The sequence below is a fragment of the Micromonospora sp. WMMD723 genome (assembly GCF_049863385.1).
In the GTDB taxonomy this organism is placed as follows: domain Bacteria; phylum Actinomycetota; class Actinomycetes; order Mycobacteriales; family Micromonosporaceae; genus Micromonospora; species Micromonospora wenchangensis.
Genome location: NZ_JBMKNR010000001.1, coordinates 6,192,197 through 6,307,539, shown reverse-complemented (window position 1 = coordinate 6,307,539; position 115,343 = coordinate 6,192,197). Strand labels below are relative to the sequence as shown.

The 115,343-nt window shown below is 73.4% G+C and carries 94 protein-coding genes and 1 pseudogene (2 of these 95 running past the window's edge); 56 read left to right on the top strand and 39 right to left on the bottom strand.

All coding sequences use genetic code 11. The features are described from left to right. The 12 genes from ACN261_RS27450 to ACN261_RS27395 all read left to right on the top strand — a co-directional run. Positions 1-391, top strand: the final stretch of a protein-coding gene (locus ACN261_RS27450) for an SDR family oxidoreductase (protein ID WP_421482547.1). Its footprint begins 494 nt before the window's first position; the window shows 391 of its 885 coding nt (coding positions 495-885); the start codon falls outside the window, past its left edge; the stop codon is at positions 389-391. 21 nt (positions 392-412) lie between these two features. Continuing rightward, positions 413-3,547: a 3-phosphoshikimate 1-carboxyvinyltransferase gene (gene aroA / locus ACN261_RS27445; protein WP_425852897.1), complete on the top strand. Its 3,135-nt coding sequence runs from the start codon at positions 413-415 to the stop codon at positions 3,545-3,547. Beyond that, positions 3,544-4,692: an acyl-CoA dehydrogenase family protein gene (locus ACN261_RS27440; RefSeq protein ID WP_421482545.1), complete on the top strand. Its 1,149-nt coding sequence runs from the start codon at positions 3,544-3,546 to the stop codon at positions 4,690-4,692. Before aroA ends, ACN261_RS27440 begins: the two co-directional genes overlap by 4 nt. Then, positions 4,689-5,483: an SDR family oxidoreductase gene (locus ACN261_RS27435; protein WP_425852895.1), complete on the top strand. Its 795-nt coding sequence runs from the start codon at positions 4,689-4,691 to the stop codon at positions 5,481-5,483. The genes ACN261_RS27440 and ACN261_RS27435 overlap by 4 nt, the downstream gene beginning before the upstream one ends. Next, positions 5,480-7,498, top strand: a complete 2,019-nt coding sequence (locus tag ACN261_RS27430; RefSeq protein WP_425852893.1) for an FAD-dependent oxidoreductase — start codon at positions 5,480-5,482, stop codon at positions 7,496-7,498. The genes ACN261_RS27435 and ACN261_RS27430 overlap by 4 nt, the downstream gene beginning before the upstream one ends. Further along, positions 7,495-9,549: an ABC transporter ATP-binding protein gene (locus ACN261_RS27425; RefSeq protein WP_425852891.1), complete on the top strand. Its 2,055-nt coding sequence runs from the start codon at positions 7,495-7,497 to the stop codon at positions 9,547-9,549. The genes ACN261_RS27430 and ACN261_RS27425 overlap by 4 nt, the downstream gene beginning before the upstream one ends. Continuing rightward, positions 9,546-11,468: an ABC transporter ATP-binding protein gene (locus tag ACN261_RS27420; protein ID WP_425852889.1), complete on the top strand. Its 1,923-nt coding sequence runs from the start codon at positions 9,546-9,548 to the stop codon at positions 11,466-11,468. The genes ACN261_RS27425 and ACN261_RS27420 overlap by 4 nt, the downstream gene beginning before the upstream one ends. Before the next feature lie 31 nt (positions 11,469-11,499). Beyond that, on the top strand, positions 11,500-12,747 hold the full coding sequence (locus ACN261_RS27415; RefSeq protein WP_204923093.1) for a cytochrome P450: 1,248 nt from the start codon (positions 11,500-11,502) through the stop codon (positions 12,745-12,747). Between the two features lie 31 nt (positions 12,748-12,778). Further along, positions 12,779-14,551, top strand: coding sequence for a condensation domain-containing protein (locus ACN261_RS27410; protein WP_425852887.1), 1,773 nt, complete (start codon positions 12,779-12,781; stop codon positions 14,549-14,551). A 78-nt stretch (positions 14,552-14,629) separates the two neighbouring features. After that, entirely contained in the window at positions 14,630-15,937 is a 1,308-nt protein-coding gene (gene fabF, locus ACN261_RS27405) for a beta-ketoacyl-ACP synthase II (RefSeq protein ID WP_425852885.1), read from the top strand. Further along, positions 15,934-17,019, top strand: coding sequence for a branched-chain amino acid aminotransferase (locus ACN261_RS27400; protein WP_425852883.1), 1,086 nt, complete (start codon positions 15,934-15,936; stop codon positions 17,017-17,019). Before fabF ends, ACN261_RS27400 begins: the two co-directional genes overlap by 4 nt. After that, the gene (locus ACN261_RS27395) at positions 17,019-18,632 is read left to right on the top strand and encodes a polyketide synthase (protein WP_421482536.1); all 1,614 of its coding nucleotides are present in this window, start codon (positions 17,019-17,021) and stop codon (positions 18,630-18,632) included. Before ACN261_RS27400 ends, ACN261_RS27395 begins: the two co-directional genes overlap by 1 nt. A 37-nt stretch (positions 18,633-18,669) precedes the next feature. On the opposite strand, the gene ACN261_RS27390 is transcribed toward ACN261_RS27395, so the two are convergent. The 6 genes from ACN261_RS27390 to ACN261_RS27365 form a co-directional block, all read right to left on the bottom strand. After that, the gene (locus ACN261_RS27390; protein ID WP_421482535.1) at positions 18,670-19,134 is read right to left on the bottom strand and encodes a PaaI family thioesterase; all 465 of its coding nucleotides are present in this window, start codon (positions 19,132-19,134) and stop codon (positions 18,670-18,672) included. Between the two features lie 154 nt (positions 19,135-19,288). Next, positions 19,289-20,815, bottom strand: a complete 1,527-nt coding sequence (locus ACN261_RS27385; protein ID WP_425852880.1) for a family 43 glycosylhydrolase — start codon at positions 20,813-20,815, stop codon at positions 19,289-19,291. 78 nt (positions 20,816-20,893) lie between these two features. Then, complete coding sequence (locus tag ACN261_RS27380; protein WP_425852878.1) at positions 20,894-22,933, bottom strand: family 43 glycosylhydrolase; 2,040 nt, start codon at positions 22,931-22,933, stop codon at positions 20,894-20,896. Positions 22,934-23,020: 87 nt separating this feature from the next. Beyond that, positions 23,021-24,148: a cellulose binding domain-containing protein gene (locus ACN261_RS27375; RefSeq protein ID WP_421486844.1), complete on the bottom strand. Its 1,128-nt coding sequence runs from the start codon at positions 24,146-24,148 to the stop codon at positions 23,021-23,023. A gap of 609 nt (positions 24,149-24,757) precedes the next feature. After that, the gene (locus ACN261_RS27370; RefSeq protein WP_425852876.1) at positions 24,758-25,756 is read right to left on the bottom strand and encodes an acetylxylan esterase; all 999 of its coding nucleotides are present in this window, start codon (positions 25,754-25,756) and stop codon (positions 24,758-24,760) included. A 15-nt stretch (positions 25,757-25,771) separates the two neighbouring features. Next, on the bottom strand, positions 25,772-26,812 hold the full coding sequence (locus ACN261_RS27365; protein WP_357935537.1) for a LacI family DNA-binding transcriptional regulator: 1,041 nt from the start codon (positions 26,810-26,812) through the stop codon (positions 25,772-25,774). Positions 26,813-27,094: 282 nt separating this feature from the next. Here ACN261_RS27365 and ACN261_RS27360 point away from each other — a divergent pair, with 282 nt between their 5' ends. From ACN261_RS27360 to ACN261_RS27320, 9 genes are all read left to right on the top strand, one after another. Continuing rightward, positions 27,095-29,479 carry a glycoside hydrolase family 3 N-terminal domain-containing protein gene (locus ACN261_RS27360; RefSeq protein ID WP_421482530.1) on the top strand — a complete coding sequence of 795 codons (2,385 nt, stop codon included), beginning with the start codon at positions 27,095-27,097 and terminating at the stop codon, positions 29,477-29,479. Positions 29,480-29,489: 10 nt separating this feature from the next. Next, positions 29,490-30,458, top strand: a complete 969-nt coding sequence (locus ACN261_RS27355; protein ID WP_421482529.1) for an ABC transporter permease — start codon at positions 29,490-29,492, stop codon at positions 30,456-30,458. Next, entirely contained in the window at positions 30,455-31,399 is a 945-nt protein-coding gene (locus tag ACN261_RS27350) for a carbohydrate ABC transporter permease (protein WP_425852873.1), read from the top strand. Before ACN261_RS27355 ends, ACN261_RS27350 begins: the two co-directional genes overlap by 4 nt. Before the next feature lie 82 nt (positions 31,400-31,481). Then, positions 31,482-33,095, top strand: a complete 1,614-nt coding sequence (locus ACN261_RS27345; RefSeq protein WP_421482527.1) for an extracellular solute-binding protein — start codon at positions 31,482-31,484, stop codon at positions 33,093-33,095. 79 nt (positions 33,096-33,174) lie between these two features. Beyond that, on the top strand, positions 33,175-34,731 hold the full coding sequence (locus ACN261_RS27340; protein WP_421482526.1) for a GH39 family glycosyl hydrolase: 1,557 nt from the start codon (positions 33,175-33,177) through the stop codon (positions 34,729-34,731). Continuing rightward, on the top strand, positions 34,728-35,411 hold the full coding sequence (locus tag ACN261_RS27335; RefSeq protein ID WP_421482525.1) for a hypothetical protein: 684 nt from the start codon (positions 34,728-34,730) through the stop codon (positions 35,409-35,411). The genes ACN261_RS27340 and ACN261_RS27335 overlap by 4 nt, the downstream gene beginning before the upstream one ends. Next, positions 35,408-37,531, top strand: coding sequence for an alpha-glucuronidase (locus tag ACN261_RS27330; RefSeq protein WP_425852870.1), 2,124 nt, complete (start codon positions 35,408-35,410; stop codon positions 37,529-37,531). Before ACN261_RS27335 ends, ACN261_RS27330 begins: the two co-directional genes overlap by 4 nt. Positions 37,532-37,596: 65 nt before the next feature. Continuing rightward, positions 37,597-38,040 carry a helix-turn-helix transcriptional regulator gene (locus ACN261_RS27325; protein WP_421482523.1) on the top strand — a complete coding sequence of 148 codons (444 nt, stop codon included), beginning with the start codon at positions 37,597-37,599 and terminating at the stop codon, positions 38,038-38,040. Positions 38,041-38,050: 10 nt separating this feature from the next. Then, positions 38,051-38,461, top strand: a complete 411-nt coding sequence (locus tag ACN261_RS27320) for a VOC family protein (RefSeq protein WP_421482522.1) — start codon at positions 38,051-38,053, stop codon at positions 38,459-38,461. 28 nt (positions 38,462-38,489) lie between these two features. On the opposite strand, the gene ACN261_RS27315 is transcribed toward ACN261_RS27320, so the two are convergent. The 3 genes from ACN261_RS27315 to manD form a co-directional block, all read right to left on the bottom strand. Beyond that, on the bottom strand, positions 38,490-38,786 hold the full coding sequence (locus ACN261_RS27315; protein ID WP_421482521.1) for a hypothetical protein: 297 nt from the start codon (positions 38,784-38,786) through the stop codon (positions 38,490-38,492). Between the two features lie 146 nt (positions 38,787-38,932). Next, positions 38,933-39,301 carry a hypothetical protein gene (locus tag ACN261_RS27310; RefSeq protein ID WP_421482520.1) on the bottom strand — a complete coding sequence of 123 codons (369 nt, stop codon included), beginning with the start codon at positions 39,299-39,301 and terminating at the stop codon, positions 38,933-38,935. 89 nt (positions 39,302-39,390) lie between these two features. Continuing rightward, a complete protein-coding gene (gene manD / locus ACN261_RS27305) occupies positions 39,391-40,599 on the bottom strand; it encodes a D-mannonate dehydratase ManD (protein WP_421482519.1) in 1,209 nt (402 codons plus the stop codon). Between the two features lie 383 nt (positions 40,600-40,982). Here manD and araB point away from each other — a divergent pair, with 383 nt between their 5' ends. The 12 genes from araB to ACN261_RS27245 all read left to right on the top strand — a co-directional run bounded on the left by araB (position 40,983) and on the right by ACN261_RS27245 (position 55,592). Then, positions 40,983-42,680 (top strand): ribulokinase, encoded by a 1,698-nt coding sequence (araB, locus tag ACN261_RS27300; RefSeq protein WP_425852866.1) that lies wholly within the window; start codon positions 40,983-40,985, stop codon positions 42,678-42,680. Continuing rightward, positions 42,677-43,354: an L-ribulose-5-phosphate 4-epimerase gene (locus ACN261_RS27295; protein ID WP_421482517.1), complete on the top strand. Its 678-nt coding sequence runs from the start codon at positions 42,677-42,679 to the stop codon at positions 43,352-43,354. The genes araB and ACN261_RS27295 overlap by 4 nt, the downstream gene beginning before the upstream one ends. Positions 43,355-43,520: 166 nt before the next feature. Further along, the gene (locus ACN261_RS27290; protein ID WP_425852864.1) at positions 43,521-44,540 is read left to right on the top strand and encodes an ABC transporter substrate-binding protein; all 1,020 of its coding nucleotides are present in this window, start codon (positions 43,521-43,523) and stop codon (positions 44,538-44,540) included. A 62-nt stretch (positions 44,541-44,602) separates the two neighbouring features. Then, a complete protein-coding gene (locus ACN261_RS27285) occupies positions 44,603-46,150 on the top strand; it encodes a sugar ABC transporter ATP-binding protein (protein WP_421482515.1) in 1,548 nt (515 codons plus the stop codon). Continuing rightward, on the top strand, positions 46,147-47,217 hold the full coding sequence (locus ACN261_RS27280) for an ABC transporter permease (protein ID WP_421482514.1): 1,071 nt from the start codon (positions 46,147-46,149) through the stop codon (positions 47,215-47,217). Before ACN261_RS27285 ends, ACN261_RS27280 begins: the two co-directional genes overlap by 4 nt. After that, entirely contained in the window at positions 47,214-48,206 is a 993-nt protein-coding gene (gene yjfF / locus ACN261_RS27275; protein WP_421482513.1) for a galactofuranose ABC transporter, permease protein YjfF, read from the top strand. Before ACN261_RS27280 ends, yjfF begins: the two co-directional genes overlap by 4 nt. A 31-nt stretch (positions 48,207-48,237) precedes the next feature. Then, a complete protein-coding gene (gene araA / locus ACN261_RS27270) occupies positions 48,238-49,743 on the top strand; it encodes an L-arabinose isomerase (RefSeq protein WP_421482512.1) in 1,506 nt (501 codons plus the stop codon). A 6-nt stretch (positions 49,744-49,749) separates the two neighbouring features. Next, entirely contained in the window at positions 49,750-50,772 is a 1,023-nt protein-coding gene (locus ACN261_RS27265) for a LacI family DNA-binding transcriptional regulator (protein ID WP_232376994.1), read from the top strand. A gap of 249 nt (positions 50,773-51,021) precedes the next feature. Continuing rightward, positions 51,022-53,301 carry an FAD-dependent oxidoreductase gene (locus ACN261_RS27260; RefSeq protein WP_425852859.1) on the top strand — a complete coding sequence of 760 codons (2,280 nt, stop codon included), beginning with the start codon at positions 51,022-51,024 and terminating at the stop codon, positions 53,299-53,301. Then, a complete protein-coding gene (locus ACN261_RS27255; RefSeq protein WP_088644175.1) occupies positions 53,298-53,618 on the top strand; it encodes a putative quinol monooxygenase in 321 nt (106 codons plus the stop codon). Before ACN261_RS27260 ends, ACN261_RS27255 begins: the two co-directional genes overlap by 4 nt. Beyond that, positions 53,615-54,904 carry a cytochrome P450 family protein gene (locus ACN261_RS27250; RefSeq protein ID WP_421482510.1) on the top strand — a complete coding sequence of 430 codons (1,290 nt, stop codon included), beginning with the start codon at positions 53,615-53,617 and terminating at the stop codon, positions 54,902-54,904. The genes ACN261_RS27255 and ACN261_RS27250 overlap by 4 nt, the downstream gene beginning before the upstream one ends. A gap of 16 nt (positions 54,905-54,920) precedes the next feature. Further along, a complete protein-coding gene (locus ACN261_RS27245; protein WP_421482509.1) occupies positions 54,921-55,592 on the top strand; it encodes a TcmI family type II polyketide cyclase in 672 nt (223 codons plus the stop codon). Positions 55,593-55,644: 52 nt separating this feature from the next. Here the strand turns inward: ACN261_RS27245 and ACN261_RS27240 are convergent, their stop codons facing one another. Both ACN261_RS27240 and ACN261_RS27235 read right to left on the bottom strand, forming a co-directional pair. Further along, a complete protein-coding gene (locus ACN261_RS27240; RefSeq protein ID WP_421482508.1) occupies positions 55,645-58,080 on the bottom strand; it encodes a M14 family metallopeptidase in 2,436 nt (811 codons plus the stop codon). A 375-nt stretch (positions 58,081-58,455) separates the two neighbouring features. After that, a complete protein-coding gene (locus tag ACN261_RS27235) occupies positions 58,456-59,688 on the bottom strand; it encodes a PucR family transcriptional regulator (protein ID WP_204923063.1) in 1,233 nt (410 codons plus the stop codon). A 221-nt stretch (positions 59,689-59,909) separates the two neighbouring features. On the opposite strand from ACN261_RS27235, the gene ACN261_RS27230 reads away from it, so the two are divergent. The 11 genes from ACN261_RS27230 to ACN261_RS27180 all read left to right on the top strand — a co-directional run bounded on the left by ACN261_RS27230 (position 59,910) and on the right by ACN261_RS27180 (position 76,007). Then, entirely contained in the window at positions 59,910-60,827 is a 918-nt protein-coding gene (locus ACN261_RS27230; protein ID WP_425852855.1) for a dihydrodipicolinate synthase family protein, read from the top strand. A 199-nt stretch (positions 60,828-61,026) separates the two neighbouring features. After that, complete coding sequence (locus ACN261_RS27225) at positions 61,027-63,072, top strand: M6 family metalloprotease domain-containing protein (RefSeq protein WP_421482506.1); 2,046 nt, start codon at positions 61,027-61,029, stop codon at positions 63,070-63,072. Between the two features lie 76 nt (positions 63,073-63,148). Beyond that, positions 63,149-63,601 (top strand): hypothetical protein, encoded by a 453-nt coding sequence (locus tag ACN261_RS27220; protein WP_421482505.1) that lies wholly within the window; start codon positions 63,149-63,151, stop codon positions 63,599-63,601. Further along, positions 63,598-64,179, top strand: a complete 582-nt coding sequence (locus ACN261_RS27215; protein WP_421482504.1) for a TlpA family protein disulfide reductase — start codon at positions 63,598-63,600, stop codon at positions 64,177-64,179. Before ACN261_RS27220 ends, ACN261_RS27215 begins: the two co-directional genes overlap by 4 nt. A 451-nt stretch (positions 64,180-64,630) precedes the next feature. Then, positions 64,631-65,743, top strand: coding sequence for a sugar phosphate isomerase/epimerase family protein (locus tag ACN261_RS27210; protein ID WP_421482503.1), 1,113 nt, complete (start codon positions 64,631-64,633; stop codon positions 65,741-65,743). Between the two features lie 404 nt (positions 65,744-66,147). Then, a complete protein-coding gene (locus tag ACN261_RS27205) occupies positions 66,148-69,366 on the top strand; it encodes a ThuA domain-containing protein (protein WP_425852852.1) in 3,219 nt (1,072 codons plus the stop codon). A gap of 238 nt (positions 69,367-69,604) precedes the next feature. Next, positions 69,605-70,858, top strand: coding sequence for a glycosyltransferase family 4 protein (locus tag ACN261_RS27200; RefSeq protein WP_425852850.1), 1,254 nt, complete (start codon positions 69,605-69,607; stop codon positions 70,856-70,858). Positions 70,859-70,960: 102 nt separating this feature from the next. After that, a complete protein-coding gene (locus ACN261_RS27195; protein WP_425852848.1) occupies positions 70,961-72,460 on the top strand; it encodes an O-antigen ligase family protein in 1,500 nt (499 codons plus the stop codon). 11 nt (positions 72,461-72,471) lie between these two features. Continuing rightward, positions 72,472-73,545, top strand: coding sequence for a Wzz/FepE/Etk N-terminal domain-containing protein (locus tag ACN261_RS27190; RefSeq protein WP_421482498.1), 1,074 nt, complete (start codon positions 72,472-72,474; stop codon positions 73,543-73,545). 6 nt (positions 73,546-73,551) lie between these two features. Next, the gene (locus ACN261_RS27185; protein WP_425852846.1) at positions 73,552-75,165 is read left to right on the top strand and encodes an oligosaccharide flippase family protein; all 1,614 of its coding nucleotides are present in this window, start codon (positions 73,552-73,554) and stop codon (positions 75,163-75,165) included. Continuing rightward, positions 75,162-76,007, top strand: a complete 846-nt coding sequence (locus ACN261_RS27180; protein WP_425852844.1) for a sulfotransferase family protein — start codon at positions 75,162-75,164, stop codon at positions 76,005-76,007. Before ACN261_RS27185 ends, ACN261_RS27180 begins: the two co-directional genes overlap by 4 nt. A gap of 232 nt (positions 76,008-76,239) precedes the next feature. On the opposite strand, the gene ACN261_RS27175 is transcribed toward ACN261_RS27180, so the two are convergent. Genes ACN261_RS27175 through ACN261_RS27165 form a run of 3 tightly spaced genes read right to left on the bottom strand, consistent with a single transcriptional unit; the run spans position 76,240 to position 79,479 of the window. Beyond that, the gene (locus tag ACN261_RS27175) at positions 76,240-77,724 is read right to left on the bottom strand and encodes a hypothetical protein (protein ID WP_425852842.1); all 1,485 of its coding nucleotides are present in this window, start codon (positions 77,722-77,724) and stop codon (positions 76,240-76,242) included. A 20-nt stretch (positions 77,725-77,744) separates the two neighbouring features. Then, on the bottom strand, positions 77,745-78,551 hold the full coding sequence (locus ACN261_RS27170) for a sulfotransferase family protein (protein ID WP_425852840.1): 807 nt from the start codon (positions 78,549-78,551) through the stop codon (positions 77,745-77,747). After that, positions 78,544-79,479, bottom strand: coding sequence for a hypothetical protein (locus ACN261_RS27165; protein WP_421482493.1), 936 nt, complete (start codon positions 79,477-79,479; stop codon positions 78,544-78,546). The genes ACN261_RS27170 and ACN261_RS27165 overlap by 8 nt, the downstream gene beginning before the upstream one ends. 240 nt (positions 79,480-79,719) lie before the next feature. Between ACN261_RS27165 and ACN261_RS27160 the strand changes: the two genes are divergently transcribed. The 4 genes from ACN261_RS27160 to ACN261_RS27145 all read left to right on the top strand — a co-directional run bounded on the left by ACN261_RS27160 (position 79,720) and on the right by ACN261_RS27145 (position 84,964). Continuing rightward, positions 79,720-80,964, top strand: a complete 1,245-nt coding sequence (locus ACN261_RS27160) for a glycosyltransferase (RefSeq protein ID WP_425852838.1) — start codon at positions 79,720-79,722, stop codon at positions 80,962-80,964. After that, positions 80,961-82,007, top strand: a complete 1,047-nt coding sequence (locus ACN261_RS27155; RefSeq protein WP_425852836.1) for a sulfotransferase family protein — start codon at positions 80,961-80,963, stop codon at positions 82,005-82,007. The genes ACN261_RS27160 and ACN261_RS27155 overlap by 4 nt, the downstream gene beginning before the upstream one ends. Positions 82,008-82,010: 3 nt before the next feature. Then, complete coding sequence (locus tag ACN261_RS27150) at positions 82,011-82,922, top strand: sulfotransferase family protein (RefSeq protein WP_425852834.1); 912 nt, start codon at positions 82,011-82,013, stop codon at positions 82,920-82,922. A gap of 146 nt (positions 82,923-83,068) precedes the next feature. After that, on the top strand, positions 83,069-84,964 hold the full coding sequence (locus tag ACN261_RS27145) for a CocE/NonD family hydrolase (protein ID WP_425852832.1): 1,896 nt from the start codon (positions 83,069-83,071) through the stop codon (positions 84,962-84,964). 52 nt (positions 84,965-85,016) lie between these two features. Here ACN261_RS27145 and ACN261_RS27140 read toward each other — a convergent pair whose 3' ends face one another. From ACN261_RS27140 to ACN261_RS27125, 4 genes are all read right to left on the bottom strand, one after another. After that, on the bottom strand, positions 85,017-87,104 hold the full coding sequence (locus tag ACN261_RS27140; RefSeq protein ID WP_425852830.1) for a cellulose binding domain-containing protein: 2,088 nt from the start codon (positions 87,102-87,104) through the stop codon (positions 85,017-85,019). Between the two features lie 321 nt (positions 87,105-87,425). Further along, complete coding sequence (locus ACN261_RS27135) at positions 87,426-88,124, bottom strand: SDR family NAD(P)-dependent oxidoreductase (RefSeq protein WP_425852828.1); 699 nt, start codon at positions 88,122-88,124, stop codon at positions 87,426-87,428. Positions 88,125-88,215: 91 nt separating this feature from the next. Continuing rightward, positions 88,216-89,232 carry a hypothetical protein gene (locus ACN261_RS27130; protein WP_421482486.1) on the bottom strand — a complete coding sequence of 339 codons (1,017 nt, stop codon included), beginning with the start codon at positions 89,230-89,232 and terminating at the stop codon, positions 88,216-88,218. Positions 89,233-89,528: 296 nt separating this feature from the next. Then, complete coding sequence (locus ACN261_RS27125; protein WP_425852826.1) at positions 89,529-90,917, bottom strand: extracellular catalytic domain type 1 short-chain-length polyhydroxyalkanoate depolymerase; 1,389 nt, start codon at positions 90,915-90,917, stop codon at positions 89,529-89,531. A gap of 207 nt (positions 90,918-91,124) precedes the next feature. Here ACN261_RS27125 and ACN261_RS27120 point away from each other — a divergent pair, with 207 nt between their 5' ends. Next, the gene (locus ACN261_RS27120) at positions 91,125-92,126 is read left to right on the top strand and encodes a LacI family DNA-binding transcriptional regulator (protein WP_421482484.1); all 1,002 of its coding nucleotides are present in this window, start codon (positions 91,125-91,127) and stop codon (positions 92,124-92,126) included. A gap of 258 nt (positions 92,127-92,384) precedes the next feature. Here the strand turns inward: ACN261_RS27120 and ACN261_RS27115 are convergent, their stop codons facing one another. The 4 genes from ACN261_RS27115 to ACN261_RS27100 form a co-directional block, all read right to left on the bottom strand. Next, positions 92,385-93,317: an oxidoreductase gene (locus ACN261_RS27115; protein ID WP_421482483.1), complete on the bottom strand. Its 933-nt coding sequence runs from the start codon at positions 93,315-93,317 to the stop codon at positions 92,385-92,387. Positions 93,318-93,500: 183 nt separating this feature from the next. Continuing rightward, complete coding sequence (locus ACN261_RS27110; RefSeq protein WP_421482482.1) at positions 93,501-93,875, bottom strand: DUF4260 family protein; 375 nt, start codon at positions 93,873-93,875, stop codon at positions 93,501-93,503. After that, complete coding sequence (locus ACN261_RS27105) at positions 93,872-94,441, bottom strand: TetR/AcrR family transcriptional regulator (RefSeq protein WP_421482481.1); 570 nt, start codon at positions 94,439-94,441, stop codon at positions 93,872-93,874. The genes ACN261_RS27110 and ACN261_RS27105 overlap by 4 nt, the downstream gene beginning before the upstream one ends. Continuing rightward, on the bottom strand, positions 94,434-95,270 hold the full coding sequence (locus ACN261_RS27100) for an alpha/beta fold hydrolase (protein WP_425852823.1): 837 nt from the start codon (positions 95,268-95,270) through the stop codon (positions 94,434-94,436). The genes ACN261_RS27105 and ACN261_RS27100 overlap by 8 nt, the downstream gene beginning before the upstream one ends. Positions 95,271-95,707: 437 nt before the next feature. On the opposite strand from ACN261_RS27100, the gene ACN261_RS27095 reads away from it, so the two are divergent. Beyond that, entirely contained in the window at positions 95,708-96,346 is a 639-nt protein-coding gene (locus tag ACN261_RS27095; RefSeq protein WP_421482479.1) for a MerR family transcriptional regulator, read from the top strand. 56 nt (positions 96,347-96,402) lie between these two features. Here the strand turns inward: ACN261_RS27095 and ACN261_RS27090 are convergent, their stop codons facing one another. Continuing rightward, on the bottom strand, positions 96,403-97,161 hold the full coding sequence (locus tag ACN261_RS27090) for a helix-turn-helix domain-containing protein (protein WP_421486843.1): 759 nt from the start codon (positions 97,159-97,161) through the stop codon (positions 96,403-96,405). Positions 97,162-97,574: 413 nt separating this feature from the next. Between ACN261_RS27090 and ACN261_RS27085 the strand changes: the two genes are divergently transcribed. Next, entirely contained in the window at positions 97,575-97,757 is a 183-nt protein-coding gene (locus tag ACN261_RS27085) for a hypothetical protein (protein ID WP_421482477.1), read from the top strand. A 145-nt stretch (positions 97,758-97,902) separates the two neighbouring features. On the opposite strand, the gene ACN261_RS27080 is transcribed toward ACN261_RS27085, so the two are convergent. From ACN261_RS27080 to ACN261_RS27035, 10 genes are all read right to left on the bottom strand, one after another. Then, positions 97,903-98,931 (bottom strand): sensor histidine kinase, encoded by a 1,029-nt coding sequence (locus ACN261_RS27080; protein WP_421482476.1) that lies wholly within the window; start codon positions 98,929-98,931, stop codon positions 97,903-97,905. Continuing rightward, positions 98,924-99,619, bottom strand: coding sequence for a response regulator transcription factor (locus tag ACN261_RS27075; RefSeq protein WP_363653442.1), 696 nt, complete (start codon positions 99,617-99,619; stop codon positions 98,924-98,926). Before ACN261_RS27075 ends, ACN261_RS27080 begins: the two co-directional genes overlap by 8 nt. Positions 99,620-99,711: 92 nt before the next feature. Next, positions 99,712-100,452: a zf-HC2 domain-containing protein gene (locus ACN261_RS27070; protein WP_421486842.1), complete on the bottom strand. Its 741-nt coding sequence runs from the start codon at positions 100,450-100,452 to the stop codon at positions 99,712-99,714. Positions 100,453-100,466: 14 nt separating this feature from the next. Then, positions 100,467-101,261, bottom strand: a complete 795-nt coding sequence (locus ACN261_RS27065; protein WP_425852820.1) for a RibD family protein — start codon at positions 101,259-101,261, stop codon at positions 100,467-100,469. Position 101,262: 1 nt separating this feature from the next. Next, on the bottom strand, positions 101,263-101,919 hold the full coding sequence (locus ACN261_RS27060; protein ID WP_363653448.1) for a GTP cyclohydrolase II: 657 nt from the start codon (positions 101,917-101,919) through the stop codon (positions 101,263-101,265). A 12-nt stretch (positions 101,920-101,931) separates the two neighbouring features. After that, the gene (locus ACN261_RS27055) at positions 101,932-102,960 is read right to left on the bottom strand and encodes a lysylphosphatidylglycerol synthase domain-containing protein (protein WP_421482474.1); all 1,029 of its coding nucleotides are present in this window, start codon (positions 102,958-102,960) and stop codon (positions 101,932-101,934) included. 55 nt (positions 102,961-103,015) lie between these two features. After that, on the bottom strand, positions 103,016-103,942 hold the full coding sequence (locus ACN261_RS27050; protein ID WP_425852816.1) for a class I SAM-dependent methyltransferase: 927 nt from the start codon (positions 103,940-103,942) through the stop codon (positions 103,016-103,018). Then, positions 103,939-104,973 carry a glycosyltransferase family 4 protein gene (locus ACN261_RS27045; RefSeq protein ID WP_425852814.1) on the bottom strand — a complete coding sequence of 345 codons (1,035 nt, stop codon included), beginning with the start codon at positions 104,971-104,973 and terminating at the stop codon, positions 103,939-103,941. The genes ACN261_RS27050 and ACN261_RS27045 overlap by 4 nt, the downstream gene beginning before the upstream one ends. 3 nt (positions 104,974-104,976) lie before the next feature. Next, complete coding sequence (locus ACN261_RS27040) at positions 104,977-105,375, bottom strand: 6-pyruvoyl trahydropterin synthase family protein (protein ID WP_421482471.1); 399 nt, start codon at positions 105,373-105,375, stop codon at positions 104,977-104,979. Further along, complete coding sequence (locus ACN261_RS27035; RefSeq protein ID WP_421482470.1) at positions 105,363-106,358, bottom strand: zinc-dependent alcohol dehydrogenase; 996 nt, start codon at positions 106,356-106,358, stop codon at positions 105,363-105,365. The genes ACN261_RS27040 and ACN261_RS27035 overlap by 13 nt, the downstream gene beginning before the upstream one ends. Before the next feature lie 95 nt (positions 106,359-106,453). On the opposite strand from ACN261_RS27035, the gene ACN261_RS27030 reads away from it, so the two are divergent. Continuing rightward, positions 106,454-107,293, top strand: a complete 840-nt coding sequence (locus ACN261_RS27030; RefSeq protein ID WP_425852812.1) for a CDP-alcohol phosphatidyltransferase family protein — start codon at positions 106,454-106,456, stop codon at positions 107,291-107,293. Positions 107,294-107,520: 227 nt separating this feature from the next. Next, positions 107,521-109,173 (top strand): annotated as a pseudogene (locus ACN261_RS27025) (sulfatase-like hydrolase/transferase); the annotation flags it as partial. Positions 109,174-109,207: 34 nt separating this feature from the next. On the opposite strand, the gene ACN261_RS27020 reads toward ACN261_RS27025, so the two are convergent. The 4 genes from ACN261_RS27020 to ACN261_RS27005 form a co-directional block, all read right to left on the bottom strand. Next, on the bottom strand, positions 109,208-109,495 hold the full coding sequence (locus ACN261_RS27020) for a BON domain-containing protein (protein ID WP_204923024.1): 288 nt from the start codon (positions 109,493-109,495) through the stop codon (positions 109,208-109,210). Next, positions 109,489-110,097, bottom strand: a complete 609-nt coding sequence (locus tag ACN261_RS27015) for an STAS domain-containing protein (RefSeq protein WP_425852810.1) — start codon at positions 110,095-110,097, stop codon at positions 109,489-109,491. Before ACN261_RS27015 ends, ACN261_RS27020 begins: the two co-directional genes overlap by 7 nt. 105 nt (positions 110,098-110,202) lie before the next feature. Continuing rightward, positions 110,203-110,472: a GlsB/YeaQ/YmgE family stress response membrane protein gene (locus ACN261_RS27010; RefSeq protein ID WP_204923022.1), complete on the bottom strand. Its 270-nt coding sequence runs from the start codon at positions 110,470-110,472 to the stop codon at positions 110,203-110,205. Further along, positions 110,469-110,867, bottom strand: a complete 399-nt coding sequence (locus tag ACN261_RS27005) for an STAS domain-containing protein (RefSeq protein ID WP_421482466.1) — start codon at positions 110,865-110,867, stop codon at positions 110,469-110,471. The genes ACN261_RS27010 and ACN261_RS27005 overlap by 4 nt, the downstream gene beginning before the upstream one ends. 150 nt (positions 110,868-111,017) lie before the next feature. Here ACN261_RS27005 and ACN261_RS27000 point away from each other — a divergent pair, with 150 nt between their 5' ends. The 3 genes from ACN261_RS27000 to ACN261_RS26990 are packed head-to-tail and all read left to right on the top strand — an operon-like array spanning position 111,018 to position 113,604. Then, positions 111,018-111,701, top strand: coding sequence for a response regulator transcription factor (locus ACN261_RS27000; RefSeq protein ID WP_421482465.1), 684 nt, complete (start codon positions 111,018-111,020; stop codon positions 111,699-111,701). Beyond that, entirely contained in the window at positions 111,698-113,053 is a 1,356-nt protein-coding gene (locus tag ACN261_RS26995) for a sensor histidine kinase (protein ID WP_421482464.1), read from the top strand. Before ACN261_RS27000 ends, ACN261_RS26995 begins: the two co-directional genes overlap by 4 nt. Further along, positions 113,050-113,604 carry a GerMN domain-containing protein gene (locus tag ACN261_RS26990; protein ID WP_421482463.1) on the top strand — a complete coding sequence of 185 codons (555 nt, stop codon included), beginning with the start codon at positions 113,050-113,052 and terminating at the stop codon, positions 113,602-113,604. The genes ACN261_RS26995 and ACN261_RS26990 overlap by 4 nt, the downstream gene beginning before the upstream one ends. On the opposite strand, the gene ACN261_RS26985 is transcribed toward ACN261_RS26990, so the two are convergent. Both ACN261_RS26985 and ACN261_RS26980 read right to left on the bottom strand, forming a co-directional pair. Further along, the gene (locus ACN261_RS26985) at positions 113,577-114,365 is read right to left on the bottom strand and encodes an ABC transporter ATP-binding protein (protein WP_425853660.1); all 789 of its coding nucleotides are present in this window, start codon (positions 114,363-114,365) and stop codon (positions 113,577-113,579) included. The two genes, ACN261_RS26990 and ACN261_RS26985, sit on opposite strands and share 28 nt — an antisense overlap. A gap of 37 nt (positions 114,366-114,402) precedes the next feature. Then, positions 114,403-115,343, bottom strand: partial view of a FecCD family ABC transporter permease gene (locus tag ACN261_RS26980; protein WP_425853659.1) — the 3' portion only. It continues 85 nt past the right edge of the window; the window shows 941 of its 1,026 coding nt (coding positions 86-1,026); its start codon lies off the right edge, out of view; it ends in the stop codon at positions 114,403-114,405.

The following is a 115,343-nucleotide window of genomic DNA, read 5'->3' as shown; positions in this document are numbered from 1 at the left end:
CTACAAGTCGGCGCTGGAGGCGGTCTGCCGCTACCTGGCGCTGCACCTCGGCCCGGCCGGGATCAGGGTCAACCTGGTCGCTGCCGGGCCGGTCGAGACCGTGTCGGCGCGCGGGGTGCGCACCTTCTCCGCCCTGGCCGACCAGTACGAGCGGTGGGCGCCGCTGGGCTGGGACCGGGCCGACCCGGCCCGGGTGGTCGGGGCGGTGCTGTTCCTGCTGTCGGACCTGTCCCGGTACACCACCGGGCAGGTGGTGCACGCCGACGGCGGCATGCACGCCGTCTTCGGCGGCGTCCCGGCCCCCGGCCCGGCTGCCGCCCCCGGCCCCGCTGCGGGACCGGAGTCGGGCCCAGCTCCGGCGACACCGTCGCCACCAGACACCGCCGGCTGACACACACTGCGGGGAGGGACTGTGCGTCTCGTCATCAAGGGCACGGCCGAGCCACTCGTGGGCGAGTTCGACGTCCCGGCGTCGAAGTACCACGCGCACCGGGCGCTGATGCTCGCGTCGCTGGCCGACGGGACCAGTCGCATCCACGGGGCCTGCCACGCGGGCCACGTGCAGCACACCATCCGGGCGCTGCGGGACCTCGGCACGGCCGTCACCGTCGAGGGCGACGCGTTCGTGGTCCGTGGCGGCCGGTACCGGCCGGTGCGTCCGGAGGTCTCGGTCGGCAGCTCGGGCACCACGCTGTACTTCCTGACCGGGCTCGCCGCCCTGGCCGAAACCCCGGTCGGCATCACCGGGCAGAAGTACTTCCGGCGGCGGCCCATCCGCCCGCTGCTCGACGCCCTCGCGGGCATCGGCGTGCAGATCGCCTCCACCGGCGGGCTGCTGCCGATCCGGGTCGCCGCCCACCCGCCGACCGGGGGCCGGGTGCGGATTCCCGGCACGCTCTCCCAGTGGATCTCCAGCCTGCTGCTGGTCAGCCCGTTCGCCACCGGCCACACCGTGGTCGAGGTGGTGGGCGAGTTCAACGAGCGGTCCTACGTCGACCTCACCGTGGCGATGATGCGCCAGTTCGGCCTGCACGTGCAGGTCAGCGCGGACGGCCGCCGGTACGACATCGAGCCCGGCCAGCGGCCCACCCCGGCGGTGGTACGGCTGCCGCCGGACGTCGGCGCCGCCGCGTTCGGCCTGGCCGCGACCGCCCTGCACCCGTCCGACGTGCTGTTCCGGGGGCTGCCGGCGGTCCCCACCGGGGAGCTGGACCATCCGGAGGCGCACCTGCTGGACAGCCTCACCACGATGGGCGTGCCGCTGACCCGCGACCCGGCGACCGGCTGGATCAGGGTGCGCCACGACGGGCTGCGGCTGGCCCCGGTGCGGGTGGACTGCCGCGCGGTGCCCGACATGCTGCCGGTGCTCAGCGTCCTCGGCTCCCACGCGCACGGCACCACCGTGCTCGACCACGTGGCCCACGTACGGCTCAAGGAGTCCGACCGGGTGACGGCGATGCTGCAACTCAACCGGATGGGCGGCCGGCTGCGGCTCGACGGCGACCGGCTCGTCTGCGAGGGCGTCGGCCAGTTGCGGGAGGCCGACCTGTCCTCGTTCAACGACCACCGGGTGCTGATGGCGCTGGCGGTGGCCGCCTCCCGGGCCACCGGCGAGAGCCGGCTGACCTACCCGAACGCCCACCGGATCTCCTTCCCGCAGTTCCTCGACCAGATGAACGGCGTCGGCCTCAACATGTCGGTCGACCGGGCCCGCGCCCGCCGCCTGCCCCGCCCCGCCGACCCGGCAGCCGCCGACCTCCCGCCCGCCGGTCGACGTACGGCCGGCGCGTCGGTCACGTCGCCGGCCCGCTCCGCCGGACCGCCCGTGCCGACGGCCGCCCTGCCGACGCCTGCCGAACTGGCCGCCATCCCGGTGGCCGAACTGGTCCGTCGGCACGCCGACACGCGCGGCGACGACGAGGCCGTGGTCGAGGCGGCCTCACCCGGCCGGGCCGGCGCCACGCTGAGCTGGCGCGACCTGGACCGCGCCGCCGACCGGGCCGCGTCGCTGCTGCGGGAGCTGGGCGTCGGCCCCGGCGACGTGGTCGCCTGGCAGTTGCCCAACTGGTCGGAGTTCGTGGTGCTCACGCTGGCCGCCACCCGGATCGGGGCGGTCTGCTGCCCGCTGATGCCGTTCTTCCGGGAACGCGAGGTGAGCCGGCTGCTGCGCCGCTCCCGGGCCCGGGTGCTGGTGATCCCCGACCGGTTCCGGGGCCGCGCGCACCTGGCCGAGACCGCGGCGATGCTGACGGGCCCGGACGCCCCGGGCGTGGCCCACGTCCTCGTCGTCGCCGGCCACACCGTCTCCGACGGCACCGCCACCCCGGACGGCACCGCCACCCCGGACGGCACCGCCACCCCGGACGGCACCGCCGCACTGCCGGCGGACACCACCGGCCCGCGCTGGCAGTGGTTCGGCCCGGCGCTGGCCCGGCAGCGGCCCGACGACGCCGCAGAGGCCACCGGCCGGCCCGACCCGGCGGCCCTGGCCCAGCTGATGTTCACCTCCGGCACGTCGGGCGAACCGAAGGGTGTGCTGCACCGCGCCGACACGCTGACCCGGGCCGCCGCCATGCAGGCCCGGCACCTCGGCCTCACCGCCGCCGACCGGCTGTTCATCCCGTCGCCGCTGGCCCACCAGACCGGCTTCCTCTACGGCATGTGGCTGGGGTTCACCATCGGCGCACCCGTGGTGCTGCAACCGATCTGGGACGGCCGGACCGCCCTGGAGACGTTGCACCACACCCGGGCCACCTTCGTCCAGGCGGCCACCCCCTTCCTCGCCGACCTCGTCGAGGCCGTGGAGTCGGGCGGGCAGCCGCCACCGGCGCTGCGGGTCTTCGTCGCCACCGGCGCGGCGGTGCCCCGCAACCTCGCCGAGCACGCCACCCGGACCCTCGGCGCGGCGGTCTGCGGGGCCTGGGGCTCCACCGAATCGTGCCTCGGCACGCTCTCCGCGCCGACCGACGCGCCCGCGCACGCCTGGGGCACCGACGGGCGGGCACTGGAGGGGATCCGGATCAGGGTGACCGACGACGCCGGCAACCCGCTCGGCCCCGGCGTGGAGGGCAACTTCGAGGTCGCCGGGGACTGCCTGTTCGCCGGCTACCTCGACCGCCCGGACCTGACCGCGGCGGCGCTCACCCCGGACGGCTGGTACCGCAGCGGTGACCTGGCCACCATCGACGACGCCGGCTACCTGCGGATCACCGGCCGGGTGACCGACGTGATCAACCGGGGCGGCGAGAAGATCCCGGTGGCGGAGATGGAGCAGCTGCTGCACACCCACCCCGCCGTCCGCGAGGTGGCGATCGTGGCGATGCCCGACCCGCGCCTCGGCGAGCGGGCCTGCGCGTTCGTGGTGACCCGGGCGGAGCTGACCTTCGCCGGGATGCAGCGGTTCCTCGACGGCCACAAGGTCGCCAAGCAGTACTGGCCCGAGCGGCTGGAGACGGTGGCCGCGCTGCCCCGCAACGTGGTCGGCAAGGTGCAGAAGTTCGTGTTGCGTGACCAGATCAGCGCAACGATCGGCGAGGAGGCAGAGTGACCCAGGCCGATGGCACGTCGTTCGCGACGTTGGCCCGCGAGGTCGAGGCGTTCGTCCGGGGCCCCGGCGAGCAGTACGCGGCGGCGATCGAACGCGACCGCAGCGTCCCCGCGCAGCTCTGGACGGACCTGCGCGACCGGGGCTACCTGCGGCTCGCCGCGCCGGTCGACTACGGCGGGGCCGGCCTGTCCTTCACCCAGTACCTGCACCTGCTCGAACTCTTCTCGATGTCGCACGCGTCGCTGCGGATGATCGTGCACGTCTGCAACGGGGTGTGGCGCTCCATCGACCAGTTCGCCACCGACGAGCAGCGCAAGAAGTTCGTGCTGCCGCAGGTCGCCGGGGACCTGCGGGTCGCGTTCACGCTCACCGAACCGACCGCCGGCACCGGGGCCGACCTGCGCGCCAGCGTGGTACGCGACGGCGACACCTACCTGCTCAGCGGCGAGAAGCACCTGATCACCTTCGGGGTGAGCTGCGACTACTGGCTGCTGTTCGCCAGGCTCGACGGCAGCACCGGCAAGGACGGCACGGTCGCGCTGATGGTCGACCGGCACGTCGAGGGCGTCCGGGTCGAACCGATGCCCGACACCATGGGCGTACGCGGCACCGACCACGCGCACCTGTTCTTCGACCGGGCGCCGGTGCCGGTGGCCAACCGGCTCGGCGAGGAGGGCGACGGACTGGCCGTCGCGCTCGGCGGCTTCCTCACCCCGAGCCGGATCGGCGTGGCGATGACCTGCGTGGGGCTGGCCCGTCGGGCGCAGGAGCTGGCGGTCGAGCACGCCGGCAACCGGGTCACCTTCGGCAAACCGCTGACCGCCCGGCAGGCGGTGGCGTTCGCGCTCGCCGAGAACGCCGCCGACATCGAGGCCGCCCGGCAGCTCACCCTGCACGCCGCCCGCCGCTGGGAGGCGGGCCAGAGCGACGCCGGGGCGCTGTCCTCGATGGCCAAGCTGGTCGCGGTGGACATGCTGACCCGGGTCACCGACAAGGCGTTGCAGGCGCACGGCGGCATCGGCTACTGGGAGGGCAGCACCATCGAACGGGTCTACCGCGACGCCCGCGCGCAGCGCTTCGAGGAGGGCACCAACGAGATCCAGAAGACCGTGATCGCCCGGGAGATCCTGGCGGCCGGCCGGTGACCGCCTTCCAGGACCGCACCGCGCTGATCACCGGCAGCTCCCGGGGCATCGGCCGGGCGCTGGCGCTCACCCTGGCCCGGGGCGGCGGCTCGGTGGTGGTCAACTACAAGAAGAACGCCGAACTGGCCGAGCAGGTCCGCAAGGAGATCACGCAGCTCGGCGGGCGGGCCGTCGCCGTGGCCGCCGACATGGAGCAGCCCGAGGAGATCGAACGGCTCTTCGCGGTGGCCGCGCAGGAGTTCGGCACCCTCGACTACTTCGTGTGCAACGCGGCGGCCAGCTCCTTCAAGAACATCATGGACCTCAAGCCGCACCACCTCGACCGGTCGTACGCGATGAACATGCGCTCGTTCGTGCTCGGCGCGCAGCAGGCGGTGCGGCTGATGCCCGACGGCGGCCGGATCGTCGCGCTGTCCAGCTACGGCAGCATCCGCGCGTACCCGACGTACGCGAACCTGGGCGCGGCCAAGGCGGCGATCGAGTCGTGGGTGCGGTACATGGCCGTCGAGTTCGCCGACCGCGGCATCAACGTCAACGCGGTCAACGGCGGCATCATCGAGACCGAGTCGTCAGGCTACTTCTACGACGTGCCCGGCATGGCCCCGCTGTCCGGGGTGCTACCGCTGATCCCCAAGCAGCGGATGGGCACCGCCCAGGAGGTCGCCGACGTGATCGCCTTCCTGCTCTCCCCGGCCGCCGAGTACGTCACCGGGCAGACCCTGGTGGTCGACGGCGGCCTGTCGATCGTCTCACCGCCGTTCAGCCGGGACCTGAGTGGTCCGCTGGCATGACGGCCGGACTGGACAGGGTGCTGCGGCCCGGCCGGATCGGTCGGCTGGTGCTGCCGCACCGGATCGTGATGGGGGCGATGCACCTGGGCTGGGACCACCGGGACGACGGCGGTCGGACGCTGGCCGCGTTCTACCTGGCCCGGGTGCGCGGCGGCGCCGGGCTGATGGTGACCGGCGGCGCGGCGGTCAGCCCGGCCGGCGCCGACGTGCCGAGCGGCGGGGTGCTCGACGACACCGCCTTCCGGGACCGGCTGCGCCGGGTCGCGGGGGAGGTCGGCGCGGCCGGCGGCCTGCTCGCCCTCCAGCTCTTCCACGCCGGCCGGTACGCCCGACCGGCCACCGGCGGCCCGCACCCGGTCGCCCCGTCGGCGGTGCCCAGCCCGCTCTCCCGCCTCACCCCGGCCGCGCTGCCCGCCGACGCGGTCACCCGGATCGTCGAGGACTTCGCCCGGGGCGCGGCGCACGCCCGTGACCTCGGGTTCAGCGCCGTGGAGATCATGGGCTCCGAGGGGTACCTGATCGACCAGTTTCTCTCCCCGCTGACCAACCGGCGCGACGACGAGTGGGGTGGGGACCCGCAGCGCCGGATGCGGTTCGGGGTGGCCGTGGTGGCGGCGGTCCGCGCCGCCGTGGGCCCCGACTTCCCGGTCGTGATGCGGATGACCGGCGACGACCTGCTGCCCGACGGCACCGACCGGGACACCGTGACGGCGTACGCCCGTGCGCTGGCCGCCGCCGGGGCCGACGCCCTCAACGTCGGGGTCGGCTGGCACGAGTCGCCGGTGCCGACGGTGCAGGCGCTGGTGCCGCCGGGGCACTGGGTGCCGGTCGCGGCGGCGGTCAAGGCCGCGGTGGGCGCGCTGCCCGTGCTGGCCAGTAACCGGATCAACCGGCTCGCCCAGGCCGAGGCGGTCCTCGCCGGCACCCCGCTGGACCTGGTCTCGATGGCCCGGCCGTTCCTGGCCGACCCGGCCCTGGTGACGCGGAGCCGCCACGGCCGGCCGGTGAACGTCTGCGTGGCCTGCAACCAGGCGTGCATCGACAGGTCGCTGGTGGGGGCTGCGGTGTCCTGCATGGTCAACCCGCTCGTCGGCCGGGAGGCCGAGGCGGTGACGCCGGCCGGGTCGGCGCCGCACGTCGACCCGGCGGTGCGGGCCGGGTCGACGCCGGTGGACGGGCCACGGACGGTGGCCGTGGTCGGTGCCGGCCCCGCCGGGCTGCGGGCCGCCCACGACCTGGCCCTGGCCGGGCACCGGGTCACCGTCTACGAGGCCGACGGGGAGCCCGGCGGCCAGTTCCGGCTGGCCTGCCGGGTGCCGGGCAAGGCCGACTACGCCGAGACGATCCGGTTCCTCACCGCCGAACTGACCCGGCTCGGCGCGCGACTGCACACCGGACGGCGGATCACCGACGCCGACGAGGAGCTGCTGCGCCGCCACGACGGGGTGATCGTGGCCACCGGGGTGCTGCCGCGCCGCATCGACCTGCCCGGCGACGGGCTGCCGCACGTCCGCGACTACGGCTCGGCCTTCGCCGACGACGCACTCGGACGGCGGGTCGTCGTGATCGGCGGCGGCGGCATCGCCGTGGACCTCGCCCACCTGGCCAGCCAGCGTCCGGACCGGCAGGTCACCGTCCTGCTGCGCGGCGAACGGCTCGGCCCCCGGATGGGCCGCTCCACCCGCTGGGCGGTGCTGGCCGAGTTGCGCCGCCGAGCGGTCCAGGTGGTGCCGGGCGTGCGGGACCTGCGCGTCGACCCCGACGCCGTACGCCTGGTCGACGGCACCGGAGCGGACCGGTCGGTGCCCGCCGACACGGTGGTGGTCGCCGCCGGTCAACTGCCCGCCGATGCCCTGGTGCGCACCGTACGCCGGGCGGGGGTGTGGCACCGGGTGGTCGGCGGGGCCCGGGACACCAGCGGGCTGGACGCGGTCCGGGCGTTCGCCGAGGGACACGACGCGGCGCTGGCGTTCCAGCGGACCGTGCGGACCCGGCGGGTGGGGGAGCCGGCATGACCGACGACGCGACGACGGCCGGCTCCGTGGCCGGGGTGGTCCGCCGGACCGCCGTGGACCGGTGGCGCATCGTCACCCTGCTGCCCCGGGCGGGCGTCCCGGCGGTGGCCGCCGCCGTGCTGGTCAACCTGCTGCTCGCCGCCGCGCCTGTGGTGTTCGTCGTCGCGACGAGCCGGATGATCGGCTGGCTGCCGCAGGCGGTCCGCGACGGCGTCGAGTCGCCGGCCTTCGGGCACCTGGTGACCGCGTTCGTGGTGGCCGCCGGGGCGCTCAGCGCCCAGCAGCTGCTGGCCCAGCTCCAGGTCACCACGGGTCTGCTGGTGCAGCGTCGGATCGACGGCGCGGTGGCCGACGAGCTGATGGCGGCCGCGCTGGGCAGCACCAGCACCGCCCCGCTGGAGGACCAGGCGCTGCTCGAACAGCTCACCGAGGCGTCCCGCGAGGTCGAGCACGGCATCCAGAGCCCGGGTGCGGCGGGTGCCGGGATGCTGGCCCTGCTCGCCCGCTACGGGCAGCTCCTCGGGTACGCGGTGGTCGTCGGGGCCGCCTTCGCCTGGGCGGCCGGGTTCGGCCTGCTGGTCGCCGTGCTCGCGTTCCGGCACGGTCAACGCGGCGGCCTGCGCCGCTACGCGGCGATCTACGGGGCGATCGTGGCCCGGGTCCGCCGGTTGACCTACTTCCGGGGCGTGGCGATGGGCCGGCCGGCCGCCAAGGAGATCCGCGTCTTCGGTCTGCTGCCGTGGCTGCGCGAGCAGTACCGGCAGGCGTACCTGGACTGGATGCGTCCGGTGTGGGCGCAGCGGCGACGGGTCTACCTGCGGCCGTACTTCCTCTACACCGCCGTCGGCCTGACGGTGCTCGTGGCGGTGCTCGCCGCGCTGGGGCTGGCCGGCGGGCAGGGCCGGGTGGGGCTGACCCAACTGGCGCTGGTGATCCAGGCGGTGCTGGCGGCGGTGCAGCTCGGCGAGTTCTATCCCGAGGCCGACGTGCAGACCCAGTTCGGCATGAACGCCTACCGGGCCGTCGGCGAGTTCCGGGCCGGGATGCGCGACCGGACGTCCCCCGACGACGACCCGGCCGACGACGACCCGGTCCCGACGGCGACCGCCGTCGAGCCCGCCCCGACCCCGGCGGCGGACATCCGTTTCGAGGGGGTGTCGTTCCGCTACCCGCACCGCGCGACGCCGGTCTTCACGGACCTGGATCTCACCCTGCCAGCGGGGGCGTGCACCGCCATCGTCGGCCTCAACGGCGCGGGCAAGACGACGCTGGTCAAGCTGCTGGCCCGGCTGGCGCTGCCGGACGCGGGCCGGATCACCGTCGGCGGCCGGCCGATCGACGGGCTGCCGACGGCCCGCTGGCGACGCGACCTCGCCGTCATCTTCCAGGACTACCTGCGGTACGCCACGAGCGCGGCGGACAACATCGCGCTGGGGGCGATCCGGCACGCCGACGACCGGGACGGCATCCGGGCCGCCGCCGAGGCCGCCGGCATCCTCGCCACCCTCGACGCGCTACCGCGTGGGCTGGACACCCCGCTGAGCGGGCAGCTGCGCGACGGGGTGGACCTGTCCGGCGGGCAGTGGCAGCGGGTGGCCATCGCCCGGGCGCTGTTCGCCATCCGGCACGGCGCGTCGGTGCTGGTCCTCGACGAGCCGACGGCCAGCCTGGACGTCCGGGCCGAGGCCCGGTTCTTCGACGAGATCATCGCCGCCACCACGGGGGTCACCACCATCCTGATCTCGCACCGGTTCGCCACCGTCCGCCGGGCGGACCACATCGTCGTGCTGGCCGAGGGACGGGTGGTCGAGCAGGGCTCGCACGCGGAACTGCTCGACCGGGGCGGCCGGTACGCCCGGCTGTTCACCCTCCAGGCCGAACGCTTCGCCACCCCCGCCGCCGACACCCCGCCGGCCGACCGTCGCGACGCCGTCCCGTCGACCGGCCGTCCCGACGCCGGTGCGTCGGCGGGTGATCCCGGCACCGGTGCGCCGGTCGACGGTCCGGACGGCGGCGCGGTGGACGTCGGGTCGACGCGGAGCGTCAGGTGAACCGGGGCCTGCTCTCCGCCGGCTGGGCGCTGTGGCGTACGTCGCTGCGGCAGGACCGGCGCAAGGCGCTCACCGCGCTGGTCCTGGTCGTCGCGGGCGCGGTGGCGTGGCCGCTGGTGGCGGTGCTGCTGCGGGTGCTCTTCGACGCCGTCACCGCCGGTCGGCCCGTCGCCGCGAGCCTCGCCGGGGTGGGCGTGGCGGTCGGCCTGATCGCCGGGCTGACCCTCGGCCACTTCGCCCACATCGCCTACTTCGAACTCGCCGAACTCGACGTCCTGCACGTGCACCAGGAGCTGATGGACGCCACCAACGGCACGCCGGGGATGGCGCACTTCGAACGGTCCGAGTTCGCCGACAAGATCACCGTGCTGGAGGAGGACGTCGAGCAGCTCCGGGTCGGCCTGCAGGCCGTGCTGACCGGCGTGGGCCTGGCCGTGGCGATGACGTTGACGACGGTGGTGCTGGCCGTACTCCATCCACTGTTGTTGCTGTTGCCGCTGGCCGCCGTGCCGCCGCTGCTGGCCGGCCGGTGGGCGGAACGGATGGTGAACCGGGCCCGGGAGGCCGGTGCCGAGTCGACCCGTCGGGCGGCCGGGCTGTTCGGGCTGGCCACCGACGCCGCCGCGGGCAAGGAACTGCGCGTCTTCGGGCTCACCGGGGAGGTGCGGCGGCGGCACCGCGGCCACTGGCAGGACGCCACCCGCCGGTTGTGGCGGGCCCAGCTGGCGGCGAGCCTGGTCCGGATGACCGGGCAGTTGGCGTTCGCCGCCGGATACGTGCTGGCGGTGCTGCTGATCCTGCGTGACGCCGTCGCCGGCCGGCGCGGGGTGGGTGACGTCGTCCTGGTCGTCACCATCGCCGCCCAGGTCAACCAGCAGGTCGCCGCGGCGGTCGGGGTGTTGCAGGACCTCCAGCGGCTGCGCAGCGTCTACCGCCGGCTCGACGAGGTGCACGACCTGGTCCGCGCCGCCGACCGGCACCCGTCGCCCGGCGACCCGTCACCCGGTCACACCGCCGGCGGGCCGACCATCGGTGTCGGGCCCGCCATCGCTCTCGGGTCGGCCATCGCTCTCGGGTCGGATGCCGACGTCGGGTCGACAGCCGCCTTCGGGTCGGTCGCCGTCGGTGCGCCGCCGGCCCGGCTGCGGGAGGGTATCCGGCTGGCCGGGGTCACGCTGCGCTACCCAGGCGGCGCGGAACCGGTGGTCACCGGTCTCGACCTGCACCTGCCGGCCGGTGCCACGGTCGCCGTGGTCGGCGAGAACGGCGCCGGCAAGACCACGGTGGTCAAGCTGCTCTGCGGCCTGCTGACGCCGACGTCCGGCCGGATCCTCGTCGACGGCGTCGAGTTGGCCGCGCTGTCCCTGCCGGCCTGGCGTGAGCGGATCGCCGCCGGCTTCCAGGACTTCGTCCGCTTCGAGCTGCCGGCCCGGCAGGCCGTGGGCGTCGGCGACCTGCCCCGCCGCGACGACGACGGGGCGGTACGCACGGCGCTGGGCCGGGCCGGCGCCGACGACCTGGTCGGGCAGCTCGACGAGGGACTCGACACCCCGCTGGGCCGCAGCCACACCGACGGGGCGGAGCTGTCCGGCGGCCAGTGGCAGAAGCTCGCCCTCGGCCGGGCGTTCATGCGTGACGACCCGCTGCTGGTGGTGCTGGACGAGCCGACCGCCGCGCTCGACGCGGAGGCCGAGTACGCCCTGTTCGCCCGCTACCGCGAGCAGGCCCGGGAGGTGGCCGCCCGGACCGGCGCGGTCAGCGTGTTCGTGTCCCACCGCTTCTCCACGGTGCAACTGGCCGACCTGATCGTGGTGCTCGCCGACGGTGGCGTCGCCGAGGCCGGCAGCCACGCCGACCTGCTCGCCGCCGGGGGTCGGTACGCCGAGATGTTCGAGATCCAGGCCAGGGCGTACCGGTGACCGGCCCCCAACGACTGCGGAGGACGATGCAGTGACCAGCGCGACCCGGACCGACGAGTTCGACCCCTTCTCGCCCGAGTCCATGGACGACCCGTACCCCGCCTACGCCGAGCTGCTGCGCGCCGAGGAGCCGCTGTACCTGGCCCAGCGCGACATGTGGCTGGTGATCCGCTACGAGCACGTCCGGTTGGCGGCGAAGAACCACGCCGGCCTGTCCTCGGCCGACGGGATCGCCTACCACCGTTCGACGCTGCCGGTGCTCTTCGGGCTCGACCAGCCGGACCACACCCGGCTGCGCGCCCTGATCCGGCACGACTTCTCCCCGCGCGGGGTGCAGTTCTGGCGGCCGTTCATCGAGCGGGTCTGCGGCGACCTGCTCGACGAGGCCGTGGCCACCGGCGACATCGACCTCGTCCAGCAGGCGATCATCCTGCAACCGGTGAAGGTGATCACCACCATCGTCGGGGTGCCCGACGACAACCTCGCCAAGCTCAAGCTCACCGCCGGCGTGCTGGAGAGCTTCATCGCCAACGCGAAGGTCGGCGAGGACGCCCCGGAGGACCCGGACGAGAACGCGCTGCGGTTGCAGGCCGCGAAGGCGGCGTTGTCGTCGGTCGCCGGCCTCTCCGGCTACCTGGGCAACCTGCTCACCCGGCGGCGCGACGAGCCGGCCCGCGACGACGTGGTGTCGAAGCTGTTCGCCGCCGCGGCCACCGGCGGGGTGACCGAGAACGAGATCCTCTGGTTGTGCCTCACCCTGCTGGTCGGCGGGCAGGAGACGATGACCCACTTCCTGGGCAACATGCTCGACGCGCTGCTCAACCACCCCGACCAGCTCCGCCTGGTCCGCGAGCGGCCGGAGCTGATCGGGCCGACGATCGAGGAGACCGCCCGGTTCTACCCGCCGGTGCAGAACGTCTTCCGCACCGCCACGACCGACGTGGTGGTCGGCAACACCACCATCCCGCAGGGCGCCCGGGTGGAGCTGTCGTTCGCCGCCGGCAACCGGGACCCGCGCAAGTTCCCCGACCCGAACGACTACCGGATCGACCGGGTGACCGACGGCCACCTCGGCTTCGGGGCGGGCATCCACACCTGCGTCGGCGCGCACCTGGCCCGCCTGCAGGCCACCACGTTCCTGCGGATGCTGCTCGAACGCACCGACGACATCGAACTCATCGGTGAGCTGGTCAAGGTCGCCAGTCCGGCGTTCCGGGGGCTCGACCACCTGCCGCTGCGGCTGACACCGAGGTCCTCCGGCCCGTTCGCGCGGGCGTAGCGGGTACGAGGACCGTGGAAAGGGGGAACGGGTGACCGACACCGGCACCAGCGCGGGCACACTCAGCCTGACGTTCACCGGCCAGGGGGCCGGCACCGGGCCGCTGACCTGGGCACAGAGCGTCATGTGGGGGCCGATGCAGTGGTTCGGCAAGGAGGCGAACCAGTTCAACATCGGGCGGGCCCTGGTGCTGCCCGAACCGGTCGCCCCGGACCGGCTGACCGCCGTGCTGCGGCACCTGGTCGAGACGCACCAGACCCTGCGGACCCGGTACGTGAAGCGGGCCGACGGGCCCCGCCAGGAGGTCGCCGCCACCGGGACGTACGAGGTGGTGGCGGTCGCCGACCAGGGCGACCCGGCCCGGGTCGGTGACGAGCTGGTCGCCACCCTGACCGAGGCGGCGTTCGACCACGAGGCGCAGTGGCCGTTGCGGGTCGGCTGCGCCCGGGACCGGGCCGGCCGGATCAGCGCCGTCGCCCTCGTCGGCTCCCACCTGGCGTTCGACGGCTGGGCCTTCACCACCCTCACCGACGTGCTGCTCGACCGGCTCACCGGGGCGGACCCCGACGCGTCGCCGTCAGGCGAGACCGCGCCGTCGGACCACACCGCGTCGTCGGCCGGCCGGGTGCCGCAGCCGTTGGCGCAGGCCGCCTTCCAGCAGTCGGCGGCCGGCCGGCAGACCAGCCGGCTGGGGCTGCGGCACTGGGAGCAGGGGCTGTCGGTCGCGCCGGCCTCCATGTTCGACCTGCCGACCACGCCGACCGGCGACCAGCCCATCGAACGGCACCTGCTGGACTCCACGGCGGTCACCGCGGCGGCGACCGCGCTGGCCACCCGGACCCGCACCTCGTTCTCGACGGTGCTGCTCGGCCTGACCACCCTGATCCTGAGCGCCTACAACGGGCACCGCACCGCCGTGTTCAAGCTGATCGCCGGCAACCGGCTGGACCGGGACAGCCGCGACCTGATCGCCCTGAACACCCTGGACGCCCTGCTGGTCCACCGGGTCGACGACGACGTCGACCTGCTCACCGCGATCCGGAACCTGCACCGGCCGGCGTTCGACGCGTACCGGCGGGCCCAGTGCGACCCGACCGAGGTGCGCCGGGTGGTCGAGCGGGTCGGCCGGCGGCGCGGGGTGGCGTTCGACCTGTCCGCCTACTTCAACAACGGGCACCGGGGCAGCGACTGGGCCACGCCCGACCCGGACCCGGGGCCGGACCGGCTCGCCGTGCTGCGCCGGGACTCCCGTTACTCCCGGCTGGAGCCGCTGTCCAGGAGCGACATGAGGTTCTACGTCGCCGCCAGCAACCTGGGCGACGGCCGGTGCCGGCTCGGCCTGCTGGTCGACACGGCGTACCTGCCGGGGGCGCTCGGCGAGACCATCATCCGGGGGATCGAGACGCTGCTGTGCGACGCGGTCACCGGGGAGGTGCGGGTCGCCGAGATCGCCGGGCGGATCGGCCTGACCCCGGCCCGCCGGGGGGCCGACTGGGTGTCCACCCCGACCGGCTGGGTCCGTCCGCAGGCGGTGGCGGACCTGGTCGGCGAGGTGGCCGGGGGTGCCCCCGCGGCGGCCCTCGTCGACCCGACGGGCGACGGCGGGGTGACGGTGTACGTGGCCGCCTCCGAGGGCTCGCCGCGGGAACTGCACCGGCGGGTCCTCGACGCGCTGCCCGGTCGGCCCGGGGTGGCCGCGCCGGCCGGGTACGTGATCTGCCGGTCCGCGCCGCCCGCCGGGGCCGGACCGGACGCCTGGCGGGACGCGCCGGTGCTCGCCCGGGGACCGGGCCGCGATGCGTAGGGCGGCGGGCGGGTCACCGGATGCCGTGGACGGATGCCGGGCGTCGATGGTGACTGATAGTGTTCTATCGGTCGTTCGGTGGCGGGAGAACGGAGCCGGGGCGCGATGCTGGGGGGCGACGGCGAGATGATGACCGACGACGTCGTCATCACCGGGATCGGCGCCGTCACGCCGCTCGGTCTCGACCGCGACAGCACCTGGCAGGCCCTGCTCGCCGGCAAGTCGGGCGTCGGCCCGGTCACCGCCTTCGACGCCGGCGCGCTGCCCACCCGGATCGCCGCCGAGGTGCGCGGCTTCGAGCCGGCCGAGCACTTCACCGGCAAGCAACTGCGGCGGATGGCCCGGTTCAGCCAGTTCGCGGTGGTCGCCTCGCGCGAGGCGGTCGCCGACGCCGGGCTCACCGTCGACGCCGGCAACGCCGCCCGGGTCGGCGTGGTGGTCAACGCCGCGGTCGCCGGCTTCGACACCGTCGAGGCCACCGTACGTGGGCTGCTCGCCCCCGAGCCGACCGCGCCCCTGTCGCACTTCGTGCCGTCCTCGCTGACCAACATGCCGGCGTGCGAGGTGGCCATCGAGGTGGGCGCGCACGGGCCGGTCAACGCCAGCGCGCTGGCGTGCGCCAGTGGCGCGTACGCGCTGCTCGACGCCCGCCGGTTGATCCTGTCCGGGGAGGCCGACGTGGTCATCTGCGGCGGCACCGACGCGGCGATCACCCCGGCCATGTTCGCCGGCCTGGTGAGCATGGGGGCGATGTCCCAGCGCAACGACGACCCGACCGGCGCGAGCCGGCCCTTCGCCGCCGACCGGGACGGCTTCGTCTTCGGCGAGGGGGCGGTGATCCTGGTGCTGGAGTCCGCCGCGCACGCCCGTCGCCGGGGTGCCACCCCGTACGCGACCGTCGCCGGAGGCGCGCTGACCAGCGACGCCTTCCACGTCAGCGCCCCCCGTCCCGGCGGGGTGTTCGCCGCCGAGGCGATCCGGCAGGCGCTCGACCGGTCCGGCGTCCGCCCCGACGAGGTCGACTACATCTGCGCCCACGGCACCTCGACGAAGGCCAACGACCTGACCGAGACGGTCGCCATCCGGGCGGCCCTCGGGGCGGCGGCCGACCGGGTCGCCGTCAGCGCGCCCAAGTCGATGCTCGGGCACCTGATCGGCGCGGCGGGCGCCCTCGGCGCGATGGTGTGCGCCCTGGCGATCCGCGAGGGCGTCGTCCCGCCGACGGTCAACCTGCACCAGCCCGATCCCGACTGCGACCTGGACTACGTGCCCCACCAGGCCCGGGAGACGCCGGTGCGGGCGGCGCTCACCAACGCCTTCGGCTTCGGCGGGCAGAACTGCGTCGTCGTGTTCACCGATACCCCGTCGCGAGGAGAGTCCGGATGACCGCGCAGTTCCCGCTGATCCCCACCGACCACCCCACCCCGCCGCAGACCCGGGAGGAGATCCTCGCCGACCCGGGTTTCGGCCGCTACTTCACCGACCACATGGCCACCGCCGTGTGGTCGGCCGACGCCGGCTGGCACGACCACCGGGTGGGCGCGCTGGAGCCGTTCACCATGCACCCCGGCGCGGCGGTCCTGCACTACGCGCAGGAGATCCTCGAGGGGCTCAAGGCGTTCCGGCACGCCGACGGCAGCATCTGGCTGTTCCGCCCGGAGCTCAACGCGCGCCGGTTCGCCGCGTCGGCCCGCCGGATGGTCCTGCCGGAGCTGGACGAGGAGACCTTCGTCGAGAGCGTCGCCGCGCTGGTCCGCGCCGACGAGGCGTGGGTTCCGCCGTACGGCGGTGAGCAGAACCTCTACCTGCGCCCGTTCATGTTCGCCTCGGAGGCGTTCCTCGGGGTGCGTCCCGCCCAGCACGTCACCTACTGCGTGCTGGCCTGCCCGGCCGGGTCGTACTTCCCCAACGGGGTCACCGGCGTCACGCTCTGGGTCAGCACCACCTACAGCCGGGCCTCGATCGGTGGCACGGGTGCGGCCAAGTGCGGCGGCAACTACGCGGCCAGCCTCGCCCCGCAGCGGGAGGCCCTCGGCCACGGCTGCGAGCAGGTGCTCTACCTGGGCGGCGAGGGGCGGCGCAGCATCGACGAGTCGGGCACCATGAACGTCTTCTTCGTCACCCGCGACCACCAGCTGCTCACCCCCGGCCTGGGCACCATCCTCGACGGGGTGACCCGCGACAGTGTGCTGACCCTCGCCGCCGAGCACGGGCTGGAGCCGGTGCAGCGCACCATCGACCTGGACGAGATGCGCACCGGGTTCGCCGACGGGTCGATGACCGAGGCGTTCGCGGCCGGTACGGCGGCGGTGATCACGCCGATCGTCGGGCTCAAGAGCGACGAGTTCGCCCTCACCATCGGCGACGGGGCACCGGGCAAGTACACCCAGCAGTTCCGGGAGCGGCTGCTCGACATCCAGACCGGCCGGGCCGCCGACCCCCACGGCTGGATGCGCCGGGTGCTGTAGTGCCCGCCCCGATCGCGGTCGTCGGGATGGCGGTCCGCGCGCCCGGCGGCGTGTCGAGCCCCGACGCGTACTGGTCGGCGCTCCTCGCCGGCCGGGACCTCACCGGCGAGCTGCCCGACGACCGCCGGGCCGGGTTCGGCACGCAGTGGGACGGCATGGTCACCCGGGGTGGCTACCTCGACGCCGTGTTCGACTTCGACGCGAAGTTCTTCGGCATCTCGCCCCGGGAGGCCCGGGTCCTCGACCCGCAGCACCGGCTGCTGCTGGAGGTGGTCTGGGAGGCGTTCGAGGACGCCGCGATCCCGGTCGCCAGCGTGGCCGGGGGCACCGGGGTCTTCGTCGGGGTGACCGGCCGGGACTACCGGCAGTGGCTGACCGGGGACCCGAACTCGTACTGGACGATCGGCAACGGGCACAGCTTCACCGCCGGGCGGGTCGCGTACACCCTGGGGTTGCAGGGGCCGGTGTTCGCGCTGGACACGGCCTGCTCGTCGTCGCTGGTGGCGGTGCACACGGCGGCGCGGGCGCTGTCGGCGGGTGACTGTGACGCGGCGGTCGCCGGCGGGGTCAACCTGATCCTCGCCCCGAGCACCACCCGGTCGGTGGCGCAGACCGGGGCGTTGTCGCCGGACGGCCGGTCGCGTCCGTTCGACGCCGACGCCAACGGGTTCGTCAGGGGTGAGGGCTGCGCGATGCTGCTGCTCAAGCGGCTGGCCGACGCGCAGCGCGACGGTGACCGGGTGCTCGCGGTGCTGCGCGGCACCGGGATCAACCACGACGGCCGGACGGCGACGTTCACCACGCCGAACGTGGCGGCCCAGGCCGGGTTGATCGACGCGGTGCTGGCCGCCGCCGGGATCACCCCCGGCGAGGTCGGCTACCACGAGGCGCACGGCACCGGGACCCCGCTGGGTGACCCGGCCGAGATGTCGGCGGTCGCGGCGGCACTGGGCCGTGCCGACGGCCCGCCGCTGCACGTGGGTTCGGTGAAGGGCAACATCGGCCACACCGAGTCCGCCGCCGGGGTGCTCGGGCTGGTGAAGGCGGTGCTCTGCCTGCAGCGGCGCACGATCGCCCCGCAGGCCAACTTCCGCACCCTCAACCCGCGCATCGACCTCACCGGCACCGGCATCGAGATCCCGGTCGCCCCGGTCGACTGGGATGACCGGTTCGGGGCCTGCGCGTCGACCAGTTCGTACGGGATGAGCGGCACGAACGCCTTCGCGGTGCTGTCGCCCGCCCCGCCGGTGCCGCCGGCCGTGCCGCCGCCGGTGGACGGGTTCCCGGTGTCGGCGGCCACCGGGCCGGCGCTGGCCGCGTTGGCCCGCCGCTACGCCGACCGGCTGGCCGGCCTGCCGGCGGCGGACTTCCCGGCGTTCGCCGGCACCGCCGCCGGGGGACGGACCCGGCTGGCGCACGCGGTGTGGGTGCGGGCGTCCGGCCCGACGCAGGCGGCCGAGGCACTGACCGCGGTGGCCGCCGGCACGGACCACCCGGACGTACGGGTGCTCGGCGCGGACGATCCGCTGCCGTCGCCGAAGGGCCGGGTGGTGGCCCCGCTACCGACCTACCCGTGGCAGCGGCGCACCCACGTGGTGGATCGCCCGGACTGAGGGTCCCGCTGCCCCGGCCGCCGGATGGACCGGTGGGTCAGCTACCGGCCCGGACGGCCTGCTCGGCGCGCAGGGCCGCCCGGGTGGCCCGCGACGGCAGCGCGAAGTGCAGGGTGGACGCGGCCACCAGCGTGCCCCGACGGTCGCTGGCGCGGGCCTCCACCACCGCCGACCGGCTGGCCAGTTTGATCACCTCGGCGGTGACCCGCAGCTCGCCGGGCTCGGCGGGTTCGAGGAAGCTGATGCTGCTGTGCGCCAGCACCATTGCCGGCGCCGGGCCGATCAGCACGGTGACCGCGACGAAGCCGGTCAGGTCCATCGCCCAGAACATCGCCGGCCCGGAGATCGTGCCGTCGAGGCGGAGTTCGAGGCAGTCGGGGCCGGTCACCGAGACGACCCGCCCGTCGTCGACCGACTCCAGGCGCAGGCGCTCGGCGCCGGAGATGACCTCGGCGAGCCAGGCCCGCGCCTCATCGACCGACATCACAGCTCGGCTAGGCATGGACGCCACTATAGGCGAAGACCGGGTAGCGCTCCGTCCCTACCTGATCACCCTGGCGTACCGGATTCACCACCCGGACGCCCCGCCCGCCGGATCGTCCACCGTGGACCCGGCCGCCGGGCCGCCCGGGTTCGGACGGCCCGGCGGGCAGCGGTCACTCCAGTACGAACGTGGCCTCGGCGTTACCGGTGGCGTCGGTGACGGTCCGCAGGTAGAGCAGGCCGTTGCTGTGGCGCAGGTACTGGCCGGGATAGTTGACGGCCTCGTACGACACCCCGGCGGCGTTGGACAGGCCGGGCCGCTGCACGAAGCTGGCGTCGGCGCGGTACGTCGACGACGCGTCGTCCCGCTCGACCCACACCTCCCAGTTGCGGTGCCGCAGGTAGTAACCCGGGAAGTTGGTGGACTCCAGGGAGACCGTGGTGCCGCCGGCCAGGCCGGGCACCAGGCGGAACTGCGAGTCGGCGAGGTTGGTCACGTTCGCCTCCAGCCGGGCCCGGTACTCCCAGTGCCGGACGAACCGGTCGGGCAGGTTGTCCGACCGCAGCCGGACCGGGGTGGCCCCGTCGGGCACCGGGATGCCGAAGTTCGGGGTGCCGTCGGCGTTCCAGTAGACCTTCTGGATGCGGGTGCGCCGGTTGGGGTCGCGCAGCGGGTCACCGCTGATGTCCCGGTAGTTGCGGTCGTGGTAGACGAGGATGTCGCTCTGCCCGTCCTCGGAGACGGTGAACGAGTTGTGCCCCGGCCCCCACTGGCCGGTCGCGGCGTTGCTGGTGAAGACCGGCTGCGGCGACTTCACCCAGGAGGAGGCCCGGAGCAGGTCGCTGCCCGCCGAGGCGGTCAGCATCCCGAGGCAGTAGTTGGCGTCGGTCGCGCTCGCCGAGTAGGTCAGGAAGATCCTGCCGTTGCGTTGCAGCACGGTCGGTCCCTCGTTGACCTTCACCCCGCCGCGCATCTCCCAGTCCAGGGTGGGCACGGCGATCCGGGTGGGGGAGCCGCTGAGCGTCCACGGGTTCGCCATCCGGGCGATGTAGAGGTTGGAGTTGGTGGCGATGCCCGGCTCGGCCTGCGCCCAGATCAGGTAGCGCACCCCGTTGGTGACGAACGTCGACGCGTCCAGCGCGAAGGTCTCCCAGGGGGTACGGATCTGCCCCTTCTCGGCCCAGCTCGCGGTCAGCGGGTTCGCCCCGGTGCCCTCCAGGACGTACATCCGGATCGCCCAGACGTTGTCGGTGGCGCCGGCGGCGAAGTAGACGTACCAGCGGCCGTCGATGAAGTGGATCTCCGGGGCCCAGATGTGCGCGCCCATGATGCCGCTGGTGTGCCGCCGCCAGATGACGGTCTCCGGGGCGGTGGACAGGCCCTGGAGGGTGGTGGCCCGGCGCAGCACGATCCGGTCGTACTCGGGGGCGGTGGCGGTCATGTAGTAGTAGCCGTCGGTGTGCCGCACGATGTGCGGGTCGGCGCGCTGCGCGACCAGCGGGTTGCTGGCCCGCACGGCGGGGGCCGCCCCGGCCGGGGCGGCGGCGGTCAGCAGGCCGGCCAGCAGGGCCAGCACGAGCAGCGCCGCCGTCCGGGCCCGGCCGGGACGGCGGCCGGGCCGCGGGGCGGTGCGGGGTGTGGTGGTGCGGGTGGCGGTGGTGGGCGGGACCGCCGACCGGGGGTCGGGTGAGGCGGACATGCGGTGCTCCTGTCGGGGGTGGGGGATACGCCTCGCCGGCCGACCACGGGGGTGGTCGGCCGGCGAGGGGGACGGGTCCTACGACTTGGCCAGGTCGAACTTCCGGACGGTCACCGCGCCACCGAGGGAGCTGGTGGCGTAGTTGAACATGGCGAACCGGTAGCCCATGAAGAACTGCCAGGCGTTGTTGAGGGTGAACGCGGGGCCGAGCGAGGTGAAGTTCACCCCGTCGGTGCTGTACGAGAAGCGGGCCTGTCGACCCGAGCCGGGACTGATGTCGGCGTTGATCCGCAGCCAGATCTTACCGCCGGAGATGCCGGCCCCGGCGACCTCGGTGCCGGTGTTGGTGGTGTTCCAGTTGCTGTCCATGGTCAGGTTGTTGACCACGGCGACCCGGGTCGCGCCGTTGTCCCGCCGCACGCCGATCCAGGCCGACTGGTCGCGCAGCATCGCCAGGCCGCTGCGGTCACCGTCGCGCATGGTGGAGTAGTCGAGTTCGATGGTGGCGGTGGACCTCGGTCCCTGGATGCGGTGGGTCAGCGTGTTGCGCGCGGAGTAGAGGTCGTTGGTCACGGTCGCGGTCTGCAGCCGCAGCCCGTCGTTGACCGACCACTTCGAGTTGTCCGGGTTGTGGTTCCACTCGTACTGCGGGCCGAGTGTGGTGCCGGCGAAGGTGTCGGTGCCGATCATGGGTTTGACCTGGCGTGGTGGCCGGGGCACGTTCGGGTACGGGTACGAGCCGCCCCAGGCGTTGTTGACGAGCTGGATCACCGGCCAGCCGCTGGAGTTCCAGGTGACCGGGGCGAGCACCGGCACCCGGCCGCCGGGGTAGGCGTCCTGGAAGCCCATGTAGTACCAGTCGCCGTTCTGCGTCTGCACCAGACCACCCTGGTGCGGCACGCCGCCGCCGGAGATCGGTCCGGGCAGGTTCAGCAGCACCTGCTGCATCGTGTACGGCCCGAACGGGCTGGACGCCTTGAGGATGTACTGACCGTTGGCCGGCCGGGTCAGGAAGATGTAGTAGCTGCCGTTGCGCTTGTAGAACCGGGCCCCCTCCAGGGTGCCCACGCTCGACGGGGTGGTGAACACCTGCTGCGAGCGGACCTGGGTCTTCCCGTCGGCGGAGAGCTGGGCGACGCTGATGTTCGTGTTGCCGTACGCCACGTACATGGTGTCGTTGTCGTCGACGAGCAGACCCGCGTCGTAGTAGCAGCTGTTGAGGGTGGTGTGCCGGGTCCACGGCCCCTCGGCCGACGGCGCGGTGTAGATGTAGGTCTTGCTGAAGTCGACGCAACCGCCCCAGTAGAACGTCTTGTTGCTCTTGCGGTAGCCCAGGAACGACGCCCAGATCCCGTCGACGTACGCCCGGCCGCCGGACATGTCGTACTTCTGGCCGAAGTCCAGCTTGGGCACCGAGTGGCCGGCGAACTCCCAGTTGACCAGGTCGTAGGAGCGCAGCACCGGCGCACCGGGGGAGTAGTGCATGGTCGACGCCGAGTAGTAGTAGGTGTCGTCGACCCGCAGGATGTCGATGTCGGCGAAGTCCTGCCAGATCACCGGGTTGCTGAAGGTGGACGACGGCGGCCACGGGCCCGTCGTGGGCGGCGGGGTGGTCGGCGGCGGCGTGGTCGGTGGGGGTGTGGTCGGCGGCGGCGTGGTGGGCGGTGGCGTGGTCGGCGGTGGCGTGGTGGGCGGCGGGGTGGTCGTGCCGCCGGTGCAGGTGGTGCCGTTGAGGGTGAAGCTCGTCGGCTTCGGGTTGCTGCCGTTCCACGAGCCGTTGAAGCCGAACGACACGGTGGCGCCGGTGCCGATCGTGGCGTTGTAGCTGACGTTGCGGGCGGTGACCTGCGCGCCGGACTGGGTGACGGTGGCGTTCCACGCCTGGGTGACCTGTTGCCCGGCCCCGTACGACCAGGTCAGGGTCCAGCCGTCGATCGGGTCGCCCAGGTTGGTGATGGCGACGTTCGCGCCGAAGCCGCCGCCCCACTCGGACGAGACGGTGTAGTCGACCGCGCAGCCGGCCGCCGCGGCCTGGGCCGGTAGGGCGACCGCCGTTGCGGCGGCGATCAGGCCGGCGGCCAGGAGCACCCGGCCCGGTCCTGTTCTGGTGAGTCGCATTCGGTACTCCTACTGGGGGTGGTGGGAGTCGGTGGTGGGAAGACGTCCGGCACCGGTGCGCACGCACACCGGTGCCGGACGGGTGGATCAGGCGACCGTGCAGGCGGTGCCGTTGAGGGTGAACGCGGTCGGCTTGGCCGCGTTGCCGGTGTGTTCGGCCTGGAAGCCGACGTCGACCGAGGTGTTCGGCGCGATCGTGCCGTTGTAGGAGACGTTGCGGGCGGTGACCGCCCCGCTGGTCGGCGTGTAGGTGGCGTTCCAGCTGCCGGTGATGGTCTGCCCGCCGGGCAGGGTGAACGCCAGCGCCCACCCGTTGACCGCCGTGCTGCTGGTGTTGGTGATGCTGATCGAGGCGGTCAGGCCGGAGTTCCAGGCGTTGACCGTGTACGCGACCCGGCAGCCCGCCGACGGCGGCGGGGTGGTGGGCGGGGGTGTGGTGGGCGGCGGCGTGGTCGGCGGTGGGGTGGTGGGCGGCGGCGTGGTGGGCGGGGCGGTGGTCGGCGGGGTGGTCGGCGTGTTGCCGCCGAGGCTGCCGGGCACCGCCCGCAGGGCGTTGTACCAGGTGGTGGCCATCTTGCGGTAGCCGGTGGCGTTGGGGTGGATGCCGTCGGCCAGGTCGCCCGTGCCCACCGCGCTGAACATGTCCACCAGGTGCACCCGCTTGCCGGCGTTGACCTTGCTCTGCACGATCCCGGGGATCGCCGCGTTGAACGTGCGGACCGCCGACTCGGTGCCGTTGCGCGGGATGATCGTGGCGACGAAGACGTCCGCGTTCGGTGCGGTGTTGGTGATCTTGTCGATCAGGGTGGAGAGCCGGGTCGGCGCGCCGGAGGCGTTGTACATGTCGTTGGTGCCGATGTGCAGCAGCACCGTGCGCGGGGTGGTGTTGCGCAGCCAGTTCACCACGTTGGCGTCGATCTGGGCGATGGTCCAGCCGGAGTGGCCCTCGTGGTCGTGGTCGCCGAGGTTGGACGGACCGTTGAACATCGAGCCGACGAAGTCGACCCGGTAGCCGTCGGCGACCATCCGCTGCCACAGCTCGATGCGGTAGCCACCGGGGACGTTGAAGCCGTCGGTGATCGAGTCGCCGAGGGGCATCACCCGGACCCCGCCGTTGGACTCGGCGTTGGCGGGTGCGGTCACCACCGACCCGGTGGCGACGGCGGCCACCAGGGCGGCGGTGGCCAGGCCCAGCAGGCGCAGGCCGCGCCGCATGGTGGGCAGCCGTCGGCCGGCGGGTGCGGTACGGGCGGGGTGGGGGTGGTCGGACGGGGGTGGCCCGGCGTTCGGGCAGCTCGTGCCGCTCATGGAAACTCCCTGGGGTGGCGTGCGGAGCGCGGTGCGGACGTGCAGCACGGCGACCGTTGCGGGATGTCGCCGTCTCGTCCGGCTCGTGGACAAGGGGGTGTGCCGGCACGGGCCCGGACGTCGCCCGCGCGCACGGACCGACCGCCGGGTGCCCGGCGGATTGCCCTGGAGTTGACGGGCGGAGGTGCGCCACGCGCGTCGACCGGGAACCCGGACCGCGTCACCGGCGGTGGACGCCGTGTGTGCCGGTGGCCACCGACCCCGCAGGTGGAGGAACCCGGCGGATGGACGAACCGGTGACCACGGCCGGAGCGTGCCCTGCGCTCCCGCCGCGATGCACCATATCGTGTTATCGCTAACATCGGCAACAGATCGGTGCGCGACGATGCCCGGGTGAACTACCGGCCGGTTTCCCGACGACGCCGGATGGCGTGGACCGCCCTGACGCCGGGCGGCGTCCCGTCCGCCGGTCGGGCCGGTTTCCCCACCCGCGCGGCGTCGGTCACCGCCCGACGGTCACCGCGTCGGGTGGCCGGTGGCCGGGCGCAGCAGCGGGTCGAGCCAGCGCAGTTGCCGCTCGACCTGCCACGCCTCGCCGCCCTCGTGGCCGTTGAACGGGTAGGTGTGCAGCTCCCGGGGTGGTGTCCCCTCCCGGTCGTTGGCCGCGCCGTACTGGTTGTAGGCGGCGAAGCCGGTGCTCGGCGGGCAGACGTTGTCGCGCAGACCGATGCCGAAGTGCGCGGGCGCGGTGGCCCGCCGGGCGAAGGTCACCCCGTCGACATAGGACAGCGTGTGCCGGACGGCCTCCTCGACCTGCCGGTGCACCGACAGGTACCTGGCGATCTCGCCGTACGGGGCGGCGTCGGTCAGCTCGATCCCGCGTTGGACGTCACAGAGGAACGGCGCGGTGCTCAGCAGCGCCGCGAGGTCGTCGCGCAGGCCGGCGACGGCCAGGGCGAGCCCGCCGCCCTGGCTGTTGCCGACGGCGGCCACCCGGGTCGGGTCCACCCCGGGCAGCGCGCGGACCGCGTCGACCGCGCGGACCGCGTCGGTGATCAGCCTGCGGTAGTGGTAGTCGTGCGGGGCGAGGATGCCCCAGGTGGCGGGCCACGGGCCGCCGGGCGCGCCGTGCGGGTCGGGGGTGTCGCCCGCGCCGTGCAGCCCGGCCTGGCCCCGGTTGTCCATCAGCAGGTGCGCGTACCCGGCCACCGGCCAGGTCAGCCGCTCGTGCGGCAGGCCCCGGCCGCGCCCGTAGCCGGCGTACTCGACCACGGCGGGCAGTGCCGTCCCGACCCCGGCCGGGCGGGTGTACCAGGCCCGCACCGGGTCACCGGCGAACCCGGCGAAGGTGACGTCCCAGGTGTCGACCAGCCGCAGGTCGGTCCGGTGTGGGCGGACGTCGACCAGCACCGGGCGCTCACGCGCCGTGACGAGGGTGTCCCGCCAGAACTGGTCGAAGTCGGCCGGTTCGACGACGGTCGGCGTGTACCGCCGCAGGTCCTCACTGGATGCCATGGTTTCCTCGGGTGCTCAGGGACGGGTGGTGGCGGGTGGGGCGGTGCTCTCCCGGACGACCAGCTCGGTCACCAGGTCGATCCGGCTGGTCGCCACCGTCGCGCCCCGGGCCAGCTCCAGCAGCATCTGGGTGGCGGTGCCGGCCATGTCCCGCAGGGGCTGGTGCACGGTGGTCAGCGGCGGGTCGGTCCAGCCGGCGACCGGCAGGTCGTCGTACCCGATCACCGAGAGGTCGTCGGGGACCCGCAGGCCGAGCCGGCGGGCGGCCCGGAGCACGCCGATGGCCTGCAGGTCCGAGCCGGCGAAGATCGCGGTCGGCCGGTCGGGCCCGGCGAGCAGTTCCAGGCCGTGGTCGTGCCCGCCGTCGACGTAGAAGCTGCCGTAGCGCACCAGGTCGGCGTCCAGGGGCAGGCCGATCTCGTCGTGGGCGGAGCGGAAGCCGGCGGCGCGGGCCTGGCTGCACAGCACGTCGCGGGGCCCGGAGATGACGGCGATCCGGCGGTGCCCCAGCTCCAGCAGGTGCCGGGTGGCCAGCAGGCCGCCGTTCCAGTTGTTGGAGCCGACCGTCGGCACGGACGCGGAGGTGGCGCTGTCGGTGTCGACGACCACGAACGGGATGCGGTGTTCGGCCAGCATGAGCTGCTGCGGCGGGGTCGGGTGGCAGAGCACGAAGAGCAGGCCCAGGGGACGCCTGGCGACCAGGGCGTCGAGCCGACGGGGCGCGGGCCGGTGGTCCCCGTCGAGCTGGGAGATGGCGATGCCCAGCCCGGCGGCGGAGGCCACCGCCTCGACCCCGCTCATGATCTCCATCGCCCAGCCGGAGTTGAACTCGTGGAAGACCAGGTCGATCTGGTCGATCCCGGGCGACTGCCGGCGGATGCGGCGACGGTACCGGTGGCGCTCCAGGCTCTCCTCGACCCGCGCCCGGGTCTCGGCGGCGACGTCCGCCCGCCCGTTGAGCACCTTCGAGACGGTCGCCACCGAAACGCCGACCTCCTCGGCGATGGTGGCGATCGTGGCCGAGGCCTGTGGGATGAGCGGGCGGGACGCGGTCATCGAAGCCTCACCAGGCACGTCCGAAAGTTTCGGAGAACTCTAGCACGTTCGGTTCGAAAGCGGGATTCGACAGTGCGGGCAGATTTTGACGGGGGTGAATGTACCTTCCGGGAAATACGCGGCCACATATCCCAATTGAGGCCCTTGACATGCGCCGGCAATGCCTCCTAAGTTGCCCGAAAAAGGTAACGCGCTGTTTACGAAATTTTCGATCCCCCCGCCGCCGCGTCGTGCCTGTCCGGCGGGCGCGGGTGGGGGAGCGTCGAAGGTGAGAGGTGTGGCATGAGAAGTCAGGTGCCCGTCGACGACGGCCCGGCACCCCGCGGAACCCAACCGTGGCGGGACCCCCGACGCTCACCCGCGCAACGGGCCGACGCACTGGTGCCGCTCATGTCGCTGGAGGAGAAGATCGCCCAACTCGTCGGCGTCTGGGTCGGCGCGGAAGCCTCCGGCGAGGGGGTCGCCCCGCACCAGGCCGACATGATCGACGGTGCGCCACCGTGGAGCACCATCATCCGGCACGGGCTCGGCCAGCTGACCCGCCCGTTCGGCACCGCACCCGTCGACCCCGTGGTCGGGGCCCGCTCGCTGGCCGCCTCCCAGGCGCAGATCGCCGCCGCGAGCCGGTTCGGCATCCCCGCCCAGGTGCACGAGGAGTGCCTCACCGGCTTCGCCGCCTGGCGGGCCACGGTCTACCCGACCCCGCTGGGCTGGGGCGCCTCCTTCGACCCGGAGCTGGTCGAGGAGATGGCCGGCCGGATCGGCCGCTCGATGCGGGCCGCCGGGGTCCACCAGGGACTCGCCCCGGTGCTCGACGTCACCCGTGACTACCGCTGGGGGCGTACCGAGGAGACCATCGGGGAGGACCCGTACCTGGTCGGGACCACCGGGGCGGCGTACGTGCGGGGCCTGGAACGCGCCGGCATCGTCGCCACCCTCAAACACTTCGCCGGCTACTCCGCCTCCCGGGGCGGGCGCAACCTCGCCCCGGTCTCGATGGGTCCCCGGGAACTGGCCGACGTCATCCTGCCGCCGTTCGAGATGGCCCTGCGCCTCGGCGGGGCCCGCTCCGTGATGAACTCGTACGCCGAGATCGACGGCCTGCCCGCCGCGGCCGACGAGGGGCTGCTGACCGGGCTGCTGCGCGACGAGTGGGGCTTCACCGGCACCGTCGTCGCCGACTACTTCGCGGTGCGCTTCCTGCAGACCCTGCACGGGGTGGCCGCCGACGCCGCCGACGCCGCCCGGCTCGCTCTGCGCGCCGGCATCGACGTGGAACTGCCCACCGTGGACGCGTTCGGCGAACCGCTGGTGGCGGCCGTGCGGGCCGGCGCGGTCGACGAGGCGCTGATCGACCGGGCGCTGCGCCGGGTGCTGATCCAGAAGATCGAACTCGGGCTGCTCGACGAGGACTGGCAGGAACTGCCCGAGGACGCGGCGAACCTGCGGCTCGACGACGAGACCAGCCGGGACGTCGCCCTGCGGCTGGCCCGCGAGTCGGTGGTGCTGCTGCGCAACGACGGCGTGCTGCCGCTGGCCCCCGGCCGGCGGGTCGCCCTGGTCGGCCCCGTCGCCGACGACCCGATGGCCCTGCTCGGTTGCTACTCCTTCCCCAACCACGTCGGGGTCCGCCACCCCGAGCACGGGCTGGGTCTGGAGATCCCGTCGCTGCGCGACGAACTCACCAGGCTGGTTCCCGGCCTCGTGCACGAGCCGGGCTGCGCGATCACCGGCGACGACACCTCGGGCATCGCGGCGGCGGTCACCGCCGCGGCGCAGGCCGACGTCTGCGTGCTCGCCGTCGGTGACCGCGCCGGCATGTTCGGCCGGGGCACCTCCGGCGAGGGCTGCGACGCGCCCGACCTGCGACTGCCCGGCGTCCAGGCCGACCTGGTCCGGGCCGTGCTCGACACCGGTACCCCGGTGGTGCTGGTGCTGATGACCGGCCGGCCCTACGCCCTCGGCCCCGACCACGAGCGCGCCGCGGCCGTCGTCCAGGCGTTCTTCCTCGGCCAGCGCGGCGGGCAGGCGCTCGCCGAGGTGCTCACCGGCGCGGTGAACCCGTCCGGCCGGCTGCCGGTCAGCGTTCCGCGCGACGCCGGGGGCCTGCCCGGCACCTACCTGACCCCGCCGCTGGGCCGCCGCTCCGAGGTGTCCTCGATCGACCCCACCCCGGCGTACCCGTTCGGCCACGGGCTGGGCTACACCACCTTCGCGTGGACCGACCCGGTGGTGCCGGGCGCCGGGGGGACCGGCGGGCCGCCGGCCTGGCCGGTCGACGGGGAGACGACGGTACGGATCACCGTGCGCAACACCGGCGACCGACCCGGCACCGAGGTGGTCCAGCTCTACCTGCACGACCCGGTCGCCCAGACCACCCGTCCCGTGGTCCGGCTGATCGGCTACGCCCGGGTGCCGCTCGACCCCGGCACGGCGGCGCAGGTCAGCTTCACCGTGCCCGCCGACGTCGCCTCGTTCACCGGGCGCGACGGTCGGCGCATCGTCGAACCCGGCGACGTCGAACTGCGCTTCGGCCGCTCCAGCGGCGACACCGCGGCGACCCTGCCGCTGCGCCTGACCGGTGCGCAACGGCAGGTCGGCGCGCGACGACACCTGCTCACGGCGGTACGCGTCGAGTCCGCCGGCACCGAGCCGCAGGCCGGATAGGAGGCCGAGGATGACATCCCAGACGCTACGGCCGCCGCCACCGGCCGCGGCGACGCCCGCCCCGGTCCGGCGTCGCCGCAACCCCTGGCGGCGGGCCCTGCGCCGGGACTGGCAGCTCTACTCGCTGGCCATCCTGCCGCTGCTGTTCTTCCTGGTCTTCCGGTACCTGCCGATGATCGGCAACGTGATCGCGTTCCGCCGGTTCAGCCCCGGCGGCAGCGTGTTCGGCGAGTACTGGGTGGGCCTGCGGTACTTCCGGCTGTTCCTGGCCGACCCGACCTTCTGGCAGGTGTTCACCAACACCCTGGTGCTGGGCACGCTGACCCTGCTGTTCTGCTTCCCGCTGCCGATCGTGCTGGCGCTGCTGCTCAACGAGGTCCGGGCCCGCAGGCTCAAGCGGTTCGTCCAGTCGGTGTCCTACCTGCCGCACTTCCTGTCCATCGTGATCGTGGCGGCGATGGTGATGCAGCTGCTGTCGATGGACGGCTCGGTCAACCAGCTGGTCCGGGCGCTCGGCGGGGACGGCGTGCCGTTCCTGCAGCAACCGGGATGGTTCCGCGCCGTCTACGTCTCCTCGGAGGTCTGGCAGACCGTCGGCTGGGGGACGATCCTCTATCTGGCGGCGCTCACCACCATCGACGAGAACCTGTACGAGGCGGCCCGCATCGACGGGGCCAACCGCTGGCGGCAGACCTGGCACGTCACGCTGCCCGGGATCCGGCCGACGATGGTGACGCTGCTGATCCTCAACATCGGCACCTTCATGGCCGTCGGGTTCGAGAAGATCCTGCTGCTGTACAACCCGCTGACCTACCCGACCGCCGACGTGATCTCCACGTACCTGTTCCGGCTGGGCTTCGAGTCCAGCAACTTCAGCTACGCCGCCGCGATCGGCCTGTTCGAGGCGGTGATCGGGTTGATCCTGGTGCTGAGCGCCAACACCATCTCCCGCCGTACGGTGGGGACGAGCCTGTGGTGACCGTGGCATCCGGCACGGCCGGCCCGAAGACCCCGGCGGCCCGCCCCGTGTCCCGCCGCCGCCGGGGCATCCGCCCGACCCGCGGCTACCGGGTCTTCCAGGCGGTCAACGCCGTGGTGCTGACCCTCGTGGTGGTCGTGACGCTCTACCCGTTCGTCAACATCGTGGCCCGGTCGCTCAGCGACGAGGCGCCGATCATCGCCGGCAAGGTCAACCTCGTCCCGCAGGGCTTCAACCTCACCGCCTACCGGCTGGTGATGTCCGACCCGATGTTCTGGACGAACTACCGCAACACCGTGGTCTACACCGTCGTCGCCACCGCGATCTCGATCGTGCTGACCACCTGCTACGCGTACGTGTTGTCCAAGCACCAGCTCAAGGGGCGGGGGGTGCTCGTCGGGATCGCCGTGTTCACCATGTTCTTCTCCGGCGGGCTGATCCCCAACTACGTGCTCATCACCAGCCTGGGCATGAAGAACAGCATCTGGGCGGTGGTCCTGCCCAACGCGATCAACGTGTTCAACCTGCTGGTGATGAAGGCGTTCTTCGAGAGCCTGCCGGTGGAGTTGGAGGAGGCCGCCGCCGTCGACGGGCTGAGCACGTACGGCACGCTGCTGCGGATCGTGCTGCCGCTGTCCAAGGCGATCATCGCCACGATGGTGCTGTTCTACGCGGTGTCCTTCTGGAACTCCTGGTTCACCGCGTTCCTCTACCTGGATCAGCAGGACCTGCTCCCGGTCACGGTCTACCTGCGCAACCTCATCGCCGGGGCGACCGGGGCGCAGTCCGCCGGCGGCGTCGCCGAGTCCGACGCGGTGCAGGCGGCGGCCACCATCCAGGCCGTGACCATCGTGCTCACCACCCTGCCGATCCTCGCGGTCTACCCCTTCATCCAGCGGTTCTTCGTGTCCGGCGTGATGCTCGGCGCGGTCAAGGGGTAGCCCGGCCGACCGCTGCACCCACTGCACCCCACACCCCACCTGATCGAAAGGACGAGCCATGTTCCACAGGACGTGGCGCCGCGTGGCGATAGCCACTGCCGGGCTGCTCACCCTCACCCTCGTCGGGGCCTGCTCCGACGACGCCCCGGACGCCAAGGACCTCGACGGCAACCGGGCCGGCGCGATGGCCGACTACGGGGTCGACAAGCAGTTCAAGGCCACCGAGCCGCTCTCCTTCCCCATCCTCTACAACAACCACCCCAACTACCCGCTCAAGGACGACTGGCTGTTCTGGTCGGAGCTGACCAAGCGGACCAACGTCAAGCTCGCCCCGGTGGCCGTGCCGCTGAGCGACTACGAGCAGAAGCGCAGCCTGCTCATCGGCGCGGGCGACGCCCCGCTGATCATCCCGAAGACCTACCACCCGTCGGAGAACGCCTTCGTCTCCTCGGGCGCGATCCTGCCGGTGAGCGACTACCTGGACCTGATGCCCAACCTCAAGGACAAGATCGCCAAGTGGAACCTCCAACCGGAGTTCGACACGCTGCGACAGTCCGACGGCAAGTTCTACCTGCTCCCCGGCCTGCACGAGAAGCCGTGGGCGGAGTACTCGATCGCGGTGCGCACCGACATCCTCCAGCAGCTCAACCTCCCGATCCCCAAGACCTGGGACGAGCTGTACACCGTGCTCAAGGCGATGAAGGCGCGCTACCCCGACTCGTACCCGTACTCGGACCGGTGGAGCAAGCCGAACCCGGGCGGGGAACTGCTGAGCATCGTCGGCGCCGCGCACGGCCTGCGGACCGGGTGGAGCTGGAACCCCGCCACCTGGGACCCGGCGGCGAAGAAGTTCGTCTACACCGGTGCCACCGAGCAGTACAAGCAGGTCATCGTCTACCTCAACAAGCTGGTGGCGGAGAAGCTGCTCGACCCGGAGAGCTTCACCCAGACCGATGAGCAGGCCCGGCAGAAGCTCGCCAACGGCAAGTCCTTCGTCATCGGCAGCAACGCCCAGACCCTGGTCAACGACTACCGCCCCGACCTGGCCAAGACCCTGCCGAACGCCAAGCTGACGAAGATCCCGCTGCTGGTCGGCCCGGCCGGCGAGATCAACCCGGCCAGCCGGCTGGAGAACGGCGTCATGATCTCCAAGAAGGCCCGGGACAGCAAGAACTTCGTGGCGATGATGCAGTTCATCGACTGGCTGTACTACTCCGACGCCGGCCAGGAGTTCGCCAAGTGGGGCGTCGAGGGCACCACCTTCACCAAGGACGCCGCCGGCAAGTACACCCTCAACCCCGACGTCGACATGATCGGGCTCAACCCCAAGGGCAGCAAGCACCTGCAGAAGGACTTCGGCTTCGGCAACGGGGTGTTCTCCTACGGCGGCAAGCTCGACCTGGTGCAGTCGTTCTTCTCCCCGGAGGAGATGGAGTTCCAGAAGGTGATGAACGCCCGCACGCCGCTGCCGGTGGACCCGCCGGCCCCGCTCACCGACTCCGAGCGGGAGCAGGCGTCGCTGTGGGAGACCCCGCTGAAGGACCACGTCATCCAGAACACGCTGAAGTTCATCCTCGGCCAGCGGCCCCTCACCGAGTGGGACGCCTACCTCGGCGAGCTGAAGGCCAAGAACGCCGACCAGTACATCGGTCTGGTCAACAAGGCGCACGAGCGGTTCGAGAAGGACAACGGCTGACCGACCAGGCCCGGCCGGAACCCGAGACGGGTTCCGGCCGGGCCGGGCACCGGACCGGCGAGCACCGGAGGACACCACGATGCGGATCACCGTTCCCGCCCGACCCGTGGGGCGGCTCACCGACGCCTGGCGGCGGTGTGTCGGCACGGGACGCTTCGAGTTGGCCCTGCGCCGCGACTACCAGGACTCGCTGGCCCTCATCCAGCAGGACATCGGGTTCCGGCACATCCGGGGGCACGGCCTGCTCAGTGACGGCGTGGGCGTCCACCGCCCCTACCACAACGGCGGCGAACGCCGGGTGCACCACTCCTTCACGTACGTCGACCAGGTCGTCGACGCCTACCTCGCCCTCGGCATCCGGCCGTTCGTGGAGCTGGGCTTCATGCCCGAGGGGCTGGCCTCCGGTGAGCAGACGGTGTTCTGGTGGCAGGGCAACGTCACCCCGCCCCGCTGCTTCAGGGAGTGGGGCGACCTGGTCCGCGCCACGGTGGCCCACCTGGTCGACCGGTACGGCCTCGACGAGGTGCGCGGCTGGCCGATCGAGGTGTGGAACGAGCCGAACCTGCCCGACTTCTGGCAGGACGCCGACCGGAACGCCTACCACCGCCTCTACGAGGTGACCGCGCACGCGGTCAAGGAGGTCGACGCCGGGTTGCAGGTCGGCGGACCGGCCATCTCGCCCGGCGCGGACGACTGGTGGGAGCCCTTCGCCGACTTCGTCACCACGCACGACGTGCCTGTCGACTTCGTCAGCCGGCACGCCTACACCTCCGGTCCCGCCCAGCACGTGCCGTTCGGCACCCACCAGACCCTGGCCCCGGCGTCGTCGCTGCTGGAACAGTTCGCCGCCCCGCGCCGGCACCTGTACGGCACCGCGCTGGCCGACCTGCCGGTGCACATCACGGAGTTCAACTCCTCCTACCGGCCGGACAACCCGATCCACGACACGGCCTTCCACGCGGCCTACCTCGCCCCGGTGCTGGCGGCCGGCGGCGACCTGGTCGACTCCTTCTCGTACTGGACGTTCAGCGACGTGTTCGAGGAGGTGGGGGTGCCGACCGCGCTGTTCCACGGCGGGTTCGGCCTGCTCACCCACCGCCAGATCAAGAAACCCACCTACCACCTGTACGCGTTCCTGGCCCGGCTCGGCGGCGACGTGCTCGCGCGGGGCGTCGACCACCTGGTCACCCGGCACCCCGACGGCCGGGTCGCCATCCTGGCCTGGGCCCCGGTGGACGTCACCGGCCTGCACCCGGTGCCCGACCGGCACCGGCTGGCCCTGTCGGTGCCGGTGGCCCCCGCCCCGACGACGGGCGGGGAGGTCACCTCGGCCTTCCTGCTCCGCTCCTCGGTCAACGAGGACGTCGGCAACGCCTGGACGGCCTGGAGCGAGATGGGCCGCCCCCGGTCTCCCCGCCCGGGGCAGCTCGACGCCCTGCGGGAGGCCGCGGAACCGGCCCGCTCGCACCGCGCCCTGCCGATCACCGCCGGCCGGGTCGACCTCGACCTCGACCTGGCCCGGCACGAGGTCACCCTCGTCGAGTTGGCCGCGGTCCGCGACGAGACCCCGCCGTGGTGGGACGAGGCGCGGCTGCTCGGCGGCCCCCCGGCGGCCGACCGGCAGGAGCGGTCGTGAGCGCGCAGACCTGGCGGGAGGTAGGCGACGGCCCGTTGTCGCGGGCCGCCGCCGCGGTGTACACCGTGCTCGTCGTCGGTTTCCTGCTGCTCCTCACCACCCTCCCCGGGCTGGTCCCGGTGCTGCTGCTGGGCCGTGACGCCAGTAACCTGCCGCTGGTGGCGCTCTGCCTGGTCCCGGTCGGTCCGGCCGTCTCCGCCGCCCTGTACGCCCTGCACCACCAACGCCCCGACCTGACCGACCTGCGGCCCGCCGCCCGGTTCCGGCAGGGTTACCGGGCCAACGTCGCGCAGGTGCTGCGGATCTGGGTGCCGCTGCTGCTCTGGCTGACCGTCATCGCGGTCAACCTCGCCCACCTGCCCGTCGCGGGCGTGCCCACCGGTTGGGCGGTGCCGCTGCTCGCGATCGGGGGCGCGCTCACCCTGGCCGGCGGCAACGCGCTGGTGATCGCCTCGCTGTTCACCTTCCGCACCCGCGACGTGCTCCGGCTGGCGCTGTACTTCCTGGTCCGTACGCCCACCGTCACCGTCGGCACCGCCCTGCTGCTGGCCGCCGCCGGGGCGCTCACCGTGCTCGTCTCCGAGGCGCTGCCGGTGCTGCTGGCCGGGCCGTTCGTCCTGGCGTACCTGCGGGTCGCCACCCCGATGACCGACCTCGTGCGGAAGGACTTCACCCGATGACCAGCCCCGCCACCGCCCCGGCCGCCGGCACCGCCCCGGCCACCGCCACCGGAGCGGGGGAACCGTCGCCGCACCCGGCGTGGCTGCCGCCGGAGGCGTTCCGGGCGATCGGTGCCCGTCGGGTGCTGGTGCACGGCGACGGTCCGCTCGTCGACACGGTCCACGACGAGGTGGCCCGCGCCTGCGCGCGGCACGGCGGACGGGTGCAGCGGACCGTCGCCGGGCCGGTCGACCTGGTGCTCGCCCTGCGTGAGTCGGGACCGCTGCCCGAGGTGGTGCCGCCCGCCGCGACGGCGGCCCCGGGCCCCGACGGCGGATCGCCGGGCGACGAGGGCTTCCTGCTGGCCCGCTGCGACGGCGTCACGGTCGTGCTGGCCGACGCCCCGGTCGGACTGCTGTACGGGCTGTTCCACCTGGTCCGCCTCGGCGAGGCCGCCTTCACCGGGGAACAGCCGGCGCGGGTGCATCTGCCGGTGCTGCGCCGCCGGATGCTCGACCACTGGGACAACGTGGCGGTGCACCCGGTGATGGGGCAGGTGGAGCGGGGCTACGCCGGGGGGTCGATCTTCTGGCGGGACGGCCGGCCGCGCGGCGACCGGGAACGGCTGCGGGCGTACGGGCGGCTGCTCGCCTCGATGGGGATCAACGCGATCTCGGTGAACAACGTCAACGTCGGCCCCACCGAGGCGCTGCTGCTCACCGACCGGCTCGACGACGTGGCCGAGATCGCCGACCTGCTGCGTCCGTACGGCGTCCGGGTGCACCTGTCGGTGACCTTCGCCGCCCCCGTCGTCCTCGGCGGCCTGTCCACCGCCGACCCGCTCGACGACGGGGTGCGCGACTGGTGGGAGAGCACCACCCGCCGGGTCTACGCGCGCATCCCCGACTTCGGCGGGTACGTGGTGAAGGCCGACTCGGAGGGGCAGCCCGGCCCGTTCAGCTACGGTCGCGACCACGCCGACGGGGCGAACGTGCTGGCCGGCGCGCTCGCCCCGCACGGGGGAGTGGTGCACTGGCGGGCGTTCGTCTACGACCACCGGCAGGACTGGCGGGACCGGACGACCGACCGGGCCCGTGCCGCGTACGACCACTTCGCCCCGCTGGACGGGCGGTTCGCCGACAACGTCGTGCTCCAGGTGAAGTTCGGCCCGGTCGACTTCCAGCCCCGCGAGCCGGTCTCGCCGGTGATCGCCGCCATGCCGGCCACCCGGCTGGCGGTCGAGTTGCAGGTGACCCAGGAGTACACCGGCCAGCAGTGGCACGCCTGCTACCTCGCCCCGTGGTGGCACGAGGTGCTGGCGTTCCGGCCGTGGGGGCCGGCGGAGCGCAGCGTCGCCGACGTGCTGGCCGACGTGCCCGGCCCGGGGCCGCGCCGGGGCGGCGACCTGGTGGCCGTGGCCAACGTGGGCGACGACCCGTTCTGGTGCGGGCATCCACTGGCCCAGGCCAACCTGTACGCCTTCGGCCGGCTGGCCTGGGACCCACGGCTCGACCCGGCGGCGCTCCTCGACGAGTGGATCGACCTGACCTTCCCGGCCTCGACGGTCGGCGACCCGGCGCTGGTCCGCGAGACGCTGCACGCCGTGCTGGACGACTCGTGGCGCACCTACGAGCGGTACACCGCCCCGCTGGGCGTCGGCTTCATGGTCAACCCGGCGGGCCACTACGGGCCGGGGGTCGACGGCTACGAGTACAGCCGGTGGGGCACCTACCACTTCGCCGACCGCGACGGCGTCGGGGTGGACCGGACCTGTGCGACCGGCACCGGGTTCGCCGGCCAGTACCCGCCGCCCTGGTCGCAGGTGTACGAGTCGCTGGAGCAGTGCCCGGACGAGCTGCTGCTCTTCTTCCACCACGTGCCGTACTCCCACGTGCTGCACAGCGGCAGCACGGTCATCCAGCACATCTACGACACCCACTTCGCGGGGGTGGAGGAGGTGGTGGCGATGCGGGACCGGTGGTCCCGGCTCGCCGGGATGATCGATCCGGCGGTGCACGAGCGGGTCACCGAGCGTCTCGCCGAGCAGCTGCGCTGCGCGACCGAGTGGCGGGACCAGGTCAACACGTACTTCTTCCGCAAGTCCGGGGTGCCCGACGCCCGGGGCCGCCGCATCCACTGACCCCGCGCCCGACCCGCCCCGGGGTGGCGTCGACGTCGGCCGGCGGAACCTGGCACGATCACGGGATGACCGGCCGATCCGCCCCCGACCAGCAGCTACGTGACCTGGCCCGGCTGCGCCGGGTGCGGGACCGCATCGACCGGGAGTACGCCCGGCCGCTGGACGTCGAGGCGCTCGCCCGGGGCGTGCACATGTCGGCGGGGCACCTGAGCCGGCAGTTCCGCCGTGCCTACGGCGAGTCACCGTACTCCTATCTGATGACCAGGCGTATCGAGCGGGCGATGGCGCTGCTGCGCCGGGGCGACCTCAGCGTCACCGAGGTCTGCTTCGCGGTCGGCTGCTCGTCGCTGGGCACCTTCAGCACCCGCTTCGCCGAGCTGGTCGGTATGCCGCCGAGCAGCTACCGGGCGCTGGCGGCGCAGGGGTCGGCCCAGTTGCCGCCGTGCCTGACCAGACAGGTGACCCGACCGGTCAGGAATCGAGAAGCACCCGCCCCGGTCATCACCTAGCGTGAGCGGCATGGATCTCACCATCGACACCTGCGTGCTGCCGCACGACGACCCGGACGCCTCGCTGGCCTTCTACCGCGACATCCTCGGCTTCGAGGTCCGCAACGACGTCGGTGGGGGGAAGATGCGCTGGATCACCGTCGGGCCGCCCGGCCAGCCCGGCACGTCGATCCTGCTGGCCCCGCCGGCGGTCGACCCGGGGGTCACCGACGAGGAACGCCGGACCATCGCCGAGATGATGGCCAAGGGCACCTACGGCTGGCTCATGCTGGCCACCCCCGACCTCGACGGCACCTTCGAGAAGGTGCAGGCCGGCGCCGCCGAGGTCGTCCAGGAGCCGATCGACCAGCCGTACGGGGTGCGCGACTGCGCCTTCCGCGACCCGGCCGGCAACCTGATCCGGGTCAAGGAGCTGCGCTGACCCCCGCCCGTCCGGTGGGGGCGGTCGGTCAGCAGTAGGTCCAGTCGCCCCACTGGTCGGTCGGTACGTTGCAGGTGCCGCCCCGGGCCCAGGTCCCGTTCGAGTAGTAGAAGTTGACGGTGACGAATCCGCGCCACCACCAGCCGTAGAGCTGACCGTAGCCGGACGAGTCGAGCGGGATCGAGGGGGAGTAGACCCAGTCGCCTGACTGGTTGTATCCCTCCAGGTAGGCGAACCCGTAGGCCGGGCCGCTGTAGTTGAACGCGATCTGCTGACCGTTGGAGCCGGCCACCGCAGGCGGGGCGGCGGCTGTCACGGCGGCCACCGTGACGGCCGTACCGACCGCGATCCTGCCGATTCTCGTCGGTATCCGCATGTTCCACCTCTTCTGGCCGGGGTGTCGACGTGGTTGGCGGCGGCCGCAGGGGCGCGGGCCGGGTCTCCTGCCGCCGGAGGGAGTGGCGGTGGCCGTCAGAAGCAGGAGGTCCAGTCCGAACCATTCTGCTCGGTCGGTACCCAGCAGGTACGGTCGTCCCGGCTGGTCCCGTCGGCGTAGTAGAAGTGCACGGTGACCCACCCCTTCCACCACCAGTCGTTCAACGCCCCGTAGCCGGTGGCACCGAGGTAGATCGACGGGGAGGTCACGTACTGCCCGTTGTTGTTGGTGCCCTCGAGGGTGGCGCGGCCCCAGGCGGGACCCCAGTCGAAGTAGACCTGTTGCCCGTTCGAGCCGGCCCGGGCCGGCGTCCCGGCGGACAGGCCGCCGGCCACACCCACACCCACCGCCACCGCGACGGTCGTGGCGAGAAGCCGCCCCGCGCCGGTCCGTGCTGTCGTCATGGCACCATCCTCACTCCACCGTGTCCATCCGTGTACGTACGGTAGACCTCGGCGGGTCGGATGCCCAGACGTCCCGGTCGTTCCCGCGGTCACCAGGGGTGGACGGTGCCGTCCTCCAGCCGGTTGACCGGCAGGTACGCCGGGGCGTACGGGTAACGGGCCGCCGCCTGCTCGTCGATGTCCACCCCGAGCCCGGGGGTCTCCGCCGGGTGCAGGTAGCCGTCGGCGTAGTGGTAGCCGTGCGGGAAGACCTCGTCGGTGGCGTCGGTGTGCCGCATGTACTCCTGCAGGCCGAAGTTGGGGATGGCCAGGTCGACGTGGAGGGCGGCGGCCATGCAGACCGGGGAGAGGTCGGTGGCCCCGTGCGAGCCGCTGCGCACGTGGTGCAGCGCGGCCAGGTCGAAGATGCGCCGCAGGTGGGTGATGCCACCGGCGTGCACCACCGTGGTGCGGATGTAGTCGACGAGCTGTTCCCGGATGAGCTGGGCGGCGTCCCAGATGGTGTTGAACACCTCGCCGACGGCGACCGGGGTGGTGGTGTGCTGCCGGATGAGCCGGAACCCCTCCGGCAACTCGGCGGGGACCGGGTCCTCCATCCAGGTCAGTGCGTACGGCTCCAGGCTCTTGCCGAGCCGGGCGGCCTCGATCGGGCTGAGCCGGTGGTGCACGTCGTGCAGCAGCCGTAGGGTGGGGCCGAATTCGTCGCGTACCCGGGCGAAGACCGTCGGGACGTGCGCCAGGTACCGCGCGGTGGACCAGGTGGCCTCGCTGGGCAGGGCCGCGTCGGCCGGCTCGTAGAACAGCTTGTCGGCGCTGACCCCGTAGGTCTTCGGCAGGCCCGGCACGCCGCACTGCACCCGGATCGCCCGGTAGCCGAGGTCCACGTAGCGGGCGACCTCGACCAGCACGTCCTCGACGGTCTCACCGTTGGCGTGCCCGTAGACGGTCACCCCGTCGCGGGACCGGCCGCCGAGCAGCTGGTAGACCGGCAGGCCGGCGACCTTGCCCTTGATGTCCCACAGCGCGGTGTCCACGGCGGCGATCGCGCTCATCGTCACCGGTCCGCGCCGCCAGTAGGCACCCTGGTAGAGGTACTGCCAGGTGTCCTCGATCCGGGCCGGGTCGCGCCCGATCAGCAGCGGCACGACGTGGTCGCGCAGGTAGGACGCGACGGCGAGTTCCCGGCCGTTGAGGGTGGCGTCCCCGACGCCGGTGACCCCCTCGTCGGTGACGATCTTCAGGGTGACGAAGTTGCGGCCCGGACAGGTCACGATGACCCGGGCGTCGACGATCCTCATACGGCCTCCTGCGGGTGGCGACGAAGGCCGTGTGGTCCGTCTCGGGCGGACGAGGGCCGTGGTCCGCCGCGCGGGCACGGCAGGTGGGCGCGACGACGCCGGTGGACCGGTCGTCGCCCGTCCGGCCCGGCTCCGGGCCCGCCGCGCGGTCGCCACGAAGTTTGGAACCGCCCGCGCGGGCGTGTCAAGGGTCGGCCCGACCGAACGGATGTGACCGCTCACCTGTTCGGCGTATGTCGGCTGTTCGATGGCTGGTCGGAGCGGTGATCGTGGATACCGTGCCGGGGCCGCTCAGGATGGTTACGGCAGTGTTACATGGATGCGCCTTGACGGATTCCATGTGAGCGCTAACACTTGCCCCCAACGATTGAACGGAGAACGGCATGGATGCAGGCGCGAAGCCGCAGGACCGGTACGTCGTCGGCGTCGACTACGGCACGCTGTCGGGTCGGGCGCTGGTGGTGCGGGTCGGCGACGGCGCCGAGCTGGGCACGGCGGTGCACGAGTACCGCCACGCGGTGATGGAGACGACGCTCGCCGCCGACGGCCAGCCCCTGCCCGCTGACTGGGCGCTGCAGGACCCGGACGACTACCGCGAGGTGCTGCGCCGGGCGGTGCCCGCCGCGCTCGCCGCGAGCGGCGTCGACCCGGCCCAGGTGGTCGCCATCGGCATCGACTTCACCGCCTGCACCGTGCTGCCCACCCTGGCCGACGGCACGCCGCTGTGCGAGCTGCCCGACCTGCGTACCCGCCCGCACGCCTGGGTGAAGCTGTGGAAGCACCACGCCGCCCAGCCGCAGGCCGACCGGATCAACGCGCTGGCCCACGCCCGGGGCGAGTCCTGGATCGGCCGCTACGGCGGCAAGATCTCCGCCGAGTGGCAGTACGCCAAGGGGCTGCAACTGCTGGAGGAGGACCCGGAGATCTACGCCCGCGCCGAGCGCTGGATCGAGGCCGCCGACTGGATCGTCTGGCAGCTGTGCGGCGTCGAGACCCGTAACGTCTGCACCGCCGGTTACAAGGGACTGCTCCAGGACGGCCACTACCCGTCCCCGGCGTACCTGTCCGCGCTGAACCCGGGCTTCGCCGACTTCGTCGCCAAGATCGACGGACCGCTGGCGCAGCTCGGCGCGCGGGCCGGTGGGCTCACCGCGCAGGCCGCCGCCTGGACCGGGCTGCCGGAGGGGATCGCGGTGGCCGTCGGCAACGTCGACGCCCACGTCACCGCCGCCGCCGCGCAGGCGCTGACCCCCGGCCGGCTGGTCGCCATCATGGGCACCTCCACCTGCCACGTGGTCAACGGTACCGAGCGGGCCGAGGTCGCCGGCATGTGCGGCGTGGTCGACGGCGGGATCAGCGCCGGCTCCTGGGGCTACGAGGCCGGCCAGAGCGGCGTCGGCGACATCTTCGGCTGGTACGTCAAGCACGCCGCCCCCGCCGGCTTCGACTCCCACGAGGCGCTGACCGAGGCCGCCGCGGCCCAACCCGTCGGCGCGCACGGCCTGGTCGCCCTGGACTGGTGGAACGGCAACCGCTCGCTGCTGGTCAACCACGACCTCAGCGGGGTGCTCGTCGGGCTCACCCTGGCCACCCGGCCACCGGACGTCTACCGCGCGCTGCTGGAGTCCACCGCGTTCGGCACCCGCATGATCATCGAGGCGTTCGCCGAGGCGGGCGTCCCGGTCGACGAGCTGATCGTGGCCGGCGGGCTGACCGGCAACAGCCTGCTGATGCAGATCTACGCCGACGTGACCCGGCGTCCGCTGGGCATCATCGGCTCGGCGCAGGGCCCGGCCCTGGGCTCGGCGATCCACGCGGCGGTCGCGGCCGGCGCGTACCCCGACGTGCCGACCGCCTCGGCGGCGATGGGCCGGGTCGACCGCGAGGTCTACCGGCCCGACCCGGAGCGCGCCGACGCCTACGACGCGCTCTACGCCGAGTACCGCCGGTTGCACGACCACTTCGGCCGGGGTGGCGACGACGTGCTGCTACGGCTGCGGGCGATCCGCAACGCCGCCCGCCGTCCGGCCGTCGCGCCCGCCGCCGAACCGACCACCGACCCCCTGGAGGTGCCGGCATGACCCTCGACCTCGACGCCGAGGTGGCCCGGCTGCGCGAGCAGGTGGCCACCCTGCACGGCGAGCTGGTGCGCTACAACCTGGTGGCCTGGACGGCCGGCAACGTCTCGGCCCGGGTGCCCGGCCGGGAACTGATGGTGATCAAGCCGAGCGGGGTGTCCTACGACGACCTACGGCCCGACAACATGATCGTCTGCGACCTCGACGGGGTCGTGGTCGACGGCGACCTCTCGCCGTCCAGCGACACCGCCGCCCACGCCTACGTCTACCGGGCGATGCCCGAGGTCGGCGGCGTGGTGCACACCCACAGCGGGTACGCCACCGCCTGGGCCGCCTGCGGCGAGGCGATCCCGTGCCACCTCACCGCCCAGGCCGACGAGTTCGGCGGCGAGATCCCGGTCGGTCCGTTCGCGCTCATCGGCGGGGACGACATCGGCAAGGGCATCGTGGCGACCCTGTCCGGGCACCGCTCACCGGCGGTGCTGATGCGCAACCACGGCGTGTTCACCATCGGCCGGGACGCCCGCGCGGCGGTGAAGGCCGCCGTGATGTGCGAGGACGTGGCCCGCACCGCCCACCTGGCCCGGACGCTCGGCACCCCGGTGCCGATGGCCCAGGCCGACATCGACTCCCTCTACGACCGCTACCAGAACGTCTACGGGCAGTCGGGGCCGTAACGCCCGACCGCCCGTCCTCGCCACCGGCCCGCCCCGGCGGACCGGTCGATCCACCGCAACCCGATGCACCACCCCTGGAAGGTCCGGTCCGTCCGGCGTGCCGTGCCGGCCGGCCCTTCCGCGCACGCACCATCCCCCACCTCATCCCCGTACAAGGAGTCTTCACATGGCGAAGACCGGTATTACCCTCACCCGGCGCGGCCTCGGCGCGATGCTCGCCGTCGGCCTGCTGGCCGGCGGACTCGCCGGCTGCGGCAACAGCGACACCGGCGGCGACGGCGACAGCGGCAGCAGCGGCGGCGGCAACGGCAAGCTGGTCATCGGCTTCTCGCAGGTCGGTGCGGAGAGCGGCTGGCGCACGGCGAACACCAACTCGATCAAGGAGTCGGCCGCCGAGGCCGGCTACGAGCTGAAGTTCGACGACGCGCAGGGCAAGCAGGAGAACCAGATCAAGGCGATCCGCAACTTCATCCAGCAGAAGGTCGACGTGATCGCCTTCTCGCCGGTGGTCGAGTCGGGCTGGGACACCGTGCTCAAGGAGGCCAAGGACGCCAAGATCCCGGTGATCCTGACCGACCGGGCGGTGGACTCGGCCGACAAGAGCCTCTACAAGACCTTCATCGGCTCGGACTTCGTCAAGGAGGGCCGGCTCGCCGGCGAGTGGCTGGTCAAGGAGAAGTCGGCCGCGTCCGGTCCGGTGAACATCGTCGAGCTGCAGGGCACCACCGGTTCGGCGCCGGCCAACGACCGCAAGAAGGGCTTCGCCGAGGCGATCGCCGCCAACCCCAACCTGAAGGTCGTCGCCTCGCAGAGCGGTGACTTCACCCGGGCCGGCGGCAAGCAGGTCATGGAGCAGTTCCTCAAGGCCAACCCGAAGATCGACGTGCTCTTCGCGCACAACGACGACATGGGCCTGGGCGCGCTGGAGGCGATCACCGCGGCGGGCAAGACGCCCGGCAAGGACATCACCATCATCACCATCGACGCGGTCAAGGACGGCATGCAGGCGCTCGCCGACGGCAAGTTCAACTTCATCGCGGAGTGCAGCCCGCTGCTCGGCCCGCAGCTGATGGACCTGGCCAAGAAGGTCAAGGCCGGCGAGGAGGTCCCCGCCCGGGTCGAGACCGAGGAGACCACCTTCACCCAGGAGCAGGCCAAGGCGGCCCTGCCCAACCGGAAGTACTGATCCGACCGGAGGCCGCCGCGTTCGGCGCGGCGGCCTCCGCTTCCGAGGAAAGGTTCGGTGGGATGTCGGAGAGGCATCCGGTCCTGACGATGACCGCGATCAGCAAGATCTTCCCCGGGGTCCGCGCCCTCGACGGCGTCGACCTGCGGCTCTTTCCCGGTGAGGTGCACGCCCTGATGGGCGAGAACGGCGCCGGGAAGTCAACCCTCATCAAAGTGCTGACCGGCGTCTACGGCACCGATTCCGGCACCATCACCCTCGACGGCGCACAGGTCTCCTTCTCCGGCCCGATGCAGGCCACCGCCGCCGGGGTGAGCACCGTCTACCAGGAGGTCAACCTCCTGCCGAACCTGTCGGTCGCGGAGAACATCTACATCGGCCGGGAGCCGCGCCGCTTCGGCGCGGTCAACTGGCGCGAGATGCGCCGTGGGGCCAAGGACCTGCTCGCCCGCATCGACCTGGACATCGACGTCACCGAACTGCTCGGCAACTACTCGCTGGCCGTGCAGCAGATGGTCGCCATCGCCCGCGCCGTCGACATCCGGGCCCGGGTGCTGATCCTCGACGAGCCGACCTCCAGCCTGGACGCCGACGAGGTGGCCCAGCTGATGCGGATCATGCGGCAGCTGCGCGACGACGGCATCGCGATCATCTTCGTCACCCACTTCCTCGACCAGGTCTACGCGATCGCCGACCGGATCACCGTGCTGCGCAACGGCCGGCTCGTCGGCGAGTACCTGACCAGCGAACTGCCCCAGATCGCGCTGGTGGAGAAGATGATCGGCAAGGAGCTGGACGCCCTGGAACGCCTCGACGAGGCGACCAGCGGCGAGGACCGGGCGGCCCTGGAGTCGGGCACCCCGCTGGTGGCGGCCGACGGGCTCGGCAAGTCCGGTTCCGTCGCCCCGTTCAGCCTCACCATCCACCAGGGCGAGGTGGTCGGCCTGGCCGGTCTGCTCGGCTCGGGACGTACCGAGGTGGCCCGGTTGTTCTTCGGCGCGGACCGCGCCGACACCGGCCGGCTCGCCGTGGACGGCACCCCGGTGACGATCCGCAACCCGGTGGCCGCCATCGACCGGGACATCGCGTTCTGCTCCGAGAACCGCCGCACCGAGGGACTGGTCGGCGAGCTGTCGGTGCGGGAGAACATCATCCTCGCCATGCAGGCGGCCCGGGGCTGGCTACGGCCGCTGCCGCGCCGCCGCCAGGACGAACTGGTCCAGCACTGGATCACGGCGTTGAGCATCCGGCCGGCCGATCCGGAGATGCCGGTGCGCAACCTGTCCGGCGGCAACCAGCAGAAGGTGCTGCTGGCCCGCTGGCTGATCACCGAACCCCGGCTGCTGATCCTCGACGAACCGACCCGGGGCATCGACATCGGCGCCAAGACCGAGATCCAGCGCCTGGTCGCGCAGCTCTCCGACGGTGGGATGGCGGTGCTGTTCATCTCCGCCGAACTGGAGGAGGTGCTCCGGCTCAGCCACAAGGTCGCCGTCATGCGGGACCGGCAGCTGGTCACCGAGATCACCAACGACGACACCCTCGATGCCGCCCGCGTCATGCAGGTCATCGCCAGCGGCAGTTCCCAGGAAGGGTCGGTGCCGGCATGAGCACCGTACGGGCCCGCGCTGCGGGCGTCACCGGTCACCGGCTGTTCTGGCCGCTCGTGGTGCTGGTGCTGCTGCTGGTGGCGAACGCCGTCTACCGGCCGAGCTTCCTATCGGTCGAGCTGAAGAACGGCCACCTCTACGGCAGCCTGATCGACATCGTCCGGCTCAGCGCCCCGCTGATCCTGGTCGCCCTGGGCATGTCCCTGGTGATCGCCACCGGCGGCATCGACCTGTCGGTGGGCGCGGTGGCGGCGGTCGCCGGCGCGGTCGCCTGCCTCTACATCAGCGAGCAGCCCGACCAGAACAGCCTGGGCGTGGTGCTCACCGCGGTGGCCCTCGGCTTCGGCGTCGCCCTGCTGCTCGGGGCGTGGAACGGCATCCTGGTCGCCGGGATCGGCATCCAACCGATCATCGCCACGCTGATCCTGATGGTGGCCGGCCGGGGGCTGGCCCAGTTGATCGCCGAGGGGCAGATCATCACCATCAACAGCGGGCCGTACAAGGTGATCGGGGTCGGGCACCTGCTGACCCTGCCGTTCGCCATCGTCATCGCCCTCGCGGTGACCGTGCTGGTGGCGGTGCTGACCCGGCGTACCGCGCTCGGCATGATCATCGAGTCGGTCGGCGGGAACGCCGAGGCCAGCCGGCTGGCCGGCATCCGCTCCCGCCGGATCACCTTCCTGGTGTACGTGGTGAGCGCCGCCTGCGCCGCCATCGCCGGGTTCATGATGACGGCGAACGTCTCCAGCGCCGACGGCAACGCGGTGGGCCTCTGGGTCGAGCTGGACGCCATCCTGGCCGTGGTCATCGGCGGCACCGCGCTGGCCGGCGGCCGGTTCTACCTCGGTGGCACCGTGGTCGGCGCGCTGCTCATCCAGACCCTGACCACCTCGGTCTACGCCATGAACATCGACCCGCAGACGTCCTTGCTGTTCAAGGCGGTCGTGGTGATCGTGGTCTGTCTCATCCAGGCCCCGGCCTTCCGGGCGCGGTTCCGCCGTCGGCGCAGCGTCCCGGTCACGCCGGTGGAGCCGGTCGGCACAGAGAAGGAGCAGGTTCCGGCATGACCACGACCCCGTTGGCCGCCCGTCCGGGCCGTGCCTGGTGGCGGGTGCCACCCCGGCACGTACCGGTGCTCGCCACCGCAGCCCTGCTGCTGGTGATGTACTCCATCGGCGTCTCCCAGTACCGCGCGTTCTCCAACATCCAGGTCGTCTTCAACGTCTTCATCGACAACGGCTTCCTGCTGGTCGTCGCGGTCGGGATGACCTTCGTGATCCTCACCGGCGGCATCGACCTGTCGGTCGGGTCGGTGGTGGCGATGACCGCGATGGTGTCGGCCTCGTTGCTGGGCAACGGGCTGCACCCCGCCGTGGTGCTGGTGATCGCGCTGCTGATCGGCCCGATCCTCGGGTTCGCGATGGGCTGTGTGATCCATTTCTTCGACATCCAACCCTTCATCGTCACCCTCGCCGGGATGTTCTTCGCCCGGGGCGTGTGCACCTGGATCAGCACCACCTCGATCCCGATCACCGACGGCTTCTGGACCAGCACCGCCCAGCACCGCATCCATCTCGGCGAGAACTTCGTCTCGGTCGGCGCGCTGATCGCCGTCGCGGTGGTGGCCGTGGCGGCGGCCGTGCTCGCGTACACCCGGCTGGGCCGCAACGTGTACGCCATCGGCGGCAACCAGCAGTCGGCGCTGCTGATGGGCCTGCCGGTGGGTCGTACGAAGATCGCGGTCTACACGATCAGCGGGCTCTGCTCGGCGATCGGCGGCATCCTGCTGTCCTTCTACACCCTGTCGGGTGCCCCGCTCATCGCGGTGGGCATGGAGCTGGACGTGATCGCGGCGGTCGTCATCGGCGGCACCCTGCTCACCGGCGGGTCCGGCTACATCTTCGGCACCCTGCTCGGGGTGCTGGTGCTCAGCATCATCCAGACGTTGATCACCTTCGACGGCACCCTCAACTCGTGGTGGACCAAGATCGTCATTGGTGGCCTGCTGTTCGTGTTCATCCTGCTCCAACGCCTCGTCGGCATCCGTACCAAGTAACCCTCGCCAGCCCCACCGGAAGGCAACGCCCATGACCAACCCATCCCCGGTCGCCGAGGTCTGGTTCCTCACCGGCAGCCAGGGCCTGTACGGCCCGGAGACCCTGCGCCAGGTGGCCGAGCAGTCCCGGCGGATCGCCGAACGACTCGACGCCGACCCGGCCGTCCCGGCCCGGGTGGTCTGGAAGCCGGTGCTGACCTCCAGCGCCGAGATCCTCGCCGTCTGCCGCGACGCCGCCGTACAGGGCGCGGTCGGGGTGATCGCCTGGATGCACACGTTCTCCCCGGCCAAGATGTGGATCTCCGGGTTGGACGCGCTGCGCACCCCGCTGCTGCACCTGCACACCCAGGCCAACGTGGAACTGCCCTGGTCCGAGATCGACATGGACTTCATGAACCTCAACCAGGCCGCCCACGGCGACCGGGAGTTCGGGTACGTCCAGACCCGGCTCGGTGTCGCCCGCAAGACCGTCGCCGGGCACGTCAGCGACCCCCGGGTCGCCGCCCGGATCGGCGCGTGGACCCGGGCCGCGATCGGGCACGCCGAGATGCGGTCGCTGCGGCTGGCCCGTTTCGGCGACAACATGCGCGACGTGGCGGTCACCGAGGGCGACAAGGTCGAGGCCGAGCTGCGCTTCGGCGTGTCGGTGAACACCTACGGGGTCAACGACCTGGTCGAGGCCGTCGACGCGGTCGCCGACGCCCGCATCGACGACCTGGTCAAGGAGTACGACGACAGCTACCGGCTGGTCGACGCGCTGCGTTCCGGTGGCGACCGGCACGACTCGCTGCGCTACGCCGCCCGGATCGAGGCGGGGCTGCGCGACTTCCTCGACGCCGGTGGGTTCCGCGCCTTCACCACCAACTTCGAGGACCTCGGCGGGCTGCGGCAGCTCCCCGGCCTCGCGGTGCAGCGGTTGATGGCCGACGGGTACGGCTTCGGCGGCGAGGGCGACTGGAAGACCTCGGTGCTGGTGCGCACGCTCAAGTCGATGTCCGTCGGCACCACCGGCGGCACCTCGTTCATGGAGGACTACACCTACGACCTCACCCCCGGCCGGGAACTGGTGCTCGGGGCGCACATGCTGGAGGTCTGCCCGACCATCGCGGCGGCCACCCCGAACGTCGAGATCCACCCGCTGGGCATCGGCGGCCGGGAGGACCCGGTCCGGTTGGTCTTCGACGCCCAGCCCGGCCCGGCCGTGGTGCTCGGCCTGGCCGACATGGGGGAGCGGTTCCGGCTGGTCGCCAACGAGATCGACGTGGTCGCGCCGCCGTACCCGCTGCCGAAGCTGCCGGTGGCGCGGGCGGTGTGGCGGCCCCGGCCGGACCTGGCCGCGTCGGCGGAGGCCTGGCTGACCGCCGGCGCCCCGCACCACACGGTGCTGTCCCAGGCCGTCGGCGTCGAGGAGCTGCACGACCTCGCCGAGATGGTCGGCACCGAGCTGGTCGTCATCGACGCCGACACGACCCCCCGCCGGTTCGCCGACGAGCTGCGCTGGAACCAGGCCTACTACCGCCTGGCCCGGGGTTTCTGAGCCGCCATGGGCCAGCAGCGGCCCGAACGCGCCGCGGTGATGAGCGACGTCGCGCAACTCGCCGGGGTGTCGCACCAGACCGTGTCCCGGGTGCTCAACAACCACCCGAGCGTTCGGCCGGAGACCCGGGAACGGGTGCTGCGTGCCGTGCACCAGCTCAACTACCGGCCCAATGCCCTGGCCCGGGGACTGGCGGGCCGCCGTTCCCGGGTCATCGGCGTGGTCAGCTTCGACACCATCCTGTTCGGGCCGGCGGCCACGCTGCTGGGCATCGAGCGGGCGGCCCGCGCCGCCGGGTACGGCATCAGCATCGTCACCCTGGAGCGGCTGGACCGGAGCGGGATGCGCTCGGCGATCGACGCGCTGACCGAGCAGTCGGTGGCCGGCGTCGTCGTCATCACCCCGATGATGACGGCGTCGGTCGCCGTGCACGGCCTGCCCACCGGGGTGCCCGCCGTGGTCGTCGAGGCCAGCGGGGAGCGCGGTGAACTCCCGAGCATCTCGGTCGACCAGGTGGCCGGGGCCCGACTGGCGGTCCGGCACCTGCTCGACCTCGGCCACGAGACGGTGTGGCACATCGCCGGTCCCCGGGACTGGCTGGAGGCCCGGGACCGGGTCGACGGCTGGCGGCAGACCCTGGAGCAGGCGGGCCGCCGCGTCCCACCGGTCATCGTCGGCGACTGGAGCCCCCGGGCCGGCTACGAGCTGGGGCAGTCCCTGGTGGAACGCCCCGACGTGACGGCGGTGTTCTGCGCCAACGACCACCAGGCGCTCGGCCTGCTGCGCGCCCTGCACCAGCGGGGCGCGCGGATTCCCGAGGACGTCAGCGTCGTCGGCTTCGACGACATCCCCGAGGCCGAGTACCTCTCCCCGCCGCTGACCACCGTGCGGCAGGACTTCGACGAGGTCGGCCGCCGGTGCGTGGCGGCCCTGCTGGAACTCTTCGACGGCACCGGCGCGGGCACCCCCCGCCCCCAGGTCGAGCCGGAGCTGGTCGTCCGCGCGAGCAGCGGCAACCGCCGCCCCTGACCCGCCCGCCCGCGTCGGCGGGCCCCTTCGGCTGCGCGGTGCCGCCCCGCGACCCGTACCCGGTGGTGGCGGTGCGCCCCTGAGCCGCGCCGGTGGGTCGTCCCGGTGGCGTCAACGGGCGGCGACCCGGGTCGGCCCGCCGGTGACGGCGGGGTGACGTGCGCTGCGACAGGGTCGGACGGCGACGGCCGGTGCGGGTGTGCCGGCGGTCGGGACCCTCGTCTCGGGCAGGCCGTCAAGGGAGATCCCATGATCAGGACAATGCTCCGGGTCCGCGCGCGTCCCGGCGCCGAACAGCGCGTCCGGTCGGCGTGGCGGACGGCCGCGGCGCAGATCGGCGCACTGCCCGGCAACCTGCGCCGGGAGCTGTTCCTCGACGCCCACGACCCGCACACGTTCGTGCTCGCCACCGAGTGGGCCGACGACGACGCCCTGCGCGACTACGACAACGGCCCGGTGGCCGCCCGCCTCGCCGCCGCGCTGCGCGACGGGTGCGAGCCGACCACCGCCGAGGACCACCGGGTGATGCGCGACGAGCCGGACGGGGACCCGACGATCCTGGTGGACGTCGAGGTCACCGTCCCGGCCGACCGGCTCGCCGAGTTCCACCGGGGCCACGCCGAGGTGACCGCCCGGATGGCCGGGGTCCCCGGCTACCTGCGCGAGGAACTGCTGCGCGAGCCCGACTCGGACGTCCACCACATCTTCGCCGAGTGGCGCTGCGCGGCGGAGTTCCACCGCTGGGTCGCCAATCCGGCCCACGCGCGGGAGGAGGCCGGGCCGATCGCGCCGTTCCTGCTCGACTTCCGTCGCCGACTGTTCCACCCCACGACCCGTCCCGGCGTCGACCGGGCAGCCAGCACCGGTAGGGAGACCGACGTGCACACGACAACTGACGTACTCATCGTCGGGGCGGGGCCGACCGGGCTGACCGCCGCCGTCGAACTGGCCCGGCGCGGCATCGACTGCCGGGTGGTGGACAGGTCGGTCGCCCCGCCCGGCCAGGCCGACAAGGCGATCGGCGTGCACTGCCGCACCATGGAGATCTGGGCCGAGCAGGGCATCGTGCGGGAGGCGATGGACGCCGGCAGTTGGCTGACCGGCAACGTGGTGTTCGTCAACGGCACGCAGACCCACCGGATGAGCTGGGAGCTGCCCGGCCTGCCGTACGCGCACCTGGGCCTGCCCCAGTACGAGACCGAGCGCATCCTCACCGAGCGGCTGGCCACCCTCGGCGTCCGGCCGCAGCGCGGCGCGGAACTGACCGGGTTCACCCAGGGCTCGGACGGCGTGCTGGCCACCCTCACCCTCGCCGACGGCAGCATCCGCACCGTCCGGGCCCAGTACCTGATCGGCGCCGACGGCGCGCACAGCCGCGTCCGTGACCTGCTCGGGTTGACGTTCTCCGGTGGGCTGGGCCGGTTCCCGCAGCTGTTCATGCTGGCCGACGTCGACGTGAACTGGGACATGCCCGACGGGCACCTGCTGCGGTTCCTGCACGAGACCGACGGGCAGATGGACGGCATGCTGGTCTGCGTTCCGCTGCGCGGACAGGGCCGGTACCGGATAGCGACCCTCGCGCCGCCCCGGTTCTTCGCCCAGACCGGCGGCCGGGACGCCCCGCCCGGGTTCAGCGAGGAGCTGGCCGAGCCGACCCTCGACGACGTGCAGGCGGCGCTGGACCGGTTGGCCCCGCCGGGCACCCGGGCGGCGAACCTGCGCTGGTCGTCGGTGTTCCGGATCAGCCACGGCATCGTCGACCGGTACGGCCACGGCCGGGTCTTCGTCGCCGGGGACGCGGCCCACCTGCACCCGCCGGCCGGGGGACAGGGGATGAACACCGGCATCCAGGACGCCTGGAACCTGGCCTGGAAGGTGGCGCTGGCGGTGCGCGGGATCGCCGCCCCCGGCCTGCTCGACAGCTACGAGGCCGAACGCCGCCCGGAGGGCGCGGAGATCGTCGGCCGCGCGGTACGGATGGCGTTCACCGACGAACTGGACCGCGCCGACCTGGAACGGCAGTTCCTCCAGGAGATGTCCATGTTGCTCAGCTACGCCGACAGTCCACTGGTCGGCGAGTGCGTCACCGACCCGGACGGGCTACGGGCCGGCCCGCGTCCCGGCGACCGCGCCCCCGACCTGGGCGGGTTGCGGCGGCGGGGGGTGGGGCATCCGCTGCGGCTGCGTGACCTGACCGCCGGCCCCCGGCACACCCTGCTGCTCTACGCCGACGCCTCGGCCGACCCGGCGGCGGTGGCCGCCGTACCGGGGCTCTGCGCCGACGTCCGCGCCCTCACCCGGGGCGAGGTCGACGCGTACCTGCTGGTCAGCCCGGACGCCGAGGTGCCGGGGTCGCCCGCGCCGCCGGTGGTGGTCGACGCCGGGGGTGAGTTCCGCACCGGGTACGGGGTGACCGGCACCGCCCTGTACCTGATCCGCCCGGACGGGCACGTCGGCTTCCGCAGCCAGCCGATCGACGCCGACGCCCTGCGCAAGAACCTGCACCTCGTCTTCGGTGGTGCGCGATGACGCCCGTGCGCACGGTGCTCGCCATGCGTACCCGGGAGGGCTGCGCGGAGCGGTTCGAGGCGGAGTGGCTCTCGGCGGCGGAGCAGATCCGGCAGCTCGACGGGTGCCTGCGCCAGGACCTCGTCCGGGACGCCGACGACCCGCGCAGCTACCTGATCATCAGCGACTGGGCGGACCGGGAACGGTTGGACGCCTTCGGCCGCAGCGAGCACCGCGACCGGCTGCTGCGGGTGGTACGCGACCTGCGGGAATCCGCCGAACGACACACCTACCAGGTGCTGCACAGCATGCCCAGCGCGCCCGAGGAGACGAGATGACCGAGCCGCTGCCCGCCGCACAGCTCTACACCGAGCAGTTCGCCGTCGACCCCTACCCGTCCTTCGCCCGACTGCGCGTGGACGCGCCGGTCTGCCCGGTCAGCTCACCCCGGTTCGACTCGTACCTGCTGACCCGGTTCGACGACGCGCGTACGGCGCTGACCGACCCCCGGCTGTCCAAGAACCTCTACGGCCCCGGGCAGCACTACCTGCAGATCTTCGGCCCGAACTCCGAGGCGCTGAACCGGAACATGCTCAACTCGGACCCGCCGGAGCACACCCGGCTGCGCCGGCTGGTGTCGCAGGCGTTCGCACCCCGCCGGATCGAGGCGTTGCGCCCCCGGGTACGGCAGATCGTCGACGACCTGATCGACGGGTTCGTCGCGCAGGGCCGGGCCGAGCTGATGCACGACTTCGCGATCCCGCTGCCGATGGTGGTGATCTGCGAACTGCTCGGGGTGCCCCGGGCCGACCAGGACCGGGTGCTGGACTGGACCCAGGTGATCCGTACCTCCGGGTCGTCGCGGCGACCGCCGGCGCAGGAACGGGCGGCGGTCGGCGAGGCGCAGGTGCGGCTGCACCACTACCTGGCGGAGCTGGTGGCCGCCAAGCGGACCGCCCCGGCCGACGACATGATCAGCGCGTTGATCGACGCCTGCGACCAGGACGGCAGGCTGTCCGAGGCGGAACTGGTCACCACCACCTTCCTGCTGCTGTTCGCCGGGCACCAGACCACCGCCGACTTCCTGGGCAACGCGACGGTGGCCCTGCTGACCCACCCCGACCAGCTCGACCTGCTGCGCGACACCCCGGAGCTGCTGCCCTCGGCGATCGAGGAGCTGCTGCGCTTCGACGGCCCGCTGCCGGTGGCCAGCCCCCGGGTCGCCACCGAGGACGTCGAGTACGGCGGGGTGCGCATCCCGGCCGGGTCGATCGTCGGCGTGGCGCTCAACGCGGCCAACCACGATCCGGCGCACTTCGTCGACCCGGACCGGCTGGACCTGCGCCGGGTCCGGGGCCCGCACCTGGGTTTCGGTCACGGCGTGCACTACTGCCTCGGGGTGTCGCTGGCCCGGATGGAGGCCCAGATCGGCCTGGCGGCGCTGCTGCGCCGGCTGCCCGGGTTGCGCCTGGCCGTGCCGCCCGCCGAGCTGCGCCGGTTGCCGGCGGCGTCCCCGTTCCGGGGCCTGCTGGAGCTGCCGGTCCGATTCGCCCCCTCCGCCCCGCCGGTGTCGCACCCGCCGGCCAGTCGCCCCCGCCCCAGCGAGCCGACCCGTACCGCCTGATTCCCGAGGAGTTCCGATGACCTTCCGCAACGTGATCGTCTGTCGCATGGTGCCGGGCAGCGAGCAGACCGTCGCCGACGTGTTCGGGTACTACGACCGGACCACCCGCCCGCAGGACCTGGGCGTGGTCGGGCGGACCCTGCTGTCCTTCCACGGCCTCTACATCCACCTGATCGAGCGCGACGCCGACCCGAGGGTGACCGGGCAGACCCGGGGCCTGCCGGCCTTCCAGCAGATCGCCGAGCAGATCGCCCCGTACGTGACGCCCTACCCGAGGGACTGGAGGAACCCGTCGGACTCGGTGGCGAAGGAGTTCTACTCCTGGGCACCGGCCGAGCCGCCGGCCGCCGGGGGCGAGCCGACCCGGACGGTCATCGTGGCCCGGATCAAGCCGGGCGCGGAACCCACGGTGGCGCAGATCTTCGCCGAGTCCGACGCGGGCCCGCTGCCGGCCATGATGGGGGTGACCGGGCGGTGGCTGTACTCGATCGACGACGTCTACCTGCACGTGCTGGAGCGCGTCGGCGAACCGTTCGACGGCGCCGTCGAACAACGGCACGACCAGCCGGCGTTCGCCAAGATCATGGATGATCTCAGCCCGTACATCAGCCCGTTCGACCCGGACACCTGGGGCAGCCCGCTGGACGCGGTGGCGACGGAGTTCTACCGGTGGCGGGCCGAGGACTGAGCCGGTCGGCCGGCGGGGGCCCGCGTGGCGCGGGCCCCCGCCGGTGTGCCCGTCAGCCGGTGGGCAGGGTCGCCCAGCCCCGGTTGAAGGTCAGGCTGTCGTCGTCCGGCCGGTAGTTGCGCTCGATGTTGCCGGCCGCGTCCACCGAGAACCAGTGGACCTTGGTGCCGGCCGGGACGGTCAGCGTCTCGCCCCCCTCCCGGATGCCCGCCGAGGCGTACAGGGTGGAGGCGAACGTCGGCCGGCTGCCGTCGAGGGTGTAGAACACCGCCGCCGGCTCGCTGACGTCGAACCGGACGCTCACCGCGCCCTCGGTGGCGCTCGGCGTGACCGACATGGTGCTGGTCGGGCGCTTGCGGTCCTTGTCGTAGTCCCGGGCCACCCGCAGCAGCTCGACCAGGCCGTTGCTGAACTCCATGGTCTCCTGGTGCGCCTCCTCCCAGGTGGGCTGGAAGCTGGTGCCGACCTCGAAGTTCCAGGCGTAGATGCCGTACTTGTACCAGAGCATGTCGCCGGAGTTGCCTGCCGCCGAGTACAGCACGTCGGAGATCGGGCCGGTCCGCGCCGGGGTGACCGCCATGTTGCGGTGCCGCTTGATCGCGGTGAGGATGCGCGACGACGCGCCCCAGAAGAACGACTCGTCGGCCAGCGTCGGCCGGGGCGCGGAGATCCGGCCCGGGGTGGCGTACGCGCCTGGCGACCACATGAAGTAGTTGCCGGAGGAGTGCAGGTTCATCGAGAACTTCATGTTGGGCCGCTGGGCCAGCCAGTCGACGTTGCGGTTCTCCGGCTCGGACAGCTCACTCGGCCCCGCGTAGGTGTCACTGGTGCAGCTCGCCGACGCCCCCGAGTAGCCGTCGAAGAGGCTGTACTCGGTGTAGTTGCGGTTGTTGTCCACCCCCCACGAGTTGCGGGCCAGCGCGTCGGTGGCACCACCCGGGGCACAGTGGTTGGTCATGTTGCGCCGTTGCGAGGCGTAGTCGTAGAACGAGTAGTGCCCGCCGTCCGGGTTGATCGACGGCACGATCCAGATGTCCAGCGTGCGCAGCAGCTGCTTGGTGTTCTCGTCGGTGGCGTGGTTGCGCAGCAGCCGCTCGGCGGTCTCGATGGTGACCAGCGGCGGGACCCACTCCCGGGCGTGTTCCTGGGCGTAGGCCAGCACCCCGGTGCGGGAGCCGTCGCGGTACTTGCCGATCCGGATCGCGTACACCGGGTGCGGGTCGCGGGAGACCCCGGCCGGCGCCTTCAGGTTGTCCGTCAGCGGCGTCGACGCGACCGGCGCGACCACGCCCGCCCCGGCGTCCCCCCGATAGGTGTACGCCCTGACCAGCGCACCCGCCTCGGCGGTCAGCGCCGCGGCGACCTGGGCGGCGGTGCTGGTCACCGCCCCGGCGGCGTCGGTGGCCAGGCTGACCCGGATGGCCTTGCCGGTCACCGTGACCGTGAGCGGCCGGTCGGCCGCACCCGGGTCGGCCAGCTCGACGGTGATGTCGTTGCCGCCCTCGTGCCCCCAGGCGAGCGAGTCGACCGCGACCCGGGTGGCGGCGGTCCCACCGAGCACCACCTGCGCCTTGCGCCGGTATCCGTTGGTCTGGTATGGCAGCTTCACCACCTCGGCGAGCTGCGGGTAGGCGTCGGCCAGCCGCTTGATCCGGTCGTACAGCTCGGTCGGGGTGAGGTAGCTGGTGACGAAGTCCTTCTGGTAGCCGGGGCCCTCCGGGCTGTCGGCCGGGATCGGCAGCCACTCCTTCACCTCGGCGACCGCCACGTCACCGGTGGGGCTGGTGATCTGGATCCGCTGCGGCCGGGCGGTGACGGCGGCGGCACCCCGGTGGTAGAGGTAGACCCCGGCGTCGACGAACCGGCTGATGTTCTGGGTGCCGCCGGAGCCGATCTCGGTGCCGGGGCCGCTGTCGCGGGCCACGGTCAACGTGCTGGTGGAGGTCTGCCCCTGGGCCCACTTCGCCTCGACCGAGAGCACCTGGTTGGTGCCGGAGGTGTAGTAGTCGGCCCGGATGATCTTCACGTCGGAGGTGGCGGCGCTGCGTTCCAGGGTCGCCGTGTACGCCCGGTTCTCGGCCCGGTGGGCGGCGATCGTCGCCTCGCGTTCGCTGATCCGCTGCGCGGAGTCGGCGGCGTCGTGCAGCACCGCGCCGACCCGGTAGCCCATCCGCTTCAGCGCGGCGACCTCGGTCGGGGTGACCACGGCGTGCACCACGATGCCCGCCTCGGTGGGCGTGACGTGGTGGTCGAGGTCGACGCCGGTGGCGACCAGCGCGTCGAGCTGGGCCGTGCCGTCGACCGTCACCTCCACCACGTCGGCCTGCTCGTCGGCGGAGCGTTCGAGCACGGCCGGGGCGTCGGCCTCCCGGTCGGCCGGCGCGGCGGTGCCGGCGGTCGCCGGGCCGGCGAGCAGCAGCAGCGCCACGCCGGCGGCCGTCGCGGCGGGTAGCCGCCGCCAACGGCGGGGGAGTGCGGAACGGGACATCTCGGGCCACCTTTCTCGGGGTGCGAGACGGGCCGACGGCGCGCGGCAGCGCCCGCCGTCGGGCGGGGTGCGAAACGGGAAGGTCGGACGCCGACGGTCGCGCGACGGCGGGCGGCCGGCTCGCGACGTCGACCCGCCGACGACGGGACGTCTCCCGGCGGGTGGCGGCGACGGACCGGCGCCGATCCGGTCTGCGGGACGGGCGTGGGGGCGTACCTGGTTACGGTCGGTCGTGGGGGCGTTGCCGATCGGTGCGCCCATCCTGGCCGTACCCGCTCGGATCTGTCAATGATCTGTCCGGACGGACACGGGCTGTCACAGCACGGGTGGCGTGGGTGTCCTTTCCCGACGGTCCACGGGTGACCCCACGACGCCTCAGGACGCCGACCGGTAGTGGCCGGTGAGCCGGCCCAGCTTCATCGCCAGGTGCAGGCACAACCGTTCGTTGCCGTCCTTGAGGTCGGTGTCGGCGAGCTGCTCGACCCGTTGCAGCCGGTAGTAGAGGGTGGTCCGGTGCAGCCGCAGCTTCTCGGCGGTCGCGTGGGCGTTGCCGGCCAGGTCGAGGTACGCCTCCAGGGTCTCCAGCAGCACCTGGTGGGCGTCGTCGCGCAGCAGCCGCTCCAGCCCGGGGTGCACCCCGGCGACGTCGAGGTCCCGGCCGTCGAGCTGCGACAACACCCGGTAGATGCCCAGCCCGGCCCAGGAGACCACCGGACCCAGCGCCGGCAGTTGCACCCCCACCCGGGCCGCCTGCACCGCCTCCCGGTAGGACTGCACCGCGTCGACCAGCCCGGGACGGGGCTGACCGATCCCGGTCACCGTCCGCTCCACCGAGGACAACCCCCGGGTCGCCTGCCGCAGCACGTCGTCGAGATGCCCGGCGGCGGCCTGCGGGGTGGGCCGGCCGGCGATCCGGCCGCCGCAGATCAGCAGCACCCCGTGGTCCGGCCAGACCATGTGCAGCGACTCCCGGACGCCGAGCCACCGGCGGGTCGCCACCAGCGCCTGCTCCAGGGCGATCCGGGCCACCTCGTCGGGGTGCCGCCCGTCGGCGGGGGCGAGCTGGGCGACCACCGCCGTGGTCGTGCCGTCACCGGCGACCGTGCCCTCCTCCAGCAGCGCCCGGACGGCGTGCGCACGGGCCTGCGGGCTCTCGACCAGCAGCGTCCGGGTGGCCTCGGACTCCCGCTGCGAGGCCAGCTCACCGAGCAGGTTCTCCCGGTAGAGGGCCAGCGACAGGTCGGTGAACGCGCCGGTCGCGGTGGCGATGTCGGCGTCGGTCATCGACCCGTCGTCGTCGATGAACCAGACGAAGCCGAGCAGCAGGTCGTCGTGCCAGATCGGCACGCAGACCCGGGGGAGCAGGTCGAGGTCGACGTCGGCCGGGGTACGCACCGGCTCACGGGCGGTGAGCACGCCCATCCGACGGAACCAGGCGATCACCTCCGGGGTGGTCTGCCGGCGCAGGATCGACATCCGGCGTACCTCGTCCATCGGACCGTCGTGTTCGCTGTAGACGACCACCCGCTGCCGCCGGTCCTCGATGAGGGCGGGCCGCCCCACCCGCGCGGCGACGGCGTCGACTATGCGCTGAAGCTCACCGTGCATGGATCTCCCCTGGTTGGCTGGCGCGGCAGGGGGTGCGACAGCCTGCCCTACCCTGTGCGGCCGGTGGGCCTGTGCGCAAGGTCCACCGGGGATCTACCGACAAAAGGACGGCCCCCACGGCGACTGTTCCGGCAATTGTCCGAAGCACCGTGGTGATCGACGATCGTAAGGTTCCGGTGCGGTGGGCAGCGGGCCGCCGGCGCGCAGGAGGGAACGCCCGAGTGACAGCTGGTAGGCCCTGGCGGGGGGTGCTGGTCGCCGTCACCACGCCGTTCCGCGACGACCTCGGCGTCGACTTCGACCGGCTCCAGGAGCACGTGCGCTGGCTGGCCGAGGCGGGCTGCCACGGGGTGACCCCGTGCGCGTCGGTGGGGGAGTACCGGGCGCTGTCCGACGACGAGCGGACCGACGTGGTGCGGGCCACCGTGCAGGCCGCCCCGCCGGGCTGCGCGGTGCTGCCCGGGGTCGGCGGGTACGGCAGCCGGCAGTCCCGCCGCTGGGCGGAGCAGGCCGCCGCCGCCGGGGCGCACGGGGTGCTCGCCCCACCCCCGGACGGCTATCCCGCAGGCGACGCCGACGTGGTCGCCCACTACCGCGAGGTCACCGCCGTCGGCCTGCCGGTGGTGGCGCACAACGACCCGTACGACACCCGGGTGGATCTCACCCCGGAGCTGCTGGCCCGGGTCGCCGAGACCGACGGGATCGTCGCGGTCGAGGAGTTCTCCGGCGACGTACGGCGGGTGCACCGGATCCGGGACCTCTGCCCGCACGTGGACGTGCTGGCCGGCGCGGACGACGTGTTGCTGGAACTGGTGCTGTGCGGGGCCCGGGGCTGGGTGTCCGGCCTGTCCAACGCGTTGCCCCGGCCGGCCCTGCGCCTGTACGACCTGTGCGCCGCCGGTGACCTGGCCCGCGCGTTGCCGCTCTACGCCGAGCTGCACCCGGCCTTCGGCTGGGCTTCCCGGCCGGAGGCGGTGCAGGCCATCAAACTGGCGATGGACGCCGCCGGGCGGTTCGGTGGCTGCTGCCGCCCGCCGCGCGGTCCGCTGCCGCCACCGGCCGCCGCCCGGCTGCGCCGGGACCTGGTCCGGGCCCTGTCGGTCACCGTCGATCCGGTAACCGACGGTCGTCCCCGCTGAACCCGGCGACCGGACGTGACCCGCCGCCGGTCCTTCAGGTGTCGGAAGCCGCCGGGCCACCTGCCGACATCTGCACGGTGACCGGCCCCGGCCCGTCCTCCTAGATTCGCTGCGCGGCCCGGTGTGCGGGCGTCCCGGCAGCCACCCCACGGGACCCCGGTCGCCGGCGGCCGCGTCCCTCCCGACGAGAGGTGAACCCGTGCACCGTGTTCCCCGTAACACCCCCCGACTGCGGCGTCGCGTGCTGGCCGCGGTCCTGGCCGGCACGCTCGTGGTGACCGCCGCGACGCAGGCCGCCGCGGCCCCGGCCAACCCGGCCGGCGGCACCGCGCCGTTCCAGGTCCTCGACCCGCAGGCCTGGCAGAACCCCGACACCATGACCTGGGACGACTACCGGGCGGTGCCCGGCAAGAACTGGGCCGACCCGAGCGTGCGGGGCTCGCTGCGCAACTTCAAGATCGCCCTGGTGGCGCTCGACTATCCGGACCAGACGTTCGCGGTGTCCCAACGGGCCCGCTCGACGGTCTTCGGCAACCCCCAGTCGGTCGCGGCCAACATCCCCCGCGCCGACGTGCCGAAGTTCTACCAGGACTTCCTCAACACCCCGAACACCCTGAACAAGGGGCACACCCTGCACGAGTACTGGATGCAGGACTCCAACGGTCGCTACGGCGTGGACCTGGCCGGGTTCGGGCCGTACCAGCTGCCGGCGAAGTCCTACCAGTACGGGCTGGACAGCAGCTTCAACCCCGGCGCCTGCCCGAGCGGGGAGGCCTGCAACAAGAACATCCGCACCGACGGGCTGGGCGCGTGGCGGGCGGCGGTCGGTGACGAGGTCGCCAACCAGTACGAGCTGGTCTTCATCCTCAGCGCCGGGCAGGACGAGTCGTCCACCTGGCAGGAGTTCGGGCAGATGATCTTCCAGAACAAGGAGGACGTGCCGGACTCCTGGGGCCCGCCGGACCCGAACCTGCCGAACTGGGCCAAGACCCGTTACGTGGAGTGGACGTCCTGGAAGGCGGCGGCGACGCTGTGGCCCAACGCCGGTGGCGGCTCCTCCACCCAGGGGGAGAGTTCCGGCATGGGGGTGTACGCCCACGAGCTGACCCACCTGCTCGGCATCGGCGACAACTACAACAACCCGTACGGCGAGCCGTTACGGCGGGCGTACACCGGTATCTGGAGCATGATGTCGCGCGGGTCGTTCAACGGACCCGGCGGCCCGCACACCCGCTGGCAGATCCCGCCGACCAACGGCGGATCGATGGGCTCGCTGCACACGGTGCGGGACAAGCTCAAGATCGGCCTGCTCGGTGAGGAGCACGTGCTGCGGCTGTCCCGGGAGGCGCTGGCCTCGTCCGGGCTGGTCACCGCCCAGGTGACCGCCCGTGCGGTCGACGCCGGCCCGAAGGGGCTGACCGGCGTGAACATCGCCATGAACAAGGACCTCTCGCCGGCCTGCACGGTGGCCACGAACCCGCTGTGCGACGGCGGGAGCTTCAACAACTACACCGTCGAGGTCGTCGACCGGATGGGGGCGGACTCGTTCACCCCGGACCGGGGCGTGCTGCTGAGCAAGACCAAGAACGCCGACAGCGCGCCGTTCCAGTGGGTGGTGGACGCCAACCCGCAGGACATCGACATGATCGACTTCTACCGGCCGGACGGCACCCCGCAGAAGATCACCATGGGTGACTACCGGCAGCTCTCCGACGCGCTGTTCCACGCCGGGGCGGACACCGGCAGCCAGTACGAGTACGTCGACGAGGCCAACCGGCTGCACTTCTACGTCATCGACCTCAAGCGGGACGCGGCCGGCTCGCTGTCGTACACGGTGGCGGTGCGGTCGCTGGACGGCACCGGGGGCCCGAGCACCCACGGCGTGTCCCTCGGCAAGGGCGAGGTGACCAGCACCGGCAAGCCCACCAACCGGGGCGTGACCTGCTCGTTCGAGCTGACCAACAGCGGCACCTACTCCGCCGGCGGCCAGCAGCACCCGGAGGACGCGACCGCGTACCTGAAGTCGGACGTCTACCGGCTCTCGGCGGAGGTGGCCGGTAAGGGCTGGCGGACCTGGCTGCCCAACCCGCTGGCCACCGCCCAGTTCGGCAAGTCCACCACCGTGCGGGTGTCGGTGGGGGCCACCGCCGCCGCCGCGGACACCGGCTTCGTCAAGCTCACCGCGACCTCGGAGAGCGACCCGTCGAAGACGGTGACCAGGCAGTGCCGGGTGGAGAAGTCCTGACCGGAATCGACCGATGCCGTGGGTCCGTGGTGGCGCAGGCCGCCACGGACCCACGGCACGGGTGGGAGGAGACCACGTGCGGCTGACCACGAGCGCCCGCCACGGCGTCGGCGCGCTGGCGATCCTGCTGCTGGTCGGGGCCGCCGGCTGCGGTGACGCCGACGCCGGACCGGAGGCGGCCACCCCGACCACCGTCCGGGTCCTGGTCCGCGACATCAACATCCGGGCCGTGGGCGTGGACTGCGCCGGCACCGGACCGTACCTCTACTTCCACCACCGGGCGCCGTTCCGGGTGCTCGACCCCGACGGGGCGGCCCTGGTGACCGGGACGCTGCCGGCGGGCACGGCGGTGGCCGCGTTCGACGAGGACCTCGAGGTGGAACGGGTGCCGACCTACTGCGAGTTCGCGGTGCCGGTGCGGGTGCCGCAGCGCGCCGGGTACCGGCTGGAGGTGGCCGGCCGGCCCGCGCTCGACCTGACCCCGGACACCAGTGAGGGCCCGGCGCTGGTCGCGGTGGTGCCGGCGTGAGGCGGCTGCTCGCCCCGCTGCTGGCGGTGCTGGTGCTGGCCGGCTGCACCGCCAGCCCGGCCGACCGGCCCGCACCGGCGGCCCTCGCCGGGGGTGCCGCGACGTTGCCCGGACCGGTCCCCGCCGACCTCGCGCTGCGCCCGCCGCCAGGCGGCGCGCCGGCCGCCCCGGCGTTCACCGGTGGGCTGACCGACGGCACCCCGCTCACCGCCGCCCGGCTCTGGGCCGACCGCCCGGTGGTGTTCACCTTCTTCAGCTCCTGGTGCACCACCTGCGCCGACCGGCAGGACGCGCTGAGCGAGCTGGCCCGCCGGCACCGCGACCGGGTGGTCTTCGTCGGGGTGGCCGGCGCGGACCAGGCCGACGAGTTGCAGGACTACCTGCGGACGCACCGGGTGGAGTACCCCGTCGTGGTGGACGACCAGCAGACCATCTGGCGGTCGTACGCGGTGCGCGAGCCACCGGCGGTGGTGCTGGTCGCCAGGGGTGGCGCGTTGCTGCGCGGCTGGCCGGGCGGGCTGGACGCGGCGGCGCTGGAGCAGCGGCTCGGGGAGCTGGTGCTGGCCGGTCCCGGGTAGCGGACCGGGCTCCCCGCACGGCGGACCGACGCTCCGGTCGATGGTGGAGCGGTCGGGGGCGACGCGACGGGCGTGGTGTCGATTCGATTGCGGTCGACCCCGCGCCCCCGCGTCGCGTCCGCCTGTCCGCGTCCCGTTGTCGTCGGTGTTCGTGCTGGTGAGGGACGGGGCATCGACCGGGGAGCCGATGGTGGGCGACCGTTCGGGCATCGGTTCTGACCATCAGGAACTTTTGTTCTCGCGAACAAAAGTTTCTCCGTCGGAGGTCTATCTTTAGCCGTCGGCCACCGTTAGTGTCCGGTTCACAGACGTAACACGGTTGACATCCCCCCTTGACCGAGCAGTCATCCACCGGGCCACGCGTATTCGGCGGCGCAGGTCCTTCGAACTCTCCCAGCAGGACTCGCACGTCTCAGTGGCCCGTCAGGGCCACCCTCGAAAGGTGGAACTTGTGAACGAGGATCAGCGCCGCATGGCCTCCGACCCCCAGTACCGCGCCCAGGTCACCCGCCGTAAGCTGCTGGCCGCGTCGGCCGGTGCCGCCGCCGTGCTCGGCGCGGCCGGCCTGCCGGTGCTCCAGACCAAGGGCCCGGCCCGCGCGGACGGCAAGTGGCAGGTCGACCCGCTCATCCCGGCGCAGAACCGGGGCATCATCCTCTACAGCGTCCGGGACCGCATCTCCGCCGCCCCCGACGACAGCGGCGTGCCCTACGGCTTCGAGCGGGTGCTCGCCAGCCTGGCCGAGATGGGCTACAAGGAGATCGAGTTCGCCGGCTACAACCAGCACACCTCGATCCTGGGCCGGCAGATCACCCCGACCGAGATCCGCAAGATCCTGGACGACAACGGGCTGGTCGCCAACGGCACCCACACGTCGATCAACGCGGCCACCTTCCAGCAGCAGCTGGACATCGCCGAGGAACTCGGCATGAAGAACATCGGCACCGGCAGCGACCCGACCAACAGCGCCTACCAGTCCGACTGGGACGCCGCCGCCGACCTGTGGAACGAGCTGGGCCGGCAGGCCAAGGAGCGCAAGATGCGCCTCTACACCCACAACCACGACGTGGCCTACTCGTTCCTGCTCGACAGCGGCCCGCTGGACGCCAACGGCAAGCCGACCCGCTCCTCCGGCGTGCGCCGGCTGGAGTACTTCTTCGCCAAGACCGACCCGAAGTACGTCTACTTCGAGTGCGACATCTACTGGGCGTACGTGGCCCGGTTCAAGCACACCAAGTACACCAACTCGGCCGGACAGCAGAAGACCTCGCTGTTCGACCCGATCCTGAACGTGGCCCGGCGCACCAAGCGGTTCCCGCTGTTCCACGCCAAGGACGGCAACCGCAACTCCGCCCTGGCCAACGGCTACGAGATGATCCCGCTCGGTGAGGGCGACATCAACTTCCAGCAGTTCTTCCAGACCATCGGCGAGTCCGACTTCCACCACGCCAACTGGGAGATGGACACCGCCCCCGGCGGTGCCGCCAACCCGGGCCAGTCGCTGGACTTCGCCCGGCTCAGCTACGCCAACATGGCCGACCTGACCATCTACCACCAGAGCTGACCCGCCCGGCGGCCGGCAGCCGGCCGCCGCCAGCGCACCGACCGGCGGTCGCACCACCGCCGGCGGCACCGGCGGTGGCGGTCGCGTCCCCCGACGCGACCGCCACCTCCCGGGCCCGCCCCGAGGAGTCCGGGCCGCCCGGCGGCCCCGGACACCACCGGGCGTGCCGCCCCGGCGGGCCCGTACCACCTGATCACCTCTTCCGACCCGTGACCCCGGGCCGCGCTGCCGCGCGCCCCGGCACGGGCCCCGGCCGTACGCAGCTCCCCGGTCGGCGAACCGCACGGGGTCGGGACGGCGTCGTCCCGTCCCCACCGGAGAGCGAGACGCGGCACCGCACCACCCGGGTGGCCCCGGCACCCGCCCGGAGCAGGCAGCACATCGTCCCCCACCGGAGGAACCAGATGGCAAGATCGGTACACCGATGGCTCGCCGCGATCGCAGGGGTCGGGATCGTCGTCCCGCTCGCCGCGACCGCTCCCGCGTTGGCCCAGCCGGCCCAGGACCCGACAAGCGTCCTGGTGTTCACCAAGACCGACGGTGAGCGTCACCCGTCGATCGACAAGGGCGTCAACGCGATCCGCACCCTGGGCAAGGGCAACGGCTTCACCGTCGACGTCACCCAGAACTCGACCGCCTTCTCCGACGACAACCTGGCCAGCTACGGCGCGGTCGTCTTCCTCAACACCACGGGCGACGTGCTCAACGGCGGCCAGGAGGCGGCCTTCGAACGCTACATCCGCAACGGCGGCGGCTACCTCGGCGTCCACGCCGCGGTCGAGGCCGAGCCGTCGTGGACGTTCTACCGCGACATCGTCGGCACCACCGCCGCCGGTACGGCGTCGAGCGGGGCGGCCACCATCGACGTGGCCGACCGGGCGCACCCGGCGAGCAAGCCGCTCGCCCGGCAGCTCACCCTCGACGACCAGTGGTACAACTTCACCACCAACGTCCGGGGCACCGCCCACGTGCTGGCCACGGTGGACGAGAAGAGCTTCACCGGCGGCACCATGGGCTACGACCACCCGATCTCCTGGTGCAAGGACTTCCAGGGCGGCCGGTCGTTCTACACCGGACTCGGTGACAGCGCCGACACGTACGCCAACTCGGCGTTCCGCAAGCACCTGCTCGGCGCGATCCAGTGGTCGGCCGGCATGGTCCAGGGCGACTGCGGCGCGACCGTCAAGGCCAACTACGAGAAGGTCATCCTCAACGACGAGCCGGGCGAGCCGATGACCCTGTCGGTGCTGCCCGACGGTCGGGTGCTGCACAACACCCGGGCCGGCGAGATCCGTCTCTACGACCCGAAGACCGGCGCGAGCCCGGTCATCACCACCATCCCGGTGTACCAGCACGACGAGGACGGCCTCCAGTCGGTCACCGTCGGCCCGGACTTCGCCACCGACAAGTGGGTGTACGTCTACTACGCGCCCAAGCTCGACACCCCGACCACCGACGCGCCGGTGACCAGCACCGACCCGAACGCGTGGGACGCCTACAAGGGGCACAACCAGCTGTCCCGCTTCAAGTGGGTCGAGGAGCCGACGCCGCACCTGGACCTGGCCAGCGAGCAGAAGATCATGAAGGTCGACACCGACCGGGGTGTCTGCTGCCACGTCGCCGGTGAGATCAAGTTCGACGGCAAGGGGCTGCTCTACCTGGTCACCGGCGACGACACCAACGCCGGTGGCTCGGACGGCTTCACCCCGATCAACGAGTCGCCGACCCAGGGGCCGGGCTACGACGCCCAGCGTTCCGCCGGCAACACCAACGACCTGCGGGGCAAGGTGCTGCGGATCAAGGTGAAGGCCGACGGGTCGTACAGCATCCCGGCCGGCAACCTGTTCCCCGAGGCCGAGGACCGCGACGACAAGACCCGCCCGGAGATCTTCCTGATGGGTCTGCGCAACCCGTTCCGCTTCGACGTGGACTCCCGGGGCTTCGTCTACATCGGTGACTACTCGCCGGACTCGCAGGTGCCGAACGCGGCCCGCGGCCCGGAGGGCACCGGCCGGTGGATCGCCGCCAACAAGGCGGGCAACTACGGCTGGCCGTACTGCTACTCGCCGACCCTGCCGTACATCGACTACGACTTCGTCACCAGGCAGTCCAAGGGCGCGTTCAACTGCGCCGCACCGGTGAACGACTCGCCGCGCAACACCGGCCGTCGGGTCCTCCCGCCGGTGCAGGACCCGCAGCTCAACTACACCTTCCGGGCGACCACCACCTGCGCCGAGGCGTACCTGAGCACCCCGCCCGGCACCTGTGAGTTCCAGTGGCCGGTGCTCGGCACCGGCGGCGTCGGCCCGATGGGCGGCCCGGTCTACAAGTACGACGCCGCGCTGGACTCCGCGACCAAGTTCCCGGAGTACTACCACGACGCGGTGGTCTTCGGGGAGTTCACCCGGGACAAGATCTTCATGATGCGCACCAACGGCAGCGGCAAGCTGGTCGGGGTGGAGCAGTTCCTGCCGGGCTTCGTCTTCGACAACCCGATGGACATGGAGTTCGGCCCGGACGGCAACCTCTACCTGCTGGAGTACGGCGACGGCTTCTTCCGGGCCAACCCGGACGCCGCGCTGTCGGTGATCCGCTACGCCAAGGGCACCCGCGCGCCGGTGGCGGAGCTGAAGGCCAGCCCGACCTCGGGTGCGGCGCCGCTGACCGTGCAGTTCTCCGCCGAGGGCTCCTACGACGCGGACCCGGGTGAGACCATCACCTACGCCTGGGACTTCGACGGCAACGGCACCACCGACTCGACCGACCGGGACGCGTCGCACACCTACACCACCGTCGGGGTGTACACCGCCAAGCTGACGGTCACCGACACCAGCGGCAAGACGGCGGTGCTCACCCGCGAGATCACCGTGGGCAACACCGCGCCCACCGTGAAGGTCACCTCGCCGCTGTCGGGCACCTTCTTCAACTGGGGTGACACCGTGCCGTGGACGGTCACCGTGACCGACCCCGAGGACGGCCCGATCGACTGCAGCCGGGTCACGGTCTCCTTCGTGCTCGGCCACGACACCCACGGCCACGGCATGAGCGACGCCAACGGCTGCTCGGGCTCGTTCGAGACCCCGGCCGACGGCGCCGACCACGCCGGTGGCTACCTGTACGGCGCGATCAGCGCCACCTACACCGACAAGGGCGCCAACGGCCAGCCGGCGCTGTCCTCGCTCGACCAGATCGTCCTGCAGACCTTCCGGCAGCAGGCCGAGTTCGCCCAGGTCCAGCAGGGTGTCACCCTGGCCAACACCACCGACGCCGGTGGCGGGCAGCACGTGGCCGGCATCGACAACGGTGACCACATCGCGCTCGACCCGATCAACCTGGGCGGGATCGACAAGATCACCTTCCGGTACGCCGGTGGCTCCACGGCCACCGCCGGAACCCCGCGCGGCATCGTCGAGCTGCGGCTCGACTCGCCGACCGGTGAGTTGGTGACCAGCGCGACGCTCAACGCGACCACCGGCACCAGCGCCTGGGCCAGCCAGACCTTCCCGGTCAGCCAGGCAGCCGGCACCCACGCGCTCTACCTGGTCTTCAAGCCCGTCTCCGGCGGACCCACGACCAGCCTGTTCAACCTCAACTGGGTGGAGTTCGGCGGCCCGACCTCCTGACGTCACCCTCCGGTCGCCGGGAGGACGGAGACTCCGTCCTCCCGGCGGCGTATCGGCACCCGGCGGTCACCGGCGGTCGACCGGTCGGCACCGCGGGTGTCCGACCTGGCCGGACGCCGGCGGTGGCCGGTCAGGTCTGACTGACCGGCCAGTGGCCGACCGGACGTCGATGATCTAGCGTCCCGTGCGCCGGGGGCCGCGCCACCGCCCCGGTGGTCAGCGAAAACGAGGGGGGACAGTGCCGTTCCGTAACGATGCCGTCGACCGGGGAGAGCAGCTGCTCCCCGACCACACGGAGCCGAGCCTGACCCACCCGCCGGCCTGGCGTCCCCTGCGGGTGGCGATGATCGGCCAGAAGGGCGTGCCGGCCACCTACGGGGGGATCGAACGGCACGTCGAGGAGATGGCCAGCCGGCTGGCCGGACTCGGCCACGAGGTGACCGTCTACTGCCGGGACAGCTACGGCGCGGTGGAGACGACCCGGCACCGGGGCATCCGGCTGCGGCGGGCCCGCACCGTGCCCAGCAAGCACCTCGACGCCATCGTGCACTCGGCCACCTCGACCCTGGCGGCGCTGACCGAACGCCCCGACATCGTGCACTACCACGGCCTCGGCCCGGTACTGACCGCGCCGCTGGCCCGCTACGCCTCCCGCGCCCGGGTGGTGCTCACCGTGCACGGGCTGGACAACCAGCGCGACAAGTGGGGCCGGGCGGCGCGGGCCGTGCTCGGCACCGCGTACCGGCTCAGCGGTCACCTGCCCGACGCCCGGGTCACCGTGTCCCGGGGCCTCGCCGCGCACTACACCAGCCGGTTCGGCCGGCCCGCCCGCTACATCCCCAACGGCGTGGCCGCCCCCACCCACCGGCCGCCGGGCGAGTTGTCCCGCTTCGGCCTGCGCCCCGGCGGATACCTGCTGCTGGTCGGCCGGCTCGTCCCCGAGAAGGCCGCCGACCTGCTGGTGCGGGCGTTCCGACGACTCCCCACCGACCTGCGGCTGGCCATCGTCGGCGGCTCGGCGTTCACCGACGGCTACGTCGCCCGGCTCCGCGAGGCCGCCGGTGACGATCCACGCATCGTGTTCACCGACTTCGTCTACGGCGACGTGCTCGCCGGGCTGTACTCGCACGCCGCCGCCTTCGTCCAGCCGTCCCGCCTGGAGGGGTTGCCGCTGACCCTGCTGGAGGCCGCCTCGTACGGGCTGCCGGTGGTGGCCAGCGACATCGAACCCCACCGCGAGGTGCTCGACCGCGACGCCCCGGGGCAGCGGCTGTTCCGCGACGGCGACGTCGACGACCTGCTGCGGGCGCTGGGCACCGTGACCGCCGACCTGCCGGCCGAACGGGCCGGCGCGGCCCTGCTGCGCGACCGGGTGCTCGCCGAGTACAGCTGGGACTCCGCCGCCCGTGAGCTGGAGAGACTCTACTTCTCGCTGGCCCTGCGCGCCCCCGCCCCGGGGAACCGGACGTTGGGTCGCCCACGGTCGGCGTAACGGCCCATGTCCCCCGACCTCGGCGACCGTTAGATTAGGCCGTTCTTCCGGCCGTCGGCGGCGACCGGCAACAGTTCCCAGGAAACGAGTGGTCGGCGAGCGGTGGACGGACAGCGACACGGCACGGAGGGTGACCTCACCCTGCCCGACGGCGGGCGGCGACGGTGGGCCGCCGGTGATCCGACCGCCCGCCTGCTGACCGTGGGCGCGGCGCTGCTGTGCGCCGGGGTGGCGCTCGGCGTCGGCCTGACCGCGTCCGGTGGTGGCCGGGTCGGCGCGGTGCTGCCCCTGGTGGTCCTCGCCGGACTGGCCGTCGGGGTGCTCGCGCTCACCCGGTTCGCGGCGTACGTGCTGCTGATGCTGGCGGTCCGCTCCTGCGTCGACCTGTTCAAGCTCAGCGGCCCGACCGCCGGCCGGGCCGACGGCGCCGGGGCGACCCGGGCGATGGACCCGTCGACGATCCTCGCGGTGCTGTTCCTGCTCGCCGCCGGCCTCTGGCTCGCCGCCCAGCTCCGCCAGCGGGGCCGGCTGCGCGGCTCGCCGCTCGGCGTGGCGATGCTGCTGGTCGGGGCCACCTGCCTGGTCAGTGCGGCAGGTGCCGCCCAACCGGTGCCCAGCGCCCTGGAGGCGCTGCGCATCGGCACCGTGGTGGTGATGTTCGTGGTCCTGGAGCAGCTGATGCCGGACCTGCCGGCGGTCCGCCGGGTGCTGCTCGCCGCGTACGTCTCGCTGGCGCTGGCGGTCGGCTACACCGCCGTGCTGTCCCTGCTCGGCCACCCCCCGGCCGAGATCAAGGGGGACTTCACCCGGATCAGCGGCCCGTTCAGCCAGTCCACCACCTTCGGTCGCTACCTGATGTTCATGGTGATCTTCGGGTTCGGCATCCACCGCTACCTGAGCCGCCGGCTGCGGCTCGGCCTCGGCGTGCTGCTCGCCGCGTCGCTGCTGTTCCTGCTGCTCACCAACACCCGCAGCGCGATCCTCGGGGCAGGGCTGGGCCTGCTGGTGGTGGCGGTGCTGCACCGCAGCCGGCGGATGCTGGTGGCGCTCTGCCTGGTCGCGGTGGCCGGGGTGGCGCTGCTGCCGAGCGTGGCGCACCGCTTCGGGCAGCTCGCCGACAGCAGCGCCGTCGGCGGTGGCCCGACCGGCAACACCCTCGCCTGGCGGGTCGGCTACTGGTCGGAGATCGTGTCGCTGGCCAACCGCAACCCGGTCACCGGGATCGGCCCCAACATGACCAAGTTCGAGGCCGACGAGGCGAAGAAGCCGCACAACGACTTCCTGCGCGCGTACGTGGAGACCGGGCTGGCCGGGCTGCTGGCGTACCTGGCGATGATGGCGCTGTGCCTGCACACCGGGCTCAACGCGCTGCGCCGCGCCCCACCGGGCACGCTCGGCCGGGGCATCGCGATCGGGTTCCTGGGCTGCGCGGTCGCCTTCGTCGCGGTCAGCGCGGCATCCAACGTGATCTCGAACGTGGTCACCCTGTGGTATTTCGCGGCGTTCGCCGCGGCAGCCGGCGCGGTCGCCCGGGGGCTACCGGCCGAGCCGACCCGGACGGCGACGCCCCGACCGGTGACGACCGCCCGGACCAACCGATGAAGGATCAAGCAGTGGGGAGCAGCAGGGTGGAGATCGTCGACTATCTGCGGGTCGCGCGGCGTCGGCTCTGGCTGCTGGTGGGCATTCCGCTGGTGGCCGGGGCGGCGGCCGCGCTGATCGTCCTGCTCGGCCCGCAGCAGTACGCGGCCACCTCGTACGTCGCCGCCCCCGCCCTGGTCGGCGGCAGCGCGGCCCAGCAGTACACCGGCACCCAGGCGGCCAACCAGTTCGCGGCGGCCTTCGCCGCGGCGGTGACCTCCCCGCAGGTGGTCGACCAGGTGGCCGCCGACACCGGGGTCTCCGCCGACGCGCTGCGCGACGGCCTGGCGGTCAAGCAGGTCGGGGCGAGCAGCCAGCTCACCGTCACCTACACCGCCACCGACCGGTCCACCGTCGCCTCGGTGCTCGCCGCGACCGGCAAGCGGGCCCTGGCCTTCCTGTTCGCCAGCCAGGTCGGCATCGCCACCGACGAGGTGAAGACGGCCACCGACGAGCTGACCACCGCCACCCGGGCGATCAACGACTGGGAGAAGGCCAACAAGGTCAGCCAGCCCGACAAGCTCTACCAGTCGACCCTGCAGGAGATCGCCAGCCTGCGGCAGCAGCAGTTGCAGATGCAGGCGGTCGGCAACACCCGGGGCGCCAACGCCGCCGCCGAGTCGATCAGCGCCGGGCAGAAGCGGCTCGACGGGCTCGGCCCGAAGCTGCCCGACTACCAGGCGCTGATCGCCCAACGCGACAGTGCCACCAGCGCGTTGGCCTCGGCCCGGCAGGGGCTGCAACAGGCCCGCGCCCAGTCGCAGGCCGCCGACCCGGAGAAGGTGACGAGCGTCGGCGAGGTGCAGCCGGTGTCCCGGGTCAGGGCGCTCGTCGCCCTGGTGCTGCCGGTGTCCGGTGCCGGCCTGCTGCTGGCCGTGCTGCTGGTGGCGGTGCTGGAGTGGCTGCCGCGCAGCCGCCGGTCCGGTCAGCGGCCGGCGGTCGGCCGGGCCGCCCCGGCGCTGACCGGTGGGCGGCGTGGCGGCGACGACACGGTGGTGCTGCCGGTCGTCACCTCGACCGTGCCCGAGCAGCACCGACGCCGGTAGGTGGTGGTGGCGCACGCGTCCGCGCAGGGCGACAGGCACGTCCGGGGGATGGCCCGCGGCGGCGGGCTCAACCTGCTCGGTGCCCTGCTCAGCCAGGCGGCGGTCTTCCTGATCATGCTGCTGCTGGCCCGGGTGCTGGGCATCCGGGAGGTCGGCCGGTACGCCCAGTGCTACGCGGTGCTGTCGCTGGCCGGGCTGCTGTCGCTGTCCGGGTTCCGGGCCGGCCTCACCCGGTTCGTGGCGGTGCACCTGGCCGACGACGACGCCCCGGCGCTGCGCGGCACCGTCCGGTTGGGACTGGCCGTCTCGGCCGGCTCGTCGGTCCTCCTCGCCGGGGCGCTGGTCTGGGGCGCACCCTGGCTGGCCGACCGGCTGCACGACCCGGGGCTGGTCACCGGGCTACGGCTGGTCGCGTTGACCCTGCCCGCCTCGACGGTCTGCGAGGCGGCGCTGGCGGCGACCCGGGGCTGGCGGACGCAGCGGCCGTACACCTTCATCGGTCAGCTCTACGAGCCGGGCACCCGGCTGCTGCTCACCGCGCTCGCCCTGCTCACCGGGGCCGGGCTGACCGGGGCGTTCTGGGCGCTGGTGGTGGCCGGCTGGTCGGCCGCCCTGCTGGCCCTGCTGGCGCTGGCCCGGCTGGTCCGCCGGGTGCCGCCGGCCCGCCCGGTGCACCGGCCGGGGGAGCTGTTCCGCTTCTCCACGGTCAGCTGGGTGTCGTCGCTGTCGTCGACCGGGCTGATCTGGGTCGACACCCTGCTGCTGGGTTTCTTCGCCAACCCGGACATCGGCGTCTACAACGTCGCCACCCGGCTGGTCACCGTCGCCATCTTCGTGCTCGCCCCGGTCAACGCGGCGTTCGGCCCGTACCTGGCGCACCTGCACCACCGGGGGGACCTCGACGACGTCCGCCGGGTCTACGCGGTGGCAACCGGCTGGGTGGTGCGGCTGTCGCTGCCGGCGTTCGTGGCGCTGCTGGTCCTCCCCGGCGACCTGCTGCGGGTCTTCGGCGGCGAGGTCGCCACCGGCGCGGCGGTGACCGTGGTCCTCGCCCTCGGCCAGCTCGTCAACGCGGCCACCGGCCCGTGCGGCACGGTGCTGAACATGTCCGGCCGGGTGGCCCTCAACATGGCCGACAACCTGGTCGCCCTGGTGCTCAACGTGCTGCTCAACCTGTGGCTCATCCCCGCGTACGGGATCGTCGGCGCGGCGGCGGCGTGGAGCGCCTCGCTGATCGTGGTCAACATCGCCCGGGTGGTGCAGGTCCGCCACCTGACCGGCGCGCTGCCGTTCACCGTCGGGATGGCCAAGGGGCTCGCCGCCGGAGCCGCCGCGCTGGCCGCCGGGCTGCTGGTGCGCTGGCTGGTGCCGGGCTGGCCGTGGCGACCGGTCGCCGGGCTGACCGCGATCGTCGCCGTCTACCTGGGGACGGTGCTGGCGCTGGGGCTCAGCCGGGAGGATCTGATGGTGCTGCGTACCCTGGCCCGCCGACGCCGCCGCGGCGACCCGTCCGACGCCACCGGGGACGCCCCGGGCATCGTCCCGTCCGACGACGGCCCGCCGCCCTCCGGGGTGGGCGGGGGCGGCCGGGACACCTCCGGACGGGTGGTGTCGCGGTGAGCACGGGACCGCGCCGGGCCACCGTGGACCGGCTCCGTCGGGTGGTACGCGGCACCCGCGCCTGGTCCCGGGCGGCGCTGCCCGGCCGGGTCGGCGCGCTGCCCGACTTCCTGATCATCGGTGGGCAGCGGTGCGGCACCACCTCGCTGCACCACTACCTCGCCGCGCACCCCGACGTGCGGGCCGCCACCGGCAAGGAACTCCAGTTCTTCAGCCTGCACTTCGGCCGGGGAACCCGCTGGTACCGGGCGCACTTCCCGCCGGCCGCCCCGGGCCGGCGCAGCTTCGAGGCCAGCCCCTACTACCTGTTCCACCCCGGCGTGCCGGCCCGGGTGGCGGCGACGCTGCCCGAGGCCCGGTTCGTGGCGCTGCTGCGCGACCCGGTCGAGCGGGCCTACTCGCACTACCTGCACACCCGGTCGTACGGGGTGGAGCCGTTGGGCTTCGCCGAGGCGCTCGCCGCCGAACCGGGGCGGCTGGCCGAGGCGCTGGTCGACGGGCCGGACACCCCGGCGGCGCACCACGCGCTGCGTAACTTCTCCTACGCCGCCCGGGGCCGCTACGCCGAACAGCTCGACCGCTGGTACGCCCACCTGCCCGCCGACCGGCTGCACGTGATCCGCAGCGAGGACCTGTACGCCGACCCCGCCGGCACGTACGCCGGGGTGCTGCGGTTCCTCGGGCTGGCCCCGTTCACCCCGGCGGAGTTCGCCCGGCACACCCGGCGGACGGACAGCGGGCCGTCGCAGCTCACCCCGGCGCTGCGGGCCGACCTGGCCGCCGGGTTCGCCCCGCACAACGCCCGCCTGGCGGACCTGCTCGGCTGGTCGCGTACCTGGTGAGCGAGCGGCACACCTCCCGTTGCCGGGGTGAATGCCGTCGCGCCAGCGTGCGGGACCATGAACAGATTGCGATCAAGTAGCCGACACGCCGAGATCAGTGCACCGATTCGCAGTGTGATCATGGGAGCCCGACCGCACCCGCTCGTGCCCGACCGCACCCCCCTGTGTCCCGACCGCATTGCCCCGGGCCCCACCGCACCTCGCACCGCAGCGGGTGCGGCGGGGGAGCCGGTCAGCGGATCGGGGCGAGGACCGCGTCCGGGGTGCCGGTGGCGCGCAGCAGCACCGGACTCGGTCCGATCGGCAGCGCGCCCGCGCGGGCGGCCGGGTGGGCACCGACCGGGCCCCCGGTCACCCCGCCCGTGGCCGGCAACGACACGGTGCCGGTGGAGGTCGACCAGACCACCAGGGTGCTCTCCGCGCCGCGCCGGAACGCCACCCCGGTCAGGCCCTTGGCGTTCACTGGTTCGACCGTCGCGTCCCGCGCCGCCGCCGCCAGGGCGGCCATCATCGCGCCGGCCTGCCGCTGGGTGCCGTCCGGGTCGAGCAGCCCGTAGCGGACCTCCGCGCCGGCCCGGTTGTTCGGGTTGTACGCCAGCGGCAGCCAGAGCACCTCACGGACGCCCCCCGCGACCAGCATGCTGACCACCTTGACCATCTCGTCGCCCCGGGCCGTCGCGTCGTCGTCGCCGTCCTTCCAGAACTGGCCGACCTCCCACGCCTGCACGGGCACCCCGGCCGGGGTTTCCGCCCGCAGGTAGTCCAGCAGCGCCGGCACCCCGGAGAAGTGCTCGTAGAAGTGCAGTTGCCGGACGTCGACCACCCGGTCGTCGAGCAGCTTCTCGGTGACCGCGAGGTAGGCCAGGTTGCGGGAGTTCTGTGCGTTGTCCAGCGCGGTACGCAACGCCGTCGGGTCGTTCACCGCCGGGATCAGCCGACCCCGGGTGCCGATCCGCCGCTGGAAGTACGCCTGGTAGGCGGCGACGGCCTGGTCGGACTGACCGGCGCGCAGCAGCCGGTCGGCGACCCCCATCCCGTACGCGACGCTGCTCATGCCCGAGTCGACCACCTTGGCCTGCGGGTCGGCCGCGCGGATCGCCTCGGCGGCGGCGGTGACCAGCCGGCGGTAGTCCTCGGGGCTGCCCGCCCAGTACTGCTGGGCGTTGACCTCGTTCTCGATGGCGTACTCGCGGACCCCGTACGGGGCGTACCGCTGCACCAGCGAGCGGACGAAGCTCTGGTAGGCGGCCAGGTCCTGCGGCATCGCCGACTCGGTCTTGTTGGCCTGGCCCCGGGTGAACTTCGCCGTCCCGCCGGTCGCCCAGCACACCCCGGTACGGATCTTCAGGTGCAGGGTGATGCCGAGCTTGCGGCTGCGTTCGGCGATCTGGTCCACCGCCGAGAAGTCCGGGCTGCCCTGGGTCTTCTCGATGTCACACCAGCTCAGCTCGTGGTACGTCGCCGAGCCGGCGAGCTTCTCCAGGTAGGGGACGAACTGGTCGTGCCGGGAGAAGTCCCAGTGCGCGCCGAACGGGTTGCGGACCGGCGCACCGGCCGGCAGCGGCGTACCGCTGGCACCTGCCGACGGGGCGGCCGACGGCGCGGTCGCCGACGGGGCCGGCCCGGGGGCGGGATCGTCCGAACAGGCCGCCGAAGCGACCAGGGCGAACAGCACCGCCCCGGCGACCAGCATCCGCCGCCCGGCCCGGCGGGCCACCGGCGATCCGGCCCGGCGGTTCACCGGTAGCCCAGTTCGCGCAGGGTGGCACCGGAGAAGACCCGGACCAGCAGCCGCAGGAAAGGGTCCAGCTCGCGGCGGTAGGTGCCGACCCGCGAGCCGTAGATCGGGGCGTCGGTGCCGGCGGCGGCCCGCCGTCGCTCCGCCTCGGCGGTGTACTTGCCCGCCACGTCGTGCTGCTTGCCGTCGTAGTCGAGCACGCCTGCCTCCCAGGGTTCGCCGAGGAACTCGAACAGGCCCCGCATGGCCTTCTCCGGGTCGGTGACGGTCTCCTCGTAGCGCAGTTCGTGGTAGCGGTCGGCCGGCAGCCGGGCCCCGGCGGCGCGGGCGACGCGGATGTAGCGCGGCCACTTCACCACGCACTTCACCGCCGACCAGTAGCCGAACCGCTTGCGGTGCGACACCACCACGTCCCGGCCGTCCCGCACGACGTGCACGAACTGCGCGTCGGGGAAGACCTCGGCGAGGAAGTCGATGGACAGCGCGTACAGCGGGGTCTTGTCGGCCCAGCGGCTCTTGCCGCGGGACCGGGCGTAGTCGGCCTGGATGCCGCCGAAGAAGTCGGCGATGCGGGCCAGCCAGTACTCCCGGGGGAACCCGAAGCGGGACAGCCGCTCCCAGTCCCGCCCGACGATGCGTTGCATGTCGGCCAGGAACCGGGTCTCCGGGCCGCAGCTCACCCGGGAGTGCGAGTCGAGCACCAGGCGCAGCATCGTGGTGCCGGAGCGCTGGCAGCCGACCAGGAAGATCGGCCCCTGCGGGCGGTCCGGCCGGGCGTCGGGCAGCGGGGTGTGCGGTTCAGCCACGGTCCACCGCCTCCTGCCGGCCGGCCGACGCGTCCAACCGGCCGGTCAGCTCGGTGCACAGCGCCCGCACCCGGTCGTCGATGTCCAGCCGGGGCCGCGCCGGGGTGCGCGCGCCGACGTGCGCGTGCAGCGCCGGGTCGTACGGCAGGTCGAGGAAGGCGCACAGCCGCCGGGTGTACCCCGCCGGGTCGGCGACCAGCGCGTCGTACGAGCAGAGCAGGGTGTCCGGCCGGTCGGCCAGCCCGAGGGAGAAGTACAACGCGTTGCGCACGTACCAGAACAGGGCGGCGGCGGTGTGCGGGGTCATCCGGTCGTAGTCGAAGCCGGCGACCAGCTCCCGGGTCGACGCGTCCAGCCGCTGCCCCTGCCAGCGGTCGGAGATGGTGCCGTCGGCGATGGCCCGCAACGCCCGCAGGTTGGCGTCGCCGAACTTCGCCACCTCGGAGCGGGCCCGGTCGTCGACGTCCCGGTACGCCCACAGCGCCCGCCCCGGCGCGACCCCGGGCAGGTCGAGCAGCTCGTCCACCCGGTGCGTGTCGCACAGCGGCTTGACCAGCACGTACCGGTGCCGGCTGCGGGTGACGACGGCGGCCAGCACCGGGTCGGGGCGCAGCCGGAAGCGGTGGAACACGGCCCGGTCGTTCTCGTTGCGGACCTCCACCGACGGGTCGGCGTCCAACCCCCGGGTCAGCATGTTGGTGCCGGAGCGTTGCAGCCCCACCAGGTAGACCGGGACGGCCCGGCCGGGCGGCCCGGGGTGGGCCCGTCGCCAGCGCCACTTCGCCAGCGCGGTGCGGGCCCGCTCGACCGGGTCGAGCCGGTCCTCCTCGATCAGCCGCCGGACGCCCTCGGTGCGTGCCCAGCGCAGGTGCCGGCGGACCCGTCGGGCGGTGTACGCCAGCGCCGAGGGTTCGTCGGGGTGGGGCACCGGGTCCTCCTCGGGCACGTCGGGCGGGGTGGGGCACACGGTACCGGCAGATCATCACGGCTGACCACGTGGCCGTGTGGTCAGCCGGCGATGGGCCGTGTGGCTACTTGGGGATCATGAGCTGGACTCACGACACCGGTGTTGCATACGGTGGGGCCCCTGGTCACCGCTGCTGTCCGGGGCGACCACCCCACCCCGCGACCCCCGACGGACCCCAGCAGCCATCTCCGGAGCAGGCCGATGCGTGTCCTCCACGTCAACAAGTTCCTCTACCGGCGCGGCGGCGCCGAGGGCTACCTGCTCGACGTCGCCGAGCTGCAGCGGGGCGACGGCGACGAGGTGGCGTTCTACGGCATGACCCACCCGGACAACGACGCGCCCACCCCGTACGCCAGGCACTTCCCGTCCCACGTGGAGCTGGACCCGACGCCACGCGGCGCGGGCGCCCGGGCGGCGGTCGCGGCCCGGATGATCTGGTCGCCGGCCAGCCGGCGGGGCCTGGCCCGGGTGCTCGACGAGTTCCGGCCCGACGTGGTCCACCTGCACAACATCTACCACCAGCTCTCCCCGTCGGTGCTGGCCGCGGTGCGGGCCGCCCGGGTGCCGGCGGTGATGACCCTGCACGACTACAAGCTGGCCTGCCCCAGCTACCAGATGCTCGACCGGGGAACGGTCTGCGACGCCTGCGTGACCGGCGGCCCGCTGCGCGCGGCCCGCCGCCGCTGCAAGGACGGTTCACTGGGGGCCAGCTCGCTGCTCGCCGTCGAGTCGTGGCTGCACCGCACCACCCGGGCGTACGGGCCGGTGCAGGCGTTCGTCAGCCCGAGCCGGTTCCTGGCCGACGTGATGCGTCGGGCCGGGGTCTTCCCCGACCGGATGCACGTGGTGTCGCACTTCGTCGACGTCGCCGCGACGGCGGTGAAGACGGCACCCGGGGGCCCGGTGGTCTTCGCCGGTCGGCTGGCCGCCGAGAAGGGTGTCGACGTGCTGATCGAGGCGCTCACCCGGCTGCCCGACGACGTCGTGCTGGAGGTCGCCGGGGACGGCCCGGTCCGCGACGGGCTGACCGAGCTGGCCCGGCGACGGGCCCCCGGCCGGGTCCGCTTCCACGGCCGGCTGGACAAGGCCCGGCTGCACGAGCTGGTCCGCTCGGCCACGGTGGTGGCGGTGCCGTCGCGGTGGAACGAGAACCAGCCGATGGCGGTGCTGGAGGCGTACGGCTGCGGGGTGCCGGTGGTCGCCTCCGACCTGGGCGGCCTGCCGGAGCTGGTGACCCCGGGGGTGGACGGCGAGGTGGTGCCCGCCGACGATCCGGCCGCGCTGGCCGCCGGGCTGCACCGGGTGCTGGCCGACCCGCAGCGGGCGTACCGGATGGGGCGGGCCGGGCGGGCGCGGGTGGAGCGGGACTTCTCCCCGCAGGCGCACCTGACCCGGCTGCGGGAGGTCTACGCGACCGCCGCCCGGACCGTGCGGGAGCCGGTGTGAACCCCCCGGTGCGGGTGCTCTACCTGGCCGGCAGCGGGCGCAGCGGCAGCACCCTGGTCACCACCGTGCTGGGTCAGTACGACGGGGTCTTCGCCGCCGGGGAACTGCGCTACCTGTGGCAGCGCGGCGAGGTGGAGAACCGGCCCTGCGGCTGCGGCCGACCGCTGCGGGACTGCCCACTGTGGCAGCGGGTGCGCCGGGAGCTGCCGACCGACCGGGCCGCCGCGATCGCCGCCGGGCTGCGCGGCCGGCTGCGGATGCGCGGCCTGCCGGCGCTGCTGCGCCGGCACCGCCGTGGCGTCCGGCCGGTGCCCGCGCATCCCGACGACGCGGCGCTGGCCGACCTGTACGCCGCCGTGGCCCGGCACACCGGGGCCCGGGTGGTGGTCGACTCGTCGAAGCTGCCCCCGTACGGCGCGTTGCTCGGCGCGTTGCCCGGCGTCGAGCTGCGGGTGCTGCACCTGGTGCGCGACCCCCGGGCCACCGCGTTCTCCTGGCGTCGCCGCCGGGGGCTGGACGGCGACGCCGACCCCGAGCTGATGAGCCGACCGCCGGTGGCGAAGGCCGCCCTGCTCTGGCTGGTCTGGAACACCGTCACCGTCCGGCTGTGGGCCGACCGCGCCCCGGCGGGCTACCTGCGGGTGCGCTACGAGGACCTGACCGCCGACCCGGAGGCGACGCTGCGCCGGATCGCCGCGTTCGCCGGGGTGGACCCCGACGGCGGCCCGTTCACCGGCCCGGCGACGGTCCGGCTGACGCCGACGCACTCGGTGGCCGGCAACCCGTCGCGGCACCGGACCGGTCCGGTGCCGATCACCGCCGACGTGCAGTGGCGGCACGACCTGTCCCGCCGGTCGTACGCGCTGGTCACCGCGCTGACCGCGCCGGGGCTGCGCCGGTTCGGCTACCCGTGGCGGCGCGGCGGCCCGGGGCCCGGCCCGGCGGTGGGGTCCGGGCCGGCGGTGGTCTCCGGCCAGACGGTGGGGTCCGGGGGGTCGGCGCAGGTCCGGCAGCCGGCGGCGGCCGGGCACGAGGAGGGCTGAGCGATGTTGGCGGTGGTGGTGGGCACCGGGCGGTGCGGGTCGACCCTGGTGCAGGAGCTGTTGTCCCGGCATCCCGGGGTCGGGTTCGTCTCCGGGGTCGACGACAAGCTGTCCCGGCTCAACCTGACCGGCCGGTTCAACGGCCCGCTGTACCGGCGCTCCGCGCCCCGCCCGGCGGGCATGACGTCGCTGCGGCACAGCCGCCGGCTGCTGGAGAAGGGTCGGCTGCGGGTCGCCCCGTCGGAGGCGTACCACCTGCTGGACCGGCACGTGGTGGCCGGTTTCTCCCGCCCGTGCCGAGACCTGAGCGCCGACGACCTGACCCCGTACCTGCGGCGGCGGCTGCGGGCCTTCTTCGACGCCCGGATCGAACGGCAGGGCTGCCGGCTGCTGCTGCACCACGTGACCGGGTGGCCGCGCACCGGGTTCCTGCGGGCCGGCTACCCGGAGCTGCGGGTGGTCAACGTGGTCCGCGACGGTCGGGCGGTGACCAACTCCTGGCTCCAGATGGGCTGGTGGGACGGCTGGCGCGGACCGGAGAACTGGTTCCTCGGGCCGCTGCCGACCGACCTGCAGCGGGAGTGGGAAGAATACGACAGGTCGTTCCCGGTGCTCGCCGCGCTGGGCTGGAAGATGCTGATGGACTCCTTCGCCGAGGCCCGCGCCGCCCACCCGGAGGGGCAGTGGCTCGACGTGCGCTACGAGGACCTGCTCGCCGACCCGCGCGCCGAGGTGGCCCGGATGCTCGACTTCCTCGGCCTGGACTGGTCACCGGCGTTCGAGAAGGGATTCGGACGCTACCGGTTCCACGCCGGGCGGCAGGCCGCCTACCACGAGGAGTTGGGCGTGGCGCAGCTCGCCGCCGTGGAGCGGGTGCTGGACAAGCCGCTGCGCCAGTGGGGCTACCGGGGCTGACCGGGCCGGCACCCGCCACCCGGACGACGGGTGCCGTCGCGTCGGCGTCGTCGGAGCGGCGTGGGGAAAGTTCCTACAGGTGCAGGTGGTGGTGCCGGTCGGTCGGCCCATAGCGTGCCGGGTCTCGGGACTCTCAAGGAGACTGCATGGCTGCAATGGGAACGCCCCTCCGCGCCGGGGTGGCCGTACTGTCCGCGGTGCTGCTCGCCGCCCTGGGCGCGGCACCACGGGCGCAGGCGGCGGCGGACGAACCGGCGATCGTGGTCCAGGACGGGGTCACCCAGCCGGTGTTCGGCTATGGCGACGCCATCCGGGAACGCCTGTTCATCGACTCCACCTTCGACAGCGACAACGACGGTCTGCGCGACATCATCGCGTTCGACCTGATGCGACCGGCGGCCACCGCGAACGGGCTCAAGGTGCCGGTGATCATGGACGCCAGCCCCTACTACTCGACGGTCTGCCGGGGCAACGAGTCCGAGTGCAAGGCCGACCTGGACGGCGACGGCCTGCTCGACAAGTGGCCGCTGTTCTACGACAACTACTTCGTGCCGCGCGGCTACGCGGTGATCCTGCTGGACATGGTGGGCACCAACAACTCCACCGGCTGCCCCACCACCAACGCCAACCAGGACAACCTCAGCGCCAAGCAGGCGATCAACTGGCTCAACGGCCGGGCCACCGCGCGCAACGCCGCCGGTCAGGTGGTCACCGCCGACTGGCACAACGGCAAGTCGGGCATGATCGGCAAGTCGTACGACGGCTCGCTGGCCATGGCGACGGCGGTGACCGGCGTCAAGGGCCTGACCACGGTGGTGCCGATCAGCGGCCCCACCGAGTACTACGACTACGTACGCAGCAACGGGGTGGTCACCCGGGGCAACAGCTACGTGGCGTCGCTGGCCAACACGGTCACCAACCCGGAGCGGCGGGACTACTGCAAGCCGGTGCGCGACGCGATGGCCGCCGCCGACGGCGACGAGAGCGGTGACTACACCGCCTTCTGGAACGAGCGCAGCTACGTCAAGAAGGTCCCCAACATGACCGCCAGCGTGCTGCTCTACCACGGTCTCAACGACGACAACGTCCGCGCGGACCACTTCAGCAAGTTCTGGTACGCCCTGGCGGAGAACAACGTCCAGCGCAAGCTGTGGCTCTCCCAGGAGGGACACGTCGACCCGTTCGACTCGCGGCGTGCGGTGTGGGTGTCCACCCTGCACCGGTGGTTCGACTTCTGGCTGCACGGGGTCGCCAACGGCATCATGGACGAACCCCGGGTCGACCTGGAGCGGGCCGCCGACGTGTGGGAGACCCACGCCGACTGGCCGATCCCCGGCAAGGCCGACACCGAGGTGTTCCTCCAGCCCGGCACCACCGGGGCCGGAGGGCTGAAGCTGGTGCCGACCGCCAAGCCGGCGACCGGCGCGTTCCAGGACAGCCGGACCCAGAGCCAGAACACCATGATCCTCAACCCGGACACGGTGCAGCCGAACCGGCTGGCGTTCCTGTCCGCGCCGCTGACCGCGCCCCTGCACATCTCGGGCACGCCGACGGTGCAGCTGCGGGCCTCGGCCGACCAGACCGACACCAACTTCGGGGCGATCCTGGTCGACTACGGCACCGACGAGCGGGTGGCGCACCGCGCCTCCGGTGAGGGGATCGTCACCCTGGCCACCGAGGACTGCTGGGGGTTGAACAGCCCGACCGACGACGGCTGCTACAAGCAGACCGCCAAGCGGGTCGCCACGGCCGACTACGAGCTGGTCACCAAGGGCATCATGGACGCCCAGAACCGGCAGTCGATCCGCACCGCCGTGCCGCTGGTGGTGGGGGAGTCGTACAACTTCACCTTCCCGCTGCTGCCGGAGGACTACGTGTTCAAGCCGGGCCACCGGATCGGCGTGATCATCGTGGCCAGCTACCCGCAGTACTCCAGCCAGGCGGACACCACCGCCGCGAACATCCAGGTCGCCCTGAAGAGCAGCAAGATCGTTCTTCCGGTGGTCGGCGGCACCCCCGCCGCCCACGCGGCAGGTCTCTGACCGCTCCCCGGGGTGGCCGCCGCAGCACCGCTGCGGCGGCCACCCCGCCCGGTCACCCCACCGTGCAGGGGGTGCCGTTGAGCACGAAACCGGTGGGCGGGACGTTCGGGCCGCTGTAGGCCCCGACGAAGCCGGCGGTGGTGCTGCCACCGGCGGCGATCCGCCGGTTGTCGTCGGTGGCGGCGACCGTCACGGTACGCCCGGTCTGCGTCCAGGTGGCGCTCCAGCCGCTGCTGACCTGCTGCCAACTCGTCGGCCAGGTCCAGGTCAGCGTCCAGCCGTCGACGGGGTTCGCCCCGTTGTTGACGATCTCGACGTTGCCGACCCAGCCGTTGCCCCAGTCGCTGGCGGTGCTGAGCCGGACGGTGCAGCCGCTGTCGGCCGGGCCGGCGGTGGTGAAGGTGACAGGCGACGACGACCAGGACACCTTCCCGGCGGTGTCCCGGGTCAGCACGTTGAGCGTGTACCGGGTGCCGGGGACGAGGTTGTCCACGGTGAACGAGGTGCCGGCCGTCTCACCGAGCTGCTCGCTGACCGTGCCGTTCTGCCGGTACACCTCGTACTTGGCGATCGGGGCGCCCTTCGGCGGGGCCGGCGACCAGGAGATCGTCGCCGACCGGTCGGTCACCCCGCTCGCGGTCGGCTGCCCCGGCGGTGCCGGGTGCGCGGTGACCGGGGACGAGGGCCGCAGCACCAGCGTGGTCAGCGAGTACGCCGGCAGGGTCCGGCTGGCGGCGCTGCCCGACTGCCCGGTGACCACGCCGGACGCCCCGTTGGTCAACGAGTACGTGGTCGGCGCGGCGTCCGACGGGGTGAAGCCGGCGTAGTCGATGGTGACCGGGTGCGCGTTGGCCGGGTCCTTGTTGACCAGCAGCACCGCGAGATCCCCGTCGGCCCGCCGCACGGCGTGCGCGGTGACCAGCGGCTCGTCGGTGGCGGCCCGGACGAACTGGTCACCCGGCCGGGCGAACAGGTTCATCATCGACAGTCCGTGGTACGGCGCGAACGGGGTGTTCAGCGGCGGCTCGCAGACCGAGTTGTCGGCGGTGCAGGTGCCGCTGGACAGCAGCCCGAAGTCGCCGTAGTCGGTCTGCCCGGCCACCTCGGTGACGGTGCCGATGCCGTTGTGCACGTTCCACCACTGGACCGTGAACACGCCGTTCTCCAGCAGGTCACTGTAGGCGTCGGCGAGGAACAGCGCGCCCGGCTGGGTGTTCTGGCCGGTGCCGACGTTCAGCTCGGTGAAGCTGATGCCGATCCGGGCGGCGTTCGGGCCCGCGTACCGGGCGAGCTGGTCGCGCAGCAGGTGGGCCGCCTCGTCGATGTGGGCCGTACGGGAAAGCGACTCGGCGGCGGTGCCACCCGGGTACCAGTGCACGTCCACGAAGTCGATCTTCGGGCCGGCGATGGAGAGCACGGTCCGGTTCCACGGGCCCGGGTCACTACCGGCGGTGATCCCGTCCGGCCAGTTGCCCGGCATGGTCAGCACCGCGCCGACCTTGATCGTGGGGTCGACCGCCTTCATCGCGTCGGCGTACTCGACCACCAGCCGGGCGTACTGGCTGGCGCTCTTGTCGGGGTGGTCGTCGGCCTCCCAGGCCGACCCGTAGTGCCCGTTGCCGTAGTTCTCGTTGCCGACCGTCCACCACTTCGCGCCGTACCCCTTGGTGACGTTGGCGTAGCGCACCCAGTCGGCGGCCTCGGCGGGGGAGCCGGTGCCGTAGTTCGCGATGATCATCGGCTGCGCGCCGACCCGCCGGGCGGCGGCCATGAACGTGTCGAAGTCGGTGTTCGGGGCGACGTACCCGCCGGGCGCGGTGTGGTCACGCCAGTGGTAGATGTCGGCGTACGAGCCGCCCGGGTAGCGCATCATGCGCACACCGGCGGCCTTGAGCAGGTCCGACGTCTCGGCCGTGCCGAGCTGGGAGTCCCAGATGGCGTGGTTGACGCCCAACGCGGTGGCCGGAACGCCTGCCAGCCCGGCGTTGGCGTTGACGGTCACGGCCACCGGGTCGGCCGCCGCGTCGGCGGGCGACGGGCCGGTCACGGCGAGCCCACCGGTGGCGAGCAGCAGGCTCGCGGCGAGCGCCGTCGCGCGCCCCGGGCCGCGACGCGACGGTGGGGCGGAAACTCTGTTCATACGGGGTTCCTTCGGGGGTCACCACAGCACACCGCCCGGCCGGTCGGGGTTGCGTCGCCCACGAGGGCGTCGAGACGGCGGGCGGGACTGATGGACGGGAGTGCTGGCGTCGTTCCGTCGTGCTCGTCGCCGTCCCCCGGAAACCCAGCGGCTCCCGGTTGCCCTGGACGACTGTCAGCCCCACGCGTGGCACGTCATCGACGCATCAGAATCCCACGACGATCGTGGCGAATTCAAGGCGGCGGGCCCGGGTGGCGTCGTGTCGTGCCGCCGTCGGGCCCGGTCGCCCGGCCGGGACGGCTCACCGCCGGGCGGCCACCCTCACCGCCGGGCGGCCACCCTCGCCGCGACCCCGGCCGCCCGTACCACCGCCGCCATCCGGCGGGGCCGGGAGACGACCGCCGGCCGGGTACGCAGGCAGTCGCGCACCACGTCGGCGGCCCGCTCCACACTGAGCAGCATCGGCTTGACCGGCGACTTCGCCATCTTGGTGTCGACGAACCCGAACCGCACGACGGTCACCCGCACCCCGTGCGGGCGCAGCGCGCCCCGCAGCCCCACCAGGTACGACGTCAACCCGGCCTTGGCGGCGGCGTACCCGGGGGCCTGGGCCGACGGGGCGGCGTCGGCGAGGCTGGACAGGCCCACGAGGTGCCCACCGCCCCCGGCCACCATCGCCGGCACGACCACCTCCACGGTGTGCGCCGCACCGATCAGGTTGACCTCCAGCGCCCGGGTCTGCGCCGCCAGGTCACCGAGGTCGAAGAACTCACCGACCCCCGCCGCGTAGACGCACACGTCCACCCCGCCGAGCCGGTCGACCGCCCCGGCCAGCACGGTGCGGTAGGTGTCGCCGGTGACGTCGGCGACGTGGTGGGTGTACCCGGGGGCGGTCAGGTCGCTGCCGCTGCGGGACACCCCGGCGACCGTCCAGCCGGCCGTCACCAGTTGCCGGGTCAGGGCCAGCCCGACGCCGTCGCTGTTACCCACCACGATCGCCCGTCGCCCCTGCGCAGCCATGCCCCGGACTCTAGACATCACCGTCCGGCCCCGACGTGACGCCACCCCGCCCACCGGGTCGGTGGACGGGGTGGCGGGGGAGTGGCGACCGTCAGGGCTGGCCCTGGTAGACCTCGTCGTCGGCGCCCCGGACGAACAGCCGCACCAGACCGCCGTAGACGCTTCCCGCCGGGGCGGAGATCGTCGGGCCGGGACCGTCGACCGTGCTCCACGCCGACCACGCGCCGGAGTCCTGGAGGTACCAGGCGGTGCGCACGTCGTCGCCGCCGGTGCGGACGAAGACGTGCAGCCCGCCGCCGTAGACCAGGGCGGCCGGCGCGGACGCGGCACGCGCGGTGCCGGGCACGTCGCTCCACCCCGACCAGGTGCCGGACAGCGAGTACGTGTTGCTGCGCACGTTGCCGTTCGTGCCCCGGACGAAGACGTGCAGGTATCCGCCGTAGATGGCGGCGGACGGGGCCGAGTTGGCGCCGGTCGGGCCGGCGAGGGTGACCCAGCCGGACCAGGCGGCGGTGTCCAGCGTGTACTGGTTGGTGCGGACCTTGCCGTTCGCGCCCCTGACGAACAGGTGCAGTTGGCCGCCGTAGACGGCGGCGGACGGGGCCGAAGACGCGGACGTGGTGCCACCGACCGTGCTCCAGCCGGACCAGGTGCCGGTGTCCAGGGCGTACCGGTTGGTGCGGACCTTCTGGTCGGACTGCACGAACAGGTGCAGTTCCCCGCCGTAGACGGCCGCCGCCGGTGCCGAGGTCGCCATGGCGTCACCGGGGACGGTGGACCAGCCGGACCAGGAGTCGGGGTTGGTGTCGTACCGGTTGACCCGTACCTGCCCGTCGGGGCCCTGCACGAAGACGTGCAGCTCACCACCGTAGGTGGCGGTGGCCGGCGCGGACCGGGCCTGCGCCGTGCCCGGCACCGGCGTCCAGCCCGCCGCGCGGGCGGCCGGGGGCCGGGCGGTCGCGGAGGTGACGCCCGTGGCGGGGCCCGCCGGGTGGCCGACCGCCGGCACGGCGGCGGCGGGCGTGGCGACGAGGGTGACCGCGCCCAGGCCGAGAGCGAACGCGGGCAACCGGTGCCGCACCAGTTTCATCGATAGACTCAGACGCATAGACGCTCCCTTGTGGACGCTCGGTGGTGACGACGGCACGGTCTGCTCGCGGCTGGTCCACCGGGCTGCGCACCACCGCCCGTCCCGGCGCGGCCGGCGACCCCGGGCGACCCCCCGTCACCGTCACCCTATCGATCCGCCCGTACCCCCACATCAACCGAACCACCCCACCCCGCCCGTCCGCGCGACGACCCGCCCGGCCGGACGGGGAGGGACAGCGGTGATCAAGAGCTTTGCGTCATCCGGATCGGCTCCGGTGCCGCCGACCTCTTGATCACCGCCGGGGGCGGCACCTGTCAGACGACCGCGCAGGGGGAGCCGTTGAGGGTGAAGAAGGCTGGTTTCGCGGTGTTGCCGGTGTGGTTGGCCTGGAATCCGATGCTGACCGAGCCGCCCGGCGGGATCGAGGCGTTGTAGGAGACGTTGGTGGCGGTGACCGCTCCGCTGGTCGGCGAGTAGGTCGCGTTCCAGCCGCTGGTGATGGTCTGCCCGGCGGGGAGGGTGAACGCCAGGTTCCAGCCGTTGATCCCGGTGTCCCTGAGGGTGGTGATCGTGATCGCGGTGGTCAGGCCGGTGTTCCAGGCGTTCACGGTGTAGGCGACCCGGCACTCGGCCCCCGGACCCGGTGTGGTGGGCGTGGGCGGGAACGGCGTCGGCGGCGTGGTCGTCGGCACCGGCGGGGTCGTCGTGGGCGGCGGCGTGGTGGTGGGCGGCGGGGTCGTGGTGGGCGGGGTCGTGGTGGTCGGCGGTGGGGTCGTGGTCGGCGGGGCGTCCAGCCCGAAGAAGCGGATCGCCTGGGCGGCGTCGACCGGCAGGTTGTGCGTGACGCCCTGCATGCTGATCGCCTCGACCGGCGCGGTGCCGCCGCTACCGCCGTACCGGGTGCGGGTGTAGCCGGCCTGCGGGGTGTCGGTGAACGTCGGCGTCTGGCTCAGCCCCTGGACGTTCGTCCACTGCTTGACCTCCTCGCCGAAGTTCGGGTAGCGCAGCGTCTCGTCGTTGGTGCCGTGCCACAACTGCATCCGGGGCCGCTTGCCGGTGTACCCCGGGTAGGCGTTACGGACCAGGTCGCCCCACTGCTGCGCGGTCTTGGTGACCTGCCCGTTGGCGCACTGGCTGTTCCACTCCGAGCCGTCGGTGGTGGCGAAGCAGCCGAACGGCACCCCGGCGAAGGCCGCGCCCGCCGCGAACACGTCCGGATAGTCGCCGAGCAGCACGTTGGTCATCATCGCCCCGGACGAGGTGCCGGTGGCGAAGATCCGGTTCGGGTCGACGGCGTACCGGGACCGGACGTAGTCGACCATCGACTTGATGCCCACCGGGTCGCTGCCCCCGTCGCGGCGCAGCGCCTGCGGCGAGGAGACGTCGAAGCACTTGCTGCTGCGGGTCACCGACGGGTAGATCACGATGTAGCCGTACCGGTCGGCCAGGGCGGCGTACTGGGTGCCGGAGTAGAACGCGGGGCCGCTGCCGGTGCAGTAGTGCACCGCCACCAGCAGGCCCGGCCGGGCCGCCACGGTGTTCGGCACGTACAGGTACATCTGCAGGTTGCTCGGGTTGGCCCCGAAGTTGGTCACCTGGGTCAGCGTCGCCGCCGAGGCGGGGGTGGGGGCGGCGATCGCGGCCAACGCGGTGAGCGCGGCGGCGACCAGGGCGGTGCCGAACAGTTTGATCCTGGATCTCATGGGACGGGTTCCTCCGGAGGCTCGCGGACGTGCGGCTGCGCCGATCGAGGCTGCCCGGCGCTCGATCGTGTCCGGCTCAGGAACATCCATGAGTATCGTTAGGCTGTCCCCGGCTTGGCAAGGTGGCCCGTGCCACCGGAACTTCCGGTTCCCGGGCAGCGTGGACACCGGCGTCCGGCGGGGCCGGCCCGGTGGATAATGACCCCCATGCGTGGTCCTGCGATGACGGACGTCGCCCGCCTCGCGGGAGTCTCCCACCAGACGGTCTCCCGGGTGCTCAACGACCACCCGAACGTGCGGGAACAGACCCGGGTGCGGGTCCGCGCGGCGATCGCCGAGCTGGGCTACCGGCCGAACCGCGCGGCGCGGGCACTGGTCACGGGCCGCTCCCAGTTGATCGGGGTGGTCGCCCAGAACAGCACCCTCTACGGCCCGGCGTCGCTGCTGGCCGCCCTGGAGCAGGCCGCCGCGTCGGCGGGGTTCGCGGTCAGCGTGGGCAGCGTCAGCACCCTCGACCGGCGGTCCATCTCCGCCGCCGTGGAGCGGCACCTCGACCACCGGGTCGCCGGCATCGTGGTGATCGCCCCGGTGGCCTCCGCCGACGAGGCGCTCGACCACCTGCCGCACGGCGTGCCGCTGGTCACCGTCGACGGCGATCCGGCCCGGGAGGCGGCACTGGTCACCGTCGACCAGGCGGCCGGGGCCGGGCTGGCCACCCGGCACCTGCTGGACGCCGGGCACCGCACGGTGTGGCACGTCTCCGGCCCGGCGGACTGGTTCGACAGCGCCGGGCGGGTCGAGGGCTGGCGGTCGGCGCTGCGGGCGGCCGGCGCGGAGGTGCCGCCGGTGCTGTCGGCCGACTGGAGCGCCGCGTCCGGCTACCGCTGTGGGCAGATGCTGGCCCGGATGCCGGAGGTGACGGCGATCTTCGCCGCCAACGACCACCTCGCGCTCGGGGTGCTGCGGGCGTTGAGCGAACGCGGGCGTCGGGTGCCGGACGAGATCAGCGTGGTCGGCTTCGACGACGTGCCGGAGGCGGCGTACTTCATCCCGCCGTTGACCACCGTGCGGCCGGACTTCGACGCGGTGGCGCGCGCCGGCCTGGCGATGCTGCTGCGGCAGATCGAGGCCGGCCCGGGGGTGGTGGAGCGGCACACCATCGCCCCGACCCTGGTCCACCGGGCCAGCGTCGCCGCCCCACCCACCTGACCCCACCCACCCTCGCGGATTGACCCCGCCCCCGCGGTGTTGGCCCCGCCCTCGCGGGTTGGCCCCGCCTCCGCGGGTTGGCCCCGCCTCCGCGGGTTGGCCCCGCCTCCGCGGGTGATCAAGAGGTTTGCGTCAACTTTGATCTTCAAGTTGACGCAAACCTCTTGATCGACGCGGTCCGGCGGGCGTCGGGGGCGGCGGTCCGGCGGGCGTCGGGGGTCGGGGGTCGGGGGAAGCCGGGTGGAACGGGGGCGGGGGTCAGGCCAGGGCGTCGAGCGCGGCGCGGTCCGCCGGGGTCAGCCGCAGCCGGGCGGCGGCCATGTTCTCCTCCAGGTGCCGTACCGAACTGGTGCCGGGAATGACCAGCACGGTCGGCGAGTAGGCCAGCAGCCAGGCGATGGCGACCTGCGCGCGGGTCGCGCCGTGCGCGTCGGCGATCCCGTCGACGGTACGGCGTTGCGCGGCGCTGACCTCGGGCCCGAACGGCAGCGGACGCCGCCCCTGCCGCGCACCGAGCAGCCCCGCCGCCAGCGGGAAGTACGGCACGAAGGCGATGCCCTCCTCGGCGCACCGCCGCAGCACGTCGAGGCAGTCCCGGTCGAGCAGGTGGAACCGGTTCTGCACGGCCGCGATCGGGATCGTCGCCCGCGCCTGGTCGAGCTGCCTGACGGTGACGCCACTGAGCCCGACGTCGCCGATCAGGCCCTCGTCGCGTAGCCGCACCATCATGGCGAACGACTCGGAGAACCGGACGTCGCCCGGACGCAGCAGCCCGTCCCCGCCGACGCGCAGGTAGACCAGTTCCAGCCGGTCCCGGCCCAACCGGCGCAGGTTCTCCTGCACCTGCCGGCGCAGTTGGTCGGGTGCCCCGGCGGGCACGAAGTCGCCCCACCTGTCGCGCTCCACCCCGATCTTGGTGCCGATCACCAGGTCGTCGGGGTACGGGTGCAGTGCCTCGCGGATCAGGTCGTTGGTCACGTGCGGGCCGTAGAAGTCGCTGGTGTCGAGATAGTTGACGCCCAGCTCGACCGCCCGGCGCAGCACCGCCAGTGCGCCCGCGTGGTCGTCCGGGGGGCCGAAGACGCCGGGGCCGGGCAGTTGCATGGTGCCGAAGCCCAACCGGTTGACGCTCAGCTCGTCGCCGAGCCGGAGCCGCCCGACCTCCGGCGCGAGCCTGTCCGACAGTGTCACCGCTGCTCCCCTCGGGGGACGCCACATCCCGCGACGCCCGCGTGCGCGGGCCGACCGGCGAGTCGTGCGCCCGCCTCCCGTCGGCCATCCTCGCGGACGACACGGACGCCGTCCCGCAGGTGGACACCGCGTGTCGTCGAGATGGTGACCCTGGGTGAGTGTGGGTGCGGCGTCGGCGACGGGTCAGCGCAGCGGGCGCGGCCCGAAGTCGAGTGCCCGGTCCACGCCGATGTGGAAGAACCAGCAGGCCGCCACGAGCGCCAGCGGTGTCCACCCGGTCGCGTCGAGCGCGTGCGCCAGGCCGTACCCGGCGAGCAGGACGAACGGGGCGACGTAGGTGTGCCCCAGGTTGTAGACGATCGCGCCGACGTGGTGGTCGACGGCGTAGCCGAGCATCGACAGGTCGAAGACGAGGAACAGGGCGAACAACCACCACCAGGCGAAGCCCGTCAGCACGACGAGGACGACGGCCGCCGCGGCGACGGCCGCGCCCTCGACGCGGTAGAGGACGGGCACCGGGGTGGCCGGTGGCGGGGTGCGGGCGGGCGGGACGGTCACCGGCCCTTCCAGTTCTCAAGGGCGGACACGACGCTCTCGACGGCCCGTTCGTAGCTGCGTTCCAGGTCGGCGGCGAGCGCGAACGCGCCGGCGGTCTCCAGGCTGACGAAGCCGTGCAGGACCGTACGCAGCAGCCGGGTGGCGTCGACCGCGTCGTCGCCGAGCAGCCGGTAGCCGACGAGCACCCGGTAGACCACCTGGACGGCGGCGTCGCTCACCCGCTGGTCCTCGGCGTCGTCGGGGTCGGGTGCCCGGACGGTCATCGGGTACTGCACCGGGTTCTGCCGGGCCCACCTGCGGTAGGCGGTGGCGAGGCTGCGGACCGCGTCGTCGCGGGCCCGGCCGACGCACGCCTCGGCGAGCGTCGCGGCCAGGTTCGCCTTGGCACGCAGCATGATGCCCCGGCGGAGTCCCGGGAGGCCGTCGACGTGCTTGTAGAGCGACGGGACGCGGACGCCGAGGCTCCCGGCGAGCGCGGCGAGGGTCAGCTCGTCCTGCGGGTGCGCTTCGAGCAGGTGCGCGCCGCGTGCGACGACCGTGTCGGTGGTGAGGCCGGCCCTAGGCACGGGTGGTGATCCGGGTGAGGAAGTCGAGCACCGCCGCGGTGGTCCGTCCGGGCTGTTGGGACTGCGGGTAGTGGCCGGCCTCGGGCACCATGACCACCTCGCCGCGCAGGGTCGCGCCGATCCATGCCGCCTCGGCCGCCGGGTCCGTGAAGTCGGGGTCGCGCTCACCCATGACGACCAGCACCGGGGTGTCGACCTCGGCCAGCCGTGCCTCGGCGGACCGGTGGTCGGTCTGCCGCGCGGTGCGGGAGAACGCCGTGCCGTAGCCGGGCTGGCGGAGCTTGGCGACGACGGCCGCCCGGTATTCGGCGAAGTCGGCGGGTTTGGCCCCGGCGTACAGGGTGGGCAGGTAGGCATTCCAGACACCTGCCACCCAGAGCGGGGACGTCAGCACCCGCAAGAGGGTCCGCATGCCGGGGACCTGCCGGGGGTTGCGGACGAACGGCCCGACGAGCACGAGCCCGCGGACCTGCCCGGGGTGCTCGGCGGCGACGATGACCCCGGCGCCGGCGGCCAGCGAGTTGCCCACGATGACGGCCGGCCGGCCGAGTTCGTCGATCAGGGCGCTGATGTCGGAGGCGGTCTCGGGGTCGCCGTAGGAGGTGAAGGTGGTGTCGCTGTCGCCGTGGCCGCGCAGGTCGGTGGTCGCCACCGTGTAGCCGGCGGCGACCAGGGCCGGGGCGAGGAACCGGTACGACGAGCGCAGCTCGGCCATGCCGGGGACGAGCACCACGAGGGGGCCTTCGCCCTGGAGGTCGTAGGCGACGCGGCCCTGGGGGCGGTGCAGGTAGCGGGTCGGTGGGCGGGTGCTGGGCCGGGAGTCCGTCATGAAGCTAGCTTAGCTAGCCGAAAAGCTAATGCCAATAGCTTTGCCGGGGAAGGTGGCGGTCGGCACCCCAAGCGCGAAGCGTGGTTCAGCAACATCGAATAACCGGCATGCAGGCCGTGCTGGTTACTATTCCTCTGAGCAACTTTCAGGTTGCTCATCGTGCTGGGGGGAGGTGCGATGAGTCCCGGATGCGCGGCGACCCTCCCGGCCGGTACGGCCCGAGGTGCCCGCCCTGCCCACGACACCACCGTCGTGCCGAGGGGCGGTCCCGGCCCCGTCGTCGCGGCTGCGTCGACGGCCACCACCTGCCGCGCTTCCCGGCATCCGCTGTTCACGGCGGTGCCGCCGCCGTTCACGTTCGGGCCGCCCGCTGCCGGGCGGCGGAGTCCCGCCGCGGGCGGCGTCCGGGGGTGGCCACCGGTACCCTGGGGGGACGGATGCGCATCTCAGATCTGGCCAGGATCAGTGGTGTTCCACTTCCGACGATCAAGTTCTACATCCGGGAGCGGCTGCTGCCGCCGGGCCGTCCCACCGCACGCAACCAGGCGGAGTACGGCGAGGAACACCTCGCCCGGCTCCGGCTGATCCGGGTACTGGCCGGCATCGGGCGACTGAGCCTGTCCTCGGTGCGCCGGGTGTTGGCCGCCCTCGACGACAGGTCACTGGCGTTGGGCGCGCAGTGCCGGGCCACCATCTGGGCTCTCTTCCCCGACCAGCCCGAGGAGGACGACACGCCGGACGTCGGGCCGGCCCGGGTCCAGGTCGACGCGTTCATCGACCGGCTCGGTTGGGAGGTCGACGTCGCCTCTCCGGGCCGCGACACCCTCGCCCACGTGCTGACCGCGTTGCAGCAACTGGACGCCGACTGTGACATCGAGCTGTTCAGCGAGCACGCCGAGAGCGCGGAGCGGATCGTGACGCACGAGTTCCAGTACGAGTCGGCGCACTCCGCCACCGCGATGGCGGTCTGGAACGTGCTGTCGGAAGTGGCCTTCGAGGCGATGCGCCGGATGGCGCAGGAGAGCTACCTGGCGCGCCGCTACGCCAGTCCCGCCGAACAGCCGGCCACCGCCTGAGCGCCGCTGGATGCCGGGCCGCCGGTCCGTGACGACGGTGCGCCGGCACCCGCCGGTCAGCCGGTGCGCGGCAGCGACGGCAGGTCGGCGGCGTGCACCACCGGTGGATCGAAGGTGCGCATGGGGCGCAGGGTGAGGTCGGCCCGGGCCGACCGGGCCGGGACGCCGACCGTCACCGGGCCATGGTGCCCGACCAGCAGCGGACGGACGCCGGTGGCCGGCCGGCGCCGGTGCGTCGCGTGGGCCAGCACGAACCAGGTGCCCGGGGGCACCGGACCCAGCAGGTACGGCCCGGGGCCGGGCAACACGGTGGAGCTGACCGGTCTGCCCTGCTGGATACGTTCCGGGAACAGCCCCACGAAGACCCAGTCGGGCGCCTCGCCGGGCAGCGCCCGGACCTGCCCGTGCACCGTCGGCCCGGTGGTCTCGGCCGGTTCGGTCCGGACCGGACCGGGCGGCCGGCCCGGGTCCTCCCGCCCGGTGGCGCGGCCGAGCCGCCGGAAGCTGGAGGGGGAGAGGCCCACGCTGTTGCTGAACCGGGCGCTGAACGTGCCGACACTGGCGTAGCCGACCTGGTGACTGATGTCCGTGACGCTCCACGAGGTGGCCAGCAACAGGTGCTTGGCGCGCTGGAATCGAATGGCCGAGAGAAAACGCCCCGGTGACACTCCGGTCACCCGGTGGAACACCCGGCAGAAGTGGTACTTGCTCAGCAGGGCGGTTCGCGCCATTTCGTCCACGCTGAATTGCTTTCCCAGATTCCGGTGCATTTCGGCGATGACCCGCCGGACCGCCCTGCTGCTGTGGTCTTCCATCGTGCCCCCGGCGAGCGTCATGGTGGGTGCTGGGCTGCAACGATGCAGCTTCCCGCCGGCTCCGCTGTCCCCCGGGGCGGTGACGGCAACTGGTGGACGGATGGCAGAAAAAGGGCTTTGCGGTTATTTCGAATCAGCTGGCCTCAATGCTAGGGCACCCTCAATGCATGGTCAACGGCGCGCAATGCGAATGGCGCTAACGGCTGCATTTTCCGGATGCGTACCCCTCGTCTTACCGGTGATGATTGCGGCCAAGGCCCGATGCGCCCGGCTCGGGACCGATGTCGGAAAAGCGATCCCGGGGGCCCACCCGTCGCCGGCCGTCGACTCGACCGTTGACCTGGGCAGCGAGGAACGTGCGCCCGGCCCGTCGCCGGGGCCGCGAGGAGAGACGTCCCGGAATGGGGAAGACGATGACCGACGACGCCGACGACGAGACCCGACCCGGGCCCGGTCGCCCCCGTACCGCTCCCCGCCCGGCGGGCGCGGACCGGCCGCCCTCCGCCCTTGACGCCTGGGGACGGGCGAACCGGCGCGGGCAGTGCGACTGGTCCGAGCCGGACGCCGAGCCGCACCTCATCCGCGGCCTGGACTGAACGGCCCCCGACCCCGCGGCCTGGACTGAACGGCCCCCCGACCTCGCGGCGTCGACTGAACGGCCCCCGACCCTGCGGCGTCGGCCAGAACCGTCCCCGACCCCGCGGCGTCGGCCAGAACCGTCCCCGACCCCGCGCGTCGCCGTCAGCCGGTGGCCAGCGGCAGCCGGACGACGAACCGGCAGCCCTCGGCGACGTTGTGCACGTCCACCCGGCCGCCGTGCGCCTCGACCAGCCCGCGCACGATGGCCAGCCCCAACCCGCCGGAGCCGGCCGGGGACCCGTTGCCCGGGTGCGGGGTACGCGCCGGCTCGCCCCGGAACGCCACGTCGAACAGCCGGGGCAGGTCCGCCTCCGGGATGCCGCCGCAGGTGTCGGCGACGGCCAGCCAGGCGACGTCACCGTCGCGCCCGGCGTTGACCTGTACGGTGCCGTCGGCCGGCGTGTACCGCACCGCGTTGAGCAGCAGGTTGCCCACCACCCGGCTCAGTTCGGGTTCACTGGCGGCCACCGTGGGCCACCCGGAGGCGGCGGACACCAGCCGGATGCGGCGGGCGGCGGCCAACGGCGCGGCGCCGGCCAGTGCGTCGGAGACCACGTCACCCAGCGGCACCGCCGACAGCGACAGCCGCAGCGCCCCGGCGTTGATCCGGGACAGCTCGAACAGGTCGTCGACCAGCCGGGTCATCCGGTCGGTCTCCACCCGGATCCGGCGGTGGTACTCGTCGACCGTGTCCGGGTCGGCGACCACCCGGTCCTCCAGCGCCTCCGCCATCGCCCGCAGCCCGGCCAGCGGGGTCCGCAGGTCGTGCGAGACCCAGGCGACCAGGTCCCGCCGGCCCTTCTCGATCCGCCGCTCCCGGGCCCGCGCCTGGTCGGCCCAGACCGCCGCCGAGGCGAGCCGCCTGGCGAACAGCCAGCCGACCGCGAGGCTGACCAGCGCCGCCGCCGAGACGGTGATCAACACCACCTCCAGGTCGTGCGGGGAGAGGAACATCGCCTCGGCGATCACCGCCACCCCGGACACGACCGCGCTCACCGTCATGGCCAGCAGCACCGTGACGTGCACGGTGATGGACCGGCCGCGCAGCAGCCGTAGCACCCCCGCGCCGAGCAGCCCCACCCCGCCCGACGCGGCCAGCGCCGCCCCGAAGATCAGCGCCAGGTCAGTCATCGACCGGCTCGTACCGGTAGCCGACGCCCCAGACCGTGACGATACGGCGCGGGTTGGCCGGGTCGTCCTCGATCTTCTCCCGCAGCCGGCGTACGTGCACGGTCACCGTGGACTGGTCGCCGAACCGCCACCCCCAGACCCGTTCCAGCAGCTCGGCCCGGGACAGCGCCCGGGTGGGATGCTGCATAAGGTGGGCGAGCAGGTCGAACTCGCGCAGGGTCAGGGCCAGTTCCCGCCCGTGCAGCCGGGCCACCCGGGGGCCGGTCGACACGGTCAACCCGCCGTCGTCGAGCACCTGCGCCGCCGCCGTGACCGGCTCACCGCCGGCCCGGCGCAGCACCGAACGGACCCGCAGCACCAGCTCCCGAGGGGAGAACGGCTTGCTCAGGTAGTCGTCCGCGCCCAGTTGCAGGCCGAGGATCCGGTCCGCCTCGTCACCCCGGGCGGTTAACATCACGATAGGTACGCCGTCCGGCCGCTGCCGAAGCCGCCGGCACACCTCCAGCCCGTCGAGCACCGGCAGCATCACGTCCAGGACCACGAGCTGCGGTGGCGCGGCGGCCACGGCGGCGAGCGCGGCGGCCCCGTCCCCGACGTGGTCCACCTGGTAGCCGGCGTGCTCCAGATAGCGGCACACCACGTCGCTGACCGTCCGGTCGTCGTCGACCACCAGCACCCGCTGCGCCACCGGCACCTCCCTCTCGTGCCGGCCAGCGTAGCCCCGCGCACCCCGGCCGCGACCCGCCGGAAATCTTGCCAGGTGCTTACGGTCCGCGCGGCTCAGGCCGCCCGGCGGTCCCGGGCCTGCGCCCCGTACGGCTGCGCCGTGACCGGGCGGGGCTCGTCGAGGTCGTCGAGCCGCAACCGCCACCGGGACCTGCCGGTACGCCGGGGATGCGACGGGCCGGCCGGACGCGGACCCAGCCGGTACAGCAGCACCGTGATCAGGTAGCCGCCGACCAGGAACCCGTGGCTGACCAGCCGGGGCACCGCCACCTGCGCGGTGACCAGGTCGTTGACCGACAGCAGGACCAGGGTGGCGACGAAGGCGCTGAGCATCGGCAGCAACCCGGCCGGCGGGGTACGCCGCAGCGCGACGAAGAGGAAACCGGCGCCCACCGCCACGTTCCACGCCGCCGACTCGTGCCACAGGTGCTGCCCCGCCGGGTGCAGGTGTTCGGCGTTGACACCCTGACCCACCTGGGCCAGGCCGAGGGCGAGCTGGACCGCGCCGAGCAGGCCCAGCGCCACCCGCAACCCGGTGACCAGCCCACCGGGCCACCGCACGGCACGCCGGGGGGCCGGTGGCGGCACGGCGGCGAGGATCGACTCGGTCAGGTCGGGTGCCGTGGCCGTCACCACCCGGGTCCGGGCCCGCCGGGTCACCATCGCGGCGACCCCGTGCCAGGCGCGGCAGTCCGCGCAACCGTCGAGGTGCGCCTGCACCGCCACCCGCTCCTCGGCGGTCTCCTCACCGTCGAGCTGGGCCGACAGGATCTCCCGCCACGCTGCGCACCGCATCGGGCGATTGTCGCTCATCCCGGCACCCCGTCGGCGCAGCGCTCCGACAGGGCGTACCGCATCAGCACCACGTCGCCGATCTGGCGTACCTCGGCGAGCCGGGCCCGCCGGCCCGGATGCCACGGGAACGCGCCGTCACCGACGAACCGGGGGGCCCGCCGGTCGCCGACGAAGAACGGGGCGACCACGAGGTGCAGCTCGTCGGCGAGGCCGGCGGTGAGGAACTGGGCGTGCACCGACGCGCCGCCCTCCACCATCAACCGCCGCACCCCCCGGCCGGCCAGGTCGGCCAGCACCCGGGCCGGGTCCAACGGGTCACCCGCGTCGACCACGGTGGCCAGCCCGGACAGCAGCTCGGTGGTCTTGTCCACCGCCGGCCCGGCGCAGTAGACGACCTTCTCGGCGTCCCCCACGGTGAAGAACCGGGCCTGCGGGTCCAGCAACCCCCGGGCGGTCATCGTCACCTTCACCGGCGACGGCGGCAACCCGGCGGCCTGCCGGGCGGCCCGCAGCCGCGCCGAGCGGACCATCAGCCGGGGATCGTCGGCCCGGATCGTGCCCGCGCCGACCAGGATCGCGTCACAACCGGCCCGGACGGCGTCGATGCGCTCCATGTCCTCGGCGTTGGACAGCAGCAGCCGCTCCCCGGTGGCATCGTCGATGTAGCCGTCGATCGACGTGGCGCAGCTCAGCAGCACGTACGGCCGCCCGGTCGACGCCGGCACGGCGGTGGTCGTTGTCGCCGGCACGGCGGTGGTCGTTGTCGCCGGTACGGCGGTGGCCGCCGTCCCGGCCGGTACGACACCCATCTCAGTTCAACGACGGCAGGTCGACGGCCCGGGCGGCGGCCCGGCTGGCCTTCGCCGCCAGGTAGTCGGCGTTGGCGGGGGAGAGGAACACCCCGGTCGGCACCACCTCGGCGACCGCCACCCCGAGCCGGGTCAACTGCTCGGCCTTGTCCGGGTTGCTGCTCAGCAGCACCAGCTCCGGCACCCCGAGCACCGCCAGCATCTGCGCGGCGGCCCGGTAGTCCCGTTCGTCCTCGTCGTGCCCGAGCGCCACGTTCGCCTCGTAGGTGTCCAACCCGGCGTCCTGCAGGGCGTACGCGTCCAGCTTCGGGTAGAGGCCGATGCCGCGCCCCTCCTGGCGCAGGTAGAGCAGGAAACCCCCGGCGTCGGAGATCCGCTGCACCGCCTCGCGCAGCTGCGGGCCGCAGTCGCAGCGCTGGCTGCCGAAGACGTCCCCGGTGAGGCACTCGCTGTGCGGGCGGACCAGCGGCGCCGCCCCGCCCGCCGCGTGCCGGCGCAGCGCGCCCGCCCAGTCGCCCAGCCCGAACGCCAGGTGCTCCCGCCCGTCCACCAGCCCGTCGAAGGAGAAGACCCGCGCCGTGGTGGCGTACCCGTCGGGGAACCGCAGCGGGACCGTGACCTGTGTCCGGACCGTCGCGGCCGGCAGTGCGTCGTACATGTGTCTCCTCTGTCAGGCGCTGCCGGCCAGCCCGGCAGCGGGTACCGGTGAGGAACCACCCTGGCCTCCCACCGTACGGTCACCCGGTCGTCCGCGCAGCGCGGACGGGCGACCCCGCAGCACCAGCACGGCGGCGCCCGGCAGGGCCGCCACCAGCACCAGTGCTCCGTACACCAGGGCGGTCGCCACCCCCTCGGCGGCGCCCAGGCCGGCGGCCCCGAACGCCCAGGCGGCGACGCCCTCGCGCGGGCCGAAACCCGCCATGTTTGCGGGCAGGCCCATCGCCAACAATGCCAGCAGCGTCAGCGGCACCAGCACCGCCAGCGGCGCGGTGACCCCGGCCACCCGGGCCGCGAGCACGAACGTCGCCAGGTGGCAGCCGACCACCACCGTCGAGGTCAGCAGCACCCCCGGCCCGGTCCGCCGGCCCAGCAGCCCGGCCCGTACGTCGGCGACGGCGGCGCGCAGCGCGCGGGCCCGCCGCGACGGGCCCGACCGGGGCAGCGCCCGCACCAGCACCACCAGCACCAGGCCCACCGCCGCCGCCACCGCCGTCACCGTCGGCAGGTACGGCCGCACCGGCGACGGCAGCGCCAGCAGCAGCGCCACCGCCAGCACCACCTGGACGAGCTGCCCGGCGGTCCGTTCCCAGACCACCGCGCGCACGGCCCGGCCCAGGTCACCGGCCTCCCGGCCGTGCCGTACCGCCCGGTGCACGTCGCCGAGCACCCCGCCGGGCAGTGTCGCGTTGAGGAACACCGCCCGGTAGCAGTCGGCCACCGCCGTGCCCAGCGGCAGCCGGATGCCGAGCGCCTCGGCGACCAGCCGCCACCGCCACGCGCAGCCGACCGTGGCCAGCGCGCCCAGGGCCAGTGCGCCCAGCACCGCCGGGGCGTCGATCCGGCGCAGCCCGGCCAGGGCCGGACCGGTGCCCAGCCACCACAGCAGCACGCCGACCAGGGCCACCCCGCCCAGGTTGCTCAGCCAGGCCCAGGCGGTACGGGCGTGGGCGGGTGACGTGCCGGTGGCGTCGGATGACACGCGGTTCCTCCTCCGGAGATCCTGTCCCTTCTCACGTACCGGCCGGCGAACCGGTTCATTCCACCCCGGCGAGCAGGTCGTCGTGGCCGACGGTGACGGTGAGCCGACCTGCCGCCGCCTCGGCCCGCCGCCACCGGGCGTACCCGGCCGTCCGGTCGGCCAGGTCGGGACGCTGGGCCACGGCCGCCTCCAGCCAGCCGTCGAACCACTCCACGATCAGCTCCGCCTGCTGCGGCCCCAGCCGCCACGGGGTCGACCGCACGGTCACCGGCATGCCGTGCCTGGCGAACTCGGCGACGGTCACCCCGGCGGCGTCCGGGCCGAGCAGCACCCGGCCGTCGACCGTACGCCGCTGGTGGGCGTCGAAGGCGGCGGCGACCTCGGCGTCCAGCGGGTCGGCGGGGTCGAACCGGACCCGACCGACCACCGAGAGCACGAACAGGCTGGGGCAGCCGACGCCCGCGCAGGCGGCCACGATCCGGGCGATCTCGTCGGCGGTGAGCATGTCCAGCAGCGCCGACGCGGTGACCAGGTCCGCGTCGGCCAGGTCGGCGGGGGTCAGCCGGGTGATGTCGCCCTGCCGGGTGGTCACCTCGACCGGGGTGCCGTCGCCGGCCACCGGCACCGCCGCGCCGGCCCGGTCGAGCAGCCCCTGGTCCCGGTCGTGCAGCACCCAGCGCTGCGGGCCGGGCAGCAGCGGGGCCAGCCAGCGCAGCATCGACCCGGTGCCGCTGCCCAGGTCGTGCACCACCCACGGCCGGTCCCCGCGCAGCGACGTGACCGACGAGGACCCGGTCACGAGCAGGCCGGGCCCACCGGGGGTGGCCGCCGGCAGGCCGGGGCCGCCGGGGCCGGCGGCCGGTCCGGTGCCGGTGAGCCGGGCGCGGAGCAGGTCGACCAGCTCCCCGCTGCGGGCGTCGGCGTCGGCGGGTTCCCGCAGCCGCAGCCAGTCGGCGAACGGTTCGGTGGCGTACGCGGTCATGTCCTCACTCCGTCCAGCACCTGGGAGATGATCGTCACGGTGGCCGGCCAGCCGGGCAGGTCGGCCCGCCGGCCCCGGGCCGCGTGGCGCAGCCGGTCCCGCAGGTCGGCCGAGTGCAGCCAGCGGCGCAGGGCGCCGGCCAGCGCCACCGGGTCGTCCGGCGGCACCAGCACCCCGGGCGCGGCACCGTCGCCGGCCCGGCCCAGCGCCTGCGGCACCCCGCCGACCGTGCTGCCCAGCACCGGGATCCCCCGGGCCAGGGCCTCGACCACCACCATCCCGTAGGTCTCGGCCCGCGACGGCAGGACCAGCAGATCCGCTCCCGCGTACGCCGCGTCCAGCGCCGGCCCGGTCACCGGTCCGTGCCAGCGCACCCGCCCGGCCAGCCCGTCCCGCTCGACCCGCCCCCGCAGCCCGGCCACGAAGGCTGGGTCACGGTCCAGCGCGCCCACGCAGTCCAGCGTCCACGGCCTGTCGACCAGCCCGGTCAACGCGTCGACCAGCACGTCGTACCCCTTGACCGGGGTGACCGCCGCGACGCACAGCAGTGCGGTGCCGGCGGCCGTGCCGGGGGCGACGTCGGCCGGGTCGACCCCCGGGGTGGCCACCGTCACCCGGGCCGGGTCGATCGGGTGCCGGGCCAGCAGCAGTTCCCGAGTCCAGCCGCTGGTGGTGACGAGCGCGTCGGCCAGCGGCAGGGCACGCGCCTCGGCGTCGTCGCCGAGCGGCATGTGCACCAGCACCACCTGGCGCAGCCGGCCGGCCTGCGCCGCCAGCAGCTCCGGCACGGTCGAGGCGACCAGCCCGTCGTAGAGCACCGGCACCCCGTCCGGCAGGGCCGCGAGCAGCCCGGCCAGCCGCGTCCGCGCCGCCTCGTCGGGGCGCGGCCAGTCCCCGGGTACGCCGTGCTCGTGCACCGTCCAGCCGGCCGCCCCGAGCCCGGCGCAGACCCGCCTGTCGTACGCGTTGCCGCCGCTGGGGGTGGCCGGGTCGTCGATGTCGCCGGGCAGGACGACGTGCACCGCCCGCACGGGCTACAACGACCGCTCGTAGCTGGCCCAGGCGATGTGCGACTCGTGCAGGGTGACCGTGATCCCGGCCAGTTCCCGGGCGCCCGCGCCCAGCCCACCGGCGTGCACCCGGTCGGCGAGCCGGTCGGCGATGGTCCGGCACAGCACCTCGGTGGTGGTGTTCTGCCCGGCGAACGCCGGCTCGTCGTCGAGGTTGCGGTACGTCAGGTCGGCCAGCACCGCCTTCAGCTCGTCGGTCGCCCGGCCGATGTCCACCACGATGCCGTCCTCGTCGAGTTCGGTGCGGCGGAAGGTGGCGTCGACGACGAAGGTCGCCCCGTGCAGCTTCTGCGCCGGCCCGAACACCTCCCCCCGGAAGCTGTGGGCGATCATGATGTGGTCCCGTACGGTCACGCTGAACACGGCGTCTCCTCGTCGTAGGTGATCAGATGGCACAGCGCGGGGAGGTTCCCCGAGGCCAGCCGGGCGAGCACGGCGGGTAGCTCCGCGAAGCGGGACCGCCCGGTCAGCAGCGCGTCGAACACCGGGTCGGCGAGCAGTTCCAGGGCGAGCGTCAGCCGGTCGGCGAAGTTCCGCCGGGACGCCCGCGCCGGGGAGACCGTGCCGACCTGGCTGCTGCGGATCGTCAACCGGCCGGCGTGGAACGCCCCGCCCAGCGACAGCTCCACCGGCCGGTCGCCGTACCAGCTCAACTCGACCACGGTGCCCTCCGGGGCGAGCAGGTCCAGGCTGCGCTGCAACCCGGCGGCCGTGGCGCTGGCGTGCACCACCAGGTCCCGGCCCCCGGTCGCCGCCTCGGGCACGGCGAAGTCGACGCCCAGCGCCGCGGCGACCGCCGCCCGCGCCGGATCGGCGTCGACCAGCTCCACCCGTACCCCGGGGAAGCGGGCCAGCAGGGCCGCCACGCTGCACCCCACCATCCCGCCGCCGACCACGCTGACCCGGTCGCCGACCAGCGGCGCGGCGTCCCACAGCGCGTTGACCGCCGTCTCCACCGTGCCGGCGAGCACCGCGCGGGCCGCCGGCACGTCGTCCGGCACCGGGGTCACCGCCGACGCCGGCACCACGTACGCGCTCTGGTGCGGGTGCAGACAGAACACCGTCCGTCCGCGCAGCGCCGCCGGCCCGGCCTCGACCACCCCGACGCTGAGGTAGCCGTACTTGACCGGGGCGGGGAAGTCGCCCTCCTGGAACGGGGCGCGCATCGCCGTGTACTGGCTCGGTGGCACACTGCCGGTGAACACCAGCGTCTCGGTGCCGCGGCTCACCCCGGAGTAGCGGCTGCGGACCAGCACCTCGTCGGGGCCGGGCGTGGGCAGGGTCACCGGCCGCAGCTCACCGACGCCGGGGGAGCGGAGCCAGAAGGCCCGGGCATCGTGGATCACGCGGATTTTCTCCTCTTCTGCCGGCGGAACCGAACGAAACGGCCGCGTCCTGCGTACCCACTGCCGAGGTCGTCGATCATAAACACGGAGGCAGGGTGTCCAGGGTTCGAACCGGTCCGGTGCTCGGCCTGACCGCACAGACCGTCCTGCTGGCCGGGCTGGCCGCGACCGTCGGGCTCGACGTCGCCGGCTGGCTGGCCGGCCTCGGGTACGGCGTGGTCACCTGCGTCGCGTTGCAGCGCGGCCTGCGCCGCCGGGGCGTCGACCGGCTCGGGCCGGCCGACCGGGTGACGCTCACCCGGGGGGTGCTGGTCGGCGGGGTGACCGCCCTGGTCGTCACCGGTTTCTCCGGCCCGACCCCGCTTTCGGTGCTGGTGCCGATGACGGCGGTGGCGCTGGCCCTGGACGCGGTGGACGGCTGGGTGGCCCGACGCACCGGCACGGCCAGCGCGCTCGGCGCACGCTTCGACATGGAGGTCGACGCGTTCCTCATCCTGGTGCTCAGCGTCCAGGTGACGCCGGTGGTGGGACCGTGGGTGCTCGCCATCGGTGGCCTGCGGTACGCCTTCGTCGCCGCCGGCTGGCTGCTGCCCTGGATGCGGGGGACCCTGCCGCCGCGCTTCTGGCGCAAGGTGGTCGCCGCCACGCAGGGGGTGCTGCTGCTCGTCGTCGCCGCCGACGTGCTGGCCCGGCCGGTGACCGCCGTGCTGGCCGCGGTGGCGTTGGCGCTGCTGGTCGAGTCGTTCGGCCACGACGTCGGCTGGCTGTGGTGGCACCGGTCGACCCGGCCCACCCGGGTGGTCGCCCCGACGGCCGTCACGTCGGTCCCGGTCGCGCTGGTGCCGTCGGTCGTGGCGCTGCCGTCCGTACCGTCGGTGCGGCACCGGGCCGACCCGGTCACCGACCGGCAGTTCGTCGCCCACCAGCCGGTCTGAACCGGCCCACCGACCCGGCCGTGCGCCGGGGCCCTCCCCAGGAAGGACCATCCGGAGTGTCGTTGTTGTCACGCCTGCGTCGCCCGAGCACGGCAGCGGAGGAGGTCGGGCCAGCCGAGCCCGCCGGAGCCGACGGGCCCTGCGGTGCCGCCGCGCCTTCCGGGCCCGGCGGGCCTTCCGGGCCCGGCGGGCCTTCCGGGGCGGCCGGGCCGGACGCCGACGCCGATCCGTCGCCGACGGACGGGACGGACCGGGGACGCTGGCGTACGGTCGCCGGGCGGGTGACCACCGTGCTGGCCGGGCTGCTGGTCGTGGCGGTGCTGACCGCGCCGGGCCGGTTCGACCAGCTCACCCCGATGGCGTTCCTGCGGGTGCCGGTCGAGGCGCTGGTCGCCGCCGCCCTGCTGCTGGCGCTGCCCGACCGGGCCCGGCGACCGGTCGCGGTGACGGTCGGGGTGGCGCTGGGGCTGGTGGCCGTCGTCAAGGTGCTCGACCTGGGCATGTCGGCCAGCTTCGCCCGCCCGTTCGACCTGGTCCTCGACTGGGTGCTGCTGGACGACGGCTACGCCTTCGTCACCGACTCGGTGGGCTCCGGCGGCGCGGTCGCCGCCGCCGTCGCCCTGATCGCCCTGGTGCTCGCCCTGCTGGTGCTCACCACCCGGTCGGTGCTGCGGCTGACCCGGCTGACGACCGGGCACCGTCGGGCCGCCGTACGGGTGGTCGCCGGCCTGACCGCCGCCTGGGTGGCCGCCGCGACGCTCGGGGTGCCGGTCGCCGACTCCGGCACGGCGACCCTGGTCGGGCAGCACGTCGGCCAGGCCGGCGCGGGCCTGCGGGACCGCCGGGAGTTCGCCGACCAGGTGGCCCGGGACGCCTACCGGGACACCCCGGGCGACCAGCTGCTCACCGCGCTGCGCGGCAAGGACGTGGTGCTGGCCTTCGTGGAGAGCTACGGCCGGGACGCCGTCGAGGACCCGGAGTTCGCCGGTGGGGTCGGCGCGGTGCTCGACGGGGGCACGAAGCGGCTGGCCAAAGCCGGGTTCACCGCCCGTAGTGGCTTCCTCACCTCGCCCACCTTCGGCGGGGGGAGCTGGCTGGCCCACGACACGCTGCTGTCCGGGCTGTGGATCGACAACCAGCAGCGGCACGACAGCCTGCTGGCCAGCGACCGGCTGACCCTCAACAAGGCGTTCCGGCGGGCCGGCTGGCAGACCGTCGGAGTGATGCCGGCGGCCACCTCACCCTGGCCGGAGGGGGCGTTCTTCGGCTACGACCGCTACCACGACGCGGCGGGGCTGGACTACCGGGGCCCGCAGTTCAGCTACGCCCCGATGCCCGACCAGTACACCCTGGCGACCTTCCAGCGCCGGGAGCGGACCCCCGGCCACGCCCCGATCATGGCGCAGATCCCGCTGATCTCCAGCCACTCCCCGTGGGGGGCGATCCCCCGGATGCTCGACTGGGAGCACGTCGGCGACGGCTCGATCTACCGTCGGCCGACGTCGGTGGCGTTCAACCCGAAGGACGTGGTGGGGCGCAGCACCACCGAGGTGCGCACCGGCTACCGGCGGGCCATCGAGTACTCGCTGAACAGCCTGATCTCCTACGTCGAGACGTACGGCGACGACGACACCGTGCTGGTCTTCCTCGGTGACCACCAGCCGTCCCCGCTGGTCACCGGCCCGAACGCGAGCCGGGACGTGCCGATCACGGTGCTCGCCCGGGATCCGGCGGTGCTGGCCCGGGTGTCCGGCTGGGGCTGGCACGAGGGGCTGCGTCCCGGACCGGACGCCCCGGTGTGGCCGATGGACACGTTCCGCGACCGCTTCCTCGCCGCGTTCGGCCCGCAGCCACCCGCCCACGTCGCCGCGCCGCGCTGAGGTCCCGCGCCGACCCTCCGGTGACGTCTGACGGTCAGCGTTTGGCGGCCAACCGCACCGCGTTGCACACGTCGACCACGCCGGGCACCTGCCAGGCGACCTGACCGGCGAGCTGCCGGGCGTCGACGTCGGGGGCGATCCCGCCGAGGATCGCCACCCGGTTCTGCACGGTGACGGTGATCCGCCGGGCCCGCAGGCCGACCCCGCCGACGATCCGGTACGCCACCTCGGCGGCCAGCCGGACGTCCTCCCCGGGCGGGCCGGGCGGGTCGGGCTCGGGACGGAACCAGCTGTCGTCGGGCAACGGCCACGGCATCACCATGCCGTGCTCCTCTCCCGGGACCGTCCGGTCGCGGGGGACCGGGACCAGTCCACCGCCGCCCGGCGGGTGTCGAAGACCGGGAACACCCGGTCCAGCCGCATGGTGTGCAGCACGGTGCGGACGAACCGGGACGGCCCGGCGAGGCTGAGTTGCCTGTCACGCTGCCGGGCGTCCTGCCGGGCCCGGACCAGCTCCCCGAGCGCGGTGGAGTCGATCAGGTGCACCCGGGCCAGGTCCACCACCACGTGCCGGTCGGCCCCGACGGCCTCCGCCAGCGCGCCGTGCAGGACGTCGCCGGTGGCGAGGTCCAGGTCACCGGCGGCGGTGACGACCGCGACCTCGTCGAGGTGCTCGACGCCCAGCACGCCGAGCGGATCGGCGTGGCGCGGTGCACGGGTGGGTGCCGGGGCCGGTTCGGGGGCCAGTTCGCAGCGGGGGCAGCGGTGCGGCCCGGTGGCGAACGGCGAACCGGTCCAGCCCTGCTCGGCGACGAACGTCCAGACCACCTCGGCGTCGGGCAGGACGCAGGCCGGGCCACTCGCCACCGCCCCGCAGCTGTCACAGATCAGCGTCATCAGCGGTTCGTCCGGTACGACGGTCATCGGATCTCCTCCTCGAGGACGGCCGTGGCGGTCCGGTGGTCGTGGCCCGGCGCGCGGTGGTCGACCGGAGACCCCGCGCGCCGGACCACGACCGGTTCCGGTGGGTCAGGGCTCGGTCCGGCCGCCGGCGGTGCCGACGACCAGCGCCACGGCGACCCCGGCCAGGCCGACCTGCACGATCAGCTGCCGTAGCGTGAAACCGTCGCTGTCGATGCCCACCAGCCGGCTGACGATGGTGCCGAGCAGTGCGGCGACCAGGCCGACGGCGAGGGTGAGCCAGAGCGGGACCTGCGTACGGCCTGCGACGACGAGCCGTCCCAGCGCGCCGATGACGAGCCCGACGACGACGGCGGCGACGATCCCGGGCACGCTCACCGGCTGTGCTCCCGGACCAGTTCCCGGGCGGGCTGCCGGTGGCCGGCGGACGGGACCTGCCCGCCGTCCACCCGCAGGGCCCGTGGGGTGGTGACCATCGGCAGCACCCGGGACACCCGGGCGGCGCTCAGCACGCGCAACGCCCGGGCGCTCGGGTCCCGCAGGGTCAGCACGCCACCGTGGCGGGCCAGTTCACGGTGCACGTCGAGCAGCAGCCCGATCGCGGCGGCGTCGAGATGCCGGCACTCGGACAGGTCCACCACCACGTGGGCCGGGCGCAGCGCGACGAGCCGGTCGAAGACCTGCCGGGACCGGGCCAGCGCGGCCAGGTCCAGGTCGTCGGTGACGCACACCTCCACCAGCGGTACGGTGCACTCCGGGCGGGACGCTCCCACGACTCGGCCTCCTTCCACGCTCACTGTCCGGCCCCAGCCTGCGGGCTGAGGTTGGCGACCGTTGCGCGGACGTATGTCAGTTGCGTGACAAATCCCGCGTTCGCCGTGCCCGGTTCGTCATCGTCGGCGCCTACCGGGCACCATTTCCCGATGGCGGGCGTACTGGTGATCGAGGACGACGACCGGATCCGTCTGGCGCTGCTGCTGGCCCTGGAGGACGAGGGCTACCTGGCGCGCGGGGCGGCCACGGCGGAGGAGGGGCTGCGGGCGCAGCGGCAGGAGACCGCCGACTACGTCCTGGTCGACCTGATGCTGCCCGGCCTGGACGGCTTCGAGTGCATCAGGCAGTTGCGCCGCGACGACGACGTGCCGATCGTGGTGGTCAGCGCCCGCGACGACACCCACGACATCGTCGCCGCGTTGGAGGCGGGCGCGGACGACTACCTGGTCAAGCCGGTCGCCATCAAGGAACTCTCGGCCCGGTTGCGGGCGTTGCGCCGCCGGGGCCGGACCGCCGTCGCACCGTCGGCGACGGTGCCGGTGCTGGTCTTCGGCGCGTTGGAGATCAGCCCGGAGGCCGGTGAGGTGCGCCGGTCGGGGCGGCCGGTGCCGGTGACCCGCACCGAGTTCCGGCTGCTCTGCGAGCTGGCCGAGCACGCCGGCCGGGTGCTGTCCCGCCAGCAGCTGCTCAGCCGGGTGTGGGGCTACGAGACGGGCGACGAGCGGCTGGTCGACGTACACGTGGGCCGGCTGCGGCAGAAGATCGAGGCCGATCCGGCGAACCCCCGGCACCTGGTCACCCTGCGGGGCCTCGGCTACAAGCTGCAACGATGAGGCGGCTCGGTCTGCGGGCCCGGGTCACCGCCGCGTTCGCGGTCGGGGCGCTGCTGCTGTCGGCGCTGATGGCGCTGATCTCGTACGAGCTGGTGCGCCGGTCGCTGCTCGACGAGCGGGAGCGCACGGCGCTGCGGGCGGCGTACTTCGACGCGGCGGTGGTCCGGGCCGGCCTGGACACCGACACCCCGGACGTCTACGAGGTGCTGCGCACCCTGGACACCGGGGGCAGCCGCCGGGCCCTGGTGCACCGCGACGGCCGCTGGTACGCCCGCACCGCCGACGAGGGGCCCTCGGGTGCGGTGCCGGCCGGGCTGATGGCGATGGTCGCCGACGGTGAACCGGCGGTGCAGCGGGTCCGGGTCGACGGGCAGCCGGCGCTGCTGGTCGGGGTGCCGCTGGCCGACTCGACCGGCTACTACGAGATCACCTCGCTGCGGGAGCTGGAGCAGACCTTCCAGGTGCTGGCGTTGGCGTTGACCGTGGTGGCGGTCACCGTGGCCGGCTCCGGCGCGGCGCTCGGCTGGTACGCCACCCGGCACGGGCTGCGGCCGTTGACGGCGGTGGCCGACGCCGCCGAGAAGATCGCGGCAGGGGACGTGACGGCCCGGCTCGCCCCCGGCACCGACCCGGACCTGGCCCGGCTCTCCACCTCGTTCAACCGGATGGCCGACCAGGTGGCGGTCCGCATCGAGCGGGACCGCCGGTTCGCCGCCGACGTCGCCCACGAGTTGCGCTCGCCGTTGCAGACGCTGTCGGCGGCGGCGAGTGTGCTCTCCCGCCGGCGGGACCGGTTGGACGACCGGACGGCCACCGCCGCCGGCCTGGTCAGCGAGGAGATCACCCGGTTCCAGCAGTTGGTCAACGACCTGATCGAGCTGGCCCGCAGCGACCGGCCGGCGCAGCGGGAGGAGGTCGACGTGGTGGCGCTGGCCCGGGACGTGTGCCGGGGGCGGGGCCTGCCCGGTTCCCTGGTGGAGGCCGGCCCGCCCGCGCCGGGACGCTGGTCGGTCGACCCCCGTCGGCTGGAGCAGTTGCTGGTCAACCTGCTGGACAACGCGGTCCGCTACGGCGGCGGCCCGGTCGCGGTGCGGCTGTGGCTCTCCGACGGCACGGGGGTGGTCGAGGTCGACGACGCCGGCCCGGGGGTGCCGGTGGCAGACCGGGAGGTGGTCTTCGACCGGTTCGTCCGGGGCCGGGCCGCGCACGACCGGGCCGGCGGCGACGGGACCGGCCTGGGCCTAGCACTGGTCGCCCAGCACGCCGCCGCCCACGGTGGACGGGCCGGCGTGTCCGACCGGCCCGGCGGCGGCGCCCGGTTCCGGGTGGAGCTGCCGGGGAGTCGACCGTGATCCGCCGGCTGGTGCCCGGCCTGGTGGCGGTGCTGCTGCTGGCCGGCTGCGGGGTGCCGACCGACCAGCAGCCCCGGGCGGTGCAACCGCCGTTCGGCCCGCCCGCCGCCCCGGCCGCGAGCAGCGCCCCGGGCCAGGTCGAGCAGGCGTTCTGCCTGGTCCGCGGCGGCCAACTGGTGCGTACGGTCCGGCAGGTCGACGCGGCCGGCGGGGTGGACGGGCACCTGCGCCGCCTGCTCGCCGGCCCCACCCGGGCCGAACGGGCGGTCGGTTTCGGCACCGCCCTGCCCGGTGCGGTGCACGTGCTCGGCGCCCGGCTGGTCGACGGGCGGGCCCAGGTGGAGGTGGAACCGCCGGGGGAGGAGTCCGGACGCAGCGACGAGGTGCTCGCCTACGGGCAGATCGTCTGCACCCTGGACAGCCGTCCCGACGTCACCGGGGTGTCGTTCCTGCTGCGCGGCCGGCCGCTGGAGGTGCCCCGCGCCGACGGCTCGCTGTCGGCCGGGCCGCTGACCGCCGCCGACTACCCGGCGCTGACCGGCCCGGACTGAAGTCCGCGCCGGGCCCGGGGCACGACCAGCGGGGTGCCCGTCTCCGGGTCCTCGACGATCCGGCAGGGCAGCCCGAACACCTCCTCGACGAGGGCGGCGGTGACCACCTCGCGCGGGTCGCCCTGGGCCACCACCCGGCCGTCGCGCATGGCGATCAGGTGGGTGGCCCAGCGGGCGGCGTGGTGCAGGTCGTGCAGCACCGCGACCAGGGTGCGGCCCTGCTCCTCGTGCAGCCGGGCGCACAGGTCGAGCACCTCGATCTGGTGCGCGACGTCCAGGTAGGTCGTGGGCTCGTCGAGCAGCAGCAGGGAGGTCTGCTGGGCCAGCGCCATCGCGATCCAGACCCGCTGCCGCTGCCCGCCGGAGAGTTCGTCGACGGGCCGTGCGGCCAGCTCGGTGACGCCGGTGGCGGCCATCGACTCGGCCACCACCCGCTCGTCCTCGGTCGACCACTGCCGCAGCAGCCCCTGGTGCGGGTAGCGGCCCCGGGCGACCAGGTCGGCCACGGTGATGCCCTCCGGCGCGACCGACGACTGCGGCAGCAGGCCGAGGGTGCGGGCCACCTCCCGGGACCGCATCGTGTGGATGTCCCGGCCGTCGAGCAGCACGGTGCCGGCGGTCGGCCGCAGCGTCCGCGCCAGGGCCCGCAGCAGGGTGGACTTGCCGCAGGCGTTGGGGCCGATCACCACCGTGAACGACCGGTCGGGCACGGCCACCGTCAGGTCCCGGGCCACCACCCGCCGCTCGTAGGCCAGGGTCATCCCGACCCCGCCGAGTCGACTCGTCACCGCGTCCTCCTCAGATCCGTGCCGCGCGTCGGCGCGTGGCGAGCAGCCACACCAGGTAGGCCCCGCCGATCAAGCCGGTGACCACCCCGACGGGAAGTTGGTGGCCCTCGATGGTCCGCTGGGCGGCCAGGTCGGCGGCGAGCAGCAGCACCGCCCCGGTGGCGGCTGCGGCGGCCAGGTTCGGCCCGGGTGCCCGGGTGAGCCGGCGGGCCAGGTGCGGCGCGACCAGGGCCACGAAGGACACCGGCCCGGCGGCGGCCGCCGCCCCGGCGGCGAGCAGCACCGCCGCGCCGAGCAGCAGTTGCCGTACCAGCGACACCGGCACGCCGAGCGCGGTGGCGGTGTCGTCACCCAGTTCGATCAGGTTCAGTGCGCGGGCGGTGCCGGCCACCACCGGTGTCAGCAGCGCCAGCAGGCCGAGCAACGGAACGGCCTGTGCCCAGTCCCGCCCGTCGAGGCTGCCGGTGAGCCAGAGTACGGCCCGCGCCGCGTCCATGAGCGGGGCCCGGGTGAGCAGCCAGCCGTTGACACCGGTGAGGATCGCCGTGGTGCCGATGCCGACCAGCACCAGCCGGTAGCCGTGCACGCCGTGCCGACCGGCCACCGTCCACAGCAGCAGGCCGGTGGCGAGGCCGCCGAGCAGCGCCGCGCCGGACAGCAGCAGGGTGCCGCCGCCGGTCACCACCACGATCAGCGCGCCGGTCGACGCGCCCTGGGTGACGCCGAGCACGTCGGGGCTGCCCAACGGGTTGCGGACCAGTGACTGGAGGATCGCGCCGGACAGCGCCAGGGCGGCGCCGACGCCGAGCGCGGTCACCAGCCGGGGCAGCCGCAGTTCGCCGACGATGAAGTTCTCGGCGACGCTGCCGCCGCCGGTCAGTGTGCGCAGCACGTCGGCGGTGCTCATCGGATAGTCGCCGCCACCGATCGCGAGCACCCCGAGGACGACGG

Coding starts and splice junctions, on each gene's coding strand:
- ACN261_RS26985 (WP_425853660.1), bottom strand. CDS start 114,365: ATGACCCTGGCCTACGAGCGGCGGGTGGTGGCCCGGGACCTGACGGTG.
- ACN261_RS27430 (WP_425852893.1), top strand. CDS start 5,480: ATGACGGCCGGACTGGACAGGGTGCTGCGGCCCGGCCGGATCGGTCGG.
- ACN261_RS27385 (WP_425852880.1), bottom strand. CDS start 20,815: ATGTCCGCCTCACCCGACCCCCGGTCGGCGGTCCCGCCCACCACCGCC.
- ACN261_RS27135 (WP_425852828.1), bottom strand. CDS start 88,124: ATGGCTGCGCAGGGGCGACGGGCGATCGTGGTGGGTAACAGCGACGGC.
- manD (WP_421482519.1), bottom strand. CDS start 40,599: ATGAGGATCGTCGACGCCCGGGTCATCGTGACCTGTCCGGGCCGCAAC.
- ACN261_RS27130 (WP_421482486.1), bottom strand. CDS start 89,232: ATGCGTCTGAGTCTATCGATGAAACTGGTGCGGCACCGGTTGCCCGCG.
- ACN261_RS27050 (WP_425852816.1), bottom strand. CDS start 103,942: ATGACCGCGTACGCCACCGAACCGTTCGCCGACTGGCTGCGGCTGCGG.
- ACN261_RS27150 (WP_425852834.1), top strand. CDS start 82,011: ATGTTGGCGGTGGTGGTGGGCACCGGGCGGTGCGGGTCGACCCTGGTG.
- ACN261_RS27290 (WP_425852864.1), top strand. CDS start 43,521: ATGGCGAAGACCGGTATTACCCTCACCCGGCGCGGCCTCGGCGCGATG.
- ACN261_RS27070 (WP_421486842.1), bottom strand. CDS start 100,452: ATGCGGTGCGCAGCGTGGCGGGAGATCCTGTCGGCCCAGCTCGACGGT.
- yjfF (WP_421482513.1), top strand. CDS start 47,214: ATGACCACGACCCCGTTGGCCGCCCGTCCGGGCCGTGCCTGGTGGCGG.
- ACN261_RS27320 (WP_421482522.1), top strand. CDS start 38,051: ATGGATCTCACCATCGACACCTGCGTGCTGCCGCACGACGACCCGGAC.
- ACN261_RS27400 (WP_425852883.1), top strand. CDS start 15,934: ATGACCGCGCAGTTCCCGCTGATCCCCACCGACCACCCCACCCCGCCG.
- ACN261_RS27205 (WP_425852852.1), top strand. CDS start 66,148: ATGGCAAGATCGGTACACCGATGGCTCGCCGCGATCGCAGGGGTCGGG.
- ACN261_RS27120 (WP_421482484.1), top strand. CDS start 91,125: ATGCGTGGTCCTGCGATGACGGACGTCGCCCGCCTCGCGGGAGTCTCC.
- ACN261_RS27100 (WP_425852823.1), bottom strand. CDS start 95,270: ATGACGGACTCCCGGCCCAGCACCCGCCCACCGACCCGCTACCTGCAC.
- ACN261_RS27285 (WP_421482515.1), top strand. CDS start 44,603: ATGTCGGAGAGGCATCCGGTCCTGACGATGACCGCGATCAGCAAGATC.
- ACN261_RS27375 (WP_421486844.1), bottom strand. CDS start 24,148: ATGCGGCGCGGCCTGCGCCTGCTGGGCCTGGCCACCGCCGCCCTGGTG.
- ACN261_RS27140 (WP_425852830.1), bottom strand. CDS start 87,104: ATGAACAGAGTTTCCGCCCCACCGTCGCGTCGCGGCCCGGGGCGCGCG.
- ACN261_RS27090 (WP_421486843.1), bottom strand. CDS start 97,161: ATGGAAGACCACAGCAGCAGGGCGGTCCGGCGGGTCATCGCCGAAATG.
- ACN261_RS27060 (WP_363653448.1), bottom strand. CDS start 101,919: ATGTACGACGCACTGCCGGCCGCGACGGTCCGGACACAGGTCACGGTC.
- ACN261_RS27145 (WP_425852832.1), top strand. CDS start 83,069: ATGGCTGCAATGGGAACGCCCCTCCGCGCCGGGGTGGCCGTACTGTCC.
- ACN261_RS27330 (WP_425852870.1), top strand. CDS start 35,408: ATGACCAGCCCCGCCACCGCCCCGGCCGCCGGCACCGCCCCGGCCACC.
- araB (WP_425852866.1), top strand. CDS start 40,983: ATGGATGCAGGCGCGAAGCCGCAGGACCGGTACGTCGTCGGCGTCGAC.
- ACN261_RS27370 (WP_425852876.1), bottom strand. CDS start 25,756: ATGGCATCCAGTGAGGACCTGCGGCGGTACACGCCGACCGTCGTCGAA.
- ACN261_RS27340 (WP_421482526.1), top strand. CDS start 33,175: ATGCGGATCACCGTTCCCGCCCGACCCGTGGGGCGGCTCACCGACGCC.
- ACN261_RS27080 (WP_421482476.1), bottom strand. CDS start 98,931: ATGACTGACCTGGCGCTGATCTTCGGGGCGGCGCTGGCCGCGTCGGGC.
- ACN261_RS27265 (WP_232376994.1), top strand. CDS start 49,750: ATGGGCCAGCAGCGGCCCGAACGCGCCGCGGTGATGAGCGACGTCGCG.
- ACN261_RS27425 (WP_425852891.1), top strand. CDS start 7,495: ATGACCGACGACGCGACGACGGCCGGCTCCGTGGCCGGGGTGGTCCGC.
- ACN261_RS27255 (WP_088644175.1), top strand. CDS start 53,298: ATGACGCCCGTGCGCACGGTGCTCGCCATGCGTACCCGGGAGGGCTGC.
- araA (WP_421482512.1), top strand. CDS start 48,238: ATGACCAACCCATCCCCGGTCGCCGAGGTCTGGTTCCTCACCGGCAGC.
- ACN261_RS27000 (WP_421482465.1), top strand. CDS start 111,018: ATGGCGGGCGTACTGGTGATCGAGGACGACGACCGGATCCGTCTGGCG.
- ACN261_RS27015 (WP_425852810.1), bottom strand. CDS start 110,097: ATGACCGTCGTACCGGACGAACCGCTGATGACGCTGATCTGTGACAGC.
- ACN261_RS27245 (WP_421482509.1), top strand. CDS start 54,921: ATGACCTTCCGCAACGTGATCGTCTGTCGCATGGTGCCGGGCAGCGAG.
- ACN261_RS27240 (WP_421482508.1), bottom strand. CDS start 58,080: ATGTCCCGTTCCGCACTCCCCCGCCGTTGGCGGCGGCTACCCGCCGCG.
- ACN261_RS27235 (WP_204923063.1), bottom strand. CDS start 59,688: ATGCACGGTGAGCTTCAGCGCATAGTCGACGCCGTCGCCGCGCGGGTG.
- ACN261_RS27260 (WP_425852859.1), top strand. CDS start 51,022: ATGATCAGGACAATGCTCCGGGTCCGCGCGCGTCCCGGCGCCGAACAG.
- ACN261_RS27065 (WP_425852820.1), bottom strand. CDS start 101,261: ATGGGTGTCGTACCGGCCGGGACGGCGGCCACCGCCGTACCGGCGACA.
- ACN261_RS27280 (WP_421482514.1), top strand. CDS start 46,147: ATGAGCACCGTACGGGCCCGCGCTGCGGGCGTCACCGGTCACCGGCTG.
- ACN261_RS26995 (WP_421482464.1), top strand. CDS start 111,698: ATGAGGCGGCTCGGTCTGCGGGCCCGGGTCACCGCCGCGTTCGCGGTC.
- ACN261_RS27095 (WP_421482479.1), top strand. CDS start 95,708: ATGCGCATCTCAGATCTGGCCAGGATCAGTGGTGTTCCACTTCCGACG.
- ACN261_RS27310 (WP_421482520.1), bottom strand. CDS start 39,301: ATGACGACAGCACGGACCGGCGCGGGGCGGCTTCTCGCCACGACCGTC.
- ACN261_RS27355 (WP_421482529.1), top strand. CDS start 29,490: ATGACATCCCAGACGCTACGGCCGCCGCCACCGGCCGCGGCGACGCCC.
- ACN261_RS27160 (WP_425852838.1), top strand. CDS start 79,720: ATGCGTGTCCTCCACGTCAACAAGTTCCTCTACCGGCGCGGCGGCGCC.
- ACN261_RS27020 (WP_204923024.1), bottom strand. CDS start 109,495: ATGGTGATGCCGTGGCCGTTGCCCGACGACAGCTGGTTCCGTCCCGAG.
- ACN261_RS27360 (WP_421482530.1), top strand. CDS start 27,095: ATGAGAAGTCAGGTGCCCGTCGACGACGGCCCGGCACCCCGCGGAACC.
- ACN261_RS27325 (WP_421482523.1), top strand. CDS start 37,597: ATGACCGGCCGATCCGCCCCCGACCAGCAGCTACGTGACCTGGCCCGG.
- ACN261_RS27085 (WP_421482477.1), top strand. CDS start 97,575: ATGACCGACGACGCCGACGACGAGACCCGACCCGGGCCCGGTCGCCCC.
- ACN261_RS27365 (WP_357935537.1), bottom strand. CDS start 26,812: ATGACCGCGTCCCGCCCGCTCATCCCACAGGCCTCGGCCACGATCGCC.
- ACN261_RS27250 (WP_421482510.1), top strand. CDS start 53,615: ATGACCGAGCCGCTGCCCGCCGCACAGCTCTACACCGAGCAGTTCGCC.
- ACN261_RS27125 (WP_425852826.1), bottom strand. CDS start 90,917: ATGAGATCCAGGATCAAACTGTTCGGCACCGCCCTGGTCGCCGCCGCG.
- ACN261_RS27295 (WP_421482517.1), top strand. CDS start 42,677: ATGACCCTCGACCTCGACGCCGAGGTGGCCCGGCTGCGCGAGCAGGTG.
- ACN261_RS27380 (WP_425852878.1), bottom strand. CDS start 22,933: ATGCGACTCACCAGAACAGGACCGGGCCGGGTGCTCCTGGCCGCCGGC.
- ACN261_RS27390 (WP_421482535.1), bottom strand. CDS start 19,134: ATGCCTAGCCGAGCTGTGATGTCGGTCGATGAGGCGCGGGCCTGGCTC.